Annotated in this window: 90 protein-coding genes, 2 tRNA genes, 1 other RNA gene and 1 pseudogene; 48 read left to right on the top strand and 46 right to left on the bottom strand. The window is 63.3% G+C overall.

Annotated elements, in window-relative coordinates:
* Positions 1–239: 239 nt before the first annotated feature.
* The gene (locus tag AB4097_RS11895) at positions 240–1,016 is read right to left on the bottom strand and encodes a HesA/MoeB/ThiF family protein (protein WP_442039707.1); all 777 of its coding nucleotides are present in this window, start codon (positions 1,014–1,016) and stop codon (positions 240–242) included.
* Between the two features lie 153 nt (positions 1,017–1,169).
* Between AB4097_RS11895 and AB4097_RS11890 the strand changes: the two genes are divergently transcribed.
* The 10 genes from AB4097_RS11890 (at position 1,170) to AB4097_RS11845 (ending at position 10,569) form a co-directional block, all read left to right on the top strand.
* The gene (locus AB4097_RS11890; protein WP_442039705.1) at positions 1,170–2,174 is read left to right on the top strand and encodes a BMP family lipoprotein; all 1,005 of its coding nucleotides are present in this window, start codon (positions 1,170–1,172) and stop codon (positions 2,172–2,174) included.
* Positions 2,175–2,298: 124 nt separating this feature from the next.
* Positions 2,299–3,822 (top strand): ABC transporter ATP-binding protein, encoded by a 1,524-nt coding sequence (locus tag AB4097_RS11885; RefSeq protein ID WP_442039703.1) that lies wholly within the window; start codon positions 2,299–2,301, stop codon positions 3,820–3,822.
* On the top strand, positions 3,822–4,256 hold the full coding sequence (locus tag AB4097_RS11880; protein WP_442039711.1) for a VOC family protein: 435 nt from the start codon (positions 3,822–3,824) through the stop codon (positions 4,254–4,256). The genes AB4097_RS11885 and AB4097_RS11880 overlap by 1 nt, the downstream gene beginning before the upstream one ends.
* Positions 4,253–5,356: an ABC transporter permease gene (locus AB4097_RS11875; protein ID WP_442039701.1), complete on the top strand. Its 1,104-nt coding sequence runs from the start codon at positions 4,253–4,255 to the stop codon at positions 5,354–5,356. Before AB4097_RS11880 ends, AB4097_RS11875 begins: the two co-directional genes overlap by 4 nt.
* Positions 5,357–5,359: 3 nt before the next feature.
* Positions 5,360–6,265, top strand: a complete 906-nt coding sequence (locus AB4097_RS11870; RefSeq protein ID WP_442039699.1) for an ABC transporter permease — start codon at positions 5,360–5,362, stop codon at positions 6,263–6,265.
* Positions 6,266–6,267: 2 nt separating this feature from the next.
* On the top strand, positions 6,268–6,672 hold the full coding sequence (cdd, locus tag AB4097_RS11865) for a cytidine deaminase (RefSeq protein ID WP_442039697.1): 405 nt from the start codon (positions 6,268–6,270) through the stop codon (positions 6,670–6,672).
* 59 nt (positions 6,673–6,731) lie between these two features.
* Positions 6,732–7,553 carry a purine-nucleoside phosphorylase gene (locus tag AB4097_RS11860; RefSeq protein ID WP_442039695.1) on the top strand — a complete coding sequence of 274 codons (822 nt, stop codon included), beginning with the start codon at positions 6,732–6,734 and terminating at the stop codon, positions 7,551–7,553.
* Positions 7,546–8,307, top strand: a complete 762-nt coding sequence (gene deoC, locus AB4097_RS11855; RefSeq protein ID WP_442039693.1) for a deoxyribose-phosphate aldolase — start codon at positions 7,546–7,548, stop codon at positions 8,305–8,307. Before AB4097_RS11860 ends, deoC begins: the two co-directional genes overlap by 8 nt.
* Before the next feature lies 1 nt (position 8,308).
* A complete protein-coding gene (gene deoA / locus AB4097_RS11850; protein WP_442039691.1) occupies positions 8,309–9,631 on the top strand; it encodes a thymidine phosphorylase in 1,323 nt (440 codons plus the stop codon).
* On the top strand, positions 9,628–10,569 hold the full coding sequence (locus AB4097_RS11845; protein WP_442039689.1) for a 2-hydroxyacid dehydrogenase: 942 nt from the start codon (positions 9,628–9,630) through the stop codon (positions 10,567–10,569). The genes deoA and AB4097_RS11845 overlap by 4 nt, the downstream gene beginning before the upstream one ends.
* A 12-nt stretch (positions 10,570–10,581) precedes the next feature.
* Here the strand turns inward: AB4097_RS11845 and AB4097_RS11840 are convergent, their stop codons facing one another.
* The 16 genes from AB4097_RS11840 to AB4097_RS11765 all read right to left on the bottom strand — a co-directional run bounded on the left by AB4097_RS11840 (position 10,582) and on the right by AB4097_RS11765 (position 31,478).
* Positions 10,582–11,346 (bottom strand): sulfite exporter TauE/SafE family protein, encoded by a 765-nt coding sequence (locus AB4097_RS11840; RefSeq protein ID WP_442039687.1) that lies wholly within the window; start codon positions 11,344–11,346, stop codon positions 10,582–10,584.
* Entirely contained in the window at positions 11,346–12,194 is an 849-nt protein-coding gene (locus tag AB4097_RS11835; RefSeq protein WP_442039685.1) for a C40 family peptidase, read from the bottom strand. The genes AB4097_RS11840 and AB4097_RS11835 overlap by 1 nt, the downstream gene beginning before the upstream one ends.
* 62 nt (positions 12,195–12,256) lie before the next feature.
* The gene (locus AB4097_RS11830) at positions 12,257–13,639 is read right to left on the bottom strand and encodes a leucyl aminopeptidase family protein (RefSeq protein ID WP_442039683.1); all 1,383 of its coding nucleotides are present in this window, start codon (positions 13,637–13,639) and stop codon (positions 12,257–12,259) included.
* A gap of 58 nt (positions 13,640–13,697) precedes the next feature.
* Positions 13,698–14,600, bottom strand: a complete 903-nt coding sequence (locus AB4097_RS11825) for a 2-dehydro-3-deoxygalactonokinase (protein ID WP_442039681.1) — start codon at positions 14,598–14,600, stop codon at positions 13,698–13,700.
* Between the two features lie 15 nt (positions 14,601–14,615).
* Positions 14,616–15,245 (bottom strand): uracil phosphoribosyltransferase, encoded by a 630-nt coding sequence (gene upp / locus AB4097_RS11820; protein ID WP_442039679.1) that lies wholly within the window; start codon positions 15,243–15,245, stop codon positions 14,616–14,618.
* Between the two features lie 230 nt (positions 15,246–15,475).
* Positions 15,476–16,729 carry a URC4/urg3 family protein gene (locus AB4097_RS11815; RefSeq protein WP_442039677.1) on the bottom strand — a complete coding sequence of 418 codons (1,254 nt, stop codon included), beginning with the start codon at positions 16,727–16,729 and terminating at the stop codon, positions 15,476–15,478.
* Positions 16,730–16,830: 101 nt separating this feature from the next.
* A complete protein-coding gene (locus AB4097_RS11810) occupies positions 16,831–18,093 on the bottom strand; it encodes a GTP cyclohydrolase II (RefSeq protein WP_442039675.1) in 1,263 nt (420 codons plus the stop codon).
* A gap of 165 nt (positions 18,094–18,258) precedes the next feature.
* A complete protein-coding gene (locus tag AB4097_RS11805; RefSeq protein WP_442039673.1) occupies positions 18,259–18,876 on the bottom strand; it encodes a hypothetical protein in 618 nt (205 codons plus the stop codon).
* 7 nt (positions 18,877–18,883) lie between these two features.
* Positions 18,884–20,110 carry a phosphopentomutase gene (locus tag AB4097_RS11800; protein WP_442039671.1) on the bottom strand — a complete coding sequence of 409 codons (1,227 nt, stop codon included), beginning with the start codon at positions 20,108–20,110 and terminating at the stop codon, positions 18,884–18,886.
* Between the two features lie 152 nt (positions 20,111–20,262).
* The gene (locus AB4097_RS11795; RefSeq protein ID WP_442039669.1) at positions 20,263–22,710 is read right to left on the bottom strand and encodes a cadherin domain-containing protein; all 2,448 of its coding nucleotides are present in this window, start codon (positions 22,708–22,710) and stop codon (positions 20,263–20,265) included.
* Positions 22,711–23,067: 357 nt separating this feature from the next.
* Complete coding sequence (locus tag AB4097_RS11790; protein WP_442039667.1) at positions 23,068–24,696, bottom strand: ABC transporter ATP-binding protein; 1,629 nt, start codon at positions 24,694–24,696, stop codon at positions 23,068–23,070.
* Positions 24,693–25,856, bottom strand: coding sequence for an ABC transporter permease (locus AB4097_RS11785; protein WP_442039665.1), 1,164 nt, complete (start codon positions 25,854–25,856; stop codon positions 24,693–24,695). Before AB4097_RS11785 ends, AB4097_RS11790 begins: the two co-directional genes overlap by 4 nt.
* A gap of 1 nt (position 25,857) precedes the next feature.
* Entirely contained in the window at positions 25,858–26,967 is a 1,110-nt protein-coding gene (locus AB4097_RS11780) for a microcin C ABC transporter permease YejB (RefSeq protein ID WP_442039663.1), read from the bottom strand.
* Positions 26,968–27,077: 110 nt separating this feature from the next.
* Positions 27,078–28,940 (bottom strand): extracellular solute-binding protein, encoded by a 1,863-nt coding sequence (locus tag AB4097_RS11775; RefSeq protein ID WP_442039661.1) that lies wholly within the window; start codon positions 28,938–28,940, stop codon positions 27,078–27,080.
* Positions 28,937–30,781, bottom strand: coding sequence for an extracellular solute-binding protein (locus AB4097_RS11770; RefSeq protein ID WP_442039659.1), 1,845 nt, complete (start codon positions 30,779–30,781; stop codon positions 28,937–28,939). Before AB4097_RS11770 ends, AB4097_RS11775 begins: the two co-directional genes overlap by 4 nt.
* 154 nt (positions 30,782–30,935) lie before the next feature.
* Entirely contained in the window at positions 30,936–31,478 is a 543-nt protein-coding gene (locus tag AB4097_RS11765) for a c-type cytochrome (protein ID WP_442039657.1), read from the bottom strand.
* A 258-nt stretch (positions 31,479–31,736) separates the two neighbouring features.
* Here AB4097_RS11765 and AB4097_RS11760 point away from each other — a divergent pair, with 258 nt between their 5' ends.
* From AB4097_RS11760 to AB4097_RS11750, 3 genes are read left to right on the top strand one after another with little or no spacing between them, the layout of a single operon-like run.
* Entirely contained in the window at positions 31,737–32,495 is a 759-nt protein-coding gene (locus AB4097_RS11760) for a 3-deoxy-manno-octulosonate cytidylyltransferase (protein ID WP_442039655.1), read from the top strand.
* Positions 32,492–33,346 (top strand): prephenate dehydratase, encoded by an 855-nt coding sequence (locus tag AB4097_RS11755; protein ID WP_442039653.1) that lies wholly within the window; start codon positions 32,492–32,494, stop codon positions 33,344–33,346. The genes AB4097_RS11760 and AB4097_RS11755 overlap by 4 nt, the downstream gene beginning before the upstream one ends.
* The gene (locus AB4097_RS11750) at positions 33,343–33,876 is read left to right on the top strand and encodes a GNAT family N-acetyltransferase (protein WP_442039651.1); all 534 of its coding nucleotides are present in this window, start codon (positions 33,343–33,345) and stop codon (positions 33,874–33,876) included. Before AB4097_RS11755 ends, AB4097_RS11750 begins: the two co-directional genes overlap by 4 nt.
* Before the next feature lie 614 nt (positions 33,877–34,490).
* On the opposite strand, the gene nudC is transcribed toward AB4097_RS11750, so the two are convergent.
* Both nudC and AB4097_RS11740 read right to left on the bottom strand, forming a co-directional pair.
* Positions 34,491–35,393 carry an NAD(+) diphosphatase gene (gene nudC / locus AB4097_RS11745; RefSeq protein ID WP_442039649.1) on the bottom strand — a complete coding sequence of 301 codons (903 nt, stop codon included), beginning with the start codon at positions 35,391–35,393 and terminating at the stop codon, positions 34,491–34,493.
* 4 nt (positions 35,394–35,397) lie between these two features.
* Entirely contained in the window at positions 35,398–35,808 is a 411-nt protein-coding gene (locus AB4097_RS11740) for an HIT domain-containing protein (protein ID WP_442039647.1), read from the bottom strand.
* A gap of 232 nt (positions 35,809–36,040) precedes the next feature.
* On the opposite strand from AB4097_RS11740, the gene ffs reads away from it, so the two are divergent.
* The 8 genes from ffs (at position 36,041) to AB4097_RS11700 (ending at position 42,562) form a co-directional block, all read left to right on the top strand.
* An RNA gene (ffs, locus tag AB4097_RS11735) (signal recognition particle sRNA small type) lies at positions 36,041–36,137 on the top strand.
* Between the two features lie 30 nt (positions 36,138–36,167).
* Positions 36,168–37,988, top strand: coding sequence for a DNA polymerase III subunit gamma/tau (locus AB4097_RS11730; protein WP_442039645.1), 1,821 nt, complete (start codon positions 36,168–36,170; stop codon positions 37,986–37,988).
* Between the two features lie 29 nt (positions 37,989–38,017).
* Positions 38,018–38,338 (top strand): YbaB/EbfC family nucleoid-associated protein, encoded by a 321-nt coding sequence (locus tag AB4097_RS11725; RefSeq protein WP_262028359.1) that lies wholly within the window; start codon positions 38,018–38,020, stop codon positions 38,336–38,338.
* A 70-nt stretch (positions 38,339–38,408) separates the two neighbouring features.
* Positions 38,409–39,014, top strand: coding sequence for a recombination mediator RecR (recR, locus tag AB4097_RS11720; protein ID WP_442039642.1), 606 nt, complete (start codon positions 38,409–38,411; stop codon positions 39,012–39,014).
* Positions 39,015–39,458: 444 nt separating this feature from the next.
* A complete protein-coding gene (dapD, locus tag AB4097_RS11715) occupies positions 39,459–40,301 on the top strand; it encodes a 2,3,4,5-tetrahydropyridine-2,6-dicarboxylate N-succinyltransferase (protein WP_442039640.1) in 843 nt (280 codons plus the stop codon).
* An 83-nt stretch (positions 40,302–40,384) separates the two neighbouring features.
* Positions 40,385–40,705, top strand: coding sequence for a hypothetical protein (locus AB4097_RS11710; protein ID WP_442039638.1), 321 nt, complete (start codon positions 40,385–40,387; stop codon positions 40,703–40,705).
* Positions 40,702–41,862, top strand: coding sequence for a succinyl-diaminopimelate desuccinylase (gene dapE / locus AB4097_RS11705; RefSeq protein ID WP_442039636.1), 1,161 nt, complete (start codon positions 40,702–40,704; stop codon positions 41,860–41,862). The genes AB4097_RS11710 and dapE overlap by 4 nt, the downstream gene beginning before the upstream one ends.
* 109 nt (positions 41,863–41,971) lie before the next feature.
* Positions 41,972–42,562, top strand: coding sequence for a hypothetical protein (locus tag AB4097_RS11700; RefSeq protein ID WP_442039634.1), 591 nt, complete (start codon positions 41,972–41,974; stop codon positions 42,560–42,562).
* Positions 42,563–42,620: 58 nt separating this feature from the next.
* On the opposite strand, the gene truA is transcribed toward AB4097_RS11700, so the two are convergent.
* Genes truA through def form a run of 4 tightly spaced genes read right to left on the bottom strand, consistent with a single transcriptional unit; the run spans position 42,621 to position 45,319 of the window.
* A complete protein-coding gene (gene truA, locus AB4097_RS11695) occupies positions 42,621–43,367 on the bottom strand; it encodes a tRNA pseudouridine(38-40) synthase TruA (RefSeq protein ID WP_442039632.1) in 747 nt (248 codons plus the stop codon).
* Between the two features lies 1 nt (position 43,368).
* Positions 43,369–43,863: a GNAT family N-acetyltransferase gene (locus AB4097_RS11690; RefSeq protein WP_442039630.1), complete on the bottom strand. Its 495-nt coding sequence runs from the start codon at positions 43,861–43,863 to the stop codon at positions 43,369–43,371.
* An 8-nt stretch (positions 43,864–43,871) separates the two neighbouring features.
* The gene (fmt, locus tag AB4097_RS11685) at positions 43,872–44,804 is read right to left on the bottom strand and encodes a methionyl-tRNA formyltransferase (RefSeq protein WP_442039628.1); all 933 of its coding nucleotides are present in this window, start codon (positions 44,802–44,804) and stop codon (positions 43,872–43,874) included.
* Positions 44,801–45,319 carry a peptide deformylase gene (def, locus tag AB4097_RS11680; protein ID WP_442039626.1) on the bottom strand — a complete coding sequence of 173 codons (519 nt, stop codon included), beginning with the start codon at positions 45,317–45,319 and terminating at the stop codon, positions 44,801–44,803. The genes fmt and def overlap by 4 nt, the downstream gene beginning before the upstream one ends.
* A 198-nt stretch (positions 45,320–45,517) precedes the next feature.
* Here def and AB4097_RS11675 point away from each other — a divergent pair, with 198 nt between their 5' ends.
* Entirely contained in the window at positions 45,518–46,705 is a 1,188-nt protein-coding gene (locus tag AB4097_RS11675; protein WP_442039624.1) for a DNA recombination protein RmuC, read from the top strand.
* 140 nt (positions 46,706–46,845) lie between these two features.
* Complete coding sequence (locus tag AB4097_RS11670; RefSeq protein WP_114944743.1) at positions 46,846–47,349, top strand: YciE/YciF ferroxidase family protein; 504 nt, start codon at positions 46,846–46,848, stop codon at positions 47,347–47,349.
* Between the two features lie 283 nt (positions 47,350–47,632).
* Here AB4097_RS11670 and AB4097_RS11665 read toward each other — a convergent pair whose 3' ends face one another.
* From AB4097_RS11665 to AB4097_RS11645, 5 genes are all read right to left on the bottom strand, one after another.
* On the bottom strand, positions 47,633–48,364 hold the full coding sequence (locus tag AB4097_RS11665; protein WP_442039621.1) for a pyrimidine 5'-nucleotidase: 732 nt from the start codon (positions 48,362–48,364) through the stop codon (positions 47,633–47,635).
* 217 nt (positions 48,365–48,581) lie between these two features.
* Entirely contained in the window at positions 48,582–49,487 is a 906-nt protein-coding gene (argB, locus tag AB4097_RS11660) for an acetylglutamate kinase (protein WP_442039619.1), read from the bottom strand.
* 75 nt (positions 49,488–49,562) lie between these two features.
* The gene (locus AB4097_RS11655; protein ID WP_442039617.1) at positions 49,563–49,931 is read right to left on the bottom strand and encodes a DUF423 domain-containing protein; all 369 of its coding nucleotides are present in this window, start codon (positions 49,929–49,931) and stop codon (positions 49,563–49,565) included.
* Entirely contained in the window at positions 49,928–50,584 is a 657-nt protein-coding gene (gene yihA / locus AB4097_RS11650; protein ID WP_442039615.1) for a ribosome biogenesis GTP-binding protein YihA/YsxC, read from the bottom strand. Before yihA ends, AB4097_RS11655 begins: the two co-directional genes overlap by 4 nt.
* A 54-nt stretch (positions 50,585–50,638) precedes the next feature.
* Complete coding sequence (locus AB4097_RS11645) at positions 50,639–52,234, bottom strand: CYTH and CHAD domain-containing protein (protein ID WP_442039613.1); 1,596 nt, start codon at positions 52,232–52,234, stop codon at positions 50,639–50,641.
* Positions 52,235–52,393: 159 nt separating this feature from the next.
* Between AB4097_RS11645 and AB4097_RS11640 the strand changes: the two genes are divergently transcribed.
* The gene (locus AB4097_RS11640; protein WP_442039611.1) at positions 52,394–52,978 is read left to right on the top strand and encodes an NUDIX domain-containing protein; all 585 of its coding nucleotides are present in this window, start codon (positions 52,394–52,396) and stop codon (positions 52,976–52,978) included.
* 57 nt (positions 52,979–53,035) lie between these two features.
* On the opposite strand, the gene yidC is transcribed toward AB4097_RS11640, so the two are convergent.
* From yidC to rpmH, 3 genes are read right to left on the bottom strand one after another with little or no spacing between them, the layout of a single operon-like run.
* Complete coding sequence (gene yidC / locus AB4097_RS11635) at positions 53,036–54,895, bottom strand: membrane protein insertase YidC (protein WP_442039609.1); 1,860 nt, start codon at positions 54,893–54,895, stop codon at positions 53,036–53,038.
* Positions 54,888–55,322, bottom strand: coding sequence for a ribonuclease P protein component (rnpA, locus tag AB4097_RS11630; protein WP_442039607.1), 435 nt, complete (start codon positions 55,320–55,322; stop codon positions 54,888–54,890). The genes yidC and rnpA overlap by 8 nt, the downstream gene beginning before the upstream one ends.
* 18 nt (positions 55,323–55,340) lie before the next feature.
* The gene (rpmH, locus tag AB4097_RS11625) at positions 55,341–55,475 is read right to left on the bottom strand and encodes a 50S ribosomal protein L34 (RefSeq protein WP_027314822.1); all 135 of its coding nucleotides are present in this window, start codon (positions 55,473–55,475) and stop codon (positions 55,341–55,343) included.
* Positions 55,476–55,754: 279 nt separating this feature from the next.
* Between rpmH and AB4097_RS11620 the strand changes: the two genes are divergently transcribed.
* The 3 genes from AB4097_RS11620 (at position 55,755) to AB4097_RS11610 (ending at position 58,354) form a co-directional block, all read left to right on the top strand.
* Positions 55,755–56,549: a TVP38/TMEM64 family protein gene (locus tag AB4097_RS11620; protein ID WP_442039605.1), complete on the top strand. Its 795-nt coding sequence runs from the start codon at positions 55,755–55,757 to the stop codon at positions 56,547–56,549.
* Between the two features lie 186 nt (positions 56,550–56,735).
* Positions 56,736–58,172, top strand: a complete 1,437-nt coding sequence (locus tag AB4097_RS11615) for a sensor histidine kinase (protein WP_442039603.1) — start codon at positions 56,736–56,738, stop codon at positions 58,170–58,172.
* Between the two features lie 105 nt (positions 58,173–58,277).
* Positions 58,278–58,354 (top strand) — tRNA-Arg (locus AB4097_RS11610).
* 312 nt (positions 58,355–58,666) lie between these two features.
* On the opposite strand, the gene AB4097_RS11605 is transcribed toward AB4097_RS11610, so the two are convergent.
* A complete protein-coding gene (locus AB4097_RS11605; protein WP_442039601.1) occupies positions 58,667–58,834 on the bottom strand; it encodes a hypothetical protein in 168 nt (55 codons plus the stop codon).
* Positions 58,835–58,980: 146 nt separating this feature from the next.
* On the opposite strand from AB4097_RS11605, the gene AB4097_RS11600 reads away from it, so the two are divergent.
* Positions 58,981–59,250 (top strand): GlsB/YeaQ/YmgE family stress response membrane protein, encoded by a 270-nt coding sequence (locus AB4097_RS11600; RefSeq protein WP_442039599.1) that lies wholly within the window; start codon positions 58,981–58,983, stop codon positions 59,248–59,250.
* Between the two features lie 204 nt (positions 59,251–59,454).
* Here AB4097_RS11600 and AB4097_RS11595 read toward each other — a convergent pair whose 3' ends face one another.
* Positions 59,455–59,682 (bottom strand): YgaP-like transmembrane domain, encoded by a 228-nt coding sequence (locus tag AB4097_RS11595; protein ID WP_442039709.1) that lies wholly within the window; start codon positions 59,680–59,682, stop codon positions 59,455–59,457.
* Between the two features lie 146 nt (positions 59,683–59,828).
* On the opposite strand from AB4097_RS11595, the gene AB4097_RS11590 reads away from it, so the two are divergent.
* Entirely contained in the window at positions 59,829–60,323 is a 495-nt protein-coding gene (locus AB4097_RS11590) for a YciE/YciF ferroxidase family protein (protein ID WP_181053972.1), read from the top strand.
* A 79-nt stretch (positions 60,324–60,402) separates the two neighbouring features.
* On the opposite strand, the gene AB4097_RS11585 is transcribed toward AB4097_RS11590, so the two are convergent.
* The 3 genes from AB4097_RS11585 to AB4097_RS11575 form a co-directional block, all read right to left on the bottom strand.
* On the bottom strand, positions 60,403–60,651 hold the full coding sequence (locus AB4097_RS11585; protein WP_442039597.1) for a hypothetical protein: 249 nt from the start codon (positions 60,649–60,651) through the stop codon (positions 60,403–60,405).
* Positions 60,638–61,279 carry an acyl-homoserine-lactone synthase gene (locus AB4097_RS11580; protein WP_442039595.1) on the bottom strand — a complete coding sequence of 214 codons (642 nt, stop codon included), beginning with the start codon at positions 61,277–61,279 and terminating at the stop codon, positions 60,638–60,640. The genes AB4097_RS11585 and AB4097_RS11580 overlap by 14 nt, the downstream gene beginning before the upstream one ends.
* 87 nt (positions 61,280–61,366) lie before the next feature.
* Positions 61,367–62,110, bottom strand: a complete 744-nt coding sequence (locus AB4097_RS11575; protein WP_442039593.1) for a helix-turn-helix transcriptional regulator — start codon at positions 62,108–62,110, stop codon at positions 61,367–61,369.
* 131 nt (positions 62,111–62,241) lie between these two features.
* Between AB4097_RS11575 and AB4097_RS11570 the strand changes: the two genes are divergently transcribed.
* From AB4097_RS11570 to AB4097_RS11530, 9 genes are all read left to right on the top strand, one after another.
* Positions 62,242–62,628: a helix-turn-helix domain-containing protein gene (locus tag AB4097_RS11570; protein ID WP_442039591.1), complete on the top strand. Its 387-nt coding sequence runs from the start codon at positions 62,242–62,244 to the stop codon at positions 62,626–62,628.
* A gap of 113 nt (positions 62,629–62,741) precedes the next feature.
* Positions 62,742–63,263: a hypothetical protein gene (locus tag AB4097_RS11565; protein WP_246389135.1), complete on the top strand. Its 522-nt coding sequence runs from the start codon at positions 62,742–62,744 to the stop codon at positions 63,261–63,263.
* Between the two features lie 11 nt (positions 63,264–63,274).
* The gene (locus AB4097_RS11560) at positions 63,275–63,667 is read left to right on the top strand and encodes a phage holin family protein (protein WP_009763759.1); all 393 of its coding nucleotides are present in this window, start codon (positions 63,275–63,277) and stop codon (positions 63,665–63,667) included.
* Complete coding sequence (locus AB4097_RS11555; RefSeq protein ID WP_442039588.1) at positions 63,667–64,083, top strand: DUF3618 domain-containing protein; 417 nt, start codon at positions 63,667–63,669, stop codon at positions 64,081–64,083. Before AB4097_RS11560 ends, AB4097_RS11555 begins: the two co-directional genes overlap by 1 nt.
* A 21-nt stretch (positions 64,084–64,104) precedes the next feature.
* Positions 64,105–64,800: a hypothetical protein gene (locus AB4097_RS11550; protein WP_442039586.1), complete on the top strand. Its 696-nt coding sequence runs from the start codon at positions 64,105–64,107 to the stop codon at positions 64,798–64,800.
* Between the two features lie 549 nt (positions 64,801–65,349).
* A complete protein-coding gene (locus AB4097_RS11545; protein ID WP_442039584.1) occupies positions 65,350–65,703 on the top strand; it encodes a response regulator in 354 nt (117 codons plus the stop codon).
* A gap of 36 nt (positions 65,704–65,739) precedes the next feature.
* Complete coding sequence (locus tag AB4097_RS11540; protein WP_442039582.1) at positions 65,740–66,780, top strand: UV damage endonuclease UvsE; 1,041 nt, start codon at positions 65,740–65,742, stop codon at positions 66,778–66,780.
* Positions 66,781–66,861: 81 nt separating this feature from the next.
* Positions 66,862–67,314, top strand: a complete 453-nt coding sequence (locus tag AB4097_RS11535) for a response regulator (RefSeq protein WP_442039580.1) — start codon at positions 66,862–66,864, stop codon at positions 67,312–67,314.
* Between the two features lie 184 nt (positions 67,315–67,498).
* Positions 67,499–67,807: an SWIB/MDM2 domain-containing protein gene (locus AB4097_RS11530; protein WP_114944712.1), complete on the top strand. Its 309-nt coding sequence runs from the start codon at positions 67,499–67,501 to the stop codon at positions 67,805–67,807.
* A 22-nt stretch (positions 67,808–67,829) separates the two neighbouring features.
* Here the strand turns inward: AB4097_RS11530 and AB4097_RS11525 are convergent, their stop codons facing one another.
* Positions 67,830–68,447 (bottom strand): hypothetical protein, encoded by a 618-nt coding sequence (locus AB4097_RS11525; RefSeq protein ID WP_442039578.1) that lies wholly within the window; start codon positions 68,445–68,447, stop codon positions 67,830–67,832.
* A 110-nt stretch (positions 68,448–68,557) separates the two neighbouring features.
* Here AB4097_RS11525 and AB4097_RS11520 point away from each other — a divergent pair, with 110 nt between their 5' ends.
* Positions 68,558–69,424, top strand: coding sequence for a D-amino-acid transaminase (locus AB4097_RS11520; RefSeq protein WP_442039576.1), 867 nt, complete (start codon positions 68,558–68,560; stop codon positions 69,422–69,424).
* Between the two features lie 53 nt (positions 69,425–69,477).
* Complete coding sequence (locus tag AB4097_RS11515) at positions 69,478–69,834, top strand: hypothetical protein (protein ID WP_442039574.1); 357 nt, start codon at positions 69,478–69,480, stop codon at positions 69,832–69,834.
* Between the two features lie 39 nt (positions 69,835–69,873).
* Here AB4097_RS11515 and AB4097_RS11510 read toward each other — a convergent pair whose 3' ends face one another.
* The 3 genes from AB4097_RS11510 to AB4097_RS11500 all read right to left on the bottom strand — a co-directional run bounded on the left by AB4097_RS11510 (position 69,874) and on the right by AB4097_RS11500 (position 72,789).
* Positions 69,874–70,881: a hypothetical protein gene (locus AB4097_RS11510; protein WP_442039572.1), complete on the bottom strand. Its 1,008-nt coding sequence runs from the start codon at positions 70,879–70,881 to the stop codon at positions 69,874–69,876.
* Positions 70,882–71,177: 296 nt separating this feature from the next.
* Positions 71,178–71,780, bottom strand: coding sequence for a DUF1134 domain-containing protein (locus AB4097_RS11505; protein ID WP_442039570.1), 603 nt, complete (start codon positions 71,778–71,780; stop codon positions 71,178–71,180).
* Between the two features lie 181 nt (positions 71,781–71,961).
* Positions 71,962–72,789 carry a 3'(2'),5'-bisphosphate nucleotidase CysQ family protein gene (locus AB4097_RS11500; protein WP_442039568.1) on the bottom strand — a complete coding sequence of 276 codons (828 nt, stop codon included), beginning with the start codon at positions 72,787–72,789 and terminating at the stop codon, positions 71,962–71,964.
* A gap of 175 nt (positions 72,790–72,964) precedes the next feature.
* Here AB4097_RS11500 and chpT point away from each other — a divergent pair, with 175 nt between their 5' ends.
* Complete coding sequence (gene chpT / locus AB4097_RS11495) at positions 72,965–73,606, top strand: histidine phosphotransferase ChpT (RefSeq protein ID WP_442039566.1); 642 nt, start codon at positions 72,965–72,967, stop codon at positions 73,604–73,606.
* A gap of 1 nt (position 73,607) precedes the next feature.
* Here the strand turns inward: chpT and AB4097_RS11490 are convergent, their stop codons facing one another.
* Both AB4097_RS11490 and ctrA read right to left on the bottom strand, forming a co-directional pair.
* Positions 73,608–74,045: an EamA family transporter gene (locus AB4097_RS11490; protein ID WP_442039564.1), complete on the bottom strand. Its 438-nt coding sequence runs from the start codon at positions 74,043–74,045 to the stop codon at positions 73,608–73,610.
* Positions 74,046–74,122: 77 nt separating this feature from the next.
* Positions 74,123–74,824, bottom strand: a complete 702-nt coding sequence (ctrA, locus tag AB4097_RS11485) for a response regulator transcription factor CtrA (protein ID WP_114944720.1) — start codon at positions 74,822–74,824, stop codon at positions 74,123–74,125.
* A 519-nt stretch (positions 74,825–75,343) separates the two neighbouring features.
* Here ctrA and AB4097_RS11480 point away from each other — a divergent pair.
* On the top strand, positions 75,344–75,733 hold the full coding sequence (locus AB4097_RS11480; RefSeq protein WP_442039561.1) for a flagellar export protein FliJ: 390 nt from the start codon (positions 75,344–75,346) through the stop codon (positions 75,731–75,733).
* Positions 75,734–75,790: 57 nt separating this feature from the next.
* Here AB4097_RS11480 and AB4097_RS11475 read toward each other — a convergent pair whose 3' ends face one another.
* A complete protein-coding gene (locus tag AB4097_RS11475) occupies positions 75,791–76,414 on the bottom strand; it encodes a GNAT family N-acetyltransferase (protein WP_442039559.1) in 624 nt (207 codons plus the stop codon).
* Positions 76,415–76,642: 228 nt separating this feature from the next.
* On the opposite strand from AB4097_RS11475, the gene AB4097_RS11470 reads away from it, so the two are divergent.
* Positions 76,643–77,656, top strand: coding sequence for a lysylphosphatidylglycerol synthase domain-containing protein (locus AB4097_RS11470; RefSeq protein ID WP_442039557.1), 1,014 nt, complete (start codon positions 76,643–76,645; stop codon positions 77,654–77,656).
* Positions 77,653–78,480, top strand: coding sequence for a class I SAM-dependent methyltransferase (locus AB4097_RS11465; RefSeq protein ID WP_442039555.1), 828 nt, complete (start codon positions 77,653–77,655; stop codon positions 78,478–78,480). The genes AB4097_RS11470 and AB4097_RS11465 overlap by 4 nt, the downstream gene beginning before the upstream one ends.
* A 4-nt stretch (positions 78,481–78,484) precedes the next feature.
* On the opposite strand, the pseudogene AB4097_RS11460 reads toward AB4097_RS11465, so the two are convergent.
* A pseudogene (locus tag AB4097_RS11460) lies at positions 78,485–78,688 on the bottom strand (helix-turn-helix domain-containing protein); the annotation flags it as partial.
* A gap of 236 nt (positions 78,689–78,924) precedes the next feature.
* Positions 78,925–79,200, bottom strand: coding sequence for a CtrA inhibitor SciP (gene sciP / locus AB4097_RS11455; RefSeq protein WP_009763782.1), 276 nt, complete (start codon positions 79,198–79,200; stop codon positions 78,925–78,927).
* 353 nt (positions 79,201–79,553) lie between these two features.
* Here sciP and mnmA point away from each other — a divergent pair, with 353 nt between their 5' ends.
* The 4 genes from mnmA (at position 79,554) to AB4097_RS11435 (ending at position 82,031) form a co-directional block, all read left to right on the top strand.
* A complete protein-coding gene (gene mnmA / locus AB4097_RS11450; RefSeq protein ID WP_442039553.1) occupies positions 79,554–80,708 on the top strand; it encodes a tRNA 2-thiouridine(34) synthase MnmA in 1,155 nt (384 codons plus the stop codon).
* Between the two features lie 22 nt (positions 80,709–80,730).
* Complete coding sequence (locus AB4097_RS11445; RefSeq protein ID WP_442039551.1) at positions 80,731–81,372, top strand: class I SAM-dependent methyltransferase; 642 nt, start codon at positions 80,731–80,733, stop codon at positions 81,370–81,372.
* Between the two features lie 232 nt (positions 81,373–81,604).
* Positions 81,605–81,811, top strand: a complete 207-nt coding sequence (locus AB4097_RS11440) for a hypothetical protein (RefSeq protein ID WP_442039549.1) — start codon at positions 81,605–81,607, stop codon at positions 81,809–81,811.
* A gap of 143 nt (positions 81,812–81,954) precedes the next feature.
* A tRNA-Met gene (locus AB4097_RS11435) sits at positions 81,955–82,031 on the top strand.
* Between the two features lie 264 nt (positions 82,032–82,295).
* Here AB4097_RS11435 and AB4097_RS11430 read toward each other — a convergent pair.
* Positions 82,296–82,844, bottom strand: coding sequence for a DUF2326 domain-containing protein (locus tag AB4097_RS11430; protein WP_442039547.1), 549 nt, complete (start codon positions 82,842–82,844; stop codon positions 82,296–82,298).
* Positions 82,845–83,143: the final 299 nt, after the last annotated feature.

The raw sequence follows: 83,143 nt of genomic DNA, 5'->3' as shown, positions 1-83,143 counted from the left end.
ATCAGCGCCTCAGAGCCGCCGGGAAGCCCTTCAAACTCGCCATCGTGGCCACCATGCGAAAGTTCATCACCATCCTCAACGCCATCACCCGGGACGACACGCTCTTCCGATACCCCTAAACGACAGTTGCTTGTCCCGGCCATCCCGATAGGAAAGGCGCGGCGCTCTCCAGAAGCGAGATCACCGGCACAAGGCCGGTGATGACGTGGTGGGGTTTATCGAGGGCATTGGTCGAGTGATCAGACGCGGGTGCCACTCAACGGGTTTCCCTCATCCCACCCGTAGCTGACCGTATCGAATCGCATCGCCCGCGCATCGACCATCAGCAGGCGCCCCACGAGGCTCTCGCCGAAGCCGATGATCTCCCGGATCACCTCCAAGGCCATCAGGCTACCCATGATTCCGGCCAGTGCTCCGAGGATGCCGGCCTCCGCGCAGGTCGGGATCGCGCCGGCTGGAGGCGGGGACGGGAAGAGGCAGCGATAGGTGGGGTTCGGCCGGCCGTCGGGGCCGTTCTCATGAGCCCGGATCGTGGTGAGAGAGCCGTCGAACTGGCCCAGAGCCGCCGTCACCAGGGGCTTCTTCTCGAAAAAGCAGGCATCCGACACCGCATAGCGGGTGTCGAAATTGTCCGATCCGTCGGCCACGATATCGTAGCGGCCGATCAGGTCCCGGGCGTTGTCGGGCGTGAGCCGGGTCAGACAGGGCTCGACCGTCACATGCGGGTTGAGGCGCCCGACCGCCTCCGCCGCGCTCTCCGCCTTGGGTCGGCCGACATCCGGCGTGGAATGGATCACCTGCCGCTGCAGGTTGGAGAGGCTCACCGCGTCGTCATCGACGATGCCGATTGTGCCGATCCCGGCTGCGGCGAGGTACTGGATCAAGGGAGCGCCCAAGCCGCCAGCCCCAATCACGAGCACGCGAGCGGCCTTCAGTTTCAGCTGTCCCGGCCCGCCCACGTCGCGCAGAACGAGGTGGCGGGCATAGCGGTCGATTTCGTCGGATGTGAGAGCCATGTCATGACCTTACGGGAATGGGTTTAGCTATCAACCATTCCTTGAAGGGAAATAACATGCTGTCTTGACAGGGGCCTTGGCGTTGTGACCCTTGCCATGCCATCGTCATGGGGCAACCGGCACCAAGCCGGCGTCTAACAGGGAACAAAGCCGATGACAGTAACCAAGTTCGGCCTCGCACTCGCGGGCCTCGCCTTCTCCGCCTCGGCTGCCTTCGCGCAGCAGGCGGCCTTCAAGCCCGCGGTCGTGTACGATCTCGGCGGCAAATTCGACAAATCCTTCAACGAGGGCGTTCATACGGGCGCCGAGAAGTTCAAGAAGGACACCGGCACCGATTACCGCGATTTCGAGCCGCAGAACGACGCCCAGCGCGAGCAGGCCCTGCGCCGCTTTGCCCGTGACGGTTTCTCGCCCATCGTGGCCGTCGGCTTTTCCCAGGAAACAGCTCTGAAGAAGGTCGCCGAGGAGTTCCCGAAGACGCAGTTCGCCATCATCGACGCCGTCGTCGAGAAGCCGAACGTGGAATCGATCGTGTTCAAGGAGCACGAGGGCTCGTTCCTGGTCGGCCTCCTGGCGGCCCAGGCCTCCAAGTCCGGCAAGGTCGGCTTCGTGGGCGGCATGGACATCCCGCTCATCCGCAAGTTCGCCTGCGGCTACGCCCAGGGCGTGAAATACGCCAAGAAGGACGCCGAGGTGTTCCAGAACATGACCGGCACCACGGGTGCGGCGTGGAACGATCCGGTGAAGGGCGGCGAGCTCGCCAAGAGCCAGATCGATCGCGGCGCCGACGTGATTTATCATGCGGCCGGCGGCACGGGCGTGGGCGTGCTGCGCGCCACTGCCGATGCGGGCAAGCTCGGCATCGGCGTCGACTCGAACCAGAATGCCCTGCATCCCGGCAAGGTCCTGACCTCCATGGTCAAGCGCGTGGACGTGGCGACCTACAATGTCTTCGACCAGGCCAAGAAGGGCTCGTTCAAGGGCGGTCTTCAGGTTCTCGGCCTCAAGGAAGACGGCGTGGCCTGGGCGCTCGACGACAACAACAAGTCTCTGATCACCCCCGACATGAAGGCTGCCGTCGACAAGGCCGCCGAAGGCATCAAGTCCGGCTCCATCCAGGTGCATGACTACATGTCGGATTCCAAGTGCCCGATGTAAGATGAAGCATGTTTTGGCCGCAGACCCGCAAAGGCCTGCGGCCGAATCTTTTTCGACCGAGTTTTGTTTTTCCGATAAGATCCGGCTCTCGTTTTCGTAATCGCCGGCAGACAATTTGAGGCCGATGTCCCCCGCCATTGAACTCATTGCCATCAACAAGAGCTTCGGCGCCGTTCACGCCAATAAGGACGTGAACCTGAGCGTGGAGCGCGGCACCATCCACGGCATCGTCGGCGAGAACGGCGCGGGCAAGTCGACCCTCATGTCGATCCTGTACGGCTTCTACGAGGCGGATTCCGGCGAGGTCCGCGTCAACGGTAAAGCTATCTCCATCCGGTCTCCCAATGATGCCATCCATGCCGGGATCGGCATGGTTCACCAGCACTTCATGCTGGTCGAGCCCCTGAGCGTCGTCGACAACGTGATGCTCGGCGCCGAGGGCGGCGCCATGCTGCGCGCGGGCGAGGCCAAGGCGCGGGCCGAACTCGCGCGGCTCGCCAGGGATTACGGTCTGGAGATCGACGTGGACGCCATTGTGGGCGACCTGTCCGTTGGCCTGCAGCAGCGCGTTGAGATTCTGAAGGCCCTCTATCGCGGCGCGGATATCCTCATTCTCGACGAACCCACCGCCGTGCTCACGCCGGCGGAAGCCGATGCGCTGTTCGAGCTGCTCCGCTCGCTCAAGGAGCAGGGCAAGACCGTCATCCTCATCACGCACAAGCTGCGCGAGATCATGGCGATCACCGACCGCGTTTCCGTCATGCGGCGCGGCGAGATGGTGGCGAGCGTCGAGACCGCCGACACCTCGCCGCCGGAGTTGGCGGAGCTGATGGTGGGACGCCGCGTGCTCCTGCGCGTCGAGAAGGCGGAAAAGACGCCCGGTGCGCCGCTGCTCGAAATCGGCGATCTGACGGTCATCGATTCCCGCGGCGTGGTGCGCGTGGCGAACGCGTCCTTCACGGTTCGCGCGGGCGAGATCGTCGGCATCGCGGGCGTCGCCGGCAACGGCCAGAGCGAATTGCTGGAAGCCATCGCCGGCATGCGCCAGCCGGCGCTCGGCTCGATCCGGCTCGAGGGACGGGATATTCCGTCCTCGGAGCATAACCCGCATCGCATGCGCCAGCTCGGCCTGCTGCACGTGCCGGAGGACCGGCTGCGCATGGGGCTCGTTCCCGCCTTTCCGGCTTTCGAGAGCGCCATCCTCGGCTTCAGCGACGAGCCTCGGCTCGGCCGCGGTCCGATCCTCGACCATGACCGCCTCGTTGCGGATCTCGAGAGGAAGATGGAGCAATACGATGTGCGTCCGCCTGCGCCGCGGCTGAAGTCCTCGAAATTTTCCGGAGGCAACCAGCAGAAGATCGTGCTGGCGCGCGAGATCGAGCGTAACCCTAAGGTGCTGCTCGTCGGCCAGCCGACGCGCGGCGTCGATATCGGGGCGATCGAGTTCATTCACCGTCGCCTGATCGCCTTGCGCGACGCGGGCGTCGCCATCCTGCTCGTCTCGGTGGAACTCGACGAGATCATGAATCTCTCCGACCGCATCCTCACCATGTGCGGCGGCAGGATCACCGGCGAGCGCAAGGCTTCCGAGACCAACGAGCAGGACCTCGGTCTGCTCATGGCCGGCGTGACGGACGAGGCCGCATGATGCAACCACGACTGACCCTCGTTACACTCGGTGTCGCCGATCTCGCGAAGTCCCGCGCCTTCTACGAGGCCTGGGGCTGGAAGGCGTCTTCTGCGAGCCAACCCAGCGTCGCCTTCTTCCAGGCGAACGGCTTGGCGCTTGGTCTGTTCGGCCGCGCCGACCTTGCAAAGGATGCAGGCGTCGAGGACACGCCCACCGGCTTTACTGCCATCACGCTCGCCTACAACGCGCGCTCCAAGGAGGAGGCCGACGAGGTCTATGCGTTGGCCGTGAAGGCCGGCGCGCGTCCCGTCAAGCCGCTGCACGATGTATTCTGGGGCGGCTATTCGGGTTACTTCGCCGATCCCGACGGGCATCTCTGGGAAGTGGCCTGGAACCCGTTTTTTCCTCTTGATGAGCAGGGTCACATGTTCCTGCCGGATTCTCAGACGTGAGTGCTCCTCTCGACCTGCCCAAATGGGCCGACACGGTTCTCGTGCCCGCCATCTCCGTGGTGGCGGCTTTTCTCGTCGCCGGTCTCGTTGTGCTCGGCATCGGCGAAAATCCGCTCTCGGCGACGCGCTACCTGATCCAGGGCAGCCTCGGCACCGGGGAGGGGCTCGGCTTCACCCTGTTCTACATGACCGACTTCATCTTCGTCGGGCTGGCGGTCGCGGTTGCTTATCACGCCGGGCTGTTCAATATCGGCGGCGAAGGGCAGGCAACCCTTGCGGGCCTTGGCATCGCGCTCGTTCTCAACAACCTGACCTTCCTGCCGGGCTTCCTGCTGATCCCGCTTGGCATTCTGGGAGCGGCCGCTTTCGGCGCTGCCTGGGCGGCGGTTCCCGGTTATCTCCAGGCGAAGCGCGGCAGTCACATCGTCATCACGACGATCATGTTCAATTGGCTCGCCAGCGTGCTGATCGTCTATCTGCTCGTGAACGTGCTGCGCGAGCCGCAATCGATGAACCCGGAAACGCGCGCCTTCCCGGAAGCAGCGAACATTCCCTTCATGCATGACGTCTTCGCCGCCTTCGGCATCGAGATCCCAGCCTCGCAGCTCAACCTCACGCTGGTACTGGCCCTGGCGGCATCCTATTTCGTGTGGCTTCTCATCTACCGCTCGCGCCTGGGCTACGCGATCCGCGTCGTCGGTTCCAATCCCACGGCGGCGGTCTATGCGGGCATCTCGCCCGCGCGCATCATCATCATCGCGATGGTCATCTCCGGCGCGTTGGCGGGTGGCCTCGCGGTCAATGAACTCATGGGCTATCAGCACCGCCTGCTGCTCGAATTCACCTCCGGCTACGGCTTCGTCGGCATCGCGGTGGCGCTCATGGGGCGCGCGCACCCGGTTGGCATCATCCTGGCCTCGCTCCTCTTCGGCATTCTCTATCAGGGCGGCGCGGAGCTGGCCTTCGAGCAGCCGGCCATCACCCGTGACATGGTGGTGGTGATCGGCGGCATCATCATCCTGTTCGCGGGTGCCCTCGACGGATTGTTCCGGCGCGCCGTGGCGCACCTGTTCGCGCGCCAGAAACTGGCGAGGGCCTGAGCCATGGAACCCGGCAATCTCGTCGCGATCTTCGACTCGGCCCTGCGGCTCTCGATTCCGCTTCTCGCCGCCTGTCTGGCCGGGCTCTGGTCCGAACGCTCCGGCGTCGTGGATATCGGCCTCGAAGGCAAGATGCTGGTGGCGGCCTTCGCGGCCGCAGCGGCAGCCTATGCCTTCGGCTCGGCCTGGATCGGCCTGATCGCCGGCATCGGAGCATCGGTGGTTTTCGGCCTCATCCATGGTTTCGCGTCCATCAGCCAGCGCGGCAACCAGATCGTGTCCGGCGTCGCCATCAATATGCTGGCCGCCGGACTCACCGCCATCGTGGGCAATGCCTGGTACAACCAGGGCGGACGCACGCCGCCGCTGGAGGGAGATCAGCGCTTCGGTGATGTGCTTTTCGGCCATTCGGCACTGGTCTATGTTGTGCTGCTCGCCGTGCCGCTCACCTGGTTCGTGCTGGGGCGCACCCGCTTCGGCCTTCGCCTGCGCGCCGTCGGTGAGAACCCGGCCGCTGTCGATACGGCGGGTATCTCGGTCACGGGCCTGCGCTACACCGCCGTCATCATCGGAGGCGTTCTCTGCGGTATCGGCGGAACCTATCTCTCCGTCGGGCAGTCGGCGGGCTTTTTGAACAACATGACGGCCGGCAAGGGCTTCATCGCGCTCGCCGCGCTCATCTTTGCCAAGTGGCGGGCGTGGCCGGCTCTCGGCGCCTGCATCCTCTTCGGGCTGCTCGACGCCGTCGCCATCCGGCTGCAGGGCATTTCCCTGCCGGGTATCGGCGAGGTGCCGGTTCAGGCCATCCAGGCTCTGCCCTATCTCATGACCGTCATCCTGCTCGCAGGCGTCATCGGCAAGGCGATCCCGCCGCGGGCTGCGGGCGTACCCTATGTGAAGGAGCGCTGAGCATGGCATCGTTGGACACCCTGTTCGAGGCCGCCAAGGCGATCCAGGCCAAGGCCTACGCGCCTTATTCGCGCTTCAAGGTCGGCGCTGCCATCGCCACGCCTGGCGGCAGGATCTTCACCGGTTGCAACGTGGAGAATGCGGCCTACCCGGTCGGCTCCTGCGCGGAAGCGAGCGCCATATCGGCCATGATCGCGGCCGGCGAGAGCCGCATCGCGGCAATCGTCGTGATGGGCGAAGGCGAGCACCTCGTCACCCCCTGCGGCGGCTGCCGCCAGCGCATCCGCGAATTCGCCGCTCCCGATACGCCCATTCACATCGCGGGTCCCGAGGGGATCCGTAAACGCTTCACGCTCGACGAGCTGTTGCCCTTTTCCTTCGGGCCGGACAACTTGACGGATCGTTGAGTTCGGTCCGGGATCGACTGCGACAATGAGAGGAAGGCCCGTGGTTCGGGCCTGAAACGATGACGATGCACCAGATGATTCAAGAGGCGGCCGCGTTCGTGCGCGCCCGTGGCTTCGACGGCCATTTCGATGCGGCTTTCGTGCTCGGCACGGGGCTCGGCACTCTCGTCGACGAGGTCACCGATGCGGTGAGCCTGCCTTATGCGGAGATCCCGCACTTCCCGAAAAGCGGCGTTTCCGGCCATGCGGGCAAGCTCGTCGCCGGCACGCTCGAAGGCAAGCGGGTGCTGCTGTTCCAGGGACGCGCGCATTATTACGAGACGGGCGATGCGGGGGCGATGCGCCTGCCTGTCGCTTTCGTGAAGGAACTCGGCATTCCGGTGCTGGTCGCCACCAACGCGGCAGGCTCCGTGCGTGCGGACATCCGCCCCGGAAGCCTCGTGGCGATCAGCGATCACCTCAATCTCTCGGGCGGCAATCCGCTGCTGCGCGATCACACGGAAGGCCGCTTCGTCTCGCTCACCAATGCCTATGACGCGGATCTGCGCCAAGTGCTGCAGCGTGCCGCGAAGAACAGCGGCATCGTGCTGCCCGAAGGCATCTATGCCTGGCTGTCCGGCCCGAGCTTCGAAACGCCGGCGGAGATCAAGATGGTGCAGATTCTGGGCGGCGATCTCGTCGGTATGTCCACGGTGCCGGAGGTGATCCTCGCGCGCTACTACGGCCTGAAGGTCGCTGCCATCTCGGTCGTCACGAACCTCGCGGCGGGAATCGAAGGCGCTTCGCCCTCGCATCAGGAAACCAAGGACACGGCGGCGGAAGCTTCAGAGAAGTTCAAGCGTCTCATCCGGTCCTTCGTTGCGGAGCTGTCCCATGTCTGATGCGCAAATAGCGACTCGCGCCCTGCGCAGTCTCGATCTCACCGACCTCAATGAGACCTGCAATGATCAGGCCATCGACGCGCTCTGCAAGAAAGCGCTCGACCCGCGCGGGCCGGTGGCTGCCGTGTGCGTGTGGCCGCAATTCGTGAAACGGTCGCAGGAGAATCTCCGGGGCTCGCCCGTGCGCATCGCCACAGTGGTGAACTTTCCCGCCGGTGGCGAGGATGTGAGCCGCGTCATGGACGACACGCAGGAGGCGCTCTCCGACGGCGCCAACGAGATCGATCTCGTGCTGCCCTATGAGGCTTTGCGCCGGGGCGATGTTGCCGTTGCCTCCGAGATGGTGGAGGCCGTGCGCGACCTCGTCGATCAGGGGCGTCTGCTCAAGGTCATCCTGGAAACGGGCGAGCTGAAGGATCCGAAGCTGATCGAGGCGGCAAGCCGTCTCGCCATCGACGCGGGCGCGGACTTCATCAAGACCTCGACCGGCAAGACGCCGGTTTCGGCGACGCCCGAGGCCGCTGAGATCATGCTCAATGCCATCAAGGCTTCCGGCAAGCCCGTCGGCCTCAAGCCCTCCGGCGGCATCCGCACCGTGGCCGACGCGAAGATCTATCTCGATCTCGCGGACCGCATTATGGGGCCGGGTTGGGCGACGCCGCGGACATTCCGCATAGGGGCGAGCAGCGTCTACGACACGCTCATCGCCGCCATCGAAGGACGGGCCGGAACGGCGGCCACCGGAACATATTGACATGACGCTTCTTCCGCAGGAAATCATCCGCCACAAGCGCGATGGCGGCACCCTCGATCCTGAGCATATCGAGCACTTCATCCAAGGCCTCACGGCGGGCCGGGTCACCGAGGGCCAGGCGGCATCCTTCGCCATGGCCATCTTCTTCCGGGGCCTCTCCGTGCCGGAGCGCGTGGCGCTCACGCGCGCGATGATGAATTCCGGCACGGTGCTCACCTGGGATCTGCCGGGTCCGGTGCTCGACAAGCACTCGACCGGCGGCGTCGGCGATACGGTCAGTCTCGCGCTCGGTCCTGCCGTCGCGGCCTGCGGCGGCTACGTGCCGATGATCTCCGGTCGGGGCCTCGGCCATACGGGCGGCACTCTCGACAAGTTCGATTCCATTCCCGGCTATGTGACGCAGCCCGATATCGACACGTTCCGGCGCGTCACGCGCGAAGTGGGCTGCGCCATCATCGGCCAGACGGCCGATCTCGCACCGGCGGACAAACGCCTCTACGCCATCCGCGATGTGACGGCGACGGTGGAATCCATCGATCTCATCACCGCGTCCATTCTCTCGAAGAAACTGGCCGCCGGGCTGCAGGGCCTCGTGATGGACGTGAAGTTCGGCTCCGGCGCCTTCATGGACAATGCCGAGGATGCGCGAAAGCTCGCCGAGAGTCTGGTGCTCGTTGCCAACGGAGCAGGCCTGCCCACGAGCGCGCTTCTCACCGACATGAACGAGTCCCTGGCTTCCGCCGCCGGCAACGCGGTCGAGATGGCCTATGCGGTCGATTACCTGACGGGCCGCCGCCGCGAAAAGCGCTTCCATGCGGTGACGGTGGAACTCTCCGCCGAGATGCTGCTGCTCGGCAAGCTCGCCGCGACCATCGAGGATGCGCGCGAAAAAATCGAGCATGCGATTGCTTCCGGCAAGGCGGCCGAGGTTTTTCAGCGCATGGTCACGGCGCTGGGTGGCCCAGGCGATTTCCTGGAAAGGCACAAGACGCACCTGCAGGCGGCTCCCGTCGTGCGCGCCATTCACGCCGAGCGCTCCGGGACCGTACAGAAGGTCGCCGCGCGTGGTATCGGCGTTGCCGTCGTTGCCCTCGGCGGCGGCCGCACCCGGCCGCAGGATCCGATCGACCATGCGGTAGGCCTGACGGAACTCGCGGCCATCGGCGAGGCCGTCGATGCCTCGCGTCCGCTCGCCATGGTGCATGCGCGCAGCGAGGAGGCCGCAGAGGCGGCGGCACGCGCCGTTCGCGCCGCCTACACCATCGGTGACGGCAAGGCCGCTCCCGGACCCGCCATCCTGGAACGGATCGGAGCAACTGCATGAGCCTTCTCGTTGCCGTCACCTGGGAGGCGCAGCCCTGGGTCGAGCGCTTCACCCGGCATCTGCCTGACCGGGACATCATCGTGCTGGGCGAGGATTTCGACCGGAGCGCCGTTCGCTACGTTGCGACCTGGGGGCCGAAGCCCGGGAGCCTGTCCGGCCTGCCCAACCTTCGAGCGATCTTCTCGCTCGGCGCAGGCGTCGATCACCTGATGAGTTATCCGGACCTGCCGGATGTGCCCATCGTGCGCGTGGCGCAGGACGACCTGACCCATCGCATGAGCGAATACATGGTGCTGCACTGCCTCATGTATCTGCGCGAGCAGCGCCGCTTCGACGAGGACCAGAAGGCCAAGCGCTGGAACCCCGATCGTGCTCCGCCGATTGCCGGGGATCTGCGTGTCGGCATCATGGGTTTCGGCGTGCTCGGTCAGGATGCGGCGCGCAAGCTCAAGGTGATGGGCTTCGACGTGGCCGGCTGGAGCCGCACGCCGAAATCCGTCGAGGATTTTGAGATCTATGCGGGCGAAGAGGGCCTGACGTCCTTCCTCAACCGCACCGACATCCTCATTGTCCTCGTGCCGCTCACGTCCGAGACGAAGGGCATTCTCAACCGCTCCCTGTTCGAAAAACTCGCGCGCGACAGCAGGCTCGGCGGACCGATCCTGATCAATGCGGGACGCGGCAAGCTGCAGGTGGAAGCCGATATTCTTGCCTGTCTCGACGACGGAACCTTGACGGCCGCAACACTCGACGTGTTCGAGACCGAGCCTCTGCCGGAGAGTTCACCGCTCTGGACGCACCCGCGCGTGACGATCACCCCGCACAATTCCGCGACGAGCGAACCGGAAGCGACAGCACGCTACATCGCGCAGCAGATCCGCCGCCATGAGGCCGGGGAGACGTTCGAGAACGTGGTGGATAAGAAGCGCGGGTATTGAGGCTATGGGGTGTCAAACCACCCCATATCCCTTCAACCCATCCCACAACAGCTTGAGAGCTGTCACGGCAAGCAGACTGTAGCAGATACGATACAGCTGCTTCTGGTCGAGCCGCTCATGCAACTGAAAGCCGGCCCATACGCCAAATGGAATGAAGGGCAGGCAGAGCAGCATCAGGCTCCAGAGTTCGGAGGTGGGCTGAGCGAGCGCCAGCCATGGCAGAGCCTTCATCAGGTTGCCGGCGGCAAAGAAGCTGCTGGTCGTGCCGGCATAAACCGCCTTGGGGAGGCCAAGCGGCAGAAGATACATTGCGACGGGCGGGCCCCCTGAATGCGCCATCATCGATGTGATGCCCGAGGTAGTTCCGGCGAGCACCGCTTTCACCTTGGAGCGGGGCTGCTGCACGACTTGACCTCCGCCACGAAACCACAGAGTCGTAAAGGCTAAAGTGATTAGTGCGATGAGAATGGCGACGGCGTTTCGGTCTGTCACTTTCAGTAACATGAAGCCGAGAGCCGTGCCGCAGGCGAGGCTTGGAAGAAGCAGGAATAGGTCGATTCTCGACCAAGTCTTGGGGCGCCAAAAATAGAGCGCGACCACGTCCATCAGCACGAAAAGAGGTGCCAGCAGCGCACCTGCGGTGATGGGATCCATCACGAGCGACAAGACCGGAATGCCGATGATGGCGAGACCACCGCCAAATGCTCCCTTTATGAAGGCGATGACGAAGACGCCGAGCGCGACGATCAGAAGGAGAGAGAAATCAGGAAAGACCATCAAAGATGCTTGATCGAACTGATCGGCCCGTAGCTCGTCCGGCGGATGCGCTCTTCGGCAGTCGACAACGGCTCGATCATCACGGTCATGCTGTGGCCGGTGGCGTGGATGAAGTTCGTCTCGTCCATCATCAGGCCCACATGGCCCTTCCAGAACACGAGGTCGCCGCGCCTGAGGCCGCTCAGATCGGGCTTTATTTCGACGGCCGTGCCGAGCTCACGCTCCTGCATGTCGCTGTCGCGCGGGGCCTTGATGCCGGCGGCGGTCAGAACGGTCTGGGCCAGCCCCGAGCAGTCGATGCCGAGGCTCGTCTTGCCGCCCCAGAGATAGGGCGTGTGCAGGAAGCGTTCGGCCACGCCCACGTAATCGGTCTCGAAGACGTCGAGGTCGCTCAGGTGCGCGGCGAAGACCCAGCCGCCGGTGGCGAGGCGCGCGTAATTGCCTTCCGTTTCCGTGACGGCGACCTTGGAGTTCAGCGTCAGGTAATCCTGGAAAGGAAGCTTCAGGTTGGGACCCGGATAGACGAAGGTGCGGACGGCGCAGACCTTGTGGGTCGGCGCCAGACCCGCCTCGCCGAGAGCCTCGCTCGGCAGATAGCCCACATAGCCGTCATGGTGGAGCTGTACCCAGGCCCAGCCTTCGTGCTCGTCGTAGACGGTCACGCTTTCCCCGAAGATCGCCTGCGTGTCCACCGGCGCTTCGCGGGATGGGTGGCGGTGCAAGGGCGAGAAGGTCGCGACGACGCGCTTGACCGTGCCGGCCGTGAAGCGATCGGCAGTGACCTGCCCGCGCAGGCGCTCATCGGCGAGATCCTCACGGAAGGGCGTGATGCGGCGGTCGAAACTCATCGGGGCAGCTCCTGAACATTCATGCCGTTTCCTAATCTCTTGGACGCAATAATGCTACCGGCTTAGGAGCCGTAGCGTTCCTTGAGGAGAGCATACATCGCGCGCGCCGCCTGAACCTCGCCGCCTTCGGGGCGTCCCGGCTTGGTCGAGCTGTTCCAGGCGAAGATGTCGAAATGCACATGGGCTTTGGCGGCCGACACGAAGCGGCGCAGGAACAGGGCCGCGGTGATCGACCCGCCCATCGGCCCGCCGGTGTTGTTCATGTCGGCGAACTTGGAATCGAGCTGGCTCTGATAGGGCGCCCAGAGCGGCATGCGCCACACGGGGTCGTTCACGCTCAAGCCGTGGCGGGCGATGTCGGCGGCGAGCGCATCGTCATCGGTGTAGAAGGGCGGCAGCTCGGGGCCGAGCGCCACGCGGGCCGCGCCCGTGAGGGTCGCGAAATCGACGAGCAGGTCCGGGCTCTCCTCGTCCGCCAGCGCCAGGGCATCGGCCAGGATCAGCCGGCCCTCCGCGTCCGTGTTGCCGATCTCGACGCTGATGCCCTTGCGGCTCGGCAGAATGTCGCCGGGACGGAAGGCGTTGCTGGAGATGGAGTTCTCGACGGCGGGAATGAGCACGCGCAGGCGCACGGGAAGCTTCGCGTCCATGATCATGGAGGCGAGCGCGAGGGTCGCTGCCGCCCCGCCCATGTCCTTGCGCATGAGCAGCATGGACGAGGCGGGCTTGATGTCGAGGCCGCCGGTATCGAAGGCGACGCCCTTGCCGACGAGCGTGACGCGCGGCGCATCCGCCTTGCCCCAGGTAAAATCGATGAGACGCGGCGGAATGGCCGATGCACGGCCGACCGCATGGATCATCGGAAAGTTCTGCTTGAGCAGATCGTCGCCGACGATGCTGGTGAAGGAAGCGCCGTGCTTCTCCGCGAGCTGGCGCGCCGCCGCCTCGATGCTGTCGGGACCGAGATCGTTGGTCGGCGTGTTGACGAGATCGCGGCTCGTCGCGACTGCGTTCGCGATGTGCGAGACTTCCTCGGCATCGACGCCCTTCGGCGTCACGAGGCGAACGGATTTTTCGCGGCGTGTGCGGTAACGGCTGAAGCCGTAGCTGCCGAGCAGCCAGGCGAGCGTGGCGAGCGTCGGGTCCGGCGCATCCGTCTCGAAACGATAGACGCCGTCCGGCAGGAGGGTCGGAAGCTTTCCGACGAGGAATGGATCGTTGTGCCTTGCATCCGCCCCGTTGAGGCCGAAGACGACGCCCATGAGGCCGCCATCGGCATCCGGCAGCAGGCAATGGCTCCCGGCCTTGCCCTCGAAGCCCTGCGCCTTCGCGAAGCCCTGCGCCAGTTGCGGGAGCCGTTCTGCGATGTCCGGCCATGTCTGCTCGGTCACGAGCCAGATCGGCTTCGAGGCATCGTTCGCGGAGGCGAGGAGAGGATGGGGCATCGGCTTTGACCTAACGGTGGAAGAATTGGGAGCGTTTAACAGGTTGATGTCATGCACATCAACCGATCGCATGCTCGCGCACGATGCGCGCGAGACCTGCGATCAGGGCCTGCTGCATATCCTTCGTCCTCGCCTCGATGCCGTGGCGCTTGAGGGCGTGGATGTAGAGTTCCGCGCGCTCCGGTGCGGCCAAGATGGTGATGGAGGAGGGGCGGCCGAACTGCGACAGCGCGCCGTTGATCTCGTCGCCCGTCAGCAGACCGGAGAGGTAGGGCGCGAGCAGATTGCTGTTCATCCGGCCCGAGACCACGGATGCGCGGGCGCTGAACAGGAGATGCAGCAGACCGACCCGGTTCCCGCCGCTGTTGCGGTCCGCAGCATCGAGGCCGAGATCGAAGCCCTTCGGGTCTTCCGGTTCGGTGGCCGGGCGGCCGATCATGGAATGCTCGCGCAAGAGCGCGTACATCTCGCCGGTCATGTAGGTGGCGAAGCGCTCGATGCGCCCGTTCTTCATCTCGATCCATTTCGGATGCGTGCCGGCCGAGCAGATCAGCCCGTTCTCGATACCGGCGCCGAGAACCAGCGTCTCCTCGCCGCGCATCACGTCGGCGGCGCCGGGCGCGGGTTCGCAGAACAGGCCGGGAATGATGTAGCCCTTGTGGCCGTTCTCCAGGTCCACGGGAGCGAGCGCCCGGGCGATTTCGGCCGGACCCGCGGGGCAGACGGCATAGGGCGCCTCGACCCAGCCCTCGCGGCTTCCCACCATGCCGACGAGAAGAACCGGAGCGTCCGGCTCCGCCTTCAGCCAATGTCCGCACTGGCGCAGGAACACATCGCGATGCTGGCCCTTTTTCAGGGCCGACACGCCCTCATCCGACGAGACCTGGTCGAGGATGGTCTCGTTCTCGATCAGATAGCCACGAAAGCGGGTCGTTCCCCAATCGGCGACGATGAAGCGCAAGGCGATGATCCCTGATTAACGCGTTCCGTACATGCGGTCGCCGGCATCGCCCAGTCCCGGCACGATATAGCCGTGGTCGTTGAGGCGCTCGTCGATGGAAGCGGTCCAGATATGCACGTCGGGGTGCGCGCCGCGCAGCTTCTCGATGCCCTCGGGGGCGGCAAGCAGGCAGACGAAGCGCAGGTCCTTGGCGCCGCGCTCCTTCAGCCGGTCGATGGCCGCGACGGCCGAGTTCGCGGTCGCCAGCATCGGGTCGAGCACCAGCACCATACGATCGGCGAGATCGGACGGGGCCTTGAAATAATATTCGACGGCCTGGAGCGATTCCGGATCACGGTAGAGACCGATATGGGCGACGCGGGCTGCGGGAACCAGCGTGAGCATCCCGTCGAGGAAGCCGACGCCCGCGCGCAGGATAGGGGCGAAAACGAGCTTCTTGCCGGCGATCTGCGCGCCTTCCATCCTGGTCATCGGAGTCTCGATCTCGATGCGCTCCATGGGCAGGTCGCGGGTGACCTCGTAGCAGAGCAGCATGCCGATCTCGTTGAGGAGCTGGCGGAAGCCCTTCGTCGAACGCTCCTTGTCCCGCATCAGGGTCAGCTTGTGCTGAACCAGCGGATGATCGACCACCGTGACGCCCTGCATGTTTTTATCCTCTTTGATCGTCGTATGCTGATTCATCTAAAGCATCGGACGTGAATGCGAAGCCATCCGATGCTTCAAGGTTTTGGTTTCGCGCATCTTTACACGCAAAACCGGTTCCCACCTTTGCGTTCGATGCTCTAGAGCTGTTTCCACTGACGTGGAATCAGCCCTCTTCTTCGTCGTGCCGCATTTTTTGACGGTGAACCGGATCCACTTCACAGAAAAATGCTCTAGAACACCGTCCCGTCGCTGATCACGTTGAGAGGGGGCTGGCCGTCGCCGCGCTTCTCCTTCGCGAGCCTGCGTCCCGTCGCCCAGGTGCCGCCTTCCAGCACCTTGGCGAGAGGGAAATCCTCCGCGGCGAATCCTAGCTTCGTGCGGATCGGTTCGGCAATGCGGTCGAGAAGGGCCACGGTCAAGGCGCGCCATTCCACGACGAGCTCTGAATCGACCGTGTGGGAGCGGGTTGCATCCGCCGGATCCTTCAGGACGATCACGCCGGTGTCGAGAAACAGCCCGCCATTGCGATATTCGGGAAGGCCGGTGAGACCGTCGATGTCGGTCACGGTGAAGCCCGCCCATTCGAGCGGCTCGATCAGGGAATAGGAGAGCCACTGGGAGAGCTTGTGGAAGGGGATCAACCCCTTCGTGACGTCCGGCGCGTCGACAAGGGGATGGCGCCAGGTGTCGCCTAGATCGATGCCGCCGAGCGTGATGCGGCCCGGCCAGATAGGCCCGAGATGGGTGAGGAGCGCGTCCAGGATCGCGGTCGCCTTGATATTCCCGTCCTCCGCGGTCGCGGCGATGATGTCGACGAGACCGCCCGGGCGGGGATCGTCGACCTGACCGAAAATGTCGGGATTCGTCGCGACGACGCGGCCGAGACGGTTGAGCAGGGCCGCGCGGCCCTCGAGACCGACGAGCGGATTGTTGGCTGAAACCTGGAAGCCTTCGGCCAGATCCTCGGGCGCGAGCGTCATCAGCACGTCGGCGTCGACCCGGAACGGATTCTCCGGGTTGCTGGAAAAGGCGCCGCTGACGAACATGTCGAAGCTTGCGACAGCCAGGCCTTCGGACCGGATATAGGTTTCGCCCGTGCGGCCTTCCTCGTAGCGCCACTGCGCCCCCGCGCCCGCATCGAGCAGGACGGACACGATGGCGAGATCGAAGGCGGCTCGGGCCATGTCGGCGGCGGTGTCCCAGGGCGCGCCGTGCATCACCGCGTCCCAGCGGTCGTGGCCGCCGGCGGAGAAATGGCGCCAGCGGGCATGGAAGGGGATGTCGAGCGACGGATAAGCCTCGCGGATCGTCTTCACGACCTCGTCGGCGCAAGCCTCCAGGCGGTCGAGATCGACCGTGAAATGCCGGAGGCGGCCCTCAAGCCCGGCCTGCAGGAGTTGGTGCGACCGTTCGCGCACTGCCGCGGCAGTCAGCAGGCTTCGGGCGGCTTTGGTCTCGGAAGACAATTCAGGCTGGTCCGTCACGCAAGGCTCCGCTGCTTTCCTGTCGAGAGCGATAGCATAGTATCGGCCGAGCGCAGCATCCCGGCGCCCGGCCGTTTGACGAGAAGGTTAAAAGCCAAGCGTCAGAACCGCTCCAGGTCGCGGCCCTTCACCTGCGTCAGCTCGGCCGGATCGGGCGCGCCGTCCGGCGTGTAGTAGCCGGCAGCCTTCTTGGCTTCCAGCTCCACCTGCGCATCCGGCGGCACGAGCTCGGCCGGAATCGGCACGCGCTCCACCACCTCGATGCCGGAGCCGGTGATGGCGTCGTATTTCATGTTGGACATGGACATGAGCCGGTCGATGCGGCGGATGCCGAGCCAATGCAGCACGTCCGGCATGAGCTGCTGGAAGCGTGCATCCTGCACCCCGGCCACGCATTCGGTGCGCTCGAAATAGGTGGCGGCCTGATCGCCGCCCTCCTGCCGCTTTCGGGCATTGTAGACGAGGAACTTGGTCACCTCGCCCAGAGCCCGGCCTTCCTTGCGGTTATAGGCGATTACGCCGACGCCGCCGGCTTGCGCCTCCCGGACGCATTCCTCGATGCCATGCACGAGGTATGGTCGGCAGGTGCAGATATCGGAGCCGAACACGTCGGAGCCGTTGCACTCGTCGTGGACGCGGCAGGCGATGCGGGTCTTAGGGTCGCTCAGGCGCGAGACGTCGCCCACCACATAGACCGTGGTGTTGCCGATGGGCGGCAGGAAGACGTTCATGTCGGGGCGGGTGACGAGTTCCGGGAACATGCCCCCGGTCTGCTCGAACAGGGTGCGACGCAACTCGCCCTCGGAGCAGCCGAAGCGTTGCGCGATGCCCGGCAGGTACCAGACGGGATCGACTGCAATCTTCGTGACCGAGATGTCGCCCGATTCATGCAGGAAGCCGCCATCGGCCTTGAGACGCTTCGCCCCCATGGCACCCAGGATCTCGGGCATGTTGAGGCGCGCCTTGGTGACCGCGATGCTGGGCCGGATGTCGAGGCCGCCGGCGATCTCGTCCTTGTAGATCTCGCCGACCAGATGGCCCCAGGGATCGAGGGACACGATCCTGCCGGACTCGTACCATTGCGGATGCGGCCCTATCTCGGCGGTCGGGTGCGTGTTGTGGAGATCCGGCCGCGCCAGGGGGTTGAGGGCGCGGGCCGAGATGGCGAGGGCCCGGTACAGAGAATAGGAACCGCCATGGGCGCCGATCACGTTGCGGTCGGCCGGATTGGTGACGGTGCCGATGATCGGGCCGCGCTCCTGGGGATCCTGTGCTCCCCATCTGATAGGATGCTTGATGGTGCCTGCGTTCGGCTCGGGGTGGGAGGTGAGCCGGATATGGGTCGAGCGGTTAGGCGAGCTCATGAACAATCTTCCACGCAATAACGGGAAGACTCCCTCGACCGATCGCCGGAGAGCCTCCATACGATCCATGGAAGACTGATCCAAAGTTTCGGTGCCGTCAATGGCCTAGAAGGCCGCAATAAGCTGCAGTAGAAAAGTGGATGAGATTCGATTAAACAGCTGAAATTATTTGCAAAATTCTTTCTGCCTCGCTTTGATCTTCTGGATCCAGCCCTGAATTTCAGGTACCTTAGAGGGCTCGCCGGTCTTGACGACAGCCTCGCAGAGCCTCTGTTCTCTTTCCCCTTCACTGAAGTATTCGAGAGATACTTTCAGCAATGTACATAGGGTTTGATTGTTTTTGTCGCTGTTATGTAAGTCGACCGCTTTCTGAAAAGTTTCATTCTTTGCGCGGAGGGACTTTTGTGCGTCCGTGCACCGCTTCTCAGCCAATAAATCGGTCCTCGATTTCGTGTTGCACGTGTTATTTGGGGAATCGAGAGCCTTCAGACCCGCAACAAGCTCTGTCTTCATTTCGCCAGTTAAATCTGGCTCATAAGCTTGGCATATATCCGCCGTTTTCTCAGCCTGAGTCAGATGCTTTCTGGATTTGCTGAGAAACGCGCATTTCGAAATTTCTGACCGCTCTTGTTGATAGACTGCATGAGCTTTCCGACTGTCCTGTTCGAACCGCTTTGTCAGTTCGATAGCTTTGAGACACTCACGTTGCGTTGCCGCTTGAGAATGGGATGCCGCTAAGAGGAACGCAGTCACAAAAGCCGAAAACAGGACAGTCGTTTTCATTCAGAAATCAATCCGGTAGCCAAGAATTCCCACGATTGTAGTCTGCAATCTTAAGGTGATGCAATATCGTATCGCCAATATCGGCAAAGCTCTCCCGCCGCCCGATGGCTCCCTGCGCAACACCTTGCCCGAAGCTCAGGATCGGCACGTGCTCGCGGGTGTGGTCGGAGCCGCGCCAGGAGGGATCATTGCCGTGGTCGGCGGTGATGATGACGAGGTCGCCGTCCTGAAGAGCAGCCTCGATCTCCGGGATGCGCCGGTCGAAGGCCTCGAGGGCGGCGGCGTAGCCCGGAATGTCGCGGCGATGGCCGAACTCGCTGTCGAAATCCACCAGGTTGGCGAAGACGAAGCCGCCATCGGGTAGCTCCTTCAATGCCGCGATGGCGTCGGACAGGCAGGCATCGTTGCCGTTCGGCTTGATCTCCCGGCCTGTCGAGCGATGGGCGAAGATGTCGCCGATCTTGCCGACGGTGACCACGGAGCGGCCCGCTTTCGCCAGCGTGTCGAGGATGGTGTCGGCGGGCGGCGGCGTGGCGAAATCCTTGCGGTTGCCGGTGCGCTTGAAGCCTGTATCCGGTGAGCCGACGAAGGGGCGGGCGATCACGCGGCCGATCTTGTACGCGTCGCAGAGTTCGCGACCGATCCGGCAGAGCTCGTAGAGACGCTCCAGCCCGAAGGTTTCCTCATGGGCTGCGATCTGCAGCACGCTGTCGACCGACGTGTAGACGATCGGCTTGCAGCTGCGCATGTGCTCGGCGCCGAACTCGTCGATGACGACGGTGCCCGAGGCATGCTTGTCGCCGAGAATGCCGGGAAGGTTGCCGCGCTCCACGAGCGCCGCCGTCAGCTGCGCCGGAAAGGACGGAATGGTGTCGGGGAAATAGCCCCAGTCGAAGGTGACCGGAACGCCCGCGATCTCCCAATGGCCCGAGGGCGTATCCTTGCCCTTGGAGGTCTCGACGCCATAGCCCCAGGCGCCTTTCAGCTCACCCCTTGGGCCCAAGTTCGGCGGCAAGCGCCCCGTCGAGGCCTCGCAAGCAAGGCCGAGGCCGAGCGCCGTCATGTGCGGCAGGTCGAGCGGTCCCCGGCGCAGACCGGCCTGATCGCCCCGGCCCGCCGCGCAGGCCTCGGCGATGTGCCCGACCGTATCGGCTCCGGCGTCCCCATAGGCCGCCGCATCCTCCGCCCCGCCGATGCCGACGGAATCGAGAACGATGAGTAGAGCGCGAGGCATGAATTCCCTCCGGGCATGAGACCAGGGCAGTGGTTATAGGCGATCAATGCCACGGAGGCGACAGGTCGTTTGACGGACCGCGCGTGGATAGTCCTTAAACGGAAATGCCCCGGCGGTTTCCCGCCGGGGCTCGGATTGCGGTTGCTTTGGATTTAGACGATGAAGAAGTGATCGAAGGTCATCTTCAGCTTCTTGGAGAGCGTCGCGATCGTCTCCTGCCCGCCGGCTGCCGAACCGTTGGAGTCGTACCAGAGCACGCCCTTCTTCGAGTCGTAGCCCACGTAGTCATTCTTGTCCTTGGCCTTGGAGCCCAGGACGAAGTTCGCCTTCTTGAGCATTGCCGGGCTCGCCATGGAACCGGCTTTGCCGAGCTTCTTGAAGACGGCATTGTCGAGGTAGATCATATCCTCGCCCAGCTTGAAGTCGGTGATCTTGTCGACGTTCGACTTGCCGAGCTTCGTGCTGAACACGAACGCATCCTTGCCGAGGCCGCCGGTCAGCGTATCCTTGCCGGCTTTGCCGTCCAGGATGTCGGCACCGATGCCGCCGACGAGCTTGTCGTTCTTCTTGGCCCCGCCGATACTCTCGGCGACGTCGGTGACGCCGATCATGATCTCCTTCTCGAAGAAGAGGCCGCCGGCATCCGTGACCTTCACCTTGATCTTGTGCGAAGCGGCCGTCTCGTAATCGAGCTTGGAGGCATCGGCCACCACGATCTTGCCGTTCTCGAGCTTGAATGCGCCGCCGGCATTGTCGGAGAGCGAGAAGGTGAAGCTGTCGCCGAAATCCGGATCCATGGCGGCCAGGACGCCGATCTCCGTACCGGCAGCGGCGTTCTCGGCGATGGTTGTCTTGGAGAGGGTGATACCCGTCGGAGCTTCGTTCTCATCGCCGACATTGACGGTGATCGCCTGCGTGAAGGTCTCCGCCGGATTGCCGTTATCGGTCACCTTGATGTGCAAGGTAAAGGTGCCGTTGGCATAAGCCTCGCGATCCAGGACCACGTTCGCCTTCAGTTTCAGGACCTTGGCGCCATTCTCTCCCTCGACGATCTCGAACGGCGAGTTCTGATCGACAATCGCATAGGTATGGGTCTGATCCTGATCCTGGTCATCCGCCGAGAGAGTGCCGATCTCTCGACCCGCACCACCGAGTTCGGCAACGGTGATCGTGGTGGCGGCGGCAGCCTCACCGATCTTCACCTTCACCGCCGTCGGAGCGTGGTTCACCGGCTCCTGGACGTTGACGGTCACCTGCTGCCAGACGGACGCTTGGCCCGAGTCGGTCGACTTGATCCAGATCGTCTGAGCACCGTCAAGCCATGCCAAAGCCGTTGCATCCCCCACGACGAGCTTGCCGTCCTCGATGGTGAAGGCGCTGTTCACTACCGCATCGTCTTCGCCGTCGCCGGTCACGATCATGTAGGTGTGGGTATCGCCCACATCCTGGTCGATCGTGCGCAACGTCGCGATTACGTCGTGAAGCGAAGCATCGTTGTCCACCGAGGCGGTCACGTTGCCCGTGGTGCCGAAGTCGATGGCCGTTGGAGCTTCGTTGACGTTGGCGACCGTGACGGTGATCTCCTGCTCGAAGGCTGTATCGGTATCTTCGCCGAGCTGGGCTTTGATCTTGAAGGTGAAGGTGCCGTCCGGATAGGCCTCGCGGTCGAGCGGAGCCAGCTGCACCAGATGGCCCGCCGCGTCGATCTCGAACAGTGCGGCAAGAGCATCCGCATCCGGGTTGCCTTCGCCATCCGCTGCCACCAGCGTGTAGGTGTAGACACCTTCATCACCGCCCATGTGACCGATGGTGCCGAGGCTTTCATCCGGATCGGCATTCTCGGTGATCGTCAGAGCGGTCTGGCCATCCACTGCAACTTCGGTCGGAGCCTCCACCACGTTGGCGACCGTGACGGTGATCAGCTCCTCGTAGGCCGTATCGGCCACGCCGTCGATCTCTGCCCTGATCTTGAAGGTGAAGATGCCGTTCGGAAAGGCCTCGTGGTCGAAGGGCGCGAGCTGCACCAGGTGACCGTCGACGATCGCGAACAGTTCTTCAAGGGCCAATTGGTACGGATTGCTTTCGCCCCATGCCGGAACTAGCGTGTAAGTGTAATCGCCGGCGATGCCGTCCTGGTGACTGATGGCGCCGAGATCCGCGATCGCAGCAGCATTCTCGGTGATCGTCAGCGTGGTTCCATTGCCCACCACAATGGCGGTCGGAGCCTCGGCCACGTTGTCGATGGTGACGGTGATCGGCTGCATGGAGGCGCTGCCGACGGTGGCGATCTTGATCGAGAAAGCGGGGAGTGCCGCTGCCTCGAAGTCGAGGAATTCACCGTCCTTGAGCTTGAAGAAGAACTTGCCGGCATCGTCGCCCGTACCTGCGACGACCTCGAAGGGAACTTCGACCTCATCGTCGCTCACCGGATCCACGAAGGAGAAGCTGTAGGTGTGATCGGCTTCAAAGTTCTCGAACACGAGTTCTCCGATGACCCGGCCCGCTTCGCCGTTCTCGGCAATATTAATGGATGTGCTGGGATCGGCTTCACCGACCACAATGCCGATGTTGTCCGGCGCCGCTAAGGTTGAGTATGTCATGAAGTGCCCCTCTAGCTTTGAAATATAGTTTCAAGGTATATCAAACGATATATTGTTTGGTAAAGTAGGCGTCAAGCCACAATAGAAATGGTGTGAAATGGTATTTGGCTACCTTTTGGTAAGGCGACGACGGGAGGGGCCGAAAAGTTTCCTCAGCGATAGATTCTGAATTATGAGGTCCTGAACGCAGCCTAGGCATTCCTCGGTTCCCGACCCCCTCGCCCTTACGCTAGGACGTCGAGTGCAAAAGTGGGAACCGGTTTTGCGTGGAAAGATGCGAGACGGAAAAAACCTAGAGCATCGGACGTGCTTTCGAATTCACGTCCGAAGCTTTAGCGCCCCGAAAAGCGCACCAGTCTACTCCCGAACCGCGTTCGATGGCGCCGTTTCGAGGTTGAAGGCGGCGGCGAAGAGGGCTTTGGTGTACTCGGTCCGGGGTGAGGCGAAAATGCTCTCGGCGGATCCTTCCTCGACGATCCTGCCGTTCTGCATCACCACCACGTGGTTCGCGAGCGCGCGCACCACCTTGAGGTCGTGGCTGATGAACATGTAGGCGAGATTGCGCCGCTTCTGGAGGTCGCGCAGCAATTCGACGATCTGCGCCTGCACGGACATGTCGAGCGCCGAGGTCGGCTCGTCAAGCATGATGAATTGCGGTTCGAGCGCCATGGCGCGGGCGATGGCGATGCGCTGGCGCTGGCCGCCAGAGAACTCGTGCGGGTAACGGTCCATGGTTGAGGGATCGAGGCCCACATCCTGCAGGGCCCGCGCGACGATGTCGCGGCGCTGGGCATAGGTGAGGCCCTTGTCCTGAACGAGCAGTCCTTCCTCGACGATCTCGGCGATGGACATGCGGGGCGAGAGAGAGCCGTAGGGATCCTGGAACACCACCTGCAGATCCTTGCGCAGCGGCCGGATCTCCTTCCCGCGCATGCCGTCGATGCGATTGCCGAGGAACACCACGGGGCCTTCCGACTGCACGAGGCGCAGGATCGCGAGGCCGAGCGTCGTCTTGCCCGAGCCGGATTCGCCCACCACCCCGACGGTCTCGCCCCGGCGCACGCGCACGGAAACACCATCGACCGCCTTCACATAGCCGACGGTCTTCTGGAAGAAGCCGCGCTTGATCGGAAACCACACCTTGATCGGCCCGGCATCGACGATGACCGGCGCATCCTTCGGCACCGGATTGGCGCGGCCCTTCGGCTCGGCGGCGAGCAGCCGTTGCGTATAAGGATGCTGCGGGTTGCCGAACACCTCCGCGACCGTTCCCTGCTCGACGATTTTCCCCTTCAGCATCACACAGACGCGGTCGGCGATCTTGCGCACGATGCCGAGGTCATGGGTGATGAAGAGCATCGACATGTTGAGCCTGCTCTTCAACTCGGCGAGCAGCTTCAGGATCTGCGCCTGCACGGTCACGTCGAGCGCGGTGGTGGGCTCGTCGGCGATGAAGAGATCGGGCTCGTTGGCAAGCGCCATGGCGATCATGACGCGCTGGCGCTGACCGCCGGAGAGCTGGTGCGGATAGGCATCGAGCCGCGTCTCCGCATCGCGAATGCCCACCAGGGTGAGAAGTTCCAGCGTGCGGGCGCGCGCCTGGCGGTCGGAGAGGCCGCGGTGCAGCTTCAGGATCTCGGCGATCTGCCGCTCGATGGTGTGGAGCGGATTGAGCGAGGTCATCGGCTCCTGGAACACCATGGTGATGTCGTCGCCGCGCACTTTGCGCATCTCGTCCTCGTCGGCGGCGATCAGGTCCTTTCCTTTGAAGAGGATGCGGCCCGATGGATGATGCGCGGACGGATAGGGCAGGAGCTTGAGCGCCGACAGGGCCGTGACGGACTTGCCCGATCCGGACTCGCCCACCAGCGCCACCGTCTCGCCCGGCATGACATCGAACGACACGCGGTCGACCGCCATCATGTCGCCCGCGCCTTGGCGAAAGGCGACGGAGAGGTCTTGGATGGAGAGGAGGGGCTCGGTCATCGGAACGTCTTCCGCGGATCGAAGGCGTCGCGCACCGCTTCGCCGACAAAGATGAGGAGGCTCAGCATGATGGCGATCACGAAGAAGCCCGCGAGGCCGAGCCACGGCGCCTGAAGGTTGGCTTTGCCCTGCGCCAGCAGCTCGCCGAGCGAGGGCGAGCCCGGCGGCAGACCGAAGCCCAGGAAGTCGAGGGAGGTGAGCGTGGTGATCGAGCCGTTGATGATGAAGGGCATGAAGGTCAGCGTCGCCACCATGGCGTTCGGCAGGAGGTGCTTGAACATGATGGTGCCGTTGGAGAGCCCGAGCGCCCGCGCGGCGCGCACGTATTCGAAGTTTCTCGCGCGGAGAAATTCGGCCCGCACCACGCCCACGAGCGACACCCAGGAGAAGAGCAGCAGGATGCCGAGCAGCACGAAGAAGCTCGGCGTGATCACGGCCGAGATGATGATGAGAAGATAGAGCGAAGGGATCGCCGTCCAGATCTCGATGAAGCGCTGGAACAACAGGTCGGTCCAGCCGCCGTAATAGCCCTGCACCGCGCCGGCGAGAATGCCCACGACGGAGGAAATGCCGGCGAGCGTCAGGCCGAATAGCACGGAGATGCGGAAGCCGTAGATGAGGCGCGCCACCACGTCCCGGCCTTGGTCGTCGGTTCCGAGCCAGTTCCACTCGATGTCCTTGCAGCCCGTTCCTCCGGTGCGCTCCGCGATGGGGCGGCATTGCTCGTCGGTGAGCATCCATGTGGGTGGTGCGGGTGCCGGGACGGGCAGGTCGAGGTTGTGGGTGTTGTAGGAGAAGCGGACCGGCGCCCAGAGCAGCCAGCCATTGTCCTGGATCTCCTTGGCGATGATCGGGTCGCGGTAATCGGTCTGCGCCAGGAAGCCGCCGAACTTTTCCTCCGGATAGTCCACGAAGGCGGGATACAGCAGCTCGCCCTTGTAGGAGGCGAGGATCGGCTTGTCGTTGGCGATCAGCTCCGCGAACATGCTGAGCACGAACAGCACCATGAAGATCCAGAACGACCAGTAGCCGCGCCGGTTGGCCTTGAAGTTCTGCAGGCGCCGCCGGTTGAGCGGTGAGAGCCTGATGAAGCCTTGCCGGGGCAGGGGAGGCGCCACGGGCGAGGAGGCCGGCGAGACGAGGGGCACGTTCTCGTTCATCTCACGCCTCCCTGGTCTCGAAATCGATCCGCGGATCGATCCAGGTATAGGTGAGGTCCGAGACCAGGTTCACCGCCAGCCCCACCAGCGAGAAGATGTAGAGATTGGCGAAGACCACCGGGTAGTCGCGGTTCACGATGGACTCGAAGGACAGAAGCCCGAGGCCGTCGAGGGAGAAGATGGTTTCGATGAGAAGCGCTCCGGCGAAGAAGGCGCCGATGAAGGCTCCCGGAAAGCCCGCGATGACGATCAGCATGGCATTGCGGAACACGTGGCCGTAGAGAACCTGCCGCTCGGACAGTCCCTTCATGCGCGCCGTGAGCACGTATTGCTTGCGGATCTCGTCGAGGAAGGAGTTCTTCGTCAGCAGGGTCGAGGTGGCGAAGGCGCCGAGCGCCATGGCGGTGATCGGCAGCACCAGATGCCAGAAGTAATCGGCGATCTGCCAGTACCAGGGCATGAGCGACCAGCTCTCCGACGTCAGGCCGCGCAGCGGGAAGACCTGCCAGAACGAGCCGCCGGCGAAGAGCACGATCAGAAGGATCGCGAAGAGAAAGCCCGGAATGGCATATCCGATGATCACGATGGCCGAGGTCCAGATGTCGAAGGAGGAGCCGTCCCGCACGGCCTTCTTGATGCCGAGCGGGATCGAGATCGCATAGGAGAGAAGCGTCATCCAGAGCCCGAGGCTGATGGAGACGGGGAGCTTCTCCTTGATCAGTTCCAGAACCGAGATGTCGCGGAAGTAGCTCTTGCCGAAATCGAAACGGGCATAATCCCACAGCATCTTCAGGAAACGCTCGTAGGCGGGCTTGTCGAAGCCGAACTGCGCTTCGAGCTGCTTGATGAACTGCGGGTCGAGCCCCTGCGCGCCGCGATAGCGGGAGGTCTCGCCACCGCCTGCGCCCGTGCCGCCGGGGCTCTGGACACCGAAATCGCCGCCGCCGCCGGAGATGCGGGAGGAGGCGCCGGAATCCTGCCCCTGCAGCTGCGCGATGATGCGCTCGACGGGGCCGCCGGGGGCGAACTGCACCAGGGCGAAGGAGATGAGCATGATCCCGAGGATGGTGGGGATCATGAGGAGAATGCGGCGTGCGATATAGGCGAGCATCAAGCGCCTGCGGATTTGGGGCCGATGCGGCCGAGGTGAGTGTCGTTGAAGCCGGCAGGCACTTGCCCGGCAGGCACTTGCCTCTGTGTCGTCAGCGTCGTGTCCAAGCCTTATCCTCTTCCGATCCGCTTCGCCTTCCCGGCATCGTACCACCAGGTTCCCGGTGCGCCCGAGGAGAGACGGGGCTTGGTCTCGGGGCGCGAGAACTGGTCCCAATAGGCAAGCCATTCGCTGGCACGGTACCACATGGGGACCCAATAATGGCCCGAACGGAGGACCCGGTCCAGGGCGCGGCAGGCCACGTTGAGTTCCTGGCGCGATTTGGCGTTGCCGATCTTCTCGATGAGGGCATCCACCGCCGGGCTGTCGATTCCGGCCAGATTCTGTGCGCCTGGCGTCCGTGCGGCCTGCGAGCCGTAAACGGTCCTCAGACTGTCGCCCGGTGTCGCGGAACCGACAAGAGCACGGCTCGTGATGTCGAAATCATATCCGTTCAGCCGCTGTTGATACTGGGCTGCATCCACGACCCGTGACCGTGCATCGATGCCGAGGCGCCTCAGGTTGTTCTGGAAGGGTTGGGTGTGTGGTTCAAGCGAGGCTTGGAAATCGAGGAACTCGATCCTGAAAGGCTGCCCGTTCGGCAGCTTCAACATGCCGCCCTCGCGCTTGCAGCCGGCTTGGCGCAGGAGCTCGTCGGCACGGCGTAGCAACTGCCTGTCCTGCCCGGATCCGTCGGAGACAGGTGGAAGAACGGGTTCTCCGAACACCGAGGCGGGAAGCTGGTCACGAAACGGCTCAAGCAGTGCCAGCTCCTCCGCCGAGGGTGCGCCCGTCGCCTTCATGGCGCTGTTCTCGAAGAACGAAGTCGTGCGCTTGTAGAGGCCGAACATGATGTTGGTGTTCGTCCACTCGAAGTCGAAAGCGAGGCCTATAGCCTCGCGAATGAGCAGATCCTTGAAGGCCTCGCGGCGCGTGTTGAAATACCAACCCTGAATGGATGCGGGCGAGTCGTTGGAAATTTCTTCCTTCTTCACCTTGCCATCTCGCGCGGCCGGGAAATCGTATCCTGTCTTCCAGGTGCGGGAGGTGTATTCCTCGTGATAGTTGAGCGTGCCGTTCTTGAAGGCCTCGAAAGCCACGGTACGGTCACGGAAATATTCGTAGCGGATATGCTCGAAATTGTTCTGGCCCACGTTCACGGGCAGATCCTTGGCCCAGTAATCGGGAACGCGGTCGAACTCGATGAAGCGTCCGACCTCGAAGCGCCCGACCTTGTAGGCTCCGGAACCGAGCGGTGCTTCCAGAGTGGAAGCCTCGAAATCCTTCCCCTGCCAGTAGCGCTCGGAGAAGATCGGCATGCCGCCGACGATGAGGTGGATGTCGCGGCTGCGCTGCGGCGTGAACCGGACGCGCAGGACATCGTCCGCTTCCGCCTCCGCCGAGGCCATCTGGGTCAGGAGCTGGTTGAAGACCGGATGGCCCTTGGTCTTCAGGATGTTGAGCGAGAAGGCCGCATCCTTCGCGGTCAGCTTCGAGCCGTCGTGAAAGCGCGCGTCGGGGCGCAGAACGAAGCGGTAGGTGAGCTTGTCCTCGGAGATGCGCACGCTCTTCGCCACGAGCCCGTACAGCGCATCCGGCTCATCGCCCGAGCCGGCCATCAGGCTGTCGAAGGCGCTCGTCATTCCGGCCGCGCCGTCGCCCCGCAGCACGAAGACGTTGAGCGTGTTGAAGGTGTCGAAGTTCTGGTTGCCGGTGGTCTGCTTGATCTGGATCGCCAGCGTGCCGCCCTTGGGCGCATTCGGGTTGACGTAATCGAAATGCTTGAAGTCGGGCGCGTATTTCAACTCGCCGAAACTTGAGAGACCATATGTCTCGGTTTCGCCTTCCTGCGCCAAGCCGATGCGCGGCAGCAAGGAAAGAGCGGCACCTGCCGCTCCGGTCTTGAGGATGATCCGGCGGCTGATGTCCCTCATCGCGGTGCTCCCGTCTTGGCGGCCTTGGCTTCATCGTACCACCAGATGGTCGGGAAGGCGGCTCCGCCGTAGCGCGGCATCGTCTCGGGATGGGAGTAGCGGTTCCAGCGCGCCGTGCGCTGCTTGCCATAGAACCATTGTGGAACGACATAATTATGCGCCAGAAGAACCCGATCGAGGGCCCTCGTGGCGGCGACAAGTTCCTCACGATCCTTAGCGAAGATTACCTTGTCGATAAGTGCATCGACGGCCGGATCTGCAATTCCACCGAGATTACGCGAGCCCTCACGCTGAGCCGCCTGAGTCCCCCAGAACTCGCGCTGCTCGTTACCGGGGGACAGCGATTGACCCCAGCCGCTCGTGATAATGTCAAAATCAAATGAGCGGGTGCGGTTGACGTATTGAACATCGTCGACAATCCGAACTCGCACTTCGATACCCAAACGTTCGAGAGAACTTTTATAAGGGAGGAAATAGCGCTCGTCCGTTGGGGCGTCGCCAAGCATTTCCACCGAGAACACTTCGCCTTTAGCATTGATGCGCCGACCGCCTTTTACCTCCCAGCCCGCTTCTCGCAAAAGGCGATCTGCTTCCCGCAAGTTATTGCGAACTGCTTCTGGTGTGTCATTTGTAGGATTCTTGTAGGGTGTCGTGAAAATATCGGGGGGGACTTTGTCTCGGAGAGATTCAAGTATTGCGAGTTCCTGTCCTTGAGGCAGATTTGATGAAGCTAGTTCAAGCCCTTGGAAATAGCTTGAGGTACGTTCATATTGTCCGAAGAAGATCGTCCTGTTAATTTCCTCGAACGGGAAAGCAAGGTTGAAGGCACGCCGTACACGCTGGTCCTTGAACTTGTCGCGCCTCAGGTTGAGTACGAAAGCCTGCATTGCACCGGACGATCGAATAGGGAATTCTTCCAAGATCACACGGCCCTCCTGGCGGGCCGGAAAGTTGTAACCCGTTGCCCAATCGCGAGCGATGTTCTCTGTTCGAAAATCTAGACGATCGCTTTTGAAAGCTTCGAGCAGCACCGTCGCGTCGCGGTAATACTCGTAGCGGATCTCGTCGAAGTTGTTCTGCCCGACATTCACGTTGATCTTTTCGCCCCAGTAATCCTTCACGCGCTCGTAGGTGGCGTTGCGGCCCGCGTCGAAGTTCTTGAGGCGGTAGGGGCCCGACCCGAGCGGCGGCTCGAGCGTGCTCTGCGTCACGTCGCGCTTGCGCCCATCCGGCGCGGTGCCTTCCCACCAATGCTTGGGGAGAACGTTAAGCTGGCCCATGATCTGCGGCAGCTCGCGATTGCCTTTCTGGTTGAACGTGAACCTGACCTCGCGCTCGCCGGTCTTCTCGGCCTTGGTGACGTTGGCGTAGTAGAACGCATAAGTCGGGCTGTTCGCCTTCAGGCTTTCGAAGGAAAAAATCACGTCGTCTGCCGTCACCGGCTTGCCGTCGTGCCACTTGGCTTCCGGGCGCAGGCGGAAGCTGACGGAGGAATAATCCTCCGGATAGGAGAAGGATTCGGCGAGAAGGCCGTAGGCCGCGTTCGCCTCGTCGAGGGCAGCCGTGGTCAGGGTCTCGTAGATCAGGCCGAGCCCCTGCTCGGGCGATCCCTTCACGCCCGCGACCACGATGTTGAAGCTGTCGAAGGTACCGAGCGCCCCCAAGCGCACCAGCCCGCCCTTCGGGGCATTCGGGTTGACGTAATCGAAATGCGGGAAGCCTTGCGGATATTTGGGTTCGTCGAGGAGGGCCGCACCGTGCCGCCATGAGGCTTCTTGGGCTGCGAGGGGGCTGAAGGCGAGGAAGGCAGCGAGGAGGCTCGGCAGAAGGGTCCGGATCACAAGGCGTCTCCTGAGACGGTGAGGCGTCTGTCGTCCCGTTCAATTTTGGGCGCAACGGGTCGAGCGCAAGGGATAACCCGTAAATGCCGCAAGCGCCTAAAAGAAAAGCCGGGCACAAGGCCCGGCTTTCCGAAATGTGATCAATGTGAACGACTTACTGGGCAGCCGGCAGCGGAACCGGGCTGTCGGAGAGGGTCCGCAGATAGGACAGCAGATCCGCCCGGTCCTTGGCTCCGGCGAGGCCCGCGAAGGCCATGATGGTGCCGGGGGTGGCCTGCTTCGGATTGTGGACGAAGGCGTCCAGGGCCTCATAGGTCCAGTTGCCGCCATGGGCCTTCATGCCGGCCGAGTAGTTGAAGCCCTCGTGCGAGGCCACGGGGCGTCCGACGACACCATAGAGATTCGGGCCGACCTTGTTCGGGCCGCCCTTTTCCAGGGTGTGGCAGGCGGCGCATTTCTTGGACTGGGCCTGGCCCTTGGTCGGATCGGCGCTGGCTAGGAGGACCGGAAGCGGCTGGGCCGGCTCTGCGGGAGCGGCTGCGCCACCGGCGGCGGCCTCTTCCGGGGCCGGGAGGTCGTATCCGGGGACAGCGGGCTTATGGGGAGCAAACAGGCCGCCGGCGATAACGTTGACGCCGACCACGAAGAGAAGCGAACCGAAAACGGCGCCCGCGATCTTATTGGTCTCGATATTCATCAGTTAGGCTCTCCTCGCCTTCGTACACCGGCGAAATCAGCGCAGCAGAACGGATCCGCGGGCGGATGCCCACGACAGGGCCGTTGCTTAGCCGTAGTGATGGGGTTTTGACAATGGGGTTTCCAGGAGTTTTCGCCGTTCTCGTGGTCGCAGCACGGGTGCCGAACGCCTTGAGCCCGATCAAAGGTCCGACGCCTGGGCCATGACAAATGGGCGCCGCCTTGCTAAGCACGCGCAACTTTTCGAACGAACAGCGCCATGTCCGACCCGATTGTCCTCATTCCCGCCCGCCTTGCCGCGACCCGTCTGCCCAACAAGCCCCTGGCCGAGATCGCCGGCGAACCCATGATCGTCCAGGTGTGGCGGCGGGCCGTCGAGGCGGGAATCGGGCCCGTGGCCGTGGCGACGGATGCACCGGAGATCGCCGAGGCGGTGGCCCGGGCAGGGGGGCAGGCAGTCATGACCCGGACGGACCACGCTTCAGGCTCCGACCGCATCTTCGAGGCTGTGGAAAAGCTCGACCCGGACGGGCGGCATGACGTGATCGTGAACGTTCAGGGGGATCTTCCGACCATCGACCCGGCGGCGATCGCGGCCTCCATCGTCCCGCTCTCCGATCCGGCGGTCGACATCGCGACCCTCGTGGCGGTCATCGTCAGGGAGGAAGAGAAGACAAATCCCAACGTGGTGAAGATGGTGGGCAGCCCGCTCTCGGCCGGCCATTTCCGCGCCCTCTACTTCACCCGCGCGACCGCGCCCTACGGCGAAGGTCCGCTCTATCACCACATCGGCCTCTATGCCTATCGCCGCAAGGCGTTGCAGCGTTTCGTCGGTCTCAAGCCGTCTCCCTTGGAGACGCGCGAGAAGCTGGAGCAGCTGCGGGCGCTGGAGGCCGGCATGCGGATCGATGCCGTGCTGGTCGAAGACGTGCCGCTCGGCGTCGACACCCCTCACGATCTGGAAAGGGCGCGCGAGATCATCGCGGCCAGGACGATTGGGACTCGGAGAACATCATGAGCAAGCTTATTTCCTTCCAAGGGGAGCTGGGCGCCAATTCCCACACGGCCTGCTCGGAGGCGCGTCCCGATTGGGAGCCTCTCCCCTGTCCGACCTTCGAGGACGCCTTGGCGGCCGTGAACGAGGGAACGGCGGGCCTCGCCATGATCCCCATCGAGAACTCCATCGCTGGGCGCGTGGCCGACATCCACCACATGCTGCCGACCTCCGGCCTGCATATCGTCGGCGAGCATTTCCTGCCGATCCACTTCCACCTCATGGGGATCCCGGGCGCGGATCTCGGCACCGTCAAGGACGTCTACAGCCACGTCCATGCGCTGGGGCAGTGCCGCAAGATCATCCGCAAGCTCGGGCTGAAAGCACATGTGGCCGGCGACACGGCGGGCTCGGCCCGCGAGGTATCCGAGTGGAAGGATCCGACCCGGGCCTCCCTGTCGCCCCGCATGGCGGCCGACATCTACGGCCTCGACATCCTGGCGGAGAACGTCGAGGACGAGGCGCACAACACCACCCGCTTCGTCATCCTGTCGAAGACGCCGTATTGGGCGCCCGCCGGGCAGGGCCCGACCGTGACCTCTTTCGTGTTTCGCGTCCGCAACCTGCCCGCCGCGCTCTACAAGGCGCTGGGCGGGTTTGCGACCAACGGCATCAACATGACGAAGCTCGAGAGCTACATGCTCGAAGGCGAGTTCCTGGCGACGCAGTTCTATGCCGAGGTGGACGGCCACCCGGAAGACGCGAACCTCAAGCGGGCTCTGGAGGAACTGGAATTCTTCTCCCGCGAGCTGCGCATCCTCGGCGTCTATCCGGCCGATCCGTTCCGCGAGAAGATCAAGGAAGCGGTCGAGTGACCATCCGCATCCGCGATGCGGTCGAGGGTGATGTCGAAGGGATCGCCAGGGTCCATGTCCAGGGCTGGCGCGAATCCTACAAGGATTTTTTGCGCCCCGAGGCGTTGTCCGGTCTCTCCGTCGAGGAGCGAATGCGGATGTGGCAAGGCGCCTTCGCGCAGCCGGATCCGCAGGCCAAGCTTCTCGTTGCAGAAACGGCTTCAGGCGAAATCGTCGGCTTTGCGCGCGGCGGGCCGGTTCGCGGCGAGAACGGCGGCCTGCTCGGGACAGAGGCCGAGATCTTTGCCATCTACCTGCTCGACAGGGTCAAGCGTCGGGGCATCGGCCGGACGCTCATGCAGGGCGTCCTCGACCATCTTGATCAACACGGCTTCCGCTCAGTGGGGCTTTGGGTGTTGAAGGACAATCTCCCGGCCCGCCGCTTCTACGAAGCTCTAGGCGGACAACCGGGGCCCGAGCAATCCTTCGACCTGCGCGGCCAGATGGTTGTGGAGGTCGCCTACCGCTTCGAGCTGAAGTCGCAGCGTTAGGGACGCTGTTACCGCTGTCTCATCTCTGCTGGTTCCAGCTGGGAGTGACACGCCTCATGCAACCATCCACGTCATGGCGGGCCCGTCCCGGCCATCCACGCCTTCTTTCCCCAACCCTCCACCCTCATCCTGAGGAGGTCGCTGAAGCGACCGTCTCGAAGGAGGAACGAGAGAGCACTGGAGGAGATCCTTCGAGACGCAGCTGCGCTGCTCCTCAGGATGAGGCCGGCGGGTGAAAGCGATGGTATGTTCTCACTTTGTTCTTGACAGATGCTACAAGCTGGGCTATATCGTTGGCTATTCCCGCCCGACGAGGGGCGCGCTCGCGAGGCGTCGCAGTTGTGGGGCGGGAAGCGGTCCCGCCGCAGGTCTCGCACACCTGTGATCGTGGGAGGTCGACCTTGGGTGTCGTCCCAGTTGGTCCACCTGAAAAGAACCGCGTGCGAAGCGGCTTCCCGGCTCTTCCACTTTCATCACACAGAAGCGAGCCGGGCGGCCCAGCGCACCTCCCTCGACTGATCGTCAGGCCCGCAGCTCACGCTGCGGGCCCACAGGTGCTGGCTCTTTGACACGGACACATCCGCCTCGCCGCCGGGCGCGCTCTTCAATCTGGCTTATTCCTTCACCCATTCGCGGACCAGATGGTTGGCGATCGCGATCGGCGAGGGGGCGGCGAATTGCTCGTGCGTACCCTCCAGCATGCGCCTCACATCGTCTTTCGTGAACCAGCGCGCGTCCTCCAGCTCCTCGCCGTCGAAGGTGATCTCGTCGGTCAGCGCTTCGCCGATGCAGCCGATCATGACGTTGGACGGGAAGGGCCAGGGCTGGGAGGTCATGTAGCGCACCGCGCCGACCCGGATGCCGGCCTCCTCGAAGGTTTCCCGGCGGACCGCATCCTCGATGGTCTCGCCTGGCTCCAGAAAGCCGGCGAGGCAGGAATACATCTTCTCCGCGAAGCGCGGCTGGCGGCCCATGAGGCACTTGTCGCCCCGCGTGATCAGCATGATCACCACCGGGTCGGTGCGCGGGAAATGCTGCGCCCCGCAAGCACTGCAGTCGCGCCGGAAACCGGCCTGGGCGGGTTGCGTCGGCGCGCCGCAATTGGCGCAGAAGCGATGCCGCCGGTGCCAGTCGAGCAAGGATTTCGCCATGGCGAGAAGCCCAAGCTCTTCGGCCGGAACGAGGCCGCGCACCGCGATGGAGCGCAGGTCCACGACCGCGAAGGATGGATCGCCCTGAAACGACTCCGCCGTCTCCGGCGCAGCCAGGGTCGCCACCACGGGGCGGTCTCCGAGCGTGCCGAGAAAGACCTGCTCCTGATAGCCGGGAAGGCGGTCGAGGATGGGGGAGGGCAGGAGGCTCGTCCCCGGTTCCCCGGCCTGGAGGACCGGGAGGTCGCCGGCCAGGACCACCATGGCGGTGCGCGGATCCCGCGCTGCCTTGGCAAGGGCCTCCGGGTCCCGCTCGGCACTGTGGCGGACGAGCGGGTTCGAGATATAAGCGATGGGACGGGTCATGGGGTCAGGCCGCTGCGAAAAGGGTGGCGGCGCGCTCGATCAGGGCGGTGGCCGCATGGTCGGGATAGGGCGTGCGGGTGCCGTGCCCCCAGACGGGGCCGGGCCAGGCCGGATCGGAGCGGAAACGCCCGATCACGTGCACATGAAGCTGCGTCACGATGTTGCCGAGCGCCCCCACGTTCACCTTGTCGGGCTTGGAGAGCTCCAGCATCACCTTGGTGGCGATGCGGATCTCCTGGGCAAGCTGCGCGTAATCGGCCTCCGAGAGGTCGGTGAACTCGCTTGCTCCCGCGATGCGCGGCACCAGCACGAACCAGGGAAAGCGCGCATCGTTCAGAAGCAGGACGGACGAGAGGGCAAGGTCGCCGACGGGGATCGTGTCGGCTTCGAGCCGGGAATCGAGGTTGAATGTCATGGCGCCATGTAACCGAGCCTGTGGCGTCGTGTCAGCCCGAACCTCGCATGTCATCCCCGGCGCACGAAGTGCGGGAAGGGGATCCAGGATCAAGCGCTGAGCTATGGTTTCCCTTCCCCTCCGCTGCGCTCCGGCCGGGAATGACACCTGAGGCAGTGGACATCGGGGGATGGCCGTGGGGGCGGGTCGTTTCCAACTTGCGTTTCTCGGGCAATACGCCCATATAGCCGGTGGGAGGTTGGCGAGGGACGTCTCACTCGCCAACCGGGTCAGGTCCGGAAGGAAGCAGCCCTAACGAGACCGAACGGGTCTTCGTCCAGCCTCCCACCTTTTGACGATTCTCCAAAGCCTTGCAGTCGATGGACGATACCACAGCCGGCACGCCCCTGAACGACGAGCCGGCCCTGCCGGGCTTCCCCGCCGCGCCCGCTTCCACAGCGCCCGCGTCCCCCTACCGCGTCCTTGCCCGCAAATACCGCCCCAAGACCTTCGACGACCTGATCGGTCAGGAGGCGATGGTGCGCACGCTGTCGAACGCCTTCGAGACCGGGCGCATTCCGCAGGCCTGGATGCTCACCGGCGTTCGCGGCGTCGGCAAGACCACCACGGCCCGCATTCTCGCCCGTGGCCTCAACTACCAGAAGGCCGACGGCTCCGGTCAGCCTACCATCCACATGCCGGAACTCGGCGTGCACTGCCAGGCGATCATGGAATCGCGGCACGTGGACGTGCTGGAGATGGACGCGGCGTCCCACACAGGCATCGACGACGTCCGCCAGATCATCGACGGCATCCGCTATTCGCCGGTTTCCGCCCGCTACAAGGTCTACATCATCGACGAGGTCCACATGCTCTCCGAGAAGGCCTTCAACGCCTTCCTGAAGACGCTGGAGGAGCCGCCGCCGCACGCGAAGTTCATCTTCGCCACCACGGAAATCCGCAAAGTCCCCGTTACGATCCTGTCCCGCTGCCAGCGCTTCGACCTGCGCCGCATCGAGGCGGACAAGCTTGTGGCCCATCTCGGCCGCATCTGCGACGCCGAGAGCGTGCAGGCGGACCAGGAGGCGCTCGCCGCCATCGCCCGCGCGGCGGAAGGCTCGGCGCGCGATTCCCTGTCGCTGATGGATCAGGCCATCGCCCACGGCGCCGGCGTGGTGACGCCCGACACCGTGCGCGACATGCTGGGGCTTGCCGACCGCACGCAGGTGATCGATCTCTTCGAGGCCGTGATGCGCGGAGACGTGCCGGCCGCCTTCGCGGGCCTGCGCTCGCAATACGATGCCGGCGCGGATCCCGCCGTGATCCTGTCCGATCTCGCGGCCTTCTCGCACGTCGTCACCCGCCTCAAGCTGATCCCGGAAGCAGCCAGGGATCCCGCTCTCTCCGAGATCGAGCGGACCCGCGGCACCGATTACGCCCAGAAGCTCTCGGTGCGGACCCTGTCGCGCGCCTGGCAGATCCTCCTGAAGGGCATTCCCGAGGTGCAGTCCTCGAACCGCCCCATCGCGGCGGCCGAGATGGTGATCGTGCGCCTCGCCTATGCGGCCGACCTGCCGACGCCGGACGAGGCCCTGCGCGCCCTGAAGGACGGCGCGCCGGTGCCCACGGGCGGCCCCTCGGCGCCCGCGCCCCGGTCGTCCGCTCCCGCCACCTCCGGCAACATGGCTTTGGCGACGTCGCAGCCCTATCCTCAACCGCGCCCGCAAGGAGCGCAGCCCGAGCCGACCATGCGGCTTCGCCGCTTCGAGGACGTGGTGGCCCTGGCCGGCGAGAAACGCGAGATCGTGCTGAAGGCGCAGCTCGAACGGGACGTGCGCCTCGTCAGGTTCGAGGAGGGGCGCATCGAGCTCAGCCTCACCGAAACCGGCAGCCGCACCATCGCCAACGATCTCACCCGCGCCCTCCAGCAATGGACCGGCGAGCGCTGGATGGTCGCCCTGTCCTCGGAGGAGGGAGACGCGACCCTTCACGAGAAGGCTGTCGCGGCCGAGCGCGAGCGCAAGGAAGGCGCCGCCAACCATCCTCTCGTGCAGGCAGTTTTGTCCAAGTTTCCCGGCGCGCAGATCGTGAACGTGATCGAACGGGCGGAGAAGCCCGGCGAGGATGCGGACGCCGAAATCCTCGGCGAAGCCGATGCGCTGGCCGCGCACGAGGCCGAGGACGACGACGATCTTTTCTGATTTTCTTTTTTGAGATTGAGGACACGGTCATGAAGGACATCATGGGATTGATGAAGCAGGCTCAGGCCATGCAGCAGAAGCTGCAGGACGCCCAGGCCGAGCTCGACACCCTGGAAGTCGACGGCTCCGCCGGTGGCGGCGTCGTGACCGTGAAGGTGACCGGCAAGGGCAGCCTGAAATCCATCAACATCGATCCCTCGCTCATGAACCCGGACGAGAAGGAGATCCTCGAGGATCTCATCGTCGCGGCCATGAACGATGCTCGCGGCAAGGCCGAGCGCGTCACCCAGGAGCGCATGGAAAGCATTACCAAGGGCCTGCCGCTGCCTCCGGGGCTGAAGCTGTTCTGAGCATCGCGCGAAGAAGTGGGTACCGGTTCTTCGCATGAGGCGATGCGGCAAAAGCAAGAAGAGAACCTGAATGGCTCAACACGTCGCCGGTCCCGAGATCGAGCGCCTGATCCAGCTCCTCGCCCGCCTGCCGGGCCTGGGACCGCGTTCCGCGCGGCGCGCGGCGCTCCATCTCATCAAGAAGCGCGAGACGCTGCTCAACCCGTTGAGCGATGCCATGCGCATCGCCAACGAGCGCATCGTCGTATGCTCGTCCTGCGGCAATGTCGATACATCGGATCCCTGCACTGTCTGCCGGGATGCCAAGCGCGATCCGTCCATCCTCGTGGTCGTGGAGGATGTGTCGGACCTCTGGGCGCTGGAGCGGTCCGGCGCGGTCAGCGCCAGGTATCACGTGCTCGGCGGCGTGCTCTCGCCGCTCGACGGCGTGCGGCCCGAGCACCTGAACCTGGAGCGCCTCGTCGCGCGTGCCTCCGAGCCCGGCGTGAACGAGGTGATCCTGGCGCTCAACGCCACGGTCGACGGCCAGACCACGGCCCATTACATCACCGAGCTGCTCGCCCATCTGCCCGTGAAGGTGACCAAGCTCGCCCACGGCGTACCCGTCGGCGGCGAGCTCGATTATCTCGACGAGGGCACGCTCTCGGCGGCGATCCGGCAGCGCACGTCGTTCTGAAGCGGCTCCGATATCTCCGACGTCATCATCGCACGATGCCGGTGATCCCGATTGGAGAAGCGCTCCCCCACCGCTGTCATTCCGGGGCGCCGCAGGTGAACCCGGAACCCATAATCACGACGCGGAAGGAATGAGCGAGCAGCGTTGCGCCTCTTCCTCCACCGTCAGCGGCTATGGGTTCCGGGTTCCGCTTCGCGGCCCCGGAATGACAGCAAGGGGGCTTTTCAGCCTGGGATGGCCATGACGTGGAGGGTGTCATCCCCGGCGCACGAAGTGCGGGAAGGGGATCCACCCACAGGCGTGGAGCTATAGATTCCCTTCCCCTCCGCTTCGCTCCGGCTGGGAATGACAAGCGTGGTTCTCATGCTGGCCGCAGATCATGACGTGACAGGTGTGAGCGCCGTTGCTAATCAGGCGGCAGCGAAACCCTGACCCGAGTTGCCCATGTCCACCGCTGATCTCGCCCGCACCATCGACGCCGCCTGGGAGGACCGGGCCAATGTGAATCCTTCGACGACCGGCGCCGTCCGCGAAGCCGTCGAGGAGTCGATGAACCTTCTCGATTCCGGCAAGGCCCGCGTGGCCGAGAAGACCGGCGGCGAGTGGCAGGTGCATAAGTGGCTGAAGAAGGCCGTGCTGCTGTCCTTCCGCCTCAACGACATGAGCGTCATCAAGGGCGGGCCGGGCCATGCCGTCTGGTGGGACAAGGTGCCGTCCAAGTTCGACAACTGGTCCGAGACTGAGTTCAAGGCCGCGGGCTTCCGCGCCGTCCCAAACTGCACCGTGCGGCGCGGTGCCTATATCGCCCCCGGCGTGGTGCTGATGCCCTCCTTCGTCAATCTCGGCGCCTATGTGGACGAGAACACCATGGTCGACACCTGGGCGACGGTCGGCTCCTGCGCCCAGATCGGCAAGAACGTGCATCTCTCGGGCGGCGTCGGCATCGGCGGCGTGCTGGAGCCGCTCCAGGCCAACCCGACGATCATCGAGGACAATTGCTTCATCGGCGCCCGTTCCGAGGTCGTAGAAGGCGTCGTCGTGGGCGAAGGCTCGGTGCTCTCCATGGGCGTGTTCATCTCGGCCTCGACCAAGATCGTCGACCGCAACACCGGCGAGGTCTTCGTCGGCCGCGTGCCGCCGTATTCCGTGGTCGTCCCCGGCTCTCTCCCCGGCAAGCCGCTCCCGGACGGCACCCCCGGCCCGTCGCTCTACTGCGCCGTCATCGTAAAGCGCGTCGACGCCCAGACCCGCGCCAAGACGGGGATCAACGAGCTGCTTAGAGATTAAACCTTATGTCCAGGGCCCCGTTCATTATATTCTCAGTACTCGGTGGGGTCCTCTTCTTGGTGGGCGGGATCTTGGGGGTTCTTTTGTTCACAGATACCGCCGACTACCTGAACGATTGGACAGTTGCGCAACGAGAAAAGCATGATGCTTTTTTATCGCTTGCAGCCGGTCTTGTTACATCGATCGTTGCTATTCCGCTCTTTGCCAAGCGGTTCAGGTATCTTGGCGTGAGTGGTTGGTGGTCCATACCCGCCTATCTGCTGATAATTATTGCGTTCTTTATCGAGGCATATGTTCCGGCAGCAGTCGTCATGAGCAGCCCGCTCCTGATCTTGTTCTTCATCATTTACCTGGGAATGGTATTCGGTGAGGAATTGTCTTCCATCGGTTGGAGTAAGCGGTGAAAGTCACTGACGTTGTCTCCCTAGCCCAATCCCTCCTACGCTGCCCGTCCGTGACACCGGAAGAGGGTGGCGCTCTCTCCTTCATCGAAAGCGTACTGAAGGAGGCGGGCTTCGAGGTTCATCGGCCGGTCTTCTCCGAGCCCGGCACACCGGATGTGGAAAATCTCTATGCCCGCTACGGCAAGGGCGAGCCCTATCTGCTCTTCGCCGGGCATACGGACGTGGTTCCTCCTGGCGATGCGAGTCGGTGGCAATACGATCCGTTCGGCGGCGAGATCCATGGCGGCGAACTCTACGGGCGCGGCGCGGTCGACATGAAAGGCGGCATCGCCTGCATGATGGCGGCAGCGCTCGACTTCATTCGCAATCACCCGGACTTCAAAGGCTCCATCGGCTTCCTGATCACGGGCGACGAGGAGGGGCCTGCGGTCAACGGCACGGTGAAGCTGCTTGAGTGGGCGAAGGGACGCGGAGAGCGTTTCGATCACTGCATCCTGGGCGAGCCGACCAACCCCAACCAGCTCGGCGACATGATCAAGATCGGACGTCGCGGGTCGCTCACAGGCAGGATCGTCATCGAGGGCAAGCAGGGGCACGTGGCCTATCCGCATCTCGCGGACAATCCGATTCCTGGCATGATGCGCCTGCTCGATGGGCTGCTGAAGGAGCCGCTCGATCGGGGGACGGATCATTTCGACGCCTCGAACCTCGAGGTGACCACTGTCGACGTCGGAAATCCGGCCTCCAACGTGATCCCGGCCGAGGCGAAGGCGACCTTCAACATCCGCTTCAACGATCTCTGGACGCCGCACAGCCTGGAGGTGGAGATCGAGCGCCGCCTGCGCGAGGCTGCCGGCAACACTGTGCGCTACACCCTGACGATGGAGCCGACCAACGCGGTAGCTTTCCTCACCCCACCAAACGAGTTCGTGGGCTTCATCGCCGATGCCATCAAGGCGGAGACCGGCTCGCAGCCGAAGCTGTCCACCACGGGCGGCACGTCGGATGCTCGCTTCATTGTGAAGGACTGTCCCGTCGTCGAATTCGGCCTCGTCGGACAGACCATGCACCAGATCGACGAGCGGGTGGCCGTAGGCGATTTGGATCGTCTCGCAACGATTTACCGCAAGGTGCTGGACGCCTATTTTGCCGGGTGAGTCCGACCGGAAACTTGACCGTTTAAACTAAAGTCGGAGAAAGGCCGGAACGTTTTGCAGGCGCCGTCCATTTTTCGAGGGCAACCGTCTTCGAAAAATGAGGCCGCCGATGATCGTTACGGCTGATGAGGTCAATCGCTCGTTCAGGGGGACGCTCGACCTGCTCAACAGCAGGTCCGAGGGCCTGAAATCCTTCGACATGAGCGAGCGGGGCTTCTGGCGCTCCTTCACGGCGATCTGGCTGACGCTTCCGGCTTATGTGGTGTCGCTCGCCTTCGAGCGCCTGCGCCTCGGCATCCTCCAGCCGGACCGGCCTCTGCTCGACAGTTTCTGGATCGACCTCGTCGTCGCTCTCGGCCACGTGGCGGGCTTCATCGCCCTGCCGGTCGCCATGATCGGGATCGCCCGGTGGTTCCGGCTTGAGAAGACCTATGTGCCCTTCGTCATCGTGACGAACTGGATCTCCGTCGTCGGGATGCTGGTGCTCTCGGTGCCGGCGATGCTCATGCTGCTCGGCTGGGCGCCTCCGGGGCTCGCCAGCCTGTTCGCTCTCGCCTTCGCGATCATCATCGTGCGGCTGCAATGGTTCGCCACCAAGGAGACGCTGAAGATCGCGAGCCTTCCGGCGCTCGGCATCGTGGTGCTCGGCATCGTGCTCAATTCCGTCATCGGAACGGCGATGCGGGGGCTTCTAGGCTGAAGCATCGAACGCAAAAGTGGGAACCGGTTTTGCGTGTAAAGATGCGACAAACAAAATCTTAGAGTTCGGGATAATCGACGCCGATCAGATAAAGCCCCGTCGACGGAGCCATCGGCCCGCAGCGCCTGCGGTCGCGCGCATCGAGGGCGTCGCGCACGTCCTCCACCGACCAGCGTCCCGCGCCGGCCCGCTCCAGGGTTCCCGTCATGGAGCGCACCTGATGGTGCAGGAACGACCGCGCGGAAGCATAGATGCGGATCTCGTCGCCGATCCGCTCCACGTCGAGCCGGTCGAGGGTGCGGACCGGGCTGTTGGCTTGGCACTCGGCGGCCCGGAAGGTAGTGAAGTCGTGCCGTCCGATCAGCGTCTGCGCGGCCTCGTGCATCAGGTCGGCGTCGAGCTTCCAGGCCACATGCCAGACCCGGTCCGCGTCCAGAGCTGGGGGCGCGCGGCGGTTGAGGATGCGATAAACGTAGTGGCGCTTCACGGCGGAGAGGCGGGCGTGGAACGTCTCGGGCACGGCTTCAGCCGAGAGGATGGCCACGGGAGCGGGCTTCAGGTGAGCGTTGGTGGCGTCGCGGACCGTGTCCGGCCGCCAGTCCTTGTCCAGGTCCACGTGAACGACCTGATGGGTGGCGTGAACCCCGGAATCCGTCCGCCCGGCGCAATGGATGCGCACCGCCGCGCCCGTGAAGCGCGCGATGGCATCCTCCACCGCCTGCTGCACGGAGAGCCCGTTCGTCTGATGCTGCCAACCGGTGAAGGGCGTGCCGTCGTATTCGACGACAAGCTTGTAGCGAGGCATGTTATTTCAGTTCTGCGAAGGCTCTGGCGTAAGTGACCGGGCCGTGAGCCTCTTTCCCATGGTCGGAAAGGGCAAGGGCCTGAAGATAGGGGCCGTCATAGAGCGTCTTGAACCTGCGCGCCAGCGCCGTCGAGAAACCGAAGCGGCCATAATAGTCCGGCTCGCCCAGGACGAGCACCAAGTCGAATCCCTTGGCTTTCATCCGTTTCAGGCCTTCCTCGATGAGATGGCCCCCCACCCCCTGCCCCTGATTGGCGGGAATCACCGCGAGAGGAGCCAGGCCGCAGCCTTTGACGGAAGGGGCCTCGTGGAGGGTCAGGCGGGAGAAGGCGATATGCCCGACCGGTTCCGCTCCATAGGCCGTGAGGGACAGAATCAGGTCGCCATCGTTGCGCAGGCGCTGGACGAGACTGGCTTCAGCCAGCTGCCCGAACGCGGCCTGATAAATCGCGCAGAGCCCCGCCCAGTCGGCGGATTCCTCCAGACGAACCTCCATGCTGGACCTCACGCGAATTTGGCGCCCGGACCAAGCCTCACGCCCCGCAGGAACTCTTCGAAGGCCACGGGGCCCTTTCCGGCACGCTGAACCTGAATCAGGCGGATCGCACCCTCGCCACAGGATATTGTACCATCGTTGTCGAGCAGTGTCGCGGGCGAAGCTGAACCTTTTCCCAAGGCCGCCCTGAGAACCTTCACCCGCTCCGGGCCCTTGCCGAAATCGGCCGTGAAATAGGCGCCCGGGAAGGGCGAGAGCCCGCGAATGTGGTCGTGTACGGCCTGTGCCGGCTTCGACCAGTCGATCAACGCGTCCTCGTTCTTGAGCTTATGGGCATAGGTCACGCCCTCCTCGGGCTGGGGCGTGAAGCCCAGGCCCCCGCGGGAGAGGGCGGCGAGCGCCCGCACCATGAGGTCGGCGCCCAGGACCATGAGGCGGTCGTGGAGTTCGCCGGCATTCATGTCCGGCGTGATCGCCACCCGCTCGACCATGGCAACGGGACCGGTATCCAGGCCCTCCTCCATCTTCATGACGGCGACGCCGGTCTCCCGGTCGCCGGCCATGACGGCCCGCTGGATCGGTGCCGCGCCACGCCAGCGCGGGAGCAGGGAGGCGTGGAGGTTGAGGCAGCCGAGTTCCGGTGCCTCCAGGATGGCCTTCGGCAGCAGCAGGCCGTAGGCCACCACCACCGCCACGTCAGCGTTATGGCTACGGAAAATCTCGGCGGCTTCCTCCGTGCGGAGGGTTTTCGGCGTCAGCACGGGAAAGCCGAAACGATCCGCCATCCGGTGGACCGGGGAGGGCTTCAGCTCCATGCCGCGTCCGGCCGCGGCGGGCGCGCGGGTATAGACGGCCACCACGTCATGGCCCTGGCCGACGATCTCGGACAGGGTCGGCACAGCGAAATCCGGCGTGCCCATGAAGACGACGCGCAGGCTCATGCCCCGGCCTCGCGCTTGGCCGCCTTCTTGAACTTGGTCATGACCCGGTCGCGCTTGAGTTTGGACAGGTAGTCGATGAACAGGACCCCGTTCAGATGGTCGATCTCATGCTGCACGCAGGTCGCGAGCAAGCCGTCCGCATCCTGCTCGATGGTCTCACCCTTCAGGTTCATGAAGCGGAACCGCACCCGGTCGGGACGCTCGACCTCCTCGTAATATTCGGGGATCGACAGGCAGCCCTCCTCGTAAACCCGCTTCTCCTCCGACGCCCAGGTGATCTCCGGATTGATGAGAACCATCGGCTGACGCTCGTCGTCGGACTTGGACACGTCCATGGTCACCATGCGGACCGGCACGCCGATCTGGATGGCGGCGAGGCCGACGCCGGGGGCGTCGTACATGGTTTCCAGCATGTCGTCGGCCAGCTGGCGGATCTCGCTCGTGATTTCCTTGATGGGTTCGGAAACCAGGCGGAGCTTGGAATCGGGAATGATGACGAGGGGTCTGATACTCATGATCGCGGGAGATAAGCGCTTGCGAAAGGATGGTCAAATCGTTCGTCTTGAGCATCGGACCCAAAAGTGTCCACCCTTTTGGGACCGATCCGATGCCTATCATTCATGAGTGCATCGTTTTCGCGGAAAAGTGGAATCCTCTTTTCCGCACGAGGCACTTGTGTTCGGATGCGTCCGTCAACCGGAACTATAGGCCCCATGAACGATGTCGTCCTGATCCTCGGCCAGACTCCCCTGACCTGGGGGCAGATCGTCATGGGCATGGCCGGGCTGAGCCTCGTCCTCCTCCTGATTGTGACCATGCTTCTCCTGCGGACCCGCCGGGAGAGGGCCCTGGAGGCCGCCATCGCGGACGAGCGGGCCAGGGAAATGGACGACAAGGTGGCCGAACTCACCCGCATCCAGTCGGAAATGACCGGCCGGATGCGGACCATGGCCGAGGTTTTCGGCTCCCGCCAGAGCGATTTCGTCCGCATGATCTCGGAGCGCATCGATGGATTGCAGCACCGGGTCGGGCAGGGGCTGGAGGCTTCCACGCGCCACCAGTCGGAGAACCTCTCCAAGCTCAACGAGCGCCTAGCCGTCATCGATGCGGCGCAGCAGAACCTGACGAGCCTCACTGGCGAGATCGTGGGGCTGAAGGACATCCTCTCCAACAAGCAGACCCGTGGCGCCTACGGGCAGGGGCGGATGGAGGCGATCGTCCGCGACGGGCTTCCGGCCAACGCCTTCGAGTTCCAGGCGACCTTGTCGAACCGCACGAGACCCGATTGCCTCGTACGCCTGCCCGGCGACGGGCGCGGCCTCGTGATCGACGCCAAGTTCCCGCTGGAGGGTTTCACCCTCTTCCGGGAGGCCAAGGGCGATGAAGCGCGCGGCCGCGCGGCCGCGAGGGTCCGCAACGACATGCTCGTGCACGTGAAGGACATCGCAGAGAAGTACCTGATCCCGGGCGAGACCCAGGACATCGCGATGCTCTTCGTCCCGGCGGAATCCATCTATGCCGATCTGGCCGAGCATTTCGACGACGTGGTCCAGAAGGCTCACCGCGCCCGCATCGTCATCGTGTCGCCCTCGCTCCTGACCCTGGCCATCCAGGTGATGCAGGCCCTGGTCCGCGATGCCCGCATCCGCGAGGAGGCAAGAGTGATCCAGGTCGAGGTGCAGAAGCTCCTGGAGGACGTGGTGCGCCTGGACGCCCGGGTGGCGAAGCTCGACACCCACTTCCGACAGGCCCAAGAGGATGTCTCGCAGATCCGGGTCTCTGCCGACAAGATCGTCAAGCGCGGCCAAAAGATCGAGACTCTGGAATTCGACGAGGATGAGACCGAGGCGCGGGCCGAGTGGCTGCGTCTTCAGGGTCGGAATCTCCGGGCCGTGGAATAAAAGCATCCGACGATGCGTTCATGAAGGTTGCGCCGGGAACCGCCTTTCTCCCGCAACGTTCTTCCCACGCTGCACGACACGCCATGAGCATGGTGGCGTTTGACGATCAGTACATCACGGATTTTGGGAAGGATTGCGCTATGGGCCTTTTCTCGAAGGACATCAAGTCGTTGGATGATCTCTTCATCCACACCCTGCAGGACATCTACTACGCCGAGCAGCAGATCACGAAGGCGCTGCCGGAGATGATCGAGAAGGCGAGTGACCCGCAGCTGAAGCAGGCGTTCCAGACCCATCTCGGCGAAACCCAGCAGCAGATCCAGATGGTCGAGCAGGTGTTCCGCATGCATGGCCACGACCCGAAGGGCGTGACCTGCCCGGCCATCGACGGCATCATCGACGAAGCCCAGGACATTGCCGGCGACATCGACGATCCGCAGGTTCTCGACGCGGCGCTCCTGGCTGCTGCGCAGGCCGTGGAGCACTACGAGATTACCCGCTACGGCACGCTCGTCGCCTGGGCCAAGCAGCTCGGCCGCGAAGACTGCGCCGGCGTCCTCCACCAGATCCTCGATCAGGAAAAGTCCACCGATCAGAAGCTCAACCGGATCGCCGAGAGCAAGATCAACACGAAGGCCGCGTAAGGTTTTCGGCCGATGGAACTGAAATGGCCTCCGAAAGGGGGCCATTTTTGTTTTGCGTGACGGAGTTCTTCAATGCTGTCATGGCCGCCCCAACCCATAAGCCCTCATCCTGAGGAGGTCGCAGAGCGACCGTCTCGAAGGACGAGGGCGTCTTCAGTGCGTGCTGGATGATCCTTCGAGACGGTGCTGCGCACCTCCTCAGGATGAGGTCGGAGTGTGAGAAAAGCCAGGATCATCGGCACAAGGCCGGCCATGACGTCGAGGGGAGGAAACCAATCCGCCTCTACTTCACCGGCAACGCATAGGCGCGCAAAAAGTCCGCCAGATCGTTGGTGATGTAGTCGATATCCGGCGTCCGGACGGCCTCCTGCTCGAAGCTCTCCCGGAACGGGTCGAAGGTCTTGGGCACGATGAGCGTGGTGGTCATGCCGAGCTCGTGCGGCACCGTGAGGTTCTTGGCGATGTCCTCGAACATGGCCGCGCGGGCCGGCTCCACCCCGTGCTTGTCGAGGAAGACTTCGTAGGCACGCCGGTCGGGCTTGGGCACGAAGTTCGAGGCGGCAATGTCGAACACGTCCTCGAAATAGTCGAGAATGCCGATCTTCCTCGCCACGTTCTCCGCATGCTTGCGCGAGCCGTTGGTGAGGATGAGCTTGCGGCCAGGCAGCTTCTCGATGGCCTCGCCCAGGCTATGGTTCAGCTCGATATCCGTGTGGTCGATATCGTGGGCGAAATCGAGGAAGTCGGCCGGATCGATGTCGTGTTCTTCGATCAGCGCCCGCAAGGTCGTGCCATGCTTATGATAGAAGTACTTCTGCAAAGCTTTGGCAGAGAGGCCGTCGATGCCGAAGAAGTTGGCGACATAAAGCGTGATCCGCTCGTCGACCTGGGGCCAGATCCGCGAAGTGTGCGGGTAGAGCGTATTGTCCAGGTCGAAGACCCACGTCTCCACATGGGCGAATTGACGGGAGTCGGGCGACGACAGGTGGTTTTCGACAGGCGGCTTAGCGTTCATGGATCCCAAAGACGACAATGGGGCCGTGCGGCCCCACTGACAAATATATAGGCTCTTTCGGCCGATCCGTGAAGGGATAGCGCATCGTGCGGACCCAGCGGGCCGCGCTAGCGAAAAGTGGATCCGGTTTTTCGCCTTGAACGATGCGCTCTTCAAAGAGTGGAGCATCGGAATAAATCCCAAAAGTGCAATCCACTTTTGGGTCCGATGCTTGACCTTAACCCCTGCGGATCAGGGTGCCCGCACCGTGGTCGGTGAACAGCTCCAGCAGCACCGCATGGGGTACCTTCCCGTCGAGGATGACGACCGCTTCCACGCCCCTTTCCAGGGCATAGATGCAGGTCTCGATCTTCGGGATCATGCCGTCCGTGATGGTGCCGTCGGCGATCAGGCGGCGGCAATCCTCGATGGTCATTTCCGGGATGAGGTTCTTGTTCTTGTCGAGAACCCCCGGAACATCCGTGAGCAGCAGGAGGCGCTTTGCCGTCATGGCGCCGGCGATGGCGCCCGCGAAGGTGTCGGCATTGACGTTGTAGGTCTGGCCGTCATGCCCGGTCGCCACAGGGGCGAGGACGGGGATCAGCTCGGCCTGGAGAACCTGGTCCAGGACGGCGCGGTTCACGTGCTCCGGCTCGCCCACGAAGCCGAGATCCACCACCTTCTCGATGTTGGAATCAGGGTCGACGGCCGTGCGAGTCACCTTGCGGGCGGTGACCATGTTGCCGTCCTTGCCGGAGAGGCCAACGGCCTTGCCGCCCTCGGCGCCGATCCAGCCGACGATCTGCTTGTTGATGGAGCCCGCGAGCACCATCTCGACGACCTCGACCGTGGCCTCGTCCGTGACGCGCAGGCCGCCCTTGAACTCGGACTTGATGCCGAGCTTTTCCAGCATCTTGCCGATCTGCGGCCCGCCGCCATGGACGATGATCGGCTTGATGCCCGATTGCTCGAGCAGGACCACGTCCTCGGCGAAGTCCTCGGCCGCGGCGCGGTCGCCCATGGCATGGCCGCCATACTTGATCACCACCACCTGCTGGTCATAGCGCTGCATGTGCGGCAGAGCCTGCACAAGCACCTCCGCCTGCACATGAACGTCGGGAAGGGGGATGGACGGATCGGACATGAACGGCTCCGGCGCAGGTATCGGGATCAAACGGCCTGCCTTCTAGCTCAAGGACGGGCCGCTGCAAACAGGAGTTCAGACCCTCAGGCGGAGAAGGGCCGAGATTCCGACCAGGAGCCAGCCCACCATAAGGAGGATGCCGCCTGTCGGCGCGGCCCTGGGGAAGAGCGCCACGCCGGAGAAGGCGCGGCGGGAAAGGTCGCCGCAGAACAGGACGAGGCCGAGAACCAGGACGTAGCCGGCGATCTGGGCCAGCATGGGGTTCACGGCCCCGGCCGTCATCAGGGCGACGAGGGCCAGCAGGGCGGGGGCATGAAACAGCAGGAACTGCGCCGCCGTGGCGAGATTCCCGCCCGTGATGTGAGCCGCGGCCGCGGACAATCCGACGCCGAGAAGGCCTGAGAGCGAGGCCAGGACGATCAGGATCCGGGCGGCGAGGTTCATCCCGCGCCTCTTTCACTCAGGAGCTTGGCGACCCCGGCACGCAGCTCGGGAATGCCGAAACCCGTGCGGCTCGATGTCGGCAGGATCTCGGGGAAGGCGGCGGCGCGCTTCTCGATCTTCTGGAGGATGTCGGCCATGCGCTTGTCGAGCTCGTCCTTCTTCAGCTCATCGGCTTTCGTCAGGACGATCTGGTAGGAGACGGCGGCCGTGCCGAGGGTTTCGAGAACCGCCTCGTCGACCGGCTTGATGCCGTGGCGGGCGTCGATCAGCACGTAGACGCGGGCGAGGCTCGCGCGACCGCGAAGGTAGTCGTGGATCAGCTGCGTCCAGGCCGCGACCTTCTGCTTCTCGACGGCCGCATAGCCGTAGCCCGGCATGTCGACCAGATGGAAGCGGTCGTTGATGTTGAAGAAGTTGAGCTGCTGGGTGCGGCCCGGCGTATGCGAGGTGCGAGCCAGCGTGTTGCGCCCGGTCAGCGCATTCACGAGGCTCGACTTGCCGACATTGGAGCGGCCCGCGAAGGCGATCTCCACCTTGCTCATGGGCGGCAGGTTCTTCAGCGAGTTCGCGGCCCAGATGAAATCCGCCTCGCCGGCAAAGAGCTTGCGGCCGATCTCGAGAAAGGGGTCGGTATCAGGTTCCATATCGGTCATGGGGCCCTTATCGGCGCTTGGTGCCCGGAGTTCAAGGCACCTCGCTCAAGCTTTTCAGGTCTCTTGGGGCGCTGCGGCCCAGAACGGCTCGGCCTTGGCGAGCTTCTTGGAGGCCTTTTCGGCCTGGGACAGGAGTTTGCGTTCGCGCCTTTTCGTGTCTCCGGCAGCCCTGCGGACCAATTTCCGGAACGGCGGGTCGAGCAGGGTTTTGCTCACCTCCATGTCGTTCAGCTTGCCCAGGATGTCCTGCAGGCCCTCCAGAAGGTCCAGCATGGCCTTGCGGCTTTTCCTCGCCGGAATGCCCGGAAACAGGGTGGCGAAGAACTCCACGCCGTAGCGCAGCTTCTTGATGCGGATGCGAAGCGTGTGGCGGCCCTCTCCGCTCAGAGCGGTCATCTGCCGTGCGCCCCGCCGGATCCGCCGCCAGCGGCGCGCGAATTCCTCGGTCGCCCGTGCTTGAGCGGGCATGTCCCGTGCGGCCCTGACGGACGGCTTGCGCCGCGTGAGCCAGCGACCGGTCTCGATCCATGTCGCGGCTTTCAGGACCGCCCTCATGAAGCGGGGCTTGGACAGGGTTCTCAGGAGGCGCTCGAAGGCCTCGGCTCGAAGCCGTACGGCTTCTTCCAGAACCTGCGGGCCACTATCGTGGTCGTCGGCCTTGCGCAGCCGCGCGATCAGAACGTCGAGATCGCGAACGAGGCCGAGCTTCTTGCCCGCCCATCGGAGCTCGGCCCGGACGGCCTCGCTGTCCCGGTCCCGCAACATCGGCTCGAACAGCGAGATCGCCGCGTTGAGCCGCCGGAACCCGACCCGCGTCTGATGCACCAGCTCGGGATCGCTGCTCCGGCGCAGAAGCGCTTCGTTCCGGATGATCTGGGACAGGCAGGCGCGTGCGATCATCTGGAACGCTTCGGCGCACGAGGCCTGGGTCGGAATGACGATCCGGCCCGCCTTGATCGGCATGCCGTCCGCTTGACCCAGAAGCCGGTAACCGCGCTCGGATTTCGTCACGGGTGAAAGACGAAGCGGGATGCTGTCGGCAAGATCGTCGGCGAGGGAGAAAAGGACTGACGGATCCCCGTCCTTCAACTCCAGTTCGACCTCGCAGAACTGCTCCGAGCCGGCCTCGGTCGACGTTCTGGCCTCGTCGAGGGCGAGTTCGATCGTGGCGCCGTCGCGCTTGATCTCGAAGGCTTGCCGGTCCGTGTCCACGGTGAAGACCGGCTTCAGGTCGTGGCGGATGGAATCCGTGGCGACCAGGGGAGCAAGGGGCGTGCCGGCCGCCGCCGCGAGATCGGGCCCGTCATCGACCGGGGTTTCCCATTCGCCGCGGTCGAGGGCGAGGCCCCGCGCCTTGCGTTCGGCCTTGATGGTCTGTGTGCTCCGACCGTTCCCCTGCCGGACCCGGAGGGTCAGCCCGGCCTTGTGCAGGGCGCAATCCGTCGAATCGTAATAGACGGCATGGAGGGCTCCGCCCTGGTCGGGAAGCGCCCGGGCCTCGGACATCACCGGATGGCGAAGGAGCTTGCCTGCGGCGTCCGCGGCGAGCTCCAGCTTCAGCTCGATCTCGCTGGCCTTCCCATGTCCCGTCTTGTCCTGCCATCCGGCATTCATGGCCAGCCGTGTCTCCGGTTTTCCTGTGGCGATCATGTAGAGCGATTCACGATGAAAGCCACGTGGAAGATCGCCTGCTGGGTTTTCAGGGAGCGGCTACCAGAAATCTATCACTCTTCTACGAAACCGGAGGAGTGCATCCGACCGGACTGCCGCCATGCTGTGTCGCGATGGAAAAACGATTCAGGCTCGCACATGACGGACGCTCCCATTCTCATCCGCTCGGTCGAAATCCTCTCCGACGATTGGGCCATCCTCAAGAAATTCACCTTCGACTACCGGCGCCGGGACGGCAGCCTGGAACGGCAGGTCCGGCAGACCTATGATCGCGGCCATGGCGCCGTAATCCTGCCCTACGATCCTGAACGTGGCACTGTGCTGCTCGTCCGCCAGTTCCGGCTGCCCGCCTATGTGAGCGGCCATTCCGAGCCTCTGATCGAGGCCTGCGCGGGGCTTCTCGACAAGGACGATCCGGAAACCTGCATCCGCCGGGAGGCGGAGGAGGAACTCGGCTGCAGGCTGCGCGAGACCGAGCCCGTTTTCCACGTCTTCATGAGCCCCGGCAGCGTGACCGAGCGGCTGATGTTCTTCATCGCCCGCTATTCGCCGCAGGATCGTATCGGCGAGGGCGGGGGCGACAGGCATGAGGGAGAGGACATCGAGGTGCTGGAAATGGCGCTCGATGAAGCCCTCGCCCTGGTGGATCAGGGTCTCATCGTCGACGGCAAGACCATCATGCTGCTCCAGCACCTGAAGCTCAAAGGTCTTGCAAGGACCTGACAAAGAAAAACCCCGGGTCGAAACCCGGGGTTTTTGCTTGTTTCGATCGGTTGCCGCTCAGCCCTTGGCCGGGCTGGCCTTGCGGCTGAAGGTCTTGCGCAGGTTGTCCCAGAGCTCGATCTTCACGCCGTTGCGGCGCATGATGAAGCCCTGCTGGGTGACCGACAGGAGATTGTTCCAGGCCCAGTAGATCACGAGACCGGCCGGGAACGAGCCGAGCATGAAGGTGAAGATCACCGGCATCCAGGAGAAGACCTGCTTCTGCACCGGGTCCGGCGGCTCCGGGTTCATCTTCATCTGCAGCCACATGGTGAAGCCCATGATGATGGGCCAGAAGCCGAGCATCAGGAAGTGGCCGATCACCGGCACGGCGCCCGGATTGTAGGGCAGGAGGCCGAACAGGTTGAAGATCGAAGTCGGATCGGGAGCCGCGAGGTCGCGGATCCAGCCGAAGAACGGCGCATGGCGCATTTCGATGGTGACGAAGAGCACCTTGTAGAGCGCGAAGAACACCGGGATCTGGATCAGCACCGGCCAGCAGCCGGCGACCGGGTTGATCTTCTCCTTGCGGTAGAGCTCCATCAGCGCCTGCTGCTGCTTCATCTTGTCGTCGGCATAGCGCTCGCGGATCGAGGCCATCTCCGGCTGCACCGCCTTCATCTTCGCCATGGAGCGATAGGACTTGCTGGCGAGCGGGAAGAACAGGCCCTTCAGGATCACGGTCACGAGCAGGATCGCGATGCCGAAATTACCGAACAGGCGGAAGAAGAAGTCCAGAACCTTAAAGAGCGGCTTGGTGATGAAGTAGAACCAGCCCCAATCGATCAGGAGATCGAAGTTCTTGATGTTCAGGGCGTTGTGATAGCCGTCGACGGTCGCGACTTCCTTGGCGCCGGCGAACAGGCGCTGGGTCACTTCCGTGGTGGCGCCAGGCTGGAGCGTCTGCGACGCACCGGCCACGGTGGCCTGGTACGTGCGATCCGTCGTCTGGCCCTGCTGCGACGTGAAGGAGCCCTGGAAGGGCTGCGTCTGGTCGGGGATGACCGCCGCCGCCCAGTACTTGTCGGTGATGCCGAGGAAGCCGCCGGTGACCGAATTCCAGATCTGGCCGACCGTGCTGCCGCCCGAGATCGGCTCCTTCTTGTCCAGGTTCGCGTAGGTGACCTCTTGGAGCCCGTTGTCGCCGAGAACGCCGATCATGCCTTCGTGCAGCACGTAATAGCCGAGGGTCACGGGCTTTCCGTGGCGGGACACGAGGCTGTAGGATTGCAGCGTCACGGGAGCCGAGCCGCGGTTCTCGACCGCGTCCTTGACCGTGAACATGTACTTATCGTCCACCGAGATCGTGCGCCGGAAGACCAGGCCCTGCTCGTTCTGCCAGGTCAGGGTCACGGGGCTGCCGGGGGTGAGCGAGGTCTTGTCGGCCGTCCAGACTGTGTTCTGGTTCGGCAGGCTGCCAGCCTCGGTACCGATCCAGCCGAATTCCGCGTAATACGGGTTCTGGGTGCCGGTGGGCGAAAGGAGCACGATGATCGGGCTCTTGGGGTCCACCGTCTCGCGGTAATGCTTGAGGGACACGTCGTCGACGCGCCCGCCGCGCATGTTGATCGAGCCGGAGATCGCCGGCGTGTCGATGGCGACGCGCGGCGAAGCGGCAAGGGCCGCCTCACGGGATTGAACGGACGGGGCCGTCGGCGTGCTCGGGACGGTTCCCGGCACGGTGGGCGAGGCTCCGCCGGCCTGGCTCGGGCTTGCCGGCGGGTTCGGCGCCGTGGGGTTCACCTGCGTGGATTGTGCCTGCTGGGCTGCCTGCCGCTGCTTTTCGGCCTGAGGTGCCGCATAAAAATATTGCCAGCCGAGCAAGATCGCCAGCGATAGCGCGATGGCGACGATGAGGTTTCTGTTGTCTTCACGCATGGGAATGTCCGCGACGCTCGCCGTTGGGGGGAGGTGAGGAAGAGGGCCGACGCTCTGCAGGCGGTGCGCTTCTCGGCTTGGTGACCGTCCGCAGCGCGCGCCGAAGATCGTCGATGAGCAGATCGAAATCGGCGGAGAGGATGTCGCGTCGTCCGATGATGACGACGTCCGCATCGATATTCGCGTAATCCTGGCCCGCCGCAGGAATGGCGGCCCGGAGCCGGCGCTTGATCCGGTTGCGCTCGGTGGCGTGGCCGACACGCTTCGTGACCGTGAGGCCGAAGCGCAGGCCGAGGCCCGAGCCCTCGCGCAGCCGAGCCTGAACCGACATCCGCTCGGTATGAAAGCGGCGGCCAGAGGCCGCCGCGACGAAGTCAGGTCTTTTCGTCAGACGCCCGAGGCTTTGCTCTGCGCGAGGTTCGCGCATCGGGCGATCCTAAGCTGCTTACGCCGAAAGGCGCTTGCGGCCATGGGCGCGGCGAGCGGCAATGACCTTGCGGCCACCCTTGGTCGCCATGCGCGCACGAAAGCCGTGGCGGCGCTTGCGAACCAGCTTGCTCGGTTGATACGTCCTCTTCACGGCACATCTCCGGTCGAATGGGGCAGCGGTGCTCGATGGCTCGCGCCCGTCTGGTTAAGTTGGGGCTGCCCCCGAAACTGTCTCGAAAAAACGATCAGCGCCCCAGAAGAGCGCTGTCAGCTTGCGGGCTTATGAAGGAACGGAGGGCCAAAGTCAACGCCGCTCTGGCCCTTATGCGGCAATCGGCCCGGCGGCTTCGCTTCCCTCACCATGCCCGTAGAAATCCATAGGACCCTGCGCTGTCGGGCACTACATAAGGCATGAAAACAAGGAGAAGTCGTGGACGATCCGCAACAGAACCCTCATAGCGCAAAAAGAACGGGCCGTATCCTGCGCATCCTGCCGCTCGCGATCTTCGTCCTGGCCCTCGCCGCCATCTTTGCGTCGGGGTTGCACCGATCCTTCAGCTTCGAGACGTTCATGCGCTATCAAGCCTGGCTACAGGACCATGTCGCCGCCCATCGCCTGACCATGCTCGGGTTGTTTGCCGTCATCTACGCGGCGGCCGTCACCCTGTCCCTGCCGGTGTCCGCTCTTCTGACGACCGTCGGCGGCTATCTGTTCGGCTGGGCCGTCGGCGGACTTACGGCCTCGGTTGCGGCGACCCTGGGGGCGACCGGCCTATTCCTGGTCGCCCGTACGTCCCTGGGAGGTCCGCTCCTCGAGAGCGCGGGCGTCCGGATCCAGGCTCTCGCGGCGGGCTTTCGGACGCAGGCCTTCTTCTATCTTCTCTCCTTGCGCCTGATTCCCGCAGTGCCCTTCTGGCTGACGAATCTCGCCGCCGCCTTTTTCGGCATGCCCGCGAGAACCTTCGTGCTGGCGACCCAGCTGGGTATCCTGCCGGTGTCCTTGGCGTTCGCTTTCGCCGGCTCGGGCCTCGACGAGGCCCTATCCCGGCACGAGAAGCTTCTGGCCGAATGCCAGGCGGCCGACCGAAGCGATTGCGCGGTCGATTTCGACCCCCGGAGCCTGTTGACGCCGGAATTCCTGATCGCTCTAGCTATCCTGGGATTCCTGGCACTGGTTCCGGCGGCTTTGAAATACCGGCGCAAGCGGTCCGCCGGCGAGGATTGATGGTCGAGCAGGCGGGGATGGGGCATCGGACCCGGCACAGAACATCGCGATCGGGATTGATTCATTCCCGTCACCCTTTATCCCAGTCCATGTTGGGGACAGTGGTGGCGTTTATCGAATCGTCGGCCCACAATCCATGATCGTGGCGACCAGCCGCCTGGGGCCGCCGCTTGGAATGAAACGGGAATGAGCCGCGAGCCGACCACTCTCACAGGACGCATCCTGAGCCAGTTCGGGCTTTCCGCGCGTCTGCTCCTGTTGACCGTGCTCTTCGTGATGATCGCGGAGGTGCTCATCTATGTGCCCTCCGTGGCCAATTTCCGGTTCACATGGCTGAACGACCGGCTGGCGGCGGCGCAGATCGCCGCCATGGTCCTCGATGCCGCGCCGGAGGAAAGCCTGACGGAGGAACTGGAACTGCGCCTCCTGCACGGGGTCGGCGCCAAGGCCATCGCCCTGAAGGGGGGCGGGCGCCGGAGCCTGCTGGCCTCGGGCGAGATGCCGAACGAGGTAAGCAAGACGGTCGATCTGCGCGATGCCCATTGGCCGACCCTGGTACAGGACGCCTTCTCCGTCCTGTTCAACCCCGCGGATAAGCCGATTCGCGTCATCGGAGCGGGCATGGGGGTCGAGTTCGTCGAGATGATCCTCGATCAGGCGCCCCTGCGCCAAGCCATGATCAAGTTCTCACGCAACATCCTGTTCCTCTCCCTGTTCATCTCCGGCATCACGGCGATTCTCGTCTATCTCACCCTGCAATGGGTGATCGTGCGTCCCGTGCAGAGACTCACCGGGAACATCGCGGAATTCTCAAGCAACCCGGAGGATGCGTCACGGGTCATTCAGCCAACCGACCGCGTCGACGAGATCGGTCTCGCCGAACAGGCGCTCGCCCGCATGGAGACGACGCTCGCCGATGAGCTACGCCAGAAGCGCCGACTGGCGCAGCTGGGGCTGGCGGTCAGCAAGATCAATCACGAGCTGCGCAACATGCTCACCACGGCCCAGCTTCTCACGGATCGTCTCGACAACGTCAGCGACGAGAGCGTTCAGCGCATCGCTCCCAGGCTCGTCAACACCCTCGACCGGGCCATCGCCTTCTGCGAGACCACCCTGGCCTACGGCCGGGCCACGGAGCCCCTGCCGCAACGGCGCCTGATTCCCCTGGCACCCCTGATCGCGGAACTGTCGAACCTGACGGACCTCGCGCCGGAGGTCGGCATCGTCTTCGAAGCCCAGGTGCCCGACGACCTGATGGTCGACGCCGATCCGGACCAGCTCTCTCGGGTTCTGGTGAACGTAGTCCGCAACGCGGTCCAGGCCCTGAGCCAGACCGGATCGCCCGAGGGGCGGCCCCGGATCGATGTGTCCGCCTCCCGGGAGGATGGCACGGTGTGCATCCTCATCAAGGACAACGGCCCGGGCCTTCCCGAACGGGCGAAGACGACCCTGTTCACGCCCTTCCAGGGCTCGGCCCAGAAGGGAGGCACGGGCCTGGGCCTTCCGATCGCGGCGGAACTGGTCCAGCTCCACGGCGGGACGATCGCGCTCGACGAGAGCCACGGCACGACCTGCTTCAAGATCGCGATCCCGGACCGGCCGTCCGTGTCGGGATCGAACTGAGGCTTTCCGCACATCTTCTGCACGAAGAGGCTTGCCAAGCGGATCAGATGCCTCTATGTCAGCGGCCTCGGCGAACGTTGCTCCCCGCAACGACCGGCCGACCAAGCGCCCGTAGCTCAGCTGGATAGAGCACCAGACTACGAATCTGGGGGTCAGAGGTTCGAATCCTTTCGGGCGCGCCATTTTCCTTAACTAGAATTGATGAAGACAAGAGTTCGAGGCTCAGTTCCTGAGCGTCTGGACTCTGTATGCGTTTTGAACGCCATGAACGGCCTGGCGCCGTTCATGGCGTCTTTATGGCCAACACTCCTCCCTCATCCTGAGAAGGCGCGTAGCGCCGTCTCGAAAGAGGGGCCAGAGAGCACTGGAGGATTCTTCGAGACGTAGCTTCGCTGCTCTTCAGGATGAGGTGAGGGGGTGTTTAGCGGGGGCATCGGCCTGGGATCGAAGCCAGCGCGGCAGCCCCTTGCTCGGACATCCAGGTCTCGAGGGTTCTACACCTCGGCCGCCGGAGTGATGCCGAGGTCGTTGAGCTTGGCTCGAACCTCCGTGACCGGCCGTTTCAGTTTCAGGCTGATCACCGACACCGGGGCTCCTTCACGTGCGAGGGAAAGGAGGGCTTGGACGGCCTCGTAACTCCAATGGTCTCCAGCAGCATTCATGGCGTGCTTCTCCCTGTGAACGAAGCGCAAGCGTCCGTCGCAAGTGCGGCGAGATGATGAAATGGAGTTTTGGAGCATGGTTTGGCCGCAACCTTAGCCGAAGATGTGCGTTCCTTGTGGAGGCAACGCAGACCAAGGACCGCAACATGAGCATTCTCTGGACCATCATCATCGGCTTCGTGGCAGGCGTGATCGCTAAATGGATCATGCCCGGCCGGAACGAACCCGCCGGCTTCATCATGACGACCATCCTCGGCATCGTGGGTGCCGTTGTCGCCACCTATCTCGGGCAGGCTCTGGGCTGGTACCGGGCCGACGAGGGGGCAGGCTTCATCGGCGCTATCGTCGGCGCCATCGTCGTGCTCTTCATCTATGGCCTGATCGTCGGACGCCGCTCGTCGACGTCGTCGTATTGATCGGTTCCAGGATCGAGACCAAAGCATCGGACCTGAATTCGAATTCACGTCCGATGCTTTAGTTTTTGTTCTCTCGCATGTTCTCACGCAAAACCGGTTCCCACTTTTGCGTTCGATGCTCTAACGCCAAGGGCCACAGCGAGACTGTGGCCCTTCTTGCATGGGATGGACCCCCAAAGCAGCGTCTGCCTTGGGGCTGATGTTTTAACCGTGATGGGCGATGCGATCCTGGTCGTTCGAGCCCATGAGGGCCGCCTTGATGGGACAATTGCCCATATAGCCGCGCCAGGCGAGATAGGAACCGCCTGCAAGCGCGAGGATGTTCAGAAGGGGATTGGGGCGTGGTTTGGCGGCCGCCGCCGCAAGGCCGAGGCCAGCCAGCATGTAGGCCCCGCGCTCGACCGTGCTGAGGTTGGGCTCTCCGTCCATCATGTTCGTCACGTCTGTTCTCCTTCCTTGATCTTGGCCGAACGCGACGCGAAGCCGTGTTGTTCCCCTGCGACGAGAAGCGAGAAATCGAGCAGGAACCCCGAAGCTTGACCTTCGTTGAGTCCACACCCAACGAAGGAGTTGTTACGATGGCAGCCAAGGAAAAGACCCTGAACGATCTGTTCCTTCATACGCTGAAGGATGTTTACTACGCCGAGAAACAGATCCTGAAAGCCCTGCCGCGGATGGCGAAGAACGCCGATTCCGAGGAACTGAAGCAGGCCTTCGAGACCCATCGCGAAGAGACGGAAGGGCAGATCGAGCGCCTGGAGAAGGTGTTCGAGATGCTCGGCAAGCCGGCTCGTGGCGTACAGTGCGAAGCCATCAACGGCATCATCGAGGAAGGCAAGGAAGTCATGGAGGACTTCGCAGACAGCGAGGCTCTCGATGCTGGCATTCTCGCCGCCGCGCAGGCCGTCGAGCACTACGAGATCACCCGCTACGGCTCCCTTAAGACCTGGGCCGGCGAGCTGGGCCTGAACGATGCCGTGAAGCTCCTCGACCAGAACCTCGAGGAGGAGAAGAAGACCGACAAGCTGCTGACCCAGCTTGCCGAGGCGCGCGTGAACACCAAGGCCGCCTAAACCGCGCCTTCGAAAGAACGGTCTCGCGCCTTGTGGGCGCGAGACCGTTCTGTTTGTCGAGGCCCTTCGGACAGGTGGATCAATGCCGATGAGCCGGATCCGGCGCGACCTTCGTGTCCAGAGTCAGGCGCATGGATCCCGACGGCGTGATCTCAAGCGAGGCTCTCATCGTATCCGGATATTCCACCAGATGGAGGAAGGCCAAGAGCCTCAGGCGCGCGATGGCAGGAAGCTGCGCCAGGCAATGCGCCATGTTCTGGGAGGCACGGTCGATCAGCTCGTCCTGGATGATGCAGGTGAGGGGAGAATTCTCTTCAGGCAGCGACATAGGGCACCCGATCAAGGACAGGAGATAGCTGCGAATCGCGAACGAGCAGGGAGCCGCGCAATCCGGCAAGGCGCCGAACCTGCTCCAGGCTCTCCCGTGAAATCGTGATCGCCGCCGCGATGCAGGGCTGGCCCTCGATCATGGTCGGCAGTCCCAGGGGTTTCACCTTGAAGCCAACCTGCTGCCAGCGGGGCAGCCACCACATCTCGACCACCGCCGTGAGCTCCGTGATGCCTTCCTCCAGGCAGAACTGCTGCACGGCCGCGAGGAGGCGGCAATCCGTCCGTCCCATGCGCCGTTCCCTAACGACGAAATACCGCGTCCACTCGAAGATACGGTCGGCCCGGGGTATGCCCCGGTGCGCCATGTGGCCGAAAACCTCGCTCAGCATGTGGGGCAGAACGGTCGGATAGAGCCTCTGGCCTCCCACGACCCGGTCCTGGTCAATGGCCAGAAGATAAACCGCGTCGTCGTTGTCGTAGACGTCGATCTCCCGTCCATCGGGACGATGCAGATCGCGCCACCCGCGCTCCTTGACGAAGATCTCGTGCCTGAGGCGGAAGTATTCTTCCAATTGGTCCTTGTATAAGTGCTGGTTTTGCCTGGCGATCACATGAATTTTCGTCATCGGATGCCGTTCCCCCTTCATTATGAGTGAAGAAGTCTTCTCGCGTCCGACGAAAGAAAGATATTGTAGGAAATTACAGGTGAGACATCACAACCGGATCAGTTTGTACTGCAGCGCCCGCGCAACGGCCTGGGTCTTGTTCACCGCCTCGAGCTTCTGGCAGGCGCTGACGATGTGGGCCGTCACTGTGCGCTCCGTGATGCCGAGGATCTCGCCCGTATCTGCCGCCGATTTTCCTGCAGCGGCCCAGATCAGGGTTTCTCGCTCCCGTGGCGTGAGCAAGTTTTGGACGATGGGCGGCCGGGCCTCGAGCAGCCGCCGGGCGCGCTCGAAGGCATACATGGCCATCAGGTGGAGGGCGGGCTTCGTTCGAGGGGAGAGGTCCAGGTCCACGCCGCTCATGGAGAAGCAGGCCTCGTAGCCGTTGATCCCGTGAATGGGCAGGCAGAAGCCGTCCCGCATCCTGAAATCAGTAGCCCTGTCCATGACCTCGGCGGCCTTTTGCTCCGCCATGCGGTCGTAGGGTGCTTCCGACCACTCGAAAGGCTGGGTGGTGTTCTTGCAGAGGCGGATAATCGGATCTGACCTTACGTAATCTTGCTTGGCATAAATATCGAACCAGCCCATGGGCCACTTCTTGAGCAGGACGACCTGTTCGAAACGCTCCTTCGGGTTCGGAAGGCCCGTCATGATGAAGTTCTCGAAGCCGAACAGGGAAAAGGTTCCCGCGACCGCCTCCACCACGTCGTCCGGGCTGGTTAGGTCATCGAGGCTGTCGATGAAGGCGAAGGCTTCCGTCGCATGGTCGAAGGCGCGTCCGCTCAAGGGCATCTCCGAGGGATATACAACCTATATGGTATTACAAAAAATATCACAACCACTAGGTAGTTTTCTGTTTTATGCTACCAAAGGTTATACAATTCGCGTAGATAGTACAAGATAGCCAGAGGCAGGAGCGATCTTTGCAGAAGAAGTCACCCAACGAGGTCGATCGGCATATCGGGAGCCGTGTCAGGGCAAGGCGGATCATGCTCGGGATGAGCCAGGAGAGGCTCGCGGATGCCCTAGGACTCACGTTCCAGCAGGTCCAGAAATACGAGAAGGGCACGAACCGCATCGGAGCAAGCCGCCTCCTCAGCATCGCGGGCATTCTGGATGTGAGCTTCGAGTTCTTCTTCGAGGGGCTTCCGGGCCTTCGCGCCGGCGGGTTCTCCGACGACAGCCAGATGGCCGAGTTCCTGACGCGCTCCGACAGCGACCGCCTCGTGCGCGGCTTCCTGAAGCTGAAGGACGAGGACGCCCGCCGCAAGGTGGCGGATCTCGTCGACTGGCTAGCATCGGCCAAATAGAGTGGCCGCACCCAAGCCTGTACGAACGGCTTTTCAACAGGTGGAGCATCGGGGACGTTCGGAACCCGCCGCGCTTCTAATGGTTACTCACTCACGATTGAATGAGGTTGACCATGGGCGTGGGACAGCAGAACACCGACAGGCAGCAGGACAACGGCAACGAGGATTGGGATGCTCTCAAGGGCGATGTCGGCGATATCGCGGGCGCCGCAGTGGAGCGCAGCCGATATTTCATCGATTCCGCCCGGGAGCAGGCAACGGATTACGTCGACCGGCGCAAAGACGATATCGCGCAATCGGTCGCCGACTTCGCCAATTCCTTGCGTGAATCCACTCATTCCTTCGATGAGCGGCCCAACATCCGCGCCGTCGTCGATACCGCGGCCGAAGGATTGGAGCAGCTTGCGGGCTCCATCCGCGAGCGAACCTTCGCGGATTTCTTCAACGACTTCGAGGATGTGGTTCGCCGTCGTCCGGCAACCGTGGCGGCGGCATCCGTCGCCATCGGCTTCCTGGCCGCGCGCTTCATCAAGAGCACGGCGGAGGATCTTCGCTATGACGACGTGCGCGCAAGCCAGGCTCAGAACGCGCGGTCCCGTGCACGGCAGGCCCAGCGCTCGCGCTCCGGCGCCTGACGGAGGCAGCCATGCAGGGCAACGGCAATCAAACGATCCAGGGTCTCGTAGGTGAAGCGCTGCGGGAATCGACCGATCTCGCGCAGAAGGAATTCACCCTCTTCAAGACCGAGGTGTCCCAGAACATCCGCACGCTCTTCATGGGACTCGCCATGGTGGTCGTGGCGGCGATCTTCGCCATCGCAGCCGTTATGCTGCTGACCGACTCCCTGGTGAAGTGGCTGGCGACCGTCGTCCATTCGGAAGCGCTTGCCGCGCTTATCGTCGGCGGCGTGCTGGCCCTGATCGCCATCGGCCTCGGGCTGTGGGGACGCAGTGCCATGTCGTCGTCCACGCTCACGCCGAAGCGGACGATGCATTCGCTCAAGCGCGATGCGGAAGTCCTGTCGGAAAGAGGTGCATGATGACGTCACAAAATCTGCAGGAACTGGAGAGCGACATCGAGCGCAGCCGTGCTCAGCTCGACCAGACCATCGACCGTCTTCAGAACAAGATGACGGTTTCCGGTGTGGTCGACGACATGCTCGGCACCGCCCGAAACGGCCAGTACGGGCCGCTTTACGACAAGGTTCTGGATACGGTCAGGCGCAATCCCGTGCCGGTCATGCTGATCGCCATGGGCGTCGGGCTGCTCGCCTATCGCCTCGGGCGCTCCGTTGCACCTCGGAGAACACGTCTGATCGCGGCCGACGAGGATCTGATCACGGAAGAGCATCTCCTGATGGAGGCGGAGGATCCGCGTCTCTACGGCGCGGAGGCCGCACCGCTGAAGACGTCCGATCCGATGTTCGAACGTCCGGGCACCAGTTCTCGATTTTGATAAATGAAACAGGAGTTTTCCATGGCCAACAGCAAGAATGAAACCGGCAAGCCGAGCGGAGCTCAGTCGGGCGCGACAGGGAACGTCTCTGCCGGAACGTCGGTGGGCAATATCGGCGAGCCGCCCATGCCGCAGTCGCACGAGCAGCGGTCGGCCCAAGGTTCAGGGGCGACTGGCGGCAATCAGTCGTCGGGTCCGCAGAAGGGTCAGTCTTCCCAGCAGAACGCGCAGGACCAGAGCGGATCGATCGCCGACAAGGCCCAGCAGGCTGCCGATCAGGCACGTCAGAAGGCTGGAGAAGCCTATGAAGGTGCTTCCGACTGGGCGCGCGACACCTATGAGCGCGCCTCTCACTGGGCCTCTGATACTTATGAGGGCCAGCGCCGTCGCATGAACCAGATGGGCGGACGTTCCTCTCGCGCCTTCGGCAATGCCCGTGGGGGCGTGCAGAGCTATGTGTCCGAGAACCCGATGGTCGTCGGCCTCGTGGGGCTTGCCGCAGGCCTTCTTCTGGGCGCCCTGCTGCCGCGCACCCGCCGCGAGAACGAGATGTTCGGCGAGTGGGCGGACGAGGTCCGCAACCAGGGCCTGCGCTATGCCCGCGATGCCGCCAATCGCGGCCGCGAATATGTCGAGGATACCTTCAGCGGCGACGAGGCACGCTTCAGCCGGCACGAGAGCGAGTTCAACGGCCAGCGCGACGCCAATCGCCATTGACGCCTGAAGCATCGAGCAAAACGAAACGCGCCGGTGAGAGCCGGCGCGTTTCGTTGGCTGCGAAAGACAAGTCGGGCATCGAGCGTATGGCTGACCAAGAAAGGCTTCGCACAAATGACAACGGCCACGGCGAGATGATGCGCGTACATCCGGCGTCATCCTCTCGGCATCGTGACCGCTTCTGGCAAGCGATGAGGCCGCCAGGTTAAGTCTGAGATAGGAACTGGCTCTCAGGATTCAAGGAGGTCGTGTTGATCGCATTCTCGCATGATCGTTTTCTTAACCGTAATCCTTCAAAAAATCCCTTCGACGAAACTCACGCTGGAACGAGCCGCTGTCGAACTTGTTGCTCCTGCACAAGGAAAAAGATTTTCTAAGTTCTCGCGCGTCGTTTGGAAAAGCGAACCTGTTTCCCGCAGCCTGCGATGCGCCGCTTAAGGGATTGAGCATTGGATCAATCTCAAAAGTGCAAGTCCACTTTTGGGTCCAAAGCTCGAGACGTTTGGGAGAGTGGCTATCCCGTCGAAGGATCGGGTGTTGGAGTTGGGTATGCGTATTCTGATCCTGGAAGACGATCCATGGATTGCGACCGACCTGCAGGCGATCCTCGAGGCGGATGGGCATGAGATCGTCGATTCACTCAGTTCCCTCGACGAAGCCTATCGGCATCTCGACGATGAGTTCGATTGCGCACTGCTCGACATCGACGTGATCGGTGGCAAGAGTTTCGGCGTGGCGCAAGCTCTCGCCGAGCGACGGATCCCCTTCGTGTTCGTGTCGGCGTCCCAGCCCTCCGACTTGCCTCAAACGCTGAGGCAGGCGGCGTTCGTTGCAAAGCCTTTCGAGGAGCGGACGCTTCTCGAATCCGTCGACCATCTTTCCCTCAACCGCTTGCCGTGCTGACGGCATCGCAGGAACCTGTCGGCGTCATCTCTCGTCATGCAAGATTCTCGCTTCGGCTTCTGCTGCAAATACATTCCCGAGGACGGCGACGCTCAGGTCGTGAGGGCGATGAACACGAGCACGGTCACCATGGCCTATCTCGGCCGGCTCGATCCGAAAGGTGCCTATGACAAGATCAGCGCGGTCGTGGCGCATAATCTCGAAGCGTTCCGGCGGCAGATCGCCCATGTGGCGACACGGCCGAAGATCGAGCGCCTGCATCGCCTGTCGAGCGATCTGCTTCCTGGCTACACCCATGCCAGCTGCAAGGACATCTACCGCGACCCGGACCTGCGTCGCCTGATCGAAACCAGTCTTGCCGCGATGGGAGAGTTCGCCCGTGACAACGATGTGCGGCTCAGCATGCATCCCGGCCAGTTCTGCGTCATCGCATCGGCCAATCCGTCAGCGGCGGCCAACGGGTTGGCGGAGTTCGAATACCATGCCGAGATCATGACGCTCATGGGCTATGGCGACGGGTGGCATCCCCACGGCGCGCATATCAACATTCACGGCGGCGCGAAGGCTCTTGGGGCCGAGGGCGTCCGCGGTGGTCTCGCGCATCTGTCGCGCACGGCCCGCAACCTGATCACGATCGAGAACGACGAAGTCAGCTTCGGCCTCGACGATCTCCTGCCTCTCACGGACGATGTGCCGCTCGTCCTCGATCTCCATCATCACTGGATCATGAGCAGGGGCGAGTACATCGAACCGGAAGACCCGAGGATCGCGCGGATCATCGCCTCCTGGCGCGGCGTGCGGCCGGTGAGCCATGTGAGCGTCTCCAGGGTGGATCTGCTGCCCGACCCGGATATGGAAGCGCTTCCGGACTTCCAGGCGCTGGTCGCGGCCGGGATCAAGCCGAAGGACCTGCGGGCCCATTCGGACCTCATGTGGAACGGGGCGGTCAACGACCTCGTGATGCGCCATCTGTCCTGGTCGGATTTCGAAATCGAGGCCAAACTCAAGAACATCGCCTCGGAGGGTCTGGCCCACCATATGGAGCTGCGGAGGACGGGAAAGGTCCTGGCGACATGATATTTCATTTTTTGTTGATTTGCCCGGAACCAAACCGATTTGGCAGCGTTGTCGGTCATTGTGCAGTGAATCAAGAAGTCGATGTCCGCCGATCCCTTCACGGTACTCCTCGTCGAGGACGAACCTCTCATCCGCCTGTTCATCTCAGATCTGCTTGAAGATGCCGGCTTCAGGGTGGTCGAGGCTGCCAATGCCACGGAGGCGATGGTGCTTCTCGAGGCGGGGCTGCCGGTCAACGTTCTTCTGACGGACGTGGACATGCCTCTGGGATGCAACGGTTTCGAGTTGGCGCACCAGGTTCATCGCACTTGGCCGGAGACCGAGATCCTCATCATGTCGGGCCGGCAATGGCCTTCGAAGGGGGATCTTCCGCCCGGAGCGGCATTTCTTGCCAAACCATGCCCCAACGAGGCCATCGTGTCCCATGTGGCCTCCGCTGCGGAGCGGACTCTGCGCTTCGGCCATGTTGCCAAAAATCCACGACCGACGGTCGATCATGCGGGGAAGATCCTTCCCTTTCCGAAAACCGCCTAAATTCCTGAACTGCGGCTTGCTGCTGGCGCTGAGCGGACATAAGCTCTGCCGGAATTGACCTTCTGTCAGGGGACCGAGCTCCGGTAGCGGAGCCGCGAGGTCCGACCGAAGGCTGGTCAATGAGCTTTTCGGGCCTGGTTCAAGGCTGTCGACGAGCTTTCCCATCCTATTCCCGGAGGAATAAATGCCGACCAAGACTACAGACGGAAAAGCCAGTGCGAAGAAGGCTGCCACGAAGACCGAAGGCTCGAAGCCCAACGCTCTTCAGAAGCCCCTGCAGCCGTCCAAGGAACTGGCTGCCATCGTAGGCTCGGATCCGCTGCCGCGCGGTGAGGTCGTGAGCAAGATCTGGGATTACATCAAGAAGAACAACCTTCAGAATCCCGAGAACAAGCGCGAGATCCTGGCTGACGACAAGCTGCAGCCGATCTTCGGCAAGCCGAAGGTGACGATGTTCGAGATGAACAAGCATCTCGCCCAGCACCTGAAATAAGCTTAACGAGCCGTAAGCTCGATTAGGAATCCTGCCGCCACCGCGTGAGCGGCAGGATATCCGGCCTCTGGCCGGGCGCCTTCTTCCAGGGATCAACCGCCCAGGCCGTGCCCGTTCGCCTCTCGGTGATCACGGCGGTGAAGTGCGGGTAGCGGCCGTCGAGGAAGAAACCACGCGACTCCGGATATTGCACCGCGTGATAGGCCAAGAGCCCCTGTTCCTGCAGGACCAGGAGTACGCTCGTGGTGTTCGCAGTCTCGTCCAGGCAATCCATCTGCCCATAGACCCCCGACATCTGGGGCGGCGAACCCGGAGTATCGGGCTTGCCGCCGAGCGAGGTGGCGAGATAGGCCGTATAGGACCGGATCACCTCGCCCAGCGCGCGGCGCTCCGCATCGGGGGAGCCCTGGCCGGCTCTGAGAATCTCTCTCGCCCGGCTCAGCCACGCCCCATCGACCGAGATCGCCATCCGACGCACGCAGCCATATCCATGGCAGGCGATGATCCGGCTCCCCGACGGTCCCACATAGCCCTGCTGGTTGAACCAGCTTTGTGCAGCCAGGGACGCGGCACCGGCTGGCGGGGCCATGAACAGAAGGAAGGGCAGGGCCTTCAAAATGAGAAGTGGCGTCGCTCTCATGATGAGTTTACCTATCGGCGAGAGGTTGCAGCTATCCTTGGCCATATAGATCGAGCGTTTCATCCGCCCATAGGTCAAGCTTGCGAGCCCGTTACGACTTTGGAGTTCTCATGTCCCGCATCGTCTTCCTGAACGGATCCTTCCTGCCGATCGAAGAGGCCAAAGTGCCTTTCATGGATCGAGGCTTCATGTTCGGGGACGGCGTCTATGAGGGCATCGGCGTGCTCGACGGACGCCTGATCGACAACGAGGCCCATCTGGAGCGCCTGGAGCGTTCGCTCGCCGAGATCCGCATTCCCAACCCATACACCAGGGCCGAGTGGACCCGCCTTCAGGAGGAGCTCGCGCGCCGCAACGGCATGACCGAGGGTTTCATCTATTTTCAGGTGACCCGCGGGGTCGCGGAGCGGGACTTCTTCTTCCCGGACAATCCCAAGCCCACGGTCGCGATGTTCACCCAGGCCAAGTCCATCGCCGATGCCCCGGCGGCCCGGACGGGGGTCTCGGTCGTCACCGTGCCGGACCTGCGCTGGCAGCGGCGGGACATCAAGTCGATCAACCTGCTCGCCCAGGTCCTCGCCAAGCAGGTGGCCAAGGAGGCGGGCGCCCAGGAGGCTTGGCTGGTGGAGGAGGGCTTCGTGACGGAGGGTGGCTCGTCGAGCGCTTTCATCGTGACGAAGCAGGGCAGCATCGTCGTGCGCCCGCTCTCGAACGCCATCCTGCCAGGCATCACGCGCAAGTCCCTGCTGAGACTCTCGCAGGAGGACGGGATCGTCCTGGAGGAGCGCCGCTTCACGGTCGAGGAGGCCTATGAGGCGGCGGAGGCCTTCCTGACCAGCGCCTCGAACTTCGTTCTCCCCATCGTGTCCATCGACGGGCGTCCCGTCGCCGACGGCAAGCCCGGTCCGGTCACGCAGCGGCTGCGCGCACTTTACCTGCAGATGGCTGGCGCGCCGGCCATGGCGGCGGCCGAATAGCTTTGCCGGAACCCGCTCCTGGGTCGCCCGTTGCCTTTCCAAAGGAGCGACCCATGAAGCGTGTGCTGGTCCTATCCACGATCCTGGCCGCCGGCCTCGGTACGGCGGCCCTGGCGCAGAATCCCGAGGTTCTGAAGCAGCAGGCCCCGAACATGCCTGCCCCAAGCCAGATGCCGGCCGAGAAGGTCGAGCCCGATAGCAACCTCTCCGGCCAGAACAACGGCCCTGCCGAGACAGGCTCGACCAACACCCTGAGCGACAAGCTGGAGCGCTCCGACGGGGTGATCCGCCCGCCGGCGAACATCTCTCCCGACAACACCGTGCGTCCGCCGGTGCCGAATCCCGGCACGATGCCGGTGATCCCCCCGCCAGGCAGCCCTGGCGGCAATCAGCAGTTCCAGCCCAAGTAATCCTGAAGCTTGGTAATCCTCAAGCCTGGCGGGGAAGGGCTACTTCCCCGCCGAACGACGGCGCTTGCCCTCGCGGGAGCGGTTGTTCTCCCGCCCATTCCCATTGCCTGAGTTGTTGTTGTCGCTCTTCATGATCTGAGCGGCGACTTCCGTGATCTGGCGGCGCAGCTCATCGGTCTGGCTGCCCGAGCTTTCCAGGCTGGCAAGGCGGGTCTGGGCCTCGTCCCGTTCGCCCTCGATCTCACGGATCCGCTGCTCGAGGATCAGGCCGCGCTCCTGCTCCGATGCAAGGCTCTTAGCGAGTTCGGCGAGGCGCAGGCGCTCGTCGGAGAGTTCGCTGTGGCGCTCGCCCAGGGCCCGCTCGAAGTCGTTGCCCCGGGCGGTCTGGGTCATCAGGCGGGTTTCCAGGTCCGAGATGGTGATGCGCTTGGTGTCGAGTTCGCTCAGGGACGCCGTGAGACGCCTTTGGGCGTCGGCGAAGTCCGTCTCCAGACGGGCGAGCTTGTCCCCCAGATGGAGAAGCTCGTTCTTGAGCTTCGCTCCCTCGCTCTGGGCGATGTCGAGTTCCATGCGGGTGTTGGAAAGCTCGTCCAGGGTCGACCTGTGGGCGTTCTCGAGGGCCGTGAGCGTTTCGCGGGTGCCCGAGAGATGGGCCTGCGTCTGCGTCTGATCGGCCTCGGTGGCCGCGAGCCGGGTCTGCGTTTCCGCGAGCCGGGTCTCGAGCTCGAATACCGTCCGATCTCGCTCCGCGAGAGTGGCCTCCAGGGCCTCGATCCGGATGGCCCGCCGACCGAGCTCCTCCATGCTCTCGTGCTTGATCGCCAAGGCCTCCTCGGCCTTGCGCTCGATCCGCCGCTGCAGCACCGCGAATTCTGCCCGCAGGTGGTCCTTCTCGGCCGTCAGTTCCGAGATCGACATGGGAAACAGCGCCTCGGCCCTGCGGCGGGCAAGACGCTCCGCGCGGGCATTGATGGCTGGGATGATGAGAAGCGCGATGAGGGATGCTGCGACGAACCCCAGCGCAAAGATCATGATGCTTTCGATCACGCGGACGCCAACTCCAAAATGCTTGACCGTTAACGCTCAAGCACCTTGCCTTGTGCCTGCGCAGCTTTCCAGAGACATGATGCTCCAGACAGCCCGTTGTAGCGCATCCGATGGCCGTTTCCACTGGCACGGCAAAGACGGGTGGTCATTCGCCTCATGTCATCACTGGGCTTGTCCCGGTGATCTCGATTGTGTCGAGCGCCGGGCCTTTCCAACCGGGATGGCCGGCACGAGGCCGGTCATGACGTCGGAGGGATCTCAAAGCCACCCTGAGCCCTGATGATCCTGGAACGGCCTCAGAAAGGATTCCAGGTCGGTTCCGGCGTGAACTTCAGGTAGCCGACATTGACGCCGAGGCGGGCTCCGACGCCGGCCCGGATCGGAACCACGATCATCTCGTCCGCCGCGACGGCCGTCACGCCGAAGCCGCCGATGAAATAGGCCGAGCCGTCGATACCCACGAAACGCTTATAGAGCGCGTCCGTGAAGGGCATGTTGTAGACCAGCATCATGGTGCGGGCGCCGTCGCCGCCGACGTCGAAGCCCAGCGACGGCCCCTGCCAGAACACCTTGCGGTCACCGGCATTGCGCGTGAAGAGCTTGCCTTCGCCGTAGCGCAGGCCGCCGAAGAATGCGCCTGAAGCCTCCTGGCCCAAAATGTAGCCGTTGGGCTCGCCCCAGCGCCGGGTCGCTTCCTGCAGGGCGAGAGCGAGGCCGCGGGAGGCGGAGCCGAAGAATTGGTGGCCCGACTCGACCAGTTCGTTGGAATTGAAGGAATTGGGGCCGCCGGGATTGCTTGCATAGGCGCGTTGAACGGATTGGGCGGAAGCCTGCAGGGGCAGGGCGCCGACCAGGGCGGCGAAAGCCGCCGCCGTAAGAAGAACGGATCGGGAGCGCATGGGCTATCTCCTCGCATGAGACAGGGGACAATCCGGCTCTGTCAGGCCGGAAAGCTGCTATCGAGCTTCGAACCTTAAGATCATCAACCCTAACAATCTCTGTACGGCGTACCCTTCGGGAATGCAGGATTCATCATCCCGACCGAAAATTCCCGGAAAGGACCTTCCGGAAGGTGGGATTTCACGCCGCCGAGGCGGAAACCGGCAGGTCGAGGCGCGTGGCCAAGGCGTTGTCGCCGATGGCCGCGAACGGTCCGTTCCGGTAGCCCCGGTCCTCGTGGCCATAGGTAAGGTGAACGCCGCCGGGGCCGACAACACTGCCGCCCGCGCAGGTCAGGATGTGGTCGCCCGCCGCCGTATCCCATTCCATGGTCGGGCCGCAGCGCACATAGACGTCCGCCTCACCGGACGCGATGAGGCAGAATTTCAGGGCCGACGAGGTCATGCGCCGCGTGCCGATCGACAGGGCCGAGAGGCAGACCTCCGTGGCGCTGTCGCCATGGCGACGGCTCACCAGGGCGACGAGATCCTTCTCGGGCGCCGGGCGGACCATCGCCTCGCGCCAGTCGAACTCCGCCGTTCCGTCGGGGAGGGGGCTCGTCCGGGCCGTCGCTCCGGCGATCCAGATCGACCCCATGGCCGGAGCGGCCACGACGGCCGCCATGGGCCTTTTGCCCTGGATCAGGGCGATGTTGACGCTGTATTCGCCAGTGCCGCGAATGAAGTCGCCCGTGCCGTCGAGGGGATCGACCAGGAAGAAGAACTGATCGATATGGCTGGCGCTGCAGGTTTCCTCCGCCACGACCGGCACCCCAGGCCAGGCTTCATCGAGGCGCTTGAGGATCAGTTGTTCGGCGGCGAGGTCCGCCGCCGTGGTGGGCGTTCCGTCGTCCTTGACGCGCTGGTCGAGAAAAGCGGTCTCCATGCCGCGCAGGACGCGGCCTGCCTCCACGGCGATGTGAGCGAGCTTCAGGGCGATTTCGTCGGGGTTCTGACCATCGAAGCGCATCATAGGTTTGTGCCCGTTCTCTTGAGACCTGTCGATCTCTTTTTGCCCGCTTCCCAAAGAACTCGTAGCCGGGTATCCGGGTTCACGTTCTCTTTCCTGTTTGGCTGTATGGGTACGCGTCGAAATCTCGATTTCATGAACATATAGCTGACATTACGGTGCCTCCGGAGCCCTCATGGCCACGATCTCGCTCGATTCGCTCGACCTCGCCGCTCTCCTCTGCTCGCGCGTCTGCCATGACGTGATTTCGCCGGTGGGCGCGATCGTCAACGGGCTGGAGGTTCTCGAGGACGACAGCGATGCCTCCATGCGCGATTTCGCGCTCGACCTGATCCAGAAGAGCGCCAAGCAGGCCTCCGCGCGCCTCCAGTTCGCGCGCCTCGCCTTCGGGGCCGCCGGATCGGCCGGCGCCTCCATCGATCTCGGCGATGCCGAGCAGGTAGCCCGCGGGCTCTTCCTGGACGACAAGATCAGCTTCTCCTGGTCGTCGCCCCGACTCCTGTTCCCGAAGAACCGGGTGAAGCTGCTTCTCAATCTGGTCATGATTGCCACCACGGCGATCCCGCGGGGCGGCTCGATCGCCGTGACTGTGACCGGCGACGCGGAGAACTGCGCCTTCACCATCGTCTCGAAGGGCCTGAACGCCCGCATTCCCGCGCATTCCGAAGCGCTGCTCGCCGGGAATTCCGAGTCCGGCACGGTCGATGCCCACGGCATCCAGGTCTATTACGCCGGCATGGTGGCCCGCGCCTCGAACATGAGCATCGCTTTCGGCATCGAGGGCGACGAGGTGACGATCAGGGCCGCGACGGTTTGATTTACGCCTTGTAGGCGACGAGAATCGCGCCCGACGCGATGAGCGCGATGCCGATCCAGTTCGGCATCGCCAGCTTCTCTCCCAGAAAGAGCACGCCGAACAGGGCGACGAGCACGACGCTGAGCTTGTCGATTGGAGCCACGCGCGCCGCATCCCCGAGCTTCAGGGCCCGGAAGTAGCAGAGCCAGGATGCGCCCGTCGCAAGCCCGGAGAGGACGAGAAAGAGATAGGTCCTGCCGGACACGGATGTGGGGGACTGCCACTGGCCCGTGCCGATCAGAATCCCGCCGAGCACGACAAGGATCACGATTGTTCGGATGAAAGTCGCGAAATCCGAGTTGATGTTTTCGATCCCGACCTTCGCGAAGATCGCCGTCAGGGCCGCGAAGGCGGCGGAGAGCAGGGCCCAGAACTGCCACGATAAAAGAACGGATTTCATGTGAACCCCTATGCCGTTCATAACAAAAAAGCCCGGGCTCGAGCCGGGCTTCTTTGAATTCCTGCCGATCGCGACGATCAGATCGCGATGCGCTCTTCCGCCTCGTTCGGCTCGCGAAGCACGTAGCCGCGGCCCCAGACCGTTTCGATGTAGTTGCGGCCCTGCGAGGCATTGGCGAGCTTCTTGCGCAGCTTGCAGATGAACACGTCGATGATCTTCAGCTCCGGCTCGTCCATGCCGCCGTAAAGATGGTTGAGGAACATCTCCTTCGTCAGGGTCGTGCCCTTACGCAAGGAGAGGAGCTCCAGCATTTGGTATTCCTTGCCGGTCAGGTGCACGCGGGCACCGCCGACTTCGACCGTCTTGGTGTCGAGGTTCACGATGAGATCGCCGGTGGTGATCACCGACTGGGCGTGGCCCTTCGAACGGCGGACGATCGCATGGATGCGGGCCACCATCTCGTCCTTGTGGAACGGCTTGGTGAGATAATCGTCGGCGCCGAAGCCGAGGCCCTTCACCTTGTCCTCGATGCCGGCCATGCCGGAGAGGATCAGGATCGGCGTCTTCACCTTCGCGACGCGGAGCGTCCGCAGAACCTCGTAGCCCGACATGTCGGGGAGATTCAGGTCGAGAAGGATGATGTCGTAATCGTAGAGTTTGCCGAGGTCGATGCCCTCTTCTCCGAGATCCGTCGTATAAATGTTGAAGTTCTCGGACTTCAGCATCAGTTCGATGCTTTGCGCAGTCGCGCTGTCGTCTTCGATCAGAAGTACGCGCATGTTCAATCCCCAGCCCTTGCCCTTGAGCCTTCGAGCAGCGGACAGCCGCCCATCCACCACCGGGCCTGCGGCGGATACTCTTTTGAACTGATTCGAAACGCTAATTCAGAATGGTTAACAAACACTGATTCTGGGATGCAAGCGCTTAACGACCTGGAGAGGCAGATCATCTGCCGAAGGTGATTGTCCTGTGGATTCTGGGTAACCATAGGGAGCCGCCTCATATCATCCCAAATTCTTGTAACCTAAGCGTTTCAGGTGAACCCGGAAGCGAATCCAAAGCGGCCGCACCCGTGATCGAGCCAGTCTTAACGAAATCGGTAAACGAAAGGTTTACGGGGCTCGGCGGCAGCCTTCCCGGCACGGGCCGCCCCCGAGGGGAGTGCCCAGAATAGGAAATTTTTTGTCTCAGCCGGTAAGGAAAGCTCAACTTCCATAGGCGAAGGTGACGCATGTCTGGCGGATAACTGAGCGATCCGTGAGATGCAGTGAAACAGCGACGTGTGGAGTTCAATCAAGATGAAGTCGCGGGATACGCTCATCCGCCTCAAGCGCTTTCAGGTCGACGAGAAGCGTCGGCGGGTGGCGCAGATCGAGATGATGATCTCTGAGTTCGACCGCATGGCGGCTGACCTGGACCGGGAAATCGCCGTGGAGGAGCAGAAGGCCGGCATCGCCGACCCGAACCACTTTGCCTATCCGACCTATGCGCGCGCTGCGGCCCAGAGGCGGGACAACCTTCGCCACTCGGCTCAGAACCTGCACATCCAGCTCGACGATGCGAAGGCCGAACTCGGCGAAGCCTTCGAGGAGCTGAAGAAGGCGGAGAGCCTGGAAGACCGCGAGCGGACCCTCGATGCCGCCATTGCCCAAGCCGGGCACGGTCGCGCGGTTCGCGCTTCGGCCTGATCAGCTGCTCATGTGAATTTGGTGATAGGGCGTGTCCGGACAGGGCGCGCCCTTTTCCTATTCCGGTGACCTTAGGACCGGAATGTGAGGCGCTGCATCCAGAGGGAGGAAGCCGAGGAGGCGCGGATCGTCGGCCACCTCGATGGCGCGACGGTACGGCGTGAAGCCGGAGCGTATGTAGAAGGGCAGAGCGCCCGGCGAGTCGAGCGTGCAGGTATGAACGAAGAAGCGCTCGACCGGCCGGGCGAAGGCGCGTTCGACGGCTTCGTTCATCAGGAAGCGTCCGGCACCCTGGCCCATGAAGCCGGGGACGAGCCCGAGGAAAGCCAGCTCGACCTCTCCCTCGTGGCGGAAATCGAGTTCGAGCAGTCCGACATCGGCTGTCCCGTCGTGCAGGGCATAGGCCGCGACCTCGGGATCGTCGAGGATGGCCGCCAATTCGGCATCCGGCATCATCGCCCGGCTGAACCAGAGCCACGGCTCCCCGATCGTCCTGAACAGGGCCCGGTAGCGCCGATGATCACTGTCGATGCGCTGAAGGCTCCAGGTCTCCGGCTTCCGGAACAGCGCAAGGGTGGGGCGCTTTCGCATCTCCAGATAGGTGACGATCGTCGCGATCTTGCCCGGCGGCAGGTCGGTATAGCCGTCGAGGTTGAGAGCTGCTGCAGGTTCCGCCGTCATGCATCCATGCCTTGTGGAATCTTTGAGAAAGAGGAGTTGTGCTGTTTGATAAAGGGCTTGTCTCCTGACGTCACCTCCCGTCGGGCGGCCATCATGCGTTCGTGAATCTCTCTTCCATGGCGGATATCTGCCTTGGACCTTATGTCATGTCCCGGGAAGGCATAATCCCCTTGCAGAACAAAGGGATTGTAGGCACAGAGGAAGCAACGAGGGAGTTCCGCCGGCTCGATGAAGAATGTGCGTGAGTTCATTTGGCCCGTGATCGGGCTGCTTGCAGTCGTCGTCTCGGGCTGGCTTCTTTATCGTGAACTGCGGGGCATGTCCCTCGACGATGTATGGGACAGCCTGAAGGCCGTTCCGGCACACCGCTATGCTCTCGCGGCCCTCTCCACCCTCGTCGCCTATGCGGCCCTGGCCTGGTACGACCGGATCGCCCTGCTGCATTTGGGCGTGCGCCACATCTCGTGGCTGTTCGTGTCGATCACGTCGTTCACGACCTATGCCCTGTCCCACAATATCGGCGCATCGGTCTTTTCCGGCGCCGTCGTGCGGTATCGCGCCTACACGTCGAAAGGTCTGGGCGCCCCCCAGATCGCTGTGCTGGTCGCTTTGTGCTCCTTCACCTTCGGCCTCGGCACCATTCTGCTCGGCGGAGTGGCCCTGGTGACTGATCCGACCCTGCTGCACCGCCTGGAAGATCTTCTGCCCTCCATGCTGACCAACCCGGCGACGGCCCGCATTGTCGGTTTCCTGCTTCTCGGATTCGTTGCGCTCTATGTGGTGGGGTCCATTCTGCACCTGCCGCCGCTGGTCGTCCGCAAGGCCAAGCTGGAATATCCCCGTCCCGCCGTGATGGTGCGCCAGCTGATCGCCGCGCCGCTCGAGCTTCTCGGGGCCGCCGGCATCATCTATTTCGTGCTCCCGGCCCATCTGGAGCCGAGCTTCATCATCGTGCTCGCGGTCTTCCTGGCCTCCTTCTCGGCCGCTCTGGTCAGCCATGCGCCCGGCGGGCTCGGGGTGTTCGAGCTGGTCTTCCTGACCGCCATGCCGGATATTCCCAAGGCCGACGTGCTGGCGGCGCTCATCATCTTCCGTCTCTTCTATCTCCTGATCCCCTTCGCGCTCTCGCTCGTGGTCGTGCTGATGTTCGAACGCGCGCGTCTGGCGCAGGCCTGGCGCGGACGGGCCGGCGCCCCCGACGGCGCGGTGCCGCCGCCGCCGCTGTCCTCCTCCGAGAAATGAACCCTTTCTGGCGGCGCCTGCGCTTCGGCCTGTCGACGCTGCTGGGCGTCAGGCGGCTCGGCTTCTTTATTCCGTACCGTTACGCCGAGAGCGTCGACGCGCAGGATTACCCGGCCTTGCGCCCGCTCTTCGAGGCGGCCCGACCCCGCTTGTCCGAGGTGCTCGAGGCCATCGAGAGCCACGCGGACGAGCTGCGCTCCATCCTGCAGGGCAGGGGACCTGCGCGTTTCGACCAGAGCTGGTTCCCCCGACTCGATGCGGCCGCCGCCTATGTCATCGTCCGCCGGGAGAAGCCGCGCCGGATCGTGGAGATCGGCTCCGGCCATTCGACCCGCTTCATGGCCCATGCGGTTCAGGATGGAGGGCTTCCCACCCGCATCACCTGCATCGATCCCGCTCCCCGGGCGAGCCTGCGCAAGCTCGATGTGGAGCATCGGCAGATGCTCCTGCGGGATGCGGATGCGGGCGTGTTCGAGGCCCTGGAGGCCGGGGATATCCTCTTCATCGATTCCAGCCACATCGCCATGCCCGGCACCGATGTGGACCGCCTCTTCCTCGATGTGCTGCCCCGCCTTGCGAGCGGGACCCTGGTCCATGTCCACGACATCACGCTGCCCTATGCGTACCCGGCGGTCTGGAATTGGCGGGGATACAACGAGCAGCTCCTCGTCGGTGCGCTCCTGCAGGGAGGCGGCTACGAACTCGTCTTCGCGAGCCATCACGTGGTGAGAAACAGCGACGACGCCCTGTCCCGTGGCATCCTATCGGAAATTCCGCTCATGTCCGGCGCGCACGAGACGAGCCTCTGGCTGAGGAAGCGATAAAGTCTCAGATGGCGAGGGTCGGCCTCTGCCCCGGTTCCGGCACGGCGATGCCGGCTTCCATGTATTCGTTCAGCTTGTTGCGCAGGGTGCGGATCGAGATGCCGAGGATCCGCGCGGCATGGGTCCGGTTGCCGAAGCAGGAGGTGAGGGTGTCGAGAATGAGGTGACGCTCCACGTCGGCGATGGTGCGCCCGACCAGGATGCGCCTCAAGGCATCCATGCCCTGTTCCGCTTCGGGCGTCGAACCTGCATTCGTTTGGGTTGAACCTTGCTGTTCCAACGAATCCGGGTTGTCGAGCACGATACGGGCCTGCCTTAAGGGAAATGATTCAGGAGAATATGCTCATTCTATGGTTAGGAAGGTCTTAACGGCCGAGCTTCCCGTCCGTGAAAAAGGCGCCGGTCGGGTGACGGGCGCCTTTTTCACGGACGGTTTCTAGGGGCTTACTGGCGGTATTGCTGGATGCGCGTGGTGCGCAGGCCGGCCAGGCCATGCTGGTCGATGGACATCTGCCAGCTCAGGAATTCCTCGGTGGTCAGCGTGTAGCGCTGGCAGGCCTCCTCGAGGCTGAGCAACCCGCCTCGGACGGCTGCGACGACCTCGGCCTTGCGACGGATGACCCAGCGGCGGGTGCTGGACGGGGGTAGGTCGGCAATCGTCAGGGGACTGCCGTCGGGCCCAATGACATACTTGACCCTTGGGCGGTGGGGTTCGGTCATGATACGCTCACACAAAAATTCAACGACCTTTGACAGGCTCGAACCTACGTGACGGGACTTAATGTTTCCCTAAGCCCATCAGGTGGTTACGAGGATGCCTAAGCTTAGCCATAAACGTTAACGTTGCCTTATTGCGGAGCATTTTCCCTTTAAGAATTGTGGCGCGAGAGCAATGGACATGGAAAATGGGTCCATGCTTTTGGATCCGGTGCTTGAGTGATCCGAAGGATCGCGGCACCCACCCGTAGGACCGCGTCGGTGAAAACCGGGTCCACTTTTCCACACAATAGGTTATAGAAGGGCTTTGAAACCCCTCCCGTGCGCCGCCTTGAACGGCGCCTCTGGATGGAAACATGCTCAATTCACTCGACCTTCCCACCGATCCCTCGAAGACCCGCGTCGTCGTCGCCATGTCGGGCGGCGTGGATTCCTCCGTCGTCGCGGCCCTGCTCAAGCGCGAGGGTTACGACGTGCTGGGCATCACGCTCCAGCTCTACGACCATGGAGCGGCCGCGCACCGAAAGGGCGCCTGCTGCGCCGGCCAGGACATCTACGATGCCCGCCGGGTGGCGGAGGCCATCGGCATTCCCCACTACGTGCTCGACTACGAAGCCCGCTTCCGCGAGGCCGTGATCGACCGCTTCACCCAGAGCTATCTGGCGGGCGAGACTCCGATCCCCTGCGTGGAATGCAACCGCTCCATCAAGTTCCGCGATCTTCTCGAGACGGCCCGGGAACTCGGCGCCGATGTGCTCGCCACGGGCCATTACGTGGCGAGCCGCGCCCTGCCGGACGGACGACGGGCTCTCCACCGGGCCGCCGACCCGGACCGGGACCAGAGCTACTTCCTCTATGCCACCACTTCGGAGCAGCTCGACCTCCTGCGCTTTCCCTTAGGTGAAATGCCCAAGGAGAAGACCCGCGAGCTGGCGCGTGAATTCGGCCTCACCGTGGCCGAAAAAGCCGACAGCCAGGATATCTGCTTCGTCACGCAGGGGCGCTACAGCGACGTAATCGAGCGGCTGAAGCCCGGCGCCGTGCAGGGTGGGGAGATCGTCCATGTGGACGGCCGCGTCCTTGGCCGCCACGAGGGCATCATCCATTACACCGTGGGGCAGCGGAAGGGGCTCGGGCTCTCCGTGGGCGAACCGCTCTATGTGGTGCGGCTGGAAGCCAAGGAGGCTCGCGTGGTCGTCGGGCCCCGCGAGGCCCTGGCCACCCGCCTGATCCGCATGACCGACGTGAACTGGCTCGGCGACGTTCCTCTGGAAGCCCTGGGCGACCAAGGCATGGAGGTGGCCGTGCGCGTCCGCTCCACCCGCGAGCCGCGCCCGGCGCTCTTGAGATCCACAGGAACCCACACTACGGTCGAGCTGTTATCGGCGGAAGACGGGGTGTCTCCCGGTCAAGCTTGTGTCATCTATGAGAGCGATGCTCCCCGGGCACGTGTGCTTGGCGGGGGCACCATTGCTCGGACACTTGCCGAAGCCGCGCCCGCCGCGGCCTGAGGTGCTTAACCAGGGATAGTTTATGTCGGATGGAGCGACCACCGTCCTGATGCGCAAGGCTTATGCGCGTTGGGCCCCGATCTATGACCTCGTCTACGACAAGCTGACCGAACCGGCCGCCCGCGCTGCGGTGAATGCCGCAGTCGCCTGTGGTCCCAAGGTGCTGGAAGCGGGCGTCGGAACGGGCCTCTCTCTGGGTTACTATCCCAGGCATGCGGAGGTTTACGGGGTCGATCTCTCCGAGGACATGCTGCGCCGGGCGCAGGACAAAGTCGAGAAGAGGGGGCTCAGCCACGTGAAAAGCCTGCAGGTGATGGATGTCACCCGCCTGGGCTTTCCGGACGAGAGCTTCGATGCCGTCACGGCCCAGTTCATCATCACCCTCGTGCCTGAGCCTGAAACGGCCCTCGATGAGTTCATGCGCGTGCTGAAGCCGGGCGGCGAGATCGTGCTCGCCAATCACTGGGGGCAGCCTTCGGGGCCCATCGCCGCCTTGGAGGAGTTGGCCTCCCCCGTCGCCAAGGCCATCGGCTGGAGTTCGGCCTTCAAGGCGGCCCGGGTCGAGGACTGGGCCCACCGAACCGGCTGCATGGAGGTCGTGGAGCTGCGAACCCTGTTCCCGGTCGGTTTCTTCAAGCTGATGAGGATCAGAAAGCAGGCGTGAGGAAGAGCTCGGAGCCGGCTGGGCTCAATGGGCCTGCCGGTCGAGCATCTCCGGCGCGATCAAGGTGACTTTCGAGGCTTGAGCCCTATTTGCTGGAGGGCATCGAGCGGAAGAGGGAACATCGGTTTTCCGCTCAGAACGATGTGCTCTTCAAAGTTGGAGCATCGGATCAATCCGATGCTCCAGAGCTGCCATCTGCCCCTAAGCGAAAGCCACTGCCATGCGTCTCTTCATGTTCACCTCCCAAGCCAAGGATGACCTGCACGCGTTTGCGGGCGATGAGTCAGGCAGCAAGCTGCCGGCCAAATATGGTCCCTGGGGGCTGACCGGCACGCTGGGTTCCCGTGAGACCCCGCCGCACAAATTCCCCCGCAAGGCCATCGAGCAGGCGATCTCGACGGATGGATTCCAGCTCTGGCGCATGAAGTCGAAGGGCTGACGGGATCGCCGAACCAGCCCTGAAGACCTCCACCGGAAGCGCGCTGCATAAATCCGCAGCTTTGCCGTGCGTCTTCCTTGACACTGGGGGGCAACTTTCCCTATATCGCCCATGCCTGACGCGGGGTCCGCCCCGCTTCCTGGGGCGGAGTAGCTCAGTTGGTCAGAGCAGAGGAATCATAATCCTTGTGTCGGGGGTTCAAATCCCTCCTCCGCTACCATAAAATTAGCCTGCCTTGTCAATGACTTGGCAGGTTTTTTAGTGCCCGAAACGCGTCGCTGAGGTGTTGCGACGTGTTTCATGCTGAATCCTTATTTTGCAACGGTTTTCAATAGGACTCGCTCGGCTCCATGCAACACGGGCGCAACACGAAGGCGGGCCTTCAGGGCCGGATCCAAAGCGATCCCTCACAATTCGGTCCCGCTCAGTCCGTGGCACACCTTTGGCAGACGGATGGAGCTGGGTTCGCTGGCGCTTATGGTAGCTAGCCGTCTGAACGCGTCTGAGGAACTGCATCAATATCGTGCTGGAACTCAAAGCCGAATAGCCCACCGCCGGGACGATCAGTCAGCACAGGTTCAAGGACATATTGCATGAGATCGACCTGTGCCTCGGACTGTGCTTTCTCAAGCTGATCAGAGTTCAATGTCACAATGTACTGCCCGCCGAGGCTCATCATCTTCTCGTGGCCAATTACCAGTGCTGCTCCAATCTGCCGAGGGTCAACCGGGTCAAAAATAGCGCTGTCGTGTATCAAGAAGCCTGGCCAAGCACCTCGTGCTGCGCTCATCGATGCAAGCATCAGATCGAATGTAAAGATCTGCATCTGATTGATGCCATCGGCCATCCTCGCGGGTTGCTTAATTGTAAAAACAGGTCCATTCGGCCCAGAAGCGATATCAAATTCGGCTGGAACTTCGTAAATACGGGACGAGATCTCTTGGAATAGGCTAATAGACTCTTCAACGATACCTTTTCTCTCCGAGAGATCAGTCTGGAGAGAACGCTCGGCGTCAATCCGCTCTGCCTTCAAATTGACTCTCGTGCGCTCAAAGCGTTCAGCTAGTTCGAGCCGGCGGCTCAACTCGCTGACTTGTGATTCTGCTTCAACTAGTTCCTTCTCGAGCTTGCGATAATGGCCCCAGGAAACAGCGGACCCAATTACCGAGAGGATCTCTTGGCTTCTAGAGCCTTTTTCGGCTATTCCGAGTCGGAGGGGATTCCGCTGTGAGGCGTGATGTGTCGTGCTGGCTTCCAGACATGGAGGCAGGCATGGCACGCGCTTACAGTCAGGATCTGCGGGACCGCGTGATCAAGACAGCCTTGGGTGGC

Source organism: Microvirga sp. 2MCAF35, assembly GCF_052115545.1.
Taxonomy (GTDB): Bacteria; Pseudomonadota; Alphaproteobacteria; order Rhizobiales; family Beijerinckiaceae; genus Microvirga.
Note: the sequence above shows the minus strand (reverse complement) of the source record. Positions and strands in the feature narration are given on the sequence as shown.

What these genes read in the sequence shown, in the direction of transcription:
- AB4097_RS11895 (WP_442039707.1), bottom strand. Translation starts at nt 1,016, where the DNA reads ATGGCTCTCACATCCGACGAAATCGACCGCTATGCCCGCCACCTCGTT.
- AB4097_RS11890 (WP_442039705.1), top strand. Translation starts at nt 1,170, where the DNA reads ATGACAGTAACCAAGTTCGGCCTCGCACTCGCGGGCCTCGCCTTCTCC.
- AB4097_RS11885 (WP_442039703.1), top strand. Translation starts at nt 2,299, where the DNA reads ATGTCCCCCGCCATTGAACTCATTGCCATCAACAAGAGCTTCGGCGCC.
- AB4097_RS11880 (WP_442039711.1), top strand. Translation starts at nt 3,822, where the DNA reads ATGCAACCACGACTGACCCTCGTTACACTCGGTGTCGCCGATCTCGCG.
- AB4097_RS11870 (WP_442039699.1), top strand. Translation starts at nt 5,360, where the DNA reads ATGGAACCCGGCAATCTCGTCGCGATCTTCGACTCGGCCCTGCGGCTC.
- cdd (WP_442039697.1), top strand. Translation starts at nt 6,268, where the DNA reads ATGGCATCGTTGGACACCCTGTTCGAGGCCGCCAAGGCGATCCAGGCC.
- AB4097_RS11860 (WP_442039695.1), top strand. Translation starts at nt 6,732, where the DNA reads ATGACGATGCACCAGATGATTCAAGAGGCGGCCGCGTTCGTGCGCGCC.
- deoC (WP_442039693.1), top strand. Translation starts at nt 7,546, where the DNA reads ATGTCTGATGCGCAAATAGCGACTCGCGCCCTGCGCAGTCTCGATCTC.
- deoA (WP_442039691.1), top strand. Translation starts at nt 8,309, where the DNA reads ATGACGCTTCTTCCGCAGGAAATCATCCGCCACAAGCGCGATGGCGGC.
- AB4097_RS11845 (WP_442039689.1), top strand. Translation starts at nt 9,628, where the DNA reads ATGAGCCTTCTCGTTGCCGTCACCTGGGAGGCGCAGCCCTGGGTCGAG.
- AB4097_RS11840 (WP_442039687.1), bottom strand. Translation starts at nt 11,346, where the DNA reads ATGGTCTTTCCTGATTTCTCTCTCCTTCTGATCGTCGCGCTCGGCGTC.
- AB4097_RS11835 (WP_442039685.1), bottom strand. Translation starts at nt 12,194, where the DNA reads ATGAGTTTCGACCGCCGCATCACGCCCTTCCGTGAGGATCTCGCCGAT.
- AB4097_RS11830 (WP_442039683.1), bottom strand. Translation starts at nt 13,639, where the DNA reads ATGCCCCATCCTCTCCTCGCCTCCGCGAACGATGCCTCGAAGCCGATC.
- upp (WP_442039679.1), bottom strand. Translation starts at nt 15,245, where the DNA reads ATGCAGGGCGTCACGGTGGTCGATCATCCGCTGGTTCAGCACAAGCTG.
- AB4097_RS11810 (WP_442039675.1), bottom strand. Translation starts at nt 18,093, where the DNA reads ATGAGCTCGCCTAACCGCTCGACCCATATCCGGCTCACCTCCCACCCC.
- AB4097_RS11805 (WP_442039673.1), bottom strand. Translation starts at nt 18,876, where the DNA reads ATGAAAACGACTGTCCTGTTTTCGGCTTTTGTGACTGCGTTCCTCTTA.
- AB4097_RS11800 (WP_442039671.1), bottom strand. Translation starts at nt 20,110, where the DNA reads ATGCCTCGCGCTCTACTCATCGTTCTCGATTCCGTCGGCATCGGCGGG.
- AB4097_RS11795 (WP_442039669.1), bottom strand. Translation starts at nt 22,710, where the DNA reads ATGACATACTCAACCTTAGCGGCGCCGGACAACATCGGCATTGTGGTC.
- AB4097_RS11790 (WP_442039667.1), bottom strand. Translation starts at nt 24,696, where the DNA reads ATGACCGAGCCCCTCCTCTCCATCCAAGACCTCTCCGTCGCCTTTCGC.
- AB4097_RS11785 (WP_442039665.1), bottom strand. Translation starts at nt 25,856, where the DNA reads ATGAACGAGAACGTGCCCCTCGTCTCGCCGGCCTCCTCGCCCGTGGCG.
- AB4097_RS11780 (WP_442039663.1), bottom strand. Translation starts at nt 26,967, where the DNA reads ATGCTCGCCTATATCGCACGCCGCATTCTCCTCATGATCCCCACCATC.
- AB4097_RS11775 (WP_442039661.1), bottom strand. Translation starts at nt 28,940, where the DNA reads ATGAGGGACATCAGCCGCCGGATCATCCTCAAGACCGGAGCGGCAGGT.
- AB4097_RS11765 (WP_442039657.1), bottom strand. Translation starts at nt 31,478, where the DNA reads ATGAATATCGAGACCAATAAGATCGCGGGCGCCGTTTTCGGTTCGCTT.
- AB4097_RS11760 (WP_442039655.1), top strand. Translation starts at nt 31,737, where the DNA reads ATGTCCGACCCGATTGTCCTCATTCCCGCCCGCCTTGCCGCGACCCGT.
- AB4097_RS11755 (WP_442039653.1), top strand. Translation starts at nt 32,492, where the DNA reads ATGAGCAAGCTTATTTCCTTCCAAGGGGAGCTGGGCGCCAATTCCCAC.
- nudC (WP_442039649.1), bottom strand. Translation starts at nt 35,393, where the DNA reads ATGACCCGTCCCATCGCTTATATCTCGAACCCGCTCGTCCGCCACAGT.
- AB4097_RS11740 (WP_442039647.1), bottom strand. Translation starts at nt 35,808, where the DNA reads ATGACATTCAACCTCGATTCCCGGCTCGAAGCCGACACGATCCCCGTC.
- AB4097_RS11730 (WP_442039645.1), top strand. Translation starts at nt 36,168, where the DNA reads ATGGACGATACCACAGCCGGCACGCCCCTGAACGACGAGCCGGCCCTG.
- AB4097_RS11725 (WP_262028359.1), top strand. Translation starts at nt 38,018, where the DNA reads ATGAAGGACATCATGGGATTGATGAAGCAGGCTCAGGCCATGCAGCAG.
- recR (WP_442039642.1), top strand. Translation starts at nt 38,409, where the DNA reads ATGGCTCAACACGTCGCCGGTCCCGAGATCGAGCGCCTGATCCAGCTC.
- dapD (WP_442039640.1), top strand. Translation starts at nt 39,459, where the DNA reads ATGTCCACCGCTGATCTCGCCCGCACCATCGACGCCGCCTGGGAGGAC.
- AB4097_RS11700 (WP_442039634.1), top strand. Translation starts at nt 41,972, where the DNA reads ATGATCGTTACGGCTGATGAGGTCAATCGCTCGTTCAGGGGGACGCTC.
- truA (WP_442039632.1), bottom strand. Translation starts at nt 43,367, where the DNA reads ATGCCTCGCTACAAGCTTGTCGTCGAATACGACGGCACGCCCTTCACC.
- AB4097_RS11690 (WP_442039630.1), bottom strand. Translation starts at nt 43,863, where the DNA reads ATGGAGGTTCGTCTGGAGGAATCCGCCGACTGGGCGGGGCTCTGCGCG.
- fmt (WP_442039628.1), bottom strand. Translation starts at nt 44,804, where the DNA reads ATGAGCCTGCGCGTCGTCTTCATGGGCACGCCGGATTTCGCTGTGCCG.
- def (WP_442039626.1), bottom strand. Translation starts at nt 45,319, where the DNA reads ATGAGTATCAGACCCCTCGTCATCATTCCCGATTCCAAGCTCCGCCTG.
- AB4097_RS11675 (WP_442039624.1), top strand. Translation starts at nt 45,518, where the DNA reads ATGAACGATGTCGTCCTGATCCTCGGCCAGACTCCCCTGACCTGGGGG.
- AB4097_RS11670 (WP_114944743.1), top strand. Translation starts at nt 46,846, where the DNA reads ATGGGCCTTTTCTCGAAGGACATCAAGTCGTTGGATGATCTCTTCATC.
- AB4097_RS11665 (WP_442039621.1), bottom strand. Translation starts at nt 48,364, where the DNA reads ATGAACGCTAAGCCGCCTGTCGAAAACCACCTGTCGTCGCCCGACTCC.
- argB (WP_442039619.1), bottom strand. Translation starts at nt 49,487, where the DNA reads ATGTCCGATCCGTCCATCCCCCTTCCCGACGTTCATGTGCAGGCGGAG.
- AB4097_RS11655 (WP_442039617.1), bottom strand. Translation starts at nt 49,931, where the DNA reads ATGAACCTCGCCGCCCGGATCCTGATCGTCCTGGCCTCGCTCTCAGGC.
- yihA (WP_442039615.1), bottom strand. Translation starts at nt 50,584, where the DNA reads ATGACCGATATGGAACCTGATACCGACCCCTTTCTCGAGATCGGCCGC.
- AB4097_RS11645 (WP_442039613.1), bottom strand. Translation starts at nt 52,234, where the DNA reads ATGATCGCCACAGGAAAACCGGAGACACGGCTGGCCATGAATGCCGGA.
- AB4097_RS11640 (WP_442039611.1), top strand. Translation starts at nt 52,394, where the DNA reads ATGACGGACGCTCCCATTCTCATCCGCTCGGTCGAAATCCTCTCCGAC.
- yidC (WP_442039609.1), bottom strand. Translation starts at nt 54,895, where the DNA reads ATGCGTGAAGACAACAGAAACCTCATCGTCGCCATCGCGCTATCGCTG.
- rnpA (WP_442039607.1), bottom strand. Translation starts at nt 55,322, where the DNA reads ATGCGCGAACCTCGCGCAGAGCAAAGCCTCGGGCGTCTGACGAAAAGA.
- AB4097_RS11615 (WP_442039603.1), top strand. Translation starts at nt 56,736, where the DNA reads ATGAGCCGCGAGCCGACCACTCTCACAGGACGCATCCTGAGCCAGTTC.
- AB4097_RS11605 (WP_442039601.1), bottom strand. Translation starts at nt 58,834, where the DNA reads ATGAATGCTGCTGGAGACCATTGGAGTTACGAGGCCGTCCAAGCCCTC.
- AB4097_RS11600 (WP_442039599.1), top strand. Translation starts at nt 58,981, where the DNA reads ATGAGCATTCTCTGGACCATCATCATCGGCTTCGTGGCAGGCGTGATC.
- AB4097_RS11595 (WP_442039709.1), bottom strand. Translation starts at nt 59,682, where the DNA reads ATGATGGACGGAGAGCCCAACCTCAGCACGGTCGAGCGCGGGGCCTAC.
- AB4097_RS11590 (WP_181053972.1), top strand. Translation starts at nt 59,829, where the DNA reads ATGGCAGCCAAGGAAAAGACCCTGAACGATCTGTTCCTTCATACGCTG.
- AB4097_RS11585 (WP_442039597.1), bottom strand. Translation starts at nt 60,651, where the DNA reads ATGTCGCTGCCTGAAGAGAATTCTCCCCTCACCTGCATCATCCAGGAC.
- AB4097_RS11580 (WP_442039595.1), bottom strand. Translation starts at nt 61,279, where the DNA reads ATGACGAAAATTCATGTGATCGCCAGGCAAAACCAGCACTTATACAAG.
- AB4097_RS11575 (WP_442039593.1), bottom strand. Translation starts at nt 62,110, where the DNA reads ATGCCCTTGAGCGGACGCGCCTTCGACCATGCGACGGAAGCCTTCGCC.
- AB4097_RS11565 (WP_246389135.1), top strand. Translation starts at nt 62,742, where the DNA reads ATGGGCGTGGGACAGCAGAACACCGACAGGCAGCAGGACAACGGCAAC.
- AB4097_RS11560 (WP_009763759.1), top strand. Translation starts at nt 63,275, where the DNA reads ATGCAGGGCAACGGCAATCAAACGATCCAGGGTCTCGTAGGTGAAGCG.
- AB4097_RS11555 (WP_442039588.1), top strand. Translation starts at nt 63,667, where the DNA reads ATGACGTCACAAAATCTGCAGGAACTGGAGAGCGACATCGAGCGCAGC.
- AB4097_RS11550 (WP_442039586.1), top strand. Translation starts at nt 64,105, where the DNA reads ATGGCCAACAGCAAGAATGAAACCGGCAAGCCGAGCGGAGCTCAGTCG.
- AB4097_RS11545 (WP_442039584.1), top strand. Translation starts at nt 65,350, where the DNA reads ATGCGTATTCTGATCCTGGAAGACGATCCATGGATTGCGACCGACCTG.
- AB4097_RS11540 (WP_442039582.1), top strand. Translation starts at nt 65,740, where the DNA reads ATGCAAGATTCTCGCTTCGGCTTCTGCTGCAAATACATTCCCGAGGAC.
- AB4097_RS11535 (WP_442039580.1), top strand. Translation starts at nt 66,862, where the DNA reads ATGTCCGCCGATCCCTTCACGGTACTCCTCGTCGAGGACGAACCTCTC.
- AB4097_RS11530 (WP_114944712.1), top strand. Translation starts at nt 67,499, where the DNA reads ATGCCGACCAAGACTACAGACGGAAAAGCCAGTGCGAAGAAGGCTGCC.
- AB4097_RS11525 (WP_442039578.1), bottom strand. Translation starts at nt 68,447, where the DNA reads ATGAGAGCGACGCCACTTCTCATTTTGAAGGCCCTGCCCTTCCTTCTG.
- AB4097_RS11520 (WP_442039576.1), top strand. Translation starts at nt 68,558, where the DNA reads ATGTCCCGCATCGTCTTCCTGAACGGATCCTTCCTGCCGATCGAAGAG.
- AB4097_RS11515 (WP_442039574.1), top strand. Translation starts at nt 69,478, where the DNA reads ATGAAGCGTGTGCTGGTCCTATCCACGATCCTGGCCGCCGGCCTCGGT.
- AB4097_RS11505 (WP_442039570.1), bottom strand. Translation starts at nt 71,780, where the DNA reads ATGCGCTCCCGATCCGTTCTTCTTACGGCGGCGGCTTTCGCCGCCCTG.
- AB4097_RS11500 (WP_442039568.1), bottom strand. Translation starts at nt 72,789, where the DNA reads ATGCGCTTCGATGGTCAGAACCCCGACGAAATCGCCCTGAAGCTCGCT.
- chpT (WP_442039566.1), top strand. Translation starts at nt 72,965, where the DNA reads ATGGCCACGATCTCGCTCGATTCGCTCGACCTCGCCGCTCTCCTCTGC.
- AB4097_RS11490 (WP_442039564.1), bottom strand. Translation starts at nt 74,045, where the DNA reads ATGAAATCCGTTCTTTTATCGTGGCAGTTCTGGGCCCTGCTCTCCGCC.
- ctrA (WP_114944720.1), bottom strand. Translation starts at nt 74,824, where the DNA reads ATGCGCGTACTTCTGATCGAAGACGACAGCGCGACTGCGCAAAGCATC.
- AB4097_RS11480 (WP_442039561.1), top strand. Translation starts at nt 75,344, where the DNA reads ATGAAGTCGCGGGATACGCTCATCCGCCTCAAGCGCTTTCAGGTCGAC.
- AB4097_RS11475 (WP_442039559.1), bottom strand. Translation starts at nt 76,414, where the DNA reads ATGACGGCGGAACCTGCAGCAGCTCTCAACCTCGACGGCTATACCGAC.
- AB4097_RS11470 (WP_442039557.1), top strand. Translation starts at nt 76,643, where the DNA reads ATGAAGAATGTGCGTGAGTTCATTTGGCCCGTGATCGGGCTGCTTGCA.
- AB4097_RS11465 (WP_442039555.1), top strand. Translation starts at nt 77,653, where the DNA reads ATGAACCCTTTCTGGCGGCGCCTGCGCTTCGGCCTGTCGACGCTGCTG.
- sciP (WP_009763782.1), bottom strand. Translation starts at nt 79,200, where the DNA reads ATGACCGAACCCCACCGCCCAAGGGTCAAGTATGTCATTGGGCCCGAC.
- mnmA (WP_442039553.1), top strand. Translation starts at nt 79,554, where the DNA reads ATGCTCAATTCACTCGACCTTCCCACCGATCCCTCGAAGACCCGCGTC.
- AB4097_RS11445 (WP_442039551.1), top strand. Translation starts at nt 80,731, where the DNA reads ATGTCGGATGGAGCGACCACCGTCCTGATGCGCAAGGCTTATGCGCGT.
- AB4097_RS11440 (WP_442039549.1), top strand. Translation starts at nt 81,605, where the DNA reads ATGTTCACCTCCCAAGCCAAGGATGACCTGCACGCGTTTGCGGGCGAT.